This window comes from Nocardiopsis synnemataformans, from assembly GCF_965343085.1.
Lineage (GTDB): Bacteria > Actinomycetota > Actinomycetes > Streptosporangiales > Streptosporangiaceae > Nocardiopsis > Nocardiopsis alborubida.
Window position 1 is genome coordinate 1 of the sequence record NZ_CBDRFA010000028.1, and the last position, 84,330, is coordinate 84,330.

The following is an 84,330-nucleotide window of genomic DNA, read 5'->3' on the forward strand; positions in this document are numbered from 1 at the left end:
ACCCCCCCCCCCCCCCCCCCCCCCCCGCGGGGGTCAGCCGTCGCCGCGCCGCTGTACGTGCTGGAAGCCGAACCGGCCCTTGATGCACAGGTTCCCGTGGGTCACCGGGTTGTCGTGCGGCGAGGTGACCTTGACGATCTCGTTCTCCTGCACGTGCAGCGTAACGTTGCATCCCACCCCGCAGTAGGTGCAGATCGTGGTGGTCTCGGTCTGTGCCTCCTCGTCCCAGGTACCCGCCTCGCGCATGTCGAACTCGGTGCGGAAGGACAGGGCGCCGGTGGGGCACACCTCGATGCAGTTCCCGCAGTACACGCAGGCCGAGTCGGGCAGCGTGACGTCGTGCTCGGTGGAGATGCGGGCGTCGAAGCCGCGCCCGGCCACCCCGATGGCGAAGGTGTTCTGCCACTGGTCGCCGCAGGCGTCCACGCACTTGTAGCACATGATGCACTTGGAGTAGTCGCGCACGTACAGGTCGTTGTCCACCTTCGGGGGCTGCTCGACCGTCTCCGCGGCCGCGCCGTCGCCGGGCTCGTGGTCGCCCGCGTGGCGGGCGTCGCGCACGCCCAGCGCCGCGACCTCGGCGCGCGGGCCGAACCGCCCGGGTTCGGCCTCGTAGCGCTCCATCCACTCGGCCACCTTCGGGGTGGTGGACAGGTCGACGGAGGAGCCGAGCAGCTCCAGGACCATCTTGCGGCTGTGCCGCACCCGCTCGGAGTCCGTGGCCACGCTCATGCCGGGCTCCAGCCTGCGTGAGCAGGCGGGGGCGAGCGTGCGCGCGCCCTCCACCTCCACCACGCACACCCGGCAGGCGTTCCGGGGGGTGAGGGTGTCGCCGTAGCACAGGGTGGGGATCTCGGTGCCCTCCCCTGCGCAGGCCTCCAGGATGGTGGTGCCCTCCGGGACGCGCACGGTGCGCCCGTCGATGGTCGCGTCGATCAGCCGCTTGGGCGGGGCCAGGAGTACGGGGACGGTCATCGGGCCTCCTCGGTTGCCGCCCGGGTGTCCGGGCCGGTGCTCTGGTGGGTGTCGTCGGTCGCGTCGAACAGGCCGAGCCGGTCGATCGCCGACTCCACGGCGTTCCACGCGGTCTGTCCCAGGCCGCAGATCGAGGCGTCGCGCATCGCCAGGCCGACCTCGCGCAGCAGGGGGACCTCGGCGGCGGCGTCGCCTCCGGACCTGATCCGCAGCAGCGACTCCTCCTGGCGCACGGTGCCCACCCGGCAGGGCACGCACTGGCCGCAGGACTCGTCGCGGAAGAAGGCCGCCATCCGGACCAGCGTCGCGACCAGGTCGGCGGTGTCGTCCAGGACCAGCACCACCCCCGAACCCAGGGACGTGCCCGCGGCGCGGGCCCCCTCGAAGGTCAGCGGGATGTCCAGCTCGTCCCCGCGGACGAAGGTCCCGGCCGCGCCGCCGAGCAGGACCGCCTGGATGGTGCGCCCCTCGGGCATCCCCCCGGCCGCCTCGACGAGGTCGCGCAGGGTGGCGCCGAAGGGCAGCTCGTACAGCCCCGGACGGCGCACGCCGCCCGACAGGCAGAACAGCTTGGGTCCGGTGGACTGGCCGGTGCCCACGGCCGCGTAGGCCGGGCCGCCCATCAGCAGGACGGGCAGCACGTTGACCAGCGTCTCGACGTTGTTCACGGCGGTGGGCTTGCCGAACAGCCCCTTCTCCACGGGGAAGGGCGGCTTGCTGCGGGGCTCGCCCCGGTAGCCCTCGATGGAGCCGAAGATCGCGGTCTCCTCGCCGCAGATGTAGGCGCCCGCGCCGCGCCGGATCTCGATGTCGAAGGCGAACCCCGAGCCCAGGATGTCCGGGCCGAGCAGGCCCCGCCCGCGGGCCAGGGCGATGGCGTTCTCCAGGTGGCGCAGCGCCCGGGGGTACTCGCCCCGGATGTAGAGGTAGCCGGTCCGCGCGCCCACGGCGTACCCGGCGACGGTCATCGCCTCGACGACGGAGAACGGGTCGCCCTCCATCAGGACCCGGTCCTTGAAGGTGCCGGGCTCGCTCTCGTCGGCGTTGCACACCAGGTAGTGCGGGCCGTCCGGCTGCTGGGCGGTGGCCTGCCACTTGCGCCCGGTGGGGAAGGCGGCCCCGCCCCGGCCGACGAGGCCGGAGTCGGAGACCTCCCGGATGACACCGGCGGGGCCCAGCCGCAGCGCCTGGCGCAGCGCGGCGTACCCGCCCGCGGCGCGGTAGTCGTCCAGGCTGAGGGGGTCGACGGTGCCGATCCGGCGCAGCAGCACGTGGTCGGGCGAGCCCGCGTCGGGCACGGCCGCCGCGGGGTCGGGCTCGGGCGCGGTCCCGGGCAGGGGGTCCGCGCCGAAGGTGGTGGCGGGCCGGTGGCCGTTGGTCTCCGGCGCCCCGGTGTCGGGCAGGGCCTCCGCGGCCATCGCGTCCAGCGCCTCGGGTGTGGCGGGGGCGGCGACGGCGTACCGGGCCGGGGCGCCCGCCTCCACGGCCAGGGCGGCGGGCGCGCGCTCGCACATGCCCAGGCACGGGCTCTCGTGCCAGGCCGCCTCCCCGTCGTGGCCGCCGGGCGGGCCGAGGCGCTCGGCCAGCCGGGCGCGCATCCCGTCCGAGCCCACCGCCGCGCACGCGATGTCGGTGCACAGGTGCACGACCCGGCGGGGCCTGCGGTGCAGGGCGAACATCGCGTAGAAGGAGGCGACGGCGTAGGCCTCCGCCGGGGGGACGGTCAGCCTGCGGCAGATGTGGTCGAGCGCGGGGCGGCTGATCCAGCCCACGCGGTCGTTCACCGCGTGCAGGGCCGGGAGGAGCAGGTCGCGCCGGTCGCGTGCGGAGTGGCCGCCCCGCGCGTAGCGCAGGTCGGCGTCCTGGCGGGTGCCGCCGTCCCAGCCGGACTCGGGTGGCCCGAGCACGCTCTCGACGGCCTCGCGTTCGGCGGTGGTGGGCGTCTCGTCCAGGAATCGCAGGTCCACGCCGTGGTCACCTCATATCGAGTGTAATCCAGATCACAGGATTCTGTATACAGAGAACAGTATGATGGCAGTGTTCGGGTTGACAACCCCTGTAAGCGGTAAGATCGCGTAAGGATGCTCCCGAGCGTCCGATTCGCTCTTGCAGGGCGCTGACCTGGCACGATGGGCCGTGCCGCCGCCGCAGGGGGCTGGGGCGACGGCACGGCCCTCCCTCCTACCCTCAGCTCGCGGCGGCGGCCGGGCGCGCCGGCTGTTCCACCCGTTCGATCCGCACGGCGGCGGCCTTGTACTCCGCCGTCCCCGCGATGGGGTCCGTGGCGTCGATGGTCAGCAGCTGGGTGTCCACCTGCTCGGGGAAGTGGAAGGTCATGAACACCAGGCCCGGCCGCATGGCCTCGGTGACCGAGACCGGGACCAGGACCGAGCCCCGCCGGGAGGTCACCCGGACCGTCTCCCCGTCGCCGACACCGAGCTTGGCCGCGTCCTCGGGGGACAGGTCCAGCAGCTCGCCACGGCGCAGCGGCGAGGAGAACCCGCTGGTCTGGACTCCCGTGTTGTAGTCGTCCAGCCGTCGGCCGGTGGTCAGGCGGAAGGGGAAGTCCTCGTCCAGCAGGTCCACCGGCGGTGAGTGGCCCACGATCCCGAACGGCGCGGGTTCGCCGCGCTCGGCGGGGTCCTCCGACCACAGCCGCGCGTGCAGGTAGCTCGGCTCCACGGCGTCCTCGGAGTAGCAGGGCCACTGGATGCCGTGCAGCTCGGCCAGACGCGCGTAGCTCATGCCCCGGTGCATGGGGGAGAGCGCGCGGACCTCGTCCCAGATCTCCTCGGCGGAGGGCCGCGCCCAGTCGTGTCCCAGCCGGGTGGCCAGGTCGCACATGATCTCGATGTCGTCGCGGGCGCCCTCCGGCGGGTCCAGCGCCCTGCGCACCAGCTGCACGCGGCGCTCGCTGTTGGTGAAGGTGCCGTCGGACTCGCACCAGGAGGCGCTGGCCGGGAGCACCACGTCGGCCAGTTCGGCGGTGCGGGTCAGGAAGATGTCCTGCACGACCAGGTGGTCCAGGCCGCGCAGGCGGCGGGTGGTCTTGTGCGTCTCGGGCTCGGACTGGACGGGGTTCTCCCCGATCACGTAGAGCGTCTTGAGCTCGTGCTCGTCCATCGCCTCGAACATCTGGGTCAGGTTCAGGCCCTTGGCGGGCTGGATCTCCCGCCCCCAGGCGGCCTCGAAGGGCGCGCGCACCTGAGCGTCCAGGAGGTCCTGGAACCCGACCAGTCGGTCGGGGATGGCGCCCATGTCGCCGCCGCCCTGCACGTTGTTCTGGCCGCGCAGCGGGTTGAGCCCGGACCCGTACCGCCCCACGTGCCCGGTGAGCAGCGACAGGTTGATCAGCGAACGGACGTTGTCGGTGGCGTTGTGGTGCTCGGTGATGCCCAGCGTCCAGCACATCTGGGCGCGTTCGGCGCGGGCGTAGGCGTGCGCCAGCTCGCGGATGGCCTCGGCGGGCACGCCGGTCTCGGCCTCGGCGGCGGCCAGCGTCCACGGCTCCACCAGCGCACGGTACTCGTCCAGGCCGCTGGTGGCGCGCTGGACGAAGGTGTCGTTGGCCAGCCCCGCGTGCAGGATCTCGCGGCCGATGGCGTGCGCCAGCGGGATGTCGGTGCCCACGTTCAGGCCCAGCCAGCGGTCGGCCCACTCGGCGGTCGGGGTGCGCCGGGGGTCCACGACGAACAGGCGCGCCCCGCGCCGCACGGCCTTGAGCACGTGCTGGAAGAAGATCGGGTGGGCGAAGCGCGGGTTGCCGCCCCAGATCACGATGAGGTCGGTGTCCTCGATCTCGGTGTAGGAGGAGGTGCCCCCGCCCGAGCCGAAGGCCGCGGCCAGCCCGGCGACGCTGGGCGCGTGGCAGGTGCGGTTGCACGAGTCGACGTTGTTGGTGCCGACGACGACGCGGGTGAACTTCTGCGCCATGAAGTTCATCTCGTTGGTGGCCCGGGCGCAGGAGAGCATGCCGAAGGAGTCGGGGCCGTGCTCGGCGACCCCGCGCCGGAACCCGGCGGCCGCGCGGTCCAGGGCCTCCTCCCAGGAGGCCGGGCGCAGCTCGCCGCCGTCACGGACGAGGGGCTGGGTGAGTCGGTTGTGGGGTGCGGAGAAATCGTCGGATCGCATGTGGCCTCGCATGGTGTTCGTGGCCGGATTCGTCCGGGCCGCCGGGCGGCGACATTGTTCGGATACTGCATACAGTATTGAGATGGTGGAGACAAGGGTCAAGAGTGAGGGGTGCGGGGGTGTGGGCCAGTGGACTGGCCGGAAACGTTGCTGGTGTGTCACGCGGGCTCTGAACTGCGGTGATCGGGAACGGGTCCCGGTGAACCTCTGCGGTCGGTACGTCTAGGCCGCGACGGAGGGCGCCGCGGGCGTGGGGGCGGGGGCGTCCAGCATCCGGGCGTTGAGCAGTCCCGCGACGGCGTCGACCGCCCGGAGCGCGGGGGCGGGGGCGCCGGTCAGGTCGGCCAGCTCCACCACGGCGGACAGGATGACGTCCAGCTCCATGGGGCGTCCGCGCTCCAGGTCGTGCAGGGTCGAGGTGCGGTGGTCGCCGGTGCGCTCGGCCCCGGCCAGGCGCCGGTCGATGGAGACGGCGGGGCGCACGCCCAGCCGCGCGGCCACGTCCAGGGTCTCGGCCATCATGGTGCGGGCCAGCTCCCTGGTCGGGCGGTTGCGGCAGATCTGCACCATGGTGGAGCGGCTCAGTGCGCTCAGCGGGTTGAAGACGATATTGCCCATCAGCTTCACCCAGATGTCCTCGCGCAGGTCCTGCTCGATCGGACACTTGAGCCCGCCCGCCTCCATCGCGGCCTGGAGGTCGCGGCAGCGCCGGGAGGAGGAGCGGTCCGGCTCGCCGATGGAGAACCGGGTCCCCTCGATGTGCCGGATCACGCCGGGCCCGGCGATCTCGGTGGCCGCGTAGACCACGCAGCCCACGGCGCGCTCGACCGGGATCGTCCGGCTGACCGCGCCGCCGGGGTCCACGCTCTCGATCCGGTGCCCGGCCAGGGGCCCCTCGATCCCGTGGAAGTACCACCAGGGGATGCCGTTCTGGGCGGCGACGACCATGGTGGAGGGGCCCATCAGGGGGCGCAGCAGCGGGCCGCAGGCCGCGTAGTGCTGTGCCTTCAGGCCGAGGATGACGGCGTCCACGGGCCCGACCTCGGTGGGGTCGTCGGTGGCGTGGGGATGCGCGTCGAAGTCCCCGCGCGGGCTGAGGACCCGGACACCCCGCTCGCGCAGGGCCCGCAGGTGCTCGCCGCGCGCGATGAGGTGCACGTCGGCCCCGCCCCTGTACAGCGCGGCTCCCGCGTAGGCGCCGATCGCTCCGGCGCCGAGTACGGCGATTCGCATGAGGACTCCTTTCCATAAAATACTGTATACAGTATGCTTCAGGGCAGCGTTCTTCACCCGACGACAGGGAGAGAAGGAATGCCCGACCCGGTTGCCCCGGAAACTTCTCCGCTTCTTCACGGAAAAAGCCACCCGCGCGCACCGCTGCCCTGGACCAAGGCGCGGGAGCTGGCGTGGGTGACCGGCGCCGAGGGTGGACAGCCCATGGCCGAGGAGCCGCTCGACAGCGCCCTCGGTGCCACCCTCGGCGCCGACCTCGTCTCGGCGGTCGACGTCCCGGTGCTGGACAGCGCGGCCATGGACGGGTACGCGGTGGCCGGTGAGGGCCCCTGGGCCGTCCTCGGCCGCTCGCTCGCCGGGCGTCGGGGGGCCGTCGTCCGCCTGAACCCGGGGGAGGCGGTGGAGGTCGCCACGGGTGCCGTCGTGCCGGAGGGCACCACCGCCGTCCTCCCCTGGGAGCGGGCGACGGTGTCCTCCGGGCGCGTGCGCGGCGGGGCCGAGACCGGCAGGCACATCCGCCGCAAGGGCGAGACCACCCCCGCCGGGGCGCTGGCCGCGCGCCGCGGCAGCCCCGTCACCCCCGCCCTCCTGGGCCTGGCCGCGAGCCTGGGCCTGGACACGCTGCCCGTGGTCCGTCCCCCGGTGCGCGTCCTGGTCACCGGGGACGAGGTCGTGCGCGAGGGGACGCCGCGCCCGGGCACCGTGCGCGACGCGATCGGCCCGCTGCTCCCCGGACTGGTCGCCTGGGCCGGAGGGCGCTGCCTGCCCGCGCTGGCGGTCGCCGACCGCGGCCGGGACACGGCACGGGCCCTGGAGGCGTCCCCGCCCTCCGAGGTCGTCGCGGTCTGCGGGTCCTCCTCGGCCGGGCCCGCCGACCACCTGCGCCCGGTGCTCGCCGGACTCGGCGCGCGGATGGTCGTCGACGGCGTGGCCTGCCGCCCTGGGCACCCGCAGGTGCTGGCCGTGCTGCCCTCGGGGACGGTGGTCGTGGGCCTGCCGGGCAACCCCGGCGCCGCGCTGGCCGCCGCGCTCACGCTGCTCGTCCCGGTGCTCACCGGCCGCGCGGACCGGCGCGACCCCGCCCACCTCGGCCGCCGGGTCCGGCTCATCGGACCGACCCCGCCGCACCCGACGGACACCCGCCTGGTGCCGGTGCGCGTCAGCCGCGACCTGGCGGTGGAACTGCCCGGCACCGGCTCGGCCGACCTGCGCGCCGCCGCCGTCGCGGACGCCCTCGCGGTCGTGCCGCCCGGCCGCCGGACCGGTCGGGTCGAACTCGTGGAGCTGCCGTGACGGCACACGCGCCCGCCGCCTTTCGTACACTGTCTACAAAGTCCACGCATCCGGATGGAGCCGCCCTATGTCCCCACAGGGGTTGAACGCCGTCGCGGGACGGGTCCAGCGCCCCGTGCCGCTGCGTGAAGCCGTGTACGAGGCCATCCTCGACCTGATCACCAACCGGTCGCTCTCGCCCGGCCAGCACCTGGTCGAGACCGAACTGGCCCAGACCCTCGGCGTCTCGCGCCAGCCGGTCCGCGAGGCGATGCAGCGGCTCAGCAACGAGGGGTGGGTGGACCTGCGGCCCGGGTACGGCGCGTTCGTGCACACGCCCACCGAGAGCGAGGCCGACCAGCTCCTGGCCGTGCGCGCCCTGCTGGAGACGGAGTCGGCCCGCCTGGCCGCGCGGAACGCCTCGTCCGAGCAGATCGGGTTCCTGCGCGACCTCGTCGCCGCCGGGCGCGCGGCCACCGACCGCGCCGACACCGACGCGGTCGTCCAGGCCAACGCCGACTTCCACCGCACCGTCACCGAGGCCTCGGGCAACGGGGTGCTCGCCGAGCTGGCCGCGCAGGTCGACCGGCGGGTGCGCTGGTACTACGCCCCGGTCGCCCGCGTCCGCGGCGCCGCCTCCTGGGACGAGCACTCCGCCCTCGTCGACGTCATCGAGGACCGTGACGCGAACGCGGCGCTGAGACTGATGAGCGAGCACACCGAGCGCACCCGGCGCACCTACCACGAGCAGGTGGACGGCGTGGAGGCCTGAGCCGCCGCGCGCCCGTCTCCTCACCCGCGGCGGCTCAGGAGGCCGCGACCCGGTAGGCGCTGCCGTCGTCGTCGCGGGTCAGGTAGCCCTCGTCCACGAGGTGGCGGCGCATGGACGAGTGGTCGTCGCAGCAGGACCGCAGGGCGGCGTTCACCTGCTTTTCGGTGTACGTCACGCCGGGGGCGAAGAACCGTTCGGTGATCCGCGCGAACACCCGCACGCGCAGCTCGCGCTTGGCGGGCAGCGTGCTCAGCCACCCGTCGTGGAACAGCGCGTCCACCGGATCCCGGCGCGCGGGCCGGTGCTCCTCCAGGGCGGCGGAGAACACCTCCGGCACGCACACCACGCGGCCGTCGTCCTCGCGCACCAGTCCCGCGTCCGAGAGCCGGGTCAGGCTCCGGCGTCCCCGCCCGTCCGCGCGGACCTCCCCGGCGGGCAGCCCCCCGGCTCCCGCGCCGACCACGCGGGCGTAGAGCGCCAGGCGGTCGGGGTCGGCCAGGGACGAGACGATCTGGGTGGGGTGCGGCAACGGCGGGCCCTTCTCCGGGTACGTGTACGACCCACCGACCCTAGGAGCAGCGCCGAGGGCCGGTCCAGGTGTTTTTCAGCGTTCGGCCAGCAACCGCTCGACCACCCGGCCCACACCGTCCTCGTTGCTGGGCGGGGCCACCCGCAGTCCCAGCGCCGGGTCGAGCAGGTCGGGGTGTCCGCTGGCCATGACGTACCCCCCGCCCGCCCAGGACAGGGCGGCCAGGTCGTTGGGCATGTCGCCGAAAGCCACCACCTCCTCGGCGGGCACCCCCCACCGCTCGCAGACCATCGCGAGCGTGCTGCCCTTGTTCACGCCCGGCGCGCTCAGCTCCAGCAGGCTGTAGCTGCCCGAGTAGGTCACCTCCGCCAGCGCCCCGACCGCCGCCGCGGCCGTCTCGTGCAGCTCCTCCACCGGCATGTCGCGGGAGCGCACGAGCAGCTTGGTGATCGGGGTGGCCCGCTTCAGCAGGGTCTCGGTGTCCTCCAGCACCTCGCGCACCCACTCGCCGGACAGCCACGGCTCCAGGTGGTAGTCGGCGTCGTGGAAGAAGTCGGTGCCGGTCTCGATGCCGTAGCCGATCCCGGTCAGCTCCGCGTTGAGCTTCTCGACCACCGAGCGGGCGGTCTCCGGGGAGATGGCGCGCATCAGCGGTTCGTCGCCGGGCACGTGGGCCAGCGAGCCGTTGCCGCAGAGCACGGCGGCGCAGGGGAGCTGCTCGGCGATGTGCTGCGTGGTCCGGGGCGGACGCGCGGTGGAGACCACCACTTTGACGCCCGCCTCCGCGGCGGCGGCCAGCGCCCGCCGGTTGCGTTCGGAGACCAGGCCTCCCGCGTCCAGGAGTGTGCCGTCGAGGTCGGTCGCGATAACCCGGGGAAAGACCATGGTGGGCATTATGTCTGTTCCTGGTGACGTTGCGAAGCGGTTTTGACCCGTCTCACACGAGCGGGAGCGGGGAGCCGAAGGCCGCGGGAACCCGTTCCACCACCCCGCCCCGGAACACGTCGTACAGGTCCAAGGACTCCAGGTGGACGTAGCCGATGTGGCAGTCGCAGCTGGTCAGGGGGCACGCGCGGGGGCCGAGCCGGGCGGCGAACGAGCCGTCGTAGAGGTTGCCCATCGGGGTGTCCACGAAGTGGCACCGGCGCACGTCGCCGTCCCCGTCCACGGACAGCACAGTGTCACCGGTACGGCAGGGCAGACCCCGGCTGGGGTGAGGACTGCGGCTGTAGTGGAAGTGGGGGTCCAGGGCCTGCCACCGCGCGGCCTCCGTCTCGGTGTAGGTGCGCCCCTCGGCGGCGTTCACCCACAGGTACACCTGCTCGGGCAGGTCGGCGCGCATCCGCCGGGCCGCCGCGAGGTGTTCCGGTTCGCCGACCACGCCGACGCTGAACCGCACCCCCATCCCGACCAGCTCGCGCGCCTTGGCCAGGAAGCGCTCATGGGTCACCTGGCCGGGGTGGTAGGTGGTCCACAGCGCGGCGGTGCCGGGGTCGCAGTCGGCCAGCCAGCCCAGGCGGCCGCTCAGGTTGGTCTGGATGGCCACCCGTTCCACGTGCGGCAGGTGGCTGAGCCGGGCGATCGCGGCCCGGTACCAGGACCGCACCAGCCCCTCGCCCCACGGGGTGAACAGCACCGAGACCCGGGTGCCGGGGTGCTCCGCCTCCAGCGCGGCCACCCAGTCGGTGAAGCGCTCCAGCGCGGCGCGGTCGGCGCGCAGCGTCTCGGGGTTGTCGCGCCGCTTGGCGAAGGGGCAGTACGGGCAGTCGTAGTCGCAGCTGGCCAGCGGACCGCGGTAGAGCAGGGTCAGGTGCGGCGGGAGCGCGGGGACCGGTGCCGGGGTCTGGGTCGGGGAGGAGGGGGTCACCGCGCTCACCGGGCCTCGTAGTCGGCCATCAGCGCCGCCACCCCGGCGGAGAAGAACATCGGCCCCACCGCGTCGGAGTGCGCGAGCCCCTCCGGGGTCAGCCGCAGCAGGTCCGGCGCGCCGTCCCGCTCCAGCCAGCCGCGCCCGTCGAGCACCGCCAGGGTCGCGGCGAAGTTCTCCTCGGGGCGGGAGCCGAACCGGTCGGCGTAGGCGGCGGTGTCCATCCCCTCCGCGAGCAGCAGTGACTGGAGCAGGTGGCGGCGGCGCCGCTCGTCCCCGTCCATGTCGAACCCCACCTCGGCCCGGGCGAAGTCGGCCCGGTCGCGGCCCGTGTAGTCGGCGATGATCGATCGCACCTGCCCCACCCCCACGGCGTAGTCGAAGGAGTAGTGCGCGGCGGAGGTGTAGGAGCGGGCCCCGCAGCCCAGCCCCACCATGCCGTCGGTCTGGCAGGAGTGGTCCGGCCCCTGCGTCGCCGGGGCGTCCGCCCGCCGGAACATGCGCATGGACACCTGCTCGTAGCCGCGTTCGCGCAGGTGGTCGCGGCCCTGACGGTACAGGCCCAGCCGGTGGTCGTCCCACGCGCGTGCGCGGCGGCCCAGCCCGGTGAGCGGGCGCACGTACAGCGGGTACAGGTAGACCTCCTCCGGCTCCCACTCCAGCGCCGTGTCCAGGGAATAGGCCCAGGTGCGGGCGTCCTGGCGGTCGATGCCGTAGATGAGGTCCACGTTGAGGTCGGCCGAGGCGTGCTCGCGGATCGCGGCCAGCGCCCGGTCCACCTCGGCGCGCTTTTGCGGACGCCCGGCCGCGTGCGCCTCGGAGTCCAGGAAGCTCTGCACGCCCATGCTGATCCGGGTGGCGCCGCGCGCGTCGAGCACCGCCAGCCGGTCGGGCGTGGCCGTGGCCGGGGAGGTCTCCACCGACACCGGGACCGCCGACAGGTCCACCCCGAACGCGCGCTCGGTGAGGTCGTAGACCCGGGTGAGCTCCTCGGCGGTCAGGTAGGTGGGGGTGCCGCCGCCCAGGGCGGCCCGGGCGAAGGCGGCGCCCTCCGGCAGCGCCCCGGCCACCGCCTCCGCCTGCCGCTCCAGCGCGTCCAGGTAGGCGGTGACCTGCTCGGCCGGGGGGGTGGAGCGGGTGAACAGGTTGCAGAACCCGCAGCGCATCTCGCAGAACGGGATGTGCGCGTACAGCGACAGCGCGCCGACGTCCTCGCCGCGCCACAGGTCGGCGAGCGCGGGGCGCTCGGTGAAGGGCCGGTAGGCGCTCTTGTGCGGGTAGGCGTAGACGTAGGACTGGTAGGGGGAGTCGGCGCGCACCGGTTCGGGGCGCGGGGTCAGGGCGGTGGTCACGCGGTCGCCTCCTGGGCGTCGGCGGGAGCGGTGCGTCCCCGGGGCAGGAACGCGTGGGCGTAGGGGACCGTCCACACGGTCTCGTGGCCGATCCGGTGGCCGGTGTAGCCGTCCTCCCCGTAGGCGGTGCCGTGGTCGGAGCACACGATCGCGAAGCAGGGGCGGCGGGCCGACATCGCGGCCAGCAGCGGTGGCAGGTGCCGGTCCACGTACTCCAGGGCCGCGGCGTGGCTGCGCCTGGTGTCGCCGTCCTCCCGGACGGCCCCGGGCAGGTGGAACCAGTTGGGCTGGTGCAGCGCCGACACGTTGAGCAGCAGGAACAGCGGCTGGTCCGCGGGGCGCTCCCCGGCGATCCGGGCGGCGCACGCCACCTGGTGCTCGAAGGAGCGGGGGCCGGTCACGCCGAAGGACTCCTCCCAGTGGCTCTCGGCGAACATGTCCGGGATGACCGAGCCCACCGCCGACCGCCGGTTGAAGAAGCCCGTGCCCCCCACGCAGGCCGTGTGGTACCCGGCCCGGGCCAGCCCGGAGGCCAGGTCCGGGGCGTCGAAGGTCCAGGTGCCGGGCGCGGTGGACACGCTGCCGGGGAACGCGGCGGCGAACAGGCGCGGGTGCGGCCCCGGAGAGGCGGGGGTGGGCAGGAACCCGGCGAGCATCGCCAGGTGGGAGGCGTAGGTGAAGCTCGCGGGCGCGTGCCTGCGCTCCCACCGCCCGCCCGGCAGCAGGCGGGCCAGGTTCGGGGTGCGGCCCGCCTCGGCCAGTTCGGCGGCCACGTCGTGGCGGAGGGTGTCCAGGGTGAGCAGCAGGATGTCGTGCGTGCCCACCACGGCGTTCATGTCGGGTGCGGTGTTGTTCATGCTCTCTCGGGTTCGGGGACGGGGAAACGGCCGGTGGCCAGGGCGTGCAGTTGCTCGGCGTAGGTGTCGCGGCCCTCGTGCAGGACGCCGGGGAGCAGGTCGCCGAAGGCGTTGACCTCGCACACGGCGAACTCCCGCCACCCCGGGGAGGCCAGCAGGTCCACCCCGGCGTGCAGGGTGCCCGGGAAGCACGCGGCGGCGGCCTCGGCGGTGGCCATGGCCCGCGCCCAGGCGTGCGGGCCGACCGACTCCCGCAGGGCCGCCAGGTCGCCCCGGGCGTTGCCCAGGTGCAGGTTGGTCATGGGTGAGGACGAGGAGCGCACCACGACGTGGGCGGCCCGGCCCGCGACCACCACCACGCGCAGGTCCACGGCCCTGCCCGTGAACCCCGCCTTGGGCACCCACCGCTCCACGTGCAGGTGGTCGGGGGCCAGGGCGTCCACCACCGCCGCGACGTCCTCCTCGCTGGTGTAGGTGCGCAGCCGCAGGCTGTTGTACAGCTCCACGGACCCGTCGGCGCCCCGGACCAGGTCGGCCGAAGTGATCGCGCGGATCCGCCCGCCGGAGGCGGTGGCCAGCGCCATCACGCCGGAGGCCGAGGAGCCGTGCGCGGGCTTGACGAACACCCTCGGCCAGCGGTGGGCGTCCATCGCCGCGCGCAGCGACGCGTAGCCGGTGACCGGCCCGGGCAGGGCGGGCGGCACCGGCACTCCGGCCGCCGCCAGACGGGCGTGGCAGCGCCGCTTGTCGCACATGTCCACCAGGTCCGCGGGCTCCTGGAGCAGGGCCGCGCCCGGCGTGGCGCGCACCGCTTCCGCGAGCCGGTCCAGCGCGGCCCGGAACCCGGCGTGCTGGTCGCCGGTGCCCTCGGCCCGGTACAGGTCGGGGGTGTGCTCCCAGCCCCGCAGCAGGCGCTCGGTCTCCGCGTCGCCGCCCGGTGAGTCCACCCGGACCACGGCGTCCTCCGGCAGCTCCACCGGCCCGGAGGCCAGCGCGCGCCACGGTACGACCACCGGTCCGGGCAGACCGCGGGCCTCGGCCGCGGCGCCGAACAGCTCCAGGCGCCGGTGGCCGGGGACCCCCACCACGACCAGGGGGCGTTCGGGGGTCATTCGGAGACCGCCGTGTAGTAGTGGATCTCGGGTTCCTCGCCGTCCTCGTCGTCGTGGACCTCGGGTTCCTCGCGTCCGGACAGGTCGACCTCCACGCCGGGCAGGGCCTCGCGGATTCGTGCGCACACGTCCTCGGAGACGTAGTGGTGGTGCAGGTCGAGCCGCTTCAGGTGGGCGAAGGCGGGTGCGGCCTCGACCAGGGCCTGTCCCCCCTCGTCGGTGAGGTCGCCCAAAGACAGGTCCAGGACCTCCAGGGAGGAGAGGACGGGGGCCTCGGCCAGGACGGGGATCCAGGAGCCCAGGTTCCCGGTGTTGCGCAGTCCGAGCGAGCGCAGCCGGGGGAACGCCCTGCCCGACAGCACCGGCGCGAGGTCCTGCGCGGTGCTTCTGCCGCCGTACTCCTCCACGCCCAGCCACAGCTCCAGGTGTTCCAGGGCGGGCAGGCCGGAGGCGCACACGTCCCGGACCACGTCGGGGCGCAGCCCCCCGCTCTGGACGGTGAGCCCGCGCAGCGAGGGGTGCTCCGCCAGGCGCAGGTCCAGGGCGCCGCTGCCGCCGCGCACCACCAGTTCCTCCAGGTGCGGCAGCGCGGTCACCAGCGGAGCGAGGTCGCACAGCTGGATCCAGGAGATCTCGTTCTCCTCCTGGAGGATCTCACCGAAGAACAGCGCGCGCAGCCCGGTCAGCTTCGGGGCGAGCCCGAGCAGCGCTTCGACGACTTCGTCGGTCCGCATCTGGAAGTCCTGGTCGGGGACGTTGCCGACGACCAGGGCGCGGACCTGCTCCTGTCCCACCAGGACGGAGAACCTGTGCATGTACTCCTGGAGGCTCTCGCCGCTCCCGTGGGAGCTCGACAGCTCCGTGCGCAGCCGCCAGGCCACCGAGCCCGGGTCGGCGATGGCCTCGAGGAGCCGCCGGTACGACCGGGGGCGCTCCTCATGGAGCTCGCTCCGGTTGCGCGCCCAGTACATGGCGGTTTCGAGGTCGTCGCGGATGGTGTCCCACGAGTGGAACTCGACCACGGGCAGGCCCGCGAACTCGGTGACGTGGTGGCTGTTGGGCATCAGGGGGCTTTCCGGCTCAGGGTTTCGGGCAGGCGATGTCTGGCAGCCCGGAGTGACGCACTTGCGTGGGGTTACTCCGAGACCGCGGTGAAGTAGTACACCCTGTCCCCGTGGGTGTGCGGCTCCCGGTGCTCGGACAGGTCGACCTCCACGCCGGGCAGGGCCTCGCGGACGCGCGCCTGCGTCTCCTCGGACAGGTAGTGGTGGTGCAGGTCCAGGCGGCGCAGCCCCGCGAACGCGGACGCGGCCTCCACCAGGGCCTGTCCGCCCTTGTCGGTCAGGGCGCCCAGGGACAGGTCCAGGACCTCCAGGGAGGCCAGGGCGGGGGCCTGGGCCAGGACGGGGATCCAGTCGTCGACGTCCTCGGCGTTGCGCAGGCCCAGGTGGCGCAGCTCGGGGAAGGCCTCGCCGGAGAGCACCCGCGCCAGGTCGTCCGGGGCGGTGTCACCCCGGTAGTTCTCCACACCCAGCCACAGTTCGAGGTTCTCCAGCGCGGGCAGCGGCGAGGCGGCGACCTCGCGCGAGACCTGGCCGGGCAGGCCGCCGCTCTGGAGGACCAGGGTCCGCAGGCCGGTGTGCTCGGCCAGGGCCATCTCCAGCTTGCCGTCGCCCAGGTAGGGGTCGCCGGTGCCGCGCACGGTCAGTTCCTCCAACCGGGGGAACGCCGCCACCAGGGGCGCCAGGTCGGTCTGGTGGATCCAGGAGATCTCGTACTCCTCCTGGAGGATCTCGCCGAAGAACAGCGCCCGCAGCCGGGGGAACGCGTCGGCACCGCGGATGAGCGCGTCGCGCGGCACGGTCGAGGGCGGTTCCTCCTCGAAGTCGCCCCAGCCGCCGACGATCAGGGCCCGGACCTGACCGGTGTCCACGGCCGCGAGGAATCGGGCGAAGTAGTCCCCGAAGTCCTCGGCGGGGTAGACCGACGAGACGCGCAGCCGCCACGCCACCGAGCCGGGGTCGGCGACCGCCGCGGCCAGCTCCTCGGGGGACTGGGCGGGCTCCTCGGAGTAGGTGCCGACCTCCTCGGCCTCGATCGCGGGGAACTCGACCACGGGTAGGCCCGCGAACTCGGTGACGTGGTGGTTGTTCGGCATCGGGGGGCTCCTACCTCGGGGTTTCGGGCAGGAACATATCTAGCAGCCCGGAGTGACACGACGGACGGCGCGGGCCCTACTCGGTGACGGCCGTGTAGTAGCCGGCCGAGTCGTAGTCGAAGTTCTCGTCCTCCCAGTCGCTGTCGACCTCGCGGTCGGACAGGTCCACGTCCACACCGGTCCCGGCGAAGGCGGCCCGGACGTGCTCGCTCATCTCCTCGGACAGGTAGTGGCGGTGCAGGTCGAGCCGTTTCAGGTGCCCGAACGCGGGTGCGGCCTCGACCAGGGCCCGAGCGCCCTTGTCGGTGAGGGTGCCCAGGGACAGGTCCAGGGTGTGCAGGCGGGAGGTGACGGGGGCCTCGGCGAGGACCGGAACCCAGTCGTCGGTGTGCTCGGCGTTGCGCAGCCCCAGCGACCGCAGCCGGGGGAAGGCCTCGCCGGACAGCACCGGGGCGAGGTCCTCCGGGGTGGTGTCGCCCTCGTAGTTCTCCACGCCCAGCCACAGCTCCAGGTGCTCCAGGTCCGGGAACCCGGACGAGACGACCTCGCGGGTGAGCTTCGCGGGCAGTCCGCCGCCCTGGAGGGTGAGGCGGCGCAGCGAGTCGTGCCGGGGCACGTGCAGGCTCATGTCACCCGTGCCGCGCACCGCGAACTCGGTCAGTCGGGGGAGGGCGGCCAGGACCGGGGCCATGTCGCCCAGCTCGATCCACGAGACCTCGAGCTGCTCGTAGGTCACGTCGCAGTAGAAGAGGGAGCGCAGCCCGGTCAGGTCCGGCGCCACCTCCAGGAGGGCGCGCTTGACGGGGTCGGGACACTGCACGGAGAAGGTCTCCAGCATGTCCCCGAGCACGACGGCGGTGACCCGGTCCTGGTCCACCTGCGCGGTGAACCGCCGGTAGTGGTCCAGGGGCTCCTCGCCGGCGCTGAGGCGCCAGGCCACCGACCCGGGGTCGGCCAGGGCCGCGCCCAGTGCCGGGGGCGGGTACGGGCCGGGGCCGGTGAAGCTCCGGCCCAGCCACTCCGCCCTCTCGCGCTCCTCCTCCGCCTCCCGCGTCCACCCCTCGGGGGAGCGGTACTCCACGACGGGCAGTCCGGCGAACTCGGTCAGGTGGGTGTCGAAGGCCACGGGGTCTCCCAGGGGTGCGGCGGAGTGTGCGTCCATGCCTACCAGTGCGCCCCGACATCCCGGGTCACCCGCGTCCGAGCGGCCCGGAGGCTCCCCGGCGGTTCCCGGGACTACTCCGAGACGGCCGTGTAGTAGGTGGGCTCCCCGTCGTACGTGTCGAGGTTCGGCCCCTCGCGGTCGGATAGGTCCACCTCCACCCCGGCTCCGGTGAACGCCGCGCGCACCTCCTTCTCCGCCTCCTCGGACAGGTAGTGGTGGTGCAGGTCCAGCTTCCCGAGCCCGCGGAACACGGGCGACTCCAGCAGGACCGGGACGTCCTCGTCGCGCAGGGTGCCCAGGGACAGGTCCAGGGTGTGCAGGCGGGAGGTGACGGGGGCCTCGGCGAGGACCCGCACCCAGGCGCCGGTGTGCTCGGCGTTGCGCAGGCCCAGCGACCTCAGCCCGGGGAAGGCCTCGCCGGACAGCACCGGCGCGAGGTCCTGTGCCGTGGTGTCGCCGCCGTAGTCCTCCATCCCCAGCCACAGCTCCAGGTGCTCCAGGGCGGGGAGCCGCGCGGAGGCGACTTCGCGGGCAAGCCGTCCGGGTAGTCCCCCGCCCTGGAGAGTGAGGCGGTGAAGCCCGTCGTGCTCCAGCGCCTCCAGGCTCAGGCGGGTGGTGCCGCGCACCGCGAACCCGGTCAGCCCGGGGAAGGCGGTCACCAGCGGGGACAGGTCCCCGTGCCTGATCCACGACGCCTCGCACTCGTCGCAGATCAGGTCCGCGTAGAAGAGGGAGCGCAGGCCGGGCAGGCGCGGTGCCGCCTCCGCGAGGGCGTCGCGGACGGCGTCGGAGGACTCCACCTCGAAGCCGTCCACCAGGCCGCCGACCACGAGGGCGCGGACCGAGGCCGGGGCGCCGACGAACTCCAGGAAGCTCTCCAGGTGCTCCCGGGGAACCTCCGGGATGCCGTATTCGTCGAACAGCCAGGCCACCGAACCGGGGTCGGCCAGGCCGTCCCGTTCCGGGGAACGGACGCCGGGAGCGGTGGTCTCCCCGTGCTCTTCCAGGCGGCGGGCCTCCGGGTAGCTCGCGACGGGCAGTCCGGCGAACTCGGTCAGATGGTCGTGGAAGGTCAAGGGGATTCCTGGAATCTCGGAGGGTGTGCGCGGCCATGCATAGCAGCACACTCCGACACCACGGTCTCCTCCAGCGCCGCCCTCATGGTCGGGCACTCCAGGACGTCCGGCGCCTCGCAGGAGAGCGTGTGCGCCACCATGTCGCGGACCGCCCGCAGCCGGGCCATGCGCTCGTCCAGCCGCGCCAGGTGCTCGGCCAGGTGCCCGCGCCGCGCCGCCCCGTCCTCGGCGCCGAACAGTTCGCGGATCTGCTCCAGGCTGAACCCGGCCTCCTGGGCGCGCAGCACCAGCCCCACCCGCAGGCGCTGCTCCGGTGTGTACCGGCGCTGGCCCCCCGCGCGGCGGGACGGTTCCAGGACGCCGACCGACTCCCAGTGCCGCAGCACGTGGGTGGCCAGTCCGAAGGGTTCGGCCAGTTCGCCGATGGACAGCTCCGACTCGCTTGACTTCATGTGGACATTAACTTCCACACTGGGGCTCCGGTCAAGGAACCGAGCTGGGGGAGGACACCGTGGACGAGCGGACCGAGCGTGTGCGCGGCGAGTGGGATCGGATGTCGCGGGGCTACGACCGCGGTGCGGGGGTGCAGAGGGCCGTGCTCGGCCGCACCCGCGCCCGGCTGTGCGCCAGGGCGCGCGGCCGGGTCCTGGAGGTCGCCGTGGGCACCGGCCAGAACCTGCCGTACTACCGGGACGGGGTGGAGGTCACCGGGGTGGACCTGAGTCCCGGCATGCTGGCCAGGGCCCGGGAGCGGGCCGCCGGACTGGACGGACGCTTCACCCTGCGCGAGGGCGACGCGCAGGACCTGCCCTTCGGCGACGGGGAGTTCGACACCGTCCTGTGCGCGCTCGCCCTGTGCACCATCCCCGACCAGTACCGCGCCCTGTCCGAGATGCACCGCGTCCTGCGGCCGGGCGGGCTCCTGCTGCTGGTCGACCACGTCGAGTACACCCGCTGGCCCCTGCGCGCGCGGGAGGCCCGAAAGGACCGGCCCCGGCGGCTGCCCCGGCACGTGGCCGTCGACGCGGGGTTCGCGGTCGACCACCACGACCGGACCGCGCTGGGGTTCGTGGAGCGCGTGGCCGCCCACCGCGTCCCCTGAGCTGCGGACGGGCGGGGGGCGCGAGATCCGGCCCTTCGCTTTGAGGGCACCGGGATGTCCGAAAACCGGCCGCACGCGGCTCGCCGGAGCCGTTCCGGCGCTGCGGCGGGACTTCCCGCGGGCGCGGTGTGACAGTGGTCCCATGGCTACGCACAGCGAACTGCGAGACTTCTGGGAACGCCGCCTCGAAGGCGACTGGACCGAGAGCGGCGTCGGCTACCGGGCCCTGGGCCGCCCCTTCAACACGTGGATGTACAAGGTGCGCGAGGAGGTGTTCCTGCGCGAGGCCGCCCGGCTGACCCCCGGCCGATCCGGCGCCAGCGTCCTCGACGTGGGCAGCGGCACCGGCTTCTACGTGCGCCTGTGGGGGCGCATGGGCGTCGGTGACGTCACCGGGTGCGACATGACCGACGCGGCCGTCCAGCGCCTGCGCGGCAGGTTCCCCGACCACCGGTTCGTCCGCCAGGACGCCGCCGACCTCGACGCCTTCGACGACGACGCCTTCGACGCGCTGTCCTGCATGGACGTGCTCTTCCACATCACCGACGACGAGCGCTACACCCGGGCCGTCGGCGAGTTCGCCCGGGTGCTGCGCCCCGGCGGCCTCCTCGTGGTCTCCGAGAACTGCCTCCGCCGTCCCGAGCAGCGCGGCGAACACCAGGTCAACCGCACCCTGGAGTGGATCACGGACACCGCGGACCGGGCCGGGTTCGACCTGGTCCGCCGGGTGCCCATGCTCATGCTCATGAACGCCCAGGTGGACGCCCCCGCGCCCTGGCGCAAGGCGTGGGGCGGGGTCCTGCGCGCGGCCACCCTCACCGCGCCGACCGGGTGGCTCGCGGGCGCGGCGCTGTACCCGCTGGAGCGGCGCCTGGTCCGGGGCCGCAGTGAGAGCCCGACCACGGAACTGGTGGCGTTCCGCCGCCGGGAACGGGGGTAGGGGGAGAGTCCCGTGCCACGGGGGACACGGGGCGGACGCGCCGCCGTCCGCCGCTGCCCCGGGATACGGTTGACGTCCACTTTGTACCAGCGGCGTCCGCGGTCGGGCCCGGCACCGCGGAGGTCCCTGCCCGGGAGGCGACTGTGCGACGCTCCACCATCACCTCGGTGGCCAAGTGGGGGCTCGTCGGGCTGGTGACCACCCAGGTCGCCGTGGCCGCGACCCTCATGGGGGTCAACCACTGGCGCAGGAAGGTGCGGCCGCGCCGGGCCTTCTTCCCCCGCACGGCGCCCGCCGAGCTGCCGGTGGGCGACACCGGGACCACGGCCACCGTGTACACCTACGGCGAGGACCTGTTCGAGGACATGATCGCGGCGATCCGGGGGGCCCGGCACCGCGTCCTGTTCGAGTCCTACATCGTCAAGGACGACCGGGTGGGCCAGCGGTTCAAGCGCGAGCTCATCGAGGCGGCCGAACGGGGCGTCGAGGTGTACGTCATCTACGACGGCTTCGCGAACCTGGTGGTGCCCCGGTCCTTCTTCCGCTTCCCGCCCAACGTCCGCGTGCTGGAGTACCCGGTCTTCCGGCCCGGCGTGCTGCTGCTGAACATCCGCAAGTCCGGCCGCGACCACCGCAAGATCCTCACCGTCGACGGCGAGGTGGGCTTCGTCGGCGGGTACAACGTGGGCTCGCTCTACGCCACCGACTGGCGCGACACCCACCTGCGCGTGACCGGCCCGGCGGTGTGGGAGCTGGAGAACGCCTTCAGCGACTTCTGGAACATGAACCGCAGGCCCCTCCAGCCCGAGCTGGAGAACTTCGGCGAGCCCGACTGGGACGCGCACTTCCGCGTGCACCGCAACGTGCCCGAGATGCTCATCTATCCCATCCGGGCGATGTTCCTGGAGGCCATCGACCGGGCCAAGGAGCGGGTGCTGTTCACCCAGGCCTACTTCATGCCCGACCGGGAGTTCCAGAACGCCCTGGTCGAAGCGGTGGAGCGCGGCGTGGACGTCAACGTCCTCGTGCCGGAGGAGTCCAACCACGTCATCGCGGACTGGATCTCCCGCAGCCAGTACTCGGTGCTGCTGCGCGGCGGCGTGCGCCTGTGGCTGTACCGCAACGCCATGGTGCACGCCAAGACGGCGACGGTGGACGGACGCTGGTCCACGATCGGCACCGCCAACGTGGACCGGCTGAGCCTGACGGGCAACTACGAGATCAACGTGGAGATCTTCGACGAGGGCGTGGCCGGGCACCTGGAGGAGGTCTTCGCCAACGACCTCGCCAACGCCCGCGAGCTGTCCGAGTGCGAGTGGCGGGACCGCCCCTGGTACGCCAAGTTCGGCGAGGCCGTGCTGGCCCCCTGGCGGCCCTTCCTGTGAGGGGCGGGGGAGGGCGCCGCCTCCCCCGGGAGGCCCGCGCCGGACTGGTACGTTCGCCGGTGCACCCGTCCTCCAGCGCACCGGAGCGAGCATGGAACCCGACTTCGACGACCCGTCCCTGAAGGCCGCACTGGCCCTGCACGAGGGGCAGGAGCGGCAGGGGCCCGGGTCGCACGCCACCACCCGCCTCCTGCTCTCCCTGGCGTCCCCCCTGCCGCGGAGCCCGCGGGTACTGGACCTGGGCAGCGGCACCGGAGCGGCCTCGCTGGTCCTGGCGAGGGAGCTGGAGGGGGCGCGGATCACCGCGGTGGACCTGTACCCGCCGTTCCTGGCCGACCTGGCGGCCGCCGCCGAGGCCGCGGGCGCCGCGGACCGCGTCACCACGCGGACGGGCTCCATGGACGACCTGGACGACCTCGCCGACGGGTCCTTCGACCTGCTGTGGAGCGAGGGCGCCGCCTACAACGTCGGGTTCGCGCACGCGCTCGCCTCGTGGCGCCGTCTGCTCTCCCCCCAGGGAGCGCTGGTGGTCACCGAGTGCGGGTGGACCACGGACGAGCCGTCGGCCGGGGCCCGGGCCTACTGGGACGCCCTGTACCCGCTGAGCACCACGGCCGAGAACGTGGCGGCGGCGACGGCCGCCGGATACACCGTCACGGCCGCGTACCTGCTCCCGGCGAGCGACTGGGAGGCGTACTACGCCCCGCTGGAGGCGCGGGCCGCGCTGACCGACCCGGCCGACCCGCACGCCGCGGCGGCCGCCGCCGAACTGCGCCGTGAGGTCGCGGTGTACCGGGAGCACGGCCACGAGTACGGCTACGTCGGCTACGTGCTCCGACCGCGGCGCTAGCGGTGTTTCTTTGGACCTCCGCTTCGCTTCGTCCCACCCGTCGCCCGCCACCACCCTCAACGGACGCCTACGGCGCGGTCCTTCTTGTGTTCGGGCGCCCGGAGAACGAGAACCCTCGGCGTCTACGGTGAGACGGCTCGTTCCTCGCAGTCTCACCTTCGCCACCTCCAGAACCCCGTGGGCGCCCGAACCAACCCCCACAGACTGAGGCCGGTCCAAAGAACAGACCCCAGGCACCCCCACGGTCGACACCGCCGCCGGACGCCCGCTCAGGAGCGGCGGCGTGTGGGCGGCGGCCCCAGCCGGTTGGGGAAGAACGGGTCCGGGTCCGTCTTGCGGGGCCGGGGCCCGCCCCAGTGCTGGGGACCGGGGTGCGGGGTGCGGTGGAGCGCCCCGGCGATGGCGGCGGGCGAGCCGCCCCGCTGCCGGACGGGCGTTCTGTCCGGTTCCTCCGACCGCTCGTCCCGGAAGTGCTCCGTGCGCGCCATCCGTGTGACCTCCCCCGTCAGGTACCTGCTCCCGCTCCATGATCGGACGAGCCGCCCCCGGTGTCATGGCGACACGTGGGGGAACCGGCACCGTTGACCGGGGGAGACGCGGACACGCGGAGCCCGGTCACGGGCCGGTCGGCTCCGGAGCCGCGCCGAACAGCCGCTGGCGCGCCGTGTCGGCGTCCAGCCCGGCCTCCGCCAGGATCCGCGCGCCCGTGCTCCCGGGCACGCGGAGGATCCCGGTCAGGACGTGTGCGGCGGTGACCTCGCGCTGGGCCCGTGTGACGCGCTCCCGTTGGCTCAGCTCCATGGCGTGCCCGGCGTACGGGGTGAGGGGCAGCCCCCTGCCCTCCGCGGGCGCCTCCGCCCGCCCGCGGCCGACCAGCTCGTCGACGCGGCGCAGGACCAGGGGCAGGGTGACGCCGTGCTCGAGCAGGAGTCGGACGGCGTCGTCGCGGTCCTGCCCGGTGTGGAGGAGGCCGAGCAGGAGGTGTTCGGTGCCGATCTCGGCGTGCCGGTGCGCCACGGCCTCCGAGCGCGCCAGGCCGACGGCGGCGCGCACCGTGTCGCCGAGGTGGTCGAGCACGCCCTCGATGTTCCTGGAGGGGGTGTTCGTCTCCGACGCGTCGAGTGTGGTCCGGCGCAGCGCGTCGGGGTCGGCGCCCAGGGCGGCCAGGATCCGGACGGCGGTGCACTCGCGGTCGTGGATCAGCCCGAGCAGCAGGTGCTCGGTCCCGATGTAGTTGCGCTTCAGGGCGAGGGCCTCGCGCAGCGAGTTCTCCAGGGCCTTCTTCGCGCTGCCGGTGAAGGGGACGTGTCCCTCCGGCTCGACGGCGCCCGAGGGGCGCAGCGCCAGCGAGACGCGCTCCATCGCCTCGGCGTCGAGGCCGTGTCCGGCCAGGCAGCGGCCTCCGGTGCTCTGGACCTCCAACGCCAGGCCCATCAGGACGTGGTCGGTGTCGATGGTGTCGTGGCGCAGGCGTTTGGCCTGAGCCTGGGCCCGCACGACGATCCGGCGCGCGTTGGTGGTGAACCTCTCGAACACGGGTCCCTACTTCCGGAGGAGGGGGCTGAGGCGGTGCTGTCGGGGACGGGCCGCCGCGGAACGGACGGCGCCAGTCTTCCAGACACCGGGGACCGCGGCCCGCCGCCAGCCGTCCGCCGCGGCCTTCCGTCACCCGTCCGCCGCGGCGTGCTGCCTGCTGGCGCGCCGGATGCCGCGCTGGACGAGTCCGCGGACGCCCGGGAGCAGGACGGCCCGGAGCGCCAGGTCGTTCATCCACACGTGCGCGCGGCTGGAGGGGGCGTACTGACGCGTCCCCCGGCGGGCGAGCGCCTGTCGCTTGCGGGTCTCGGGGCGCAGCCCCGCCTCCCACCGGGCCAGGCCCTCGGTGACGTCGTCGCCGTGCCGCTCCAGGGCGTCGCCGAGCCGGTCCGCGCCGCTGAGCGCGAGGGCCGCGCCGTACCCGGCGAACAGGGAGGGGCACCAGGCCGCGTCGCCCAGCAGTACGACCCGGCCGCGGCTCCACCCGTGCATGGAGATCTGGCTGACGGAGTCGAAGTAGGCGCCGGGCGGGTCTGCGTGGAGCTGGCGGAGCACGTCGGGCACGCCCCCGCCGAGGTCGCCGAACGCCGCGGTGAGCGCCTGGGCGGGTCCCCGCGCCAGTTCGGCGTCCGGGTCCGCGCAGCGGTAGGTGAAGAAGGCCGAGGACCGGCCCGGCCCGAGGTTGACGACCGCCGCCGTACGCCCCGGCCCGATGAACGTGGTGCCGGTCCCCTCCGGCACGTCCGGAGGGAGCCGGTCGAGCGGGAGCGCGCCCACGACGTGGTCCAGGTCGACGCGGAAGTCCGCCTCGGGACCGAACACGGCCGCGCGGACACCCGAGTGCAGCCCGTCGGCGCCGACGAGCAGGTCGGCGCGCTCGGTGGTGCCGTCACTGAGCCCGACCCGGACGCCGCCGGAGTCCTGGGCCACGTTCAGGGCGGTGGTGCCGAAACGGAGAACCGCGGCCTCGCGCACGGCCTCGTACAGCGCCGACTCCAGGCTTCCCCGGAACACGGTGAGCGCCCGGTCGCCGAGGGCGGCCCTGGCGATCTCGGGAGGGACGGCGAACTTGTGCCGACCGTCGGCCCTCACCAGGACCGTGGAGAACAGGCCGAGGTCGCTGTCGGACAGCGCGGGGACGAGGCCGAGGCGCTCGGCGGCGTCGTAGCCCCACCCGACCAGGTTCACCATGTAGCCGCCGCTGCGGCGGGCCGGGGCGCGCTCGACCACGAGCGTCTCCCAACCGGCCCGGTGGAGCCGCAGCGCGGCGGCGAGACCGGCGATGCCCGCGCCGACGATCACCGCCCGCCTCGGCGGCGGGCCGCCGTCCCCGCCACCGACACGCTGGGAAGCGTCCTCGACGTTCGTCACCGCGACCTCCGGACCACGTTGGTATGAGCAAGCGTTCATACAAGTATGAGCACGTGCTCATATAGAATGCAAGCCGGTGGCCCGGTGTGCGGTGGACGACCGCGCCGGGGCCGGTCGAGGGCCTAGAATTCCTGGCATGCCACGTGGTGTCGCCATCCCCGAACTCAGGCAGCGGCTCTTCTCCGCGGTCGAGCGGGTGATCGTCCGGGAGGGGCCCGGCGGGCTCAGCGGTCGGGCCGTCACACGCGAGGCCGGTGTCGCCACCGGGCTGCTGTACGCCCACTTCGCGGACACCGACGACTTCCTGGCCGCCTACGCCGTCGACCGGGGCTTCCAGGTCTGCGCCAGGGCCGCGTCCCTGCCGGGGCGCGCCGGTACGGGCGCGGTCGCGGACAACCTGGCCGAGGCCGTGTTGGCGACTCCGCCGACGGTCCTCCTGGCGCTGGCCAGGCTCATGGTCTCCCGGCCGGAGCTGGCCGGACGCGTCCGCGCGGTCCTCGGCGACCGCACGGCCGGTCTGGAGGCGGTCGAGACCGCGGCCGCGGCCTACCTCGACGCGGAGCGGCGCCTGGGGCGCCTCCACGGGACCGCCGACCCCGAGGCCCTGGCGCTGGCGGTGGTCGGCGCGGTCCACCACCTCGTGCTCACCGGCGAGGAGGAGTCCGTGGTCCGCGACAGGATCCGGCGGACGGTGGCCGCGCTGGTCGCGGGTTCCACGGCGGAGGCCGACCGCCGGTAGCCGCCAGCGGGTGGGGCCGGACGGGTACGCGCCCCGAAAGGCCCACACGGGTGCGCGGGCCGCTGCGTGACGAAAGCCGTGTGACGAAAGCTGTGGAATGCGACCCCGAACGGGCCCGAAAAGCGTCTGGGGTTCCTCCCGAAGGAGGAACCCCAGTTCACGGACGCGGCCCCGGCAGGATTCGAACCTGCGGCACCCGCTTTAGGAGAGCGGACGGGGGACTCTACAGGACTCTACGCGGCTCTATGGCCTGCACGTATGACGACGTGTAGAGGCGTGTAGACCCCTGTAGCGGGGGGTCAACTGCAACCCAAACTGCAACCGCAACCCGGGCTCACCCGTCCCGGGCGGGTCGCTCCGGCAGGGCGTCCGTGCGGCCGGTGTACCACTCCCACAGTTGTCGGGTGACCGCCGACCGGTCCGTCCCCGCACGCCGGACGGCCGCGTCGAACTCCTCGGCCAGGTCGTCATCGATGCCGCGTAGGACGCGTTGCCGGTGTCGGTGCTGGTTCGCCATGACCCCATGATCACAGGTGGCTTGCCACCCGTCAATACATGTGCCACAGTAGGTGGCAAGCCACCCACGACAAGGAAAACCCCGGTCGGTGCTAGCACACCAGCCGGGGCCGCCCAACCACCTGATCCACCAGGAGTTGAACCAGTGCCTACCGTACCGCGCCCCGAGCGTGCCCCCCTTCCCCGCGACGTCGTGGACTTCATCGAGACTCTCCGCGTCGCCCTGGACGTCCCCGCCGACGCTCCCCCCTACGCGCTCCGCGACCGCGTCACCCGCATCGTGGGCGCCCTGGACGCCGCTGCTGACGGTGTCGGCCTGGACGGCGTGATGGAGTCGCTGGCCCTGGCGGTGGCGGAGGTGCCCAGTGAGTAGCACCCCCACCGCTGTGGACGGCGAGATCGCCGAGATCCGCCGACGCCTGGAGCGGCAGGAGGCGATGGCCACGGTCCGTTCCACCTACACCCGCCACCGCGCCGACCGCCGCGCCCGGGAGCGCCAGGCCGCGATCCGTCGCCGCGCCCTGCTCGCCGGGGAGGTGGCTGCCGCGCGCGCGGAGGTCTCCCAGAGCGGGGAGGCGCGTGCCGAGCAGGTGCGCACGACCCGCACGCTCGCGCTGTGCCTGCTGCTCCCCGTCATGATCGCGTTTGGCGGCTGGAGCACGGCCGGAGTCCAGGCCGGGATGGTGAACATGCTCGGCCTGGACCCGGCGAGCCCGGCCGCCGCGATGGCGTGGGCGGTGGAGCCCGCGCTCCTGGGCACCGTCGCCGGGATCATCGTCATCCGGGCCCGCCTCCAGTCCGCTGGCGGAGACCTGGACGAGAGGGCGAAGACGGTGGAGGTCGGCGCGCTCACCATCAGCATCGTGCTGAACATGGCCGGGCACTGGCCGGACGTGTGGTCCGGTTCGGCGGTCGCCGCGCTCGCCGGGCACGCCCTCGGACCGATCGGGGCAGCCGGGGCGGCGTACATGCTCGCGGTCGTGCAGGACGGTGTGGCCGCCGCGGACCCGTGGAAGCTCCCGGACGGCACCCACGCCCCGTCCATCCGGGATACCGCGCCCGCCGCTGAGGACCAGGAGCACGAGCGCCCCGTCCCGGCCGCGCGGTGGGAGCAGCTGGCCGACGGGCGGCGTGTGCGCGTCGGCGGCGAGCGCGTCACGGGGTGGGTGCCCGCCGAGGGCCGCCACCTGCACCCGGTGGAGTGCGCGGAGCGTGCCCGTGAGCGTGCCCGTGTGCTCGCCGAGGGGGCGCGCGCGGTCGCTGCCCTGAAGGACTGGCAGGGACGGGATCGGGCTGCGTCCAAGCATGCCCGGATGCGCTCGGAGGCGCTCGCCACCGCCGCCGGGGGGCGCACGCGAGCACTCCCCGCGCGCGAGCACACCGCGCCTGGCCTGGGAAATGCTCGCCGCGATCAGGTCACCGCGCGCGTGGACCCGGCACCGGCGAAGCGCGCGCTCCCGGCCGCTGAGGCGCGTAGGAAGCAGGGCGCGGGGACACGGGAGCGCGTCCGCGAGCACATCGCGGAGCACCCCGGACACACCGCCGAGCAGATCGCCGAGCGCATCGGGATGCACGTCACCACCGTGCGGCGGCACCTGCGGGCGATTCGCGGCGAATAGCTCGGGACGCCCCATAGTCGGCGGGTGCCGCTACAGTGGCATGCGGGAACAACGCACATGGGAATGTGCCTGAAGGGGCCTGGCTCTGCCGGGCCCCTTCCTCATGCCTGCTCGCCCACGGGGATCATGTACGCCAGCTCATATCTGTCCGGCGGCACCACGATGTCGGCCGTCTCCACCGGGCGTTCCTCGGTGTAGTACGTCCTCTGGATCACCAGCACGATGCTGCCCCGGGCGACGCCCAGTTGGTCGGACTCGGCCGGGTCGGCCGGGCGCGCGGTCACGATCTCTCCGGCCTGCACGATGTTCTGCCCGATGACCCGCATGCGTTCGACCACGCCCCGGCCCGCGTGGACGCCGTCCTCCGGCAGCACGACCTCGGTGCCGCGGGTGATCTCCAGGGGCTCCCACGACGTGGAGAGCATGACGGGCTCCCCGTCGCCGGTGAACGTGTACTTCGTGCGCATGACCGGGTCGCCGGGTTCGATGGCGAGCCGGTGCGCGACCGCGTCCGGGGCGATCGCCGATTCCGAGGACGACTCCCAGCCGCCGCGGACGGACTGGGCGGCCATGTCCGCACGGAACGGGCTGCCGCCGCGGGCCTCGCGGTACCAGGAACGGGTGAGCCGACGGACCGGTGGGCGTGGCCTCACGTAGCTGCCGGACCCGGATCGGGAGACGACGTACCCCTCAGCCACCAGCTGGCCCACCGCGTCGGCCGCAACGCGCATGCCGACATCGAACTCGGCGGCCAGCTCACCTCTGGACGGAAGGCGGTCGCCGGGTGCGTACTCGCCCGCGATGATGCGCTGCCGCAGCGTATCGGCGACGCGCTGGTAAGTCGGGCGGGCCACGGCGTGCTCCTCGGTCGAGAACGATCTGCACGAACAGCTTGACAAGGCTGCACGTACCAAAGCAAGCTGCACGTACAGCTTTTCAATCGGCACGTACAGCTTGGATGGCCATGGGCAGGCGACTCACTCTTCCGGCGAGCAGCGCAATGGTGCCGATCGCTCGACACGGAGTGTCCGCACTCCTACCCGGCGTCAGCCGCCTGGCCGATGTCGAACTGGTTCTCACCGAGCTGGTGACGTCCGCGATCCGAGCAAGCGACGCCGACATCACGATCACGGTGGACCTCAACGCCGAAGTGCGCATCGAGGTTCACGACCAGCGCGGCCAGCACCCCCGCGCCGACGAGATCCACATCGACCCGGAGACGCCCGACGGGATCGCCATCGTTTCGGCGGTGGCGGATCGGTTCGGGTCCCGGCGCCATCGGTCGGGCGACTGCACGACCTGGGCGGTGTTGTCTCCGTAGGCCCGTCCCGTTCCGTTGTTCCCACGCCGCCTATCCAGCGGCACCCATCAGGAGATGTGCGCTATGCGCTACCTGCACCCGGCCACGCTCGCCGTGGCCCGCCAGCTCGCCGAGGAACGTATGCCGTGGCGCCGTCCGCGCCGCGCTGCCCGTGTCCGCGGCTTCCTCGTCGGCCGCCACCGTCGCGGCCCCTCCCTCGACGTCCTGCACCGCGCGCTCGCCGGACTCCAGCGCCTGGAGGTGGCGGCGGCATGAGCCTGGTCTGTGACATCCGCGAGCTGGCCGACCTGCCCACCCTGTACACCTGGGCAGCTGCGCACGGCACCCGCGTGACCTACCTCGGACCGACCCTGGAGGGCGAACCGCTGTACGGAGCGACCCGGGGCCCGGTCACCCGCGTCGCTCGCGAGCACTGCCCCGACCCGCACCCCCACCCGCTCAGCTGGCACTCGCCGCTGGAGCCCGCGCGGTGACCGGCCTGCACGACGCCCTCACCGCGCTGCTGCGGGGCGAATGGATCCTCACCACCCGAACCACCGCCGACGGCGACCAGGTCCTCGTGGCCCACCGTCCGATCGGGTGGACCGGCCCCGGCGACCCCGGCGAAGAGCTGGTCGCCGACACGCACACCGAGATGCGGGCAAAGCTGGCCCGCCGATACCAGACCCAGGAGACGACGTGACCCCACCAGACGACAGCATGACGTCCGATGAGCGAGCGATCCTCGCCCTCATCTCCGCAGCCGAGGACGCAGGCCTGGACGCGAAAGCCGAGATCCCCGACCACACGCCACCGACCAGCGTGGACCTGCGCATCGTCCGTGAGGGCCGGGTGGCCGCTGCGGTCCGCGCCCGGATGGACGGCCCCGTCTGGAGGGTGGAGGTGCCCGCCCGTCCTGGCGGCATCCAGGAGCGGCGGGTGCTCACCCGCCATCTCGGGCCCATCGCCGGTCCCATCACGGCGGACATGGTCCGGGCGGTCTGCCTGCCGTGGCTGGCCGAAGTCCCCGCGACCGGCCTGGACCCGGTGCCGATTCCGCCGCGGGTCCGCGAGGACGTGCCGGAGTGGATGAGGGGCGGGGGCTGGCGCACGCGCCGCGCCGCGATGGGCGGTGTGCGATGAGCAGCTTCCGCGCCGCCACACGGCGGCTGGCCCGGGTCCGCGCTGTGGTGCGGTGGATCTGGAAGTGCGAGGTCTGCGGGTGGGTCCAGGATTGCAGGCACTTCCCGCCGCCGAATAGGTAAGCCCCCGCGCGGTCGGATGACGCCCCGTCCCGCCCGGCCGCGCGGGATTCAGCAGCCGCCTTCGACTCATGGGGGACGTCCAGGGCGGCTGACCGGCACCACGGTGTCGGGTGGTGGGGGTGTCGGGGTCGACAAGGGACCTCGACGCTTCCACCACGCAGACTGCCGCCCCTCCAAGGGGAAGGGGCGGTTGGCCCGGCTCAGGGGGACCGGGCTTCGGGGCCACCAGCAGGGGGCTGGTGGCCCCGCCTTTCGGACACAGTCCGACACGTAGAGATATCGTGGAACTACGGGGGGATACATGCAGGACAAGATGCCGGAGACCGAGGAGTTCCGCTTCTGGGTCAGGCTCCGCATGACGCCAGAGGAGCAGCAGGCCTACCGAGCAGAGCAGGCGGCGGGCCCGGGAGACAGCACGCGCCTCCTGCTCGCGGGCACTCTCCAGACCGAGGTCGACGGGACCGGACTTACCTCTGGCTGGTGGCACGACGTGCGGGTCAACTGACCGCGGACACGACGAACGCCCCCGCCCCTCCCGACGTGGGAGGAGCGGGGGCGTTCGCGTCTACCAGGGAATCCAGCCGTCGAAGTACCACCGAGTCGGGTCCTCGCCCGGCCGCGGCTCGTAGGCGGCTCGCAGCTCCACACCCTCCGGCGCGGGTGGGGTCACCACCTCCGGCACCATGTAGTAGCCGCCCCACTCGCTGGGGTCGGCGTCCAGGTCGCCGGGGTCGTAGACCATCTGCTGGCCGTCCATGGGCCCGCCGTACAGGGTGACCGTCTCACCGTGCGGCCACCGCTCCTCGTGCGTCATGGGGGCATGCTCCCACCCGGGGGGCCAGACCGTGGCCGGTGGCCGCATCCGGACACGCGAAAGGACGCCCCGCCCCTCCCGAAGGAGGAGCGGGGCGTTCCGCGTGTGTGGGGCCTACCGGCCGAGGCGGCGCTGTACCCAGGCCGCCACGGCGGTGAGCGCAGCGGTCCCGGCGGCCATCCCGTAGGCCGCCCACTCGATCGCCTCACCCGGGGTGACGACGTCGAGGGTGAGCGCGGCGACGGCCACGAGGACGGTGGACGCGAGGCCCTGGAACGCGGTGCGCCACCCGCGGGTCCGGGCGTCCTGGCGGGTCTCGGCGGGGCTGCCCGGGGAAGGAACTGGGGATGCGTGTGCCATGGTGATGTCTCCGTTCAGGTGATGGGGGCGGTCCACAGCACGGGCCACGTGGCCGCGCCGGTCAGGCCATCGGCGGCCAGGTTCTTCTCGGCCTGGAAGAGGCGGATCGTCTCGGCCGTGTTGGGCCCGTACCGGCCGTCCACGGTGATCGCCCATCCGCGGTCGGCCAGGCGCTGCTGGATCGTGCGGATGTGCGGCCGGTCGGACGCCCAGTGGTAGCCGGAGTGGTTGCGGGGGTCGCTGTGCGGCGGCCCGAACCAGTGCCCGGCCGGGAGCGGGAACGTGTAGGGCGGCGCCTCACCGGGACGCGCCGGGCGCGGTGCCGAGGAACCGCCGCCGGAAGAGTCTCCGGAGCCGCCTCCGCTGGCGCCCGGGGTGAGCTTGCCCGCGCGTAGCAGCCGGTACAGCGGCTCACCCGGGCACGATGTGGCGTACCCGTCGCGGTGGCCACGGATCTCGTTGCCGTGGCCGCGGTCCCGGACGTACTCGGCGGCCTCCCGGGCGGCGGCCACCTGGTCCTCGGTGGGCTGGGTGTGGCCGCTGCTGCCGACCAGGATCAGGATCGCCTGGTGGCCGCTGTTCAGACCGGGCCCGTTGGCGGCGGGGAGCTTGCCGATGCCCCGCCACTCGTGCAGCAGGTACCGGCCGCGGCTGTCCTTGTGGCCGCACACGCAGGCGTTGTAGCCGCCCCACGTCCAGCCCTGGGCGAGGTGTCCGGCCACGAAGCCGTTCATCCGGCGGATGCACTCGTCGTGGTCGGTGACGACCTTCGTGGACAAGGGGCCGCCGGTGTAGTGGAACTTCACCCCGCGGGTGCGGCCGACGGTGGCGAACGCGGAGTCTCGGATCTGTCGGTGTGCCCAGTTCTCGCGTCGGACGAGAGCGATGTTGGCCATGGGTGGATGCCTCCAGGCATGCGAAAGCCCCGGCATGAAACCGGGGCCTGGTGGTGGGGTTGGTCAGGGACCGAGGACAACCGCGATGATTGCGGCTACCCCTGCGGCCACGGCCGAGATGGACGTGATGGGGATGGCATACCGCCAGCGGTCGATGGCGTCCAGGCGGGCGCGGATGAGGGCCTGTTCAGCCTCCGTGGCCACGCGCTGCTTCTCCTGCTCGGCAGCCACCTCCGCCCGGTGCCGCTCCTGCTCACGCGCCAGCTCGGCCAGCTCACGGTCGTGGGCGTCGAGGCGGTCCAGTGCTCTCCTCACATCGGACTGAGTTTCCCTGGTGGCGTCGTAGACATCGCGGGCCGTGACGACGCTGGCGAATGGGTCGGGCGGGGGCGGTGTCGTGGTCATCCCTCACCCACCACCAGCGGGCCTGGGTCGGGCACCTCTACCCGGTTGCCCTCCGGCGGCACCCACCTCGGGTCAGAGGGATCGGCAACGGTCTCCTCGGACACGATCTCGACGTGCTCCACGTAGGCCTCCTATCCAGGCAGCAGCTCGGCTGCGGCCGGGTCCAGTGCGGGTTCGGTGGTCAGCCCGGCGTCCTCGGGTAGCGCAGGCCTGGACAGCGGGCGCACGTCCAGCGTCATCCGCACCGACGTGCCCGAGCCGCGGACGGAGTAGCCGAGCACCCGGTACAGGCCGTCGATGCGGGTGCCGGTGCGGTCCACGATCCGGATGACGTCGCCCAGCTGAATCCGCGGGTCGGGCAGGATCTCTACGGCGCCGGTGAGCGGCACGGGCCACGCTGTCCATGCCACCAGCGCCAGGCCGATCTGGTCGGCCCAGATGCTGTTCTGCACCCAGGGGCTGGCGCCGATTTCCAAGAGCTGGGTGCCGTACCGGGCGATGGACTCCAGGTTCTGGCGGCCGATCGGCTGGGCGCGCGGGGTGTCGATCTCCGCGTGCGCCAGGCGCAGGGACGGCGCCCCCAGGTCCGATCCGGACAGGGCGGCGTAGGCGGTGTTCGCGCCCCGATTGTGGTAGGTCAGCTCCGGATACCCCGACGTCCAGGTCAGCTCCACCTCTACCGGTGCGCGGGACCCGCTGGCGGTCACAAACTTGACCAGGCTCCCCGGGTGGCCGACGGGCTTCGTGCTGCCCGCGAAGGTCATCGGGCAGCGCAAGGACCAGGGGCGCCCCTGGAGGTCAAAGCGCAGCGGCGCGGTCACCACACCGGAGCCCACGACAGTGGCAGTGGTGAAGTCGTACAGCTGATCCTGGGCGCTGTTTCCTCGCTCGTGCGGCGAGTACCCGACCTCGATCCGGTTGCGGACCGAGTCGATCTCCTCCGTGACGGAGAGGTCGGCGATGTCCCGAGCGGCAGTCACCGTCAAGTCCGGGTCGGGAAGGAGCGCGCTGTCCGGCCTGAGGTAGTCGTAGCGGCGAAAGCGCAGAATCCCGTCCTCGGTGAACCACACGAACCCGGCCTGGTCGGTGGCGATCTGCTTGACCAAGTCCCACCAGGTGCCGCTGACGTCGGGCAGGGCGTCGAGCCGGTAGTGCATCGCGCCGGTTCCGCCGGGGCCGATGATGTCGATGACGGCACCGCGCCGCCAGGGCTGCACCACCTCGATGGTGCCGCTCACGGGGGCGACGCCCACGCACTCCATCGGGCCCGTTCCGGTGACGGTGACGGTGTCGAGCACGCCCCAGGTCGGCGACGATCCGGAGTAGATGGTGGGTGTGGAGTACAGCGCCCCGTTGGGCTGATACAGCCAGCCGCGCACCGTGACCGGGGAGGAAGTGGTCGTCAGCCCCACGAGGAAGCAGACTTTGAAGCGCCCGGCCTGGTCCGTGCTCGCGGGCGCGGTCCACGACAGAGATCCGTTGTCGACCTGGGCGCGCAGCTGCCGGGTGGAGGGATCGTAGGAGACGGTGACCGTGGTTTCCTGGCGCCCCGCCTCCTGGGTGGGTCGGTCGGCGAAGACCAGCCGCACCTGCGAAGTGGGGTTGTCGGTCAGGTCACGCCGGTAGACCCACCACTCCACCATCAGCTGATTGGCCTGGGAGAGCACCCGCTTCTGCGGGGCGTAGGTCGCGCTCCACGGCAGGTACGCGTTCGGGCCGTCCTCGTTGACCGCCGGACCCGCGGTCCACGGCGACCGGGCCGGGTAGTACCGGCCAAGCTGGGTGGTGGAGATGAGCATGCCCAGGGACGCCTGCCTGCCCCCGTTCAGGCTGGCGAAAAAGACGCTGCCCTCGCGGGCGGGTGGGCTGGCGTAGATCCCCGACATCCTCAGGGCGTGGTCCACGACCCACTGGGTGTACAGATACCCGCCGCCCCACTCCACCCCGGGCGGCAGCCAGGCCCGGCCGCGCATCAGCTCGGAGCCGTCCAGAGCGGTCACGTCAGCGGTGCCAGTGCGGGCGTTGGCGTTCACCCGGCGGATCCGCCCGCGCAGGGCCTGCATCCGCTCCTCAGCTAGGCCCCACTCCAGCACGCAGGATTGCCCAGGACGGGCGATGTCCGCAGTGGCACGGGGCGCCCACGGGCTGTACCGGGCGGCAGCGGTCTGTTCGCCCACCCCAGCCAGAGTGACCTGGGCTTCGGCCGCGGAGGACCCCGTGGGGGTGGCGACCTGGGTGGGCAGGCTCGTGTCGGAGCCGCGGTCCACGGACCAGCTGGTGACCTCCGGCGTGACGTCCTGGCCGCCGAGGCGCACCTGCACGTCGTAGGTACGCTGTCCAGCCTCAAGCGCGGCGACAAGTTCGGGACTACCGGATCGCAAGAGCCCTCACCTCCTGGAGCTGTAGGGACAGGGTGCGGTGCGGCAGGGCCGGGGTGTCGGCCAGGCCGATCGCGGCGTAGACCGGTGCCCCGTTGCCCAGGGGGCGGGCGCCTTCCTCGGGCGGGGCGTAGGACAGGGATGCCTCTCCGATCAGGTGCAGCCCGGACAGGGGCGAGGTGAACACCAGGTGCGGGGTGACGGTGACGGCTCCCGCCGGGGCGTCCGCCTCGCACATCCCGCTGCCAGGCAGCCCGGCCGCGCTGCTGATGACGGCACCGGTCCAGTCGCGGAAGGTCAACCAGAGCCGCCCGCCGGTGGTGTCGGCGCGCAGGTACACAGGCCAGCCCGGCATGATCGGCCAGCCGCGCGTGCCGTAGTAAGGGTGCAACCAGGTCAGGTCATCGCCCGCCTGGACGTCCTGGGTGCAGGCGTGGCGCACTCCGGCCACCAGGCCCACCACGATGGCCCCGGCTCCGTCGACGCGGTACAGGTCCTCGGTCGCGGCCGGGGCCGCCCCGGCGAGTGGACGGCCCCGGCTCTGTTCCGCCGTGAGCAGGTTCGTCGCATCGGGGTCGATGACCGCGATGGTGGAGTCGGCACGGGCGCCCACCAGCGCCAGCTCGGTCAGGGCGTCGGCGTCCGCTGGAGTGAGCCGGTCCCACGTCAGCGAGGTAGAGCGCGGTGCCCACCGAGGCCGTGAAGCGGTGACCTGCCCGTGCAGGGACACGTGAGTGGATACGCCCAGGGCGGGGATGCGCTCCCACGCGCCGCGCTCGTCCATGCGATGCAGCAGCCCGAGCGGCCCCAGCCACATGTCCTCCACTGGCGGGGCGGTGGCCACGGTGGGCCCCGCCATGCCGTCGGCGCTGCCCCGAATGGCCAGGCGGCCGTCACCAGGCCCCTGCTGGGCTGGCCACCCGTCGGCGCTGCCCCGAATGGCCAGGCGTCCAACGGCCGGGGCGTAGCCCGAAGCCCACCCGTCAGCGATGCCCCGGATGATCAGGCGGCCCTCGGCCGCACCAGTCGCGGACGGGGGCTGGGGAATGGGCCCGATCCACTCGCCCTCGGCGATGACTACCTCGTCCACGTAGGCGGGCGGGTACCCGAACCCCCCGGCCAGCAGATCCAGCGTGTCCAGGGGAACGGCGTCGGGGATCACCGCACTGGACCAGTCCGGCGCTCCCGTGCTGTGCGGGTCGGTCCACCAGACGCGCATGCTGAACGACGTTCCGTCGCTGGTGGCGGCGGCTTCGATCCGGATCGGGCGGTCCGACAGGTTCGCACTGTGCTCGGTGACGTCCTGGCCGCCGATCTCATAGATGGCGTACTCCGGGTCGAACTGCCACAGGTAGGTACCGCCCAGGTAGCCGTAGCAGTATCCGATGGTCTCCGTGGAGCGGTAGAGGTAGAGGCGCAGCGACCATGGGCTGGTGGGCGGCACGGTGATGGTCAGGCCGCCCTCGCCGTTGTCCGCCCCGGCGCCGTCGGCGGTTCCCAGCCGCGCGGAGGCGCGGCCGTGCGCAGTCCAGGTCAGGGAGTAGTCCACTGAGCCCGACACGGCCGAGATGGGGTCGCCGTAGCCGGACGAATTGCTGACGTTGATACCGATGCCAGGAAGGCCGTCGAAGGTGTTCTGCCAGATGATGGCCACGAAGCCGTCCCCTTCCTATGCGGCGACGAAGTTCTCCGCGTGCAGCCGCAACGGGCTGATCGTGTACGTGCCATCGGCGGGATATTCGACCTTCGTGTTCAGCTCGATGCCGCCCACCCACGCCCCGTTCACGTCCCACAGCCCGCACCAGCGGACCCAGTTCCCGCCGGGCACGTCGAATTCGGGCTCGGTGGTCGCGGTGACGATCCCGGACGCGGAAGCACCCCACGCCACCGGCCGACGGGCGTAGGCCCCACCAACCAACTCGTTGGAGCCGGTTCCGTCCGGTTCGGCGCTGTGCAGGCTCACCTCGACGGCGGCCGCGGCCGCGGCCTGCACGGCCGGGTCACGCGCCAGGACACTGAAACTCGACGCCATGTTGCTCCTTACCTCCGCGCCAGCTGGCGCTGTCCACGCTCGGACGCCCGAGCGATCTCCTGTGAATCGACCACCAGGACGAGGTCCTGGTCACGCAGCTCGCGGATCGCCTCCAGCAGCCGAGCCATCCGCGCCTCCTCGGCCTCCGACATCGCGCTCGCGCTGAAGTCGAAGTCGCCGTCGCGCAGGTTGGGGCCCAGGGCCGCGGCCCCGGCGACGCTGCTGCTGGCCTCCGCGACGATCCGGCGCCCACGCTCCAGGCCATCCGCGATCATCTGGGCGATGGTCTCGCCCGCCTGGTCCGGCGGATGCGTCCGGAGGGGCCCCACCTTGGCCGGGGAGAACGGCAGGTAGGCGCGGATCGTGGACGCCAGGCTCGACACCTGGGACCGCAGGGACGGCATGCGCGATGCAATGCCGTTCATCAGGCCCGTGACCACGTTGCGGCCTGCCTGGTAGAGCAGGTTGCCCAGTCCGCCGACCGCCACCTGGATCGCGTAGGGAATCCGGGAGGCGGCGGTCACCAGGTTCTGGAGACGGTCCCGGCCGCCGGACACCATCCGGGAGAACGCAGACAGGACCAGGGTGGCCGTGGCGTTCGCCGCCACCGACAGGTAGCGGCGGATGCCGTCCGCTCGCGTGAACGCTCCCCGGCTGAAGTCGCCGATCTCGCCGCCGATTTCACGCAAGGCGTCACGTGCCTTCTGGCTCATCTCCGCAGACCACGCCACGAACGTCGTCGCGAGCTCAATCCACCAGGCGGCGAGCCGGACAGCCCACTCGATCAGTAGACCGATGGCGCCGATGATCACGGTGATCTCGGGCTCCAGGTCCTTGAGTACGCCCGCCCAGGTCGTCATCTGCTCGGAGATGTTGACGATCATCGGAGGCAGCAGCTCCAGCACCGGAACCAGTGCTTCCACCAGAGGCGGGATCAACGGGGCGATGGCCTCCATTAGCTCCCCGAAGGACTCGGACAGCTGGGGAAGGACTGGCGCCAGGTTTTCGGCCAGCTCCCGGGCGATCGTTTCCAGACCCGGGGCGACGGCGATCAGTGCTTCGGCGAGCGCCCCGGCCAGGACCCCGGCGAGCTGGCCAAGGACCGGCAGCAGCGGCGACAGGGCGATGAGGATCGCGGACAGGGCCCCGCCCATTTCCTCTAGGGCGCCGGACTCCACCAGGGCGTCCACGGCCAGGCCCAGGCCCTGCATGATCGTCATCAGGCCGGGCTCCAGCTCGGCCAGAGCGGGCACCAGGCCGTCGATGGCGCGGGTCAGGATCGGACCGAAGGCGGTGGCGAGTCGCCCGACGGTGGGTGCCAGGGTGCCGATCCCGCTGGCCAGGGAGGTGAGCACGGGACCGAGGGCCTCGCCGACATCGGCCAGGCCCTCGAAGACGCCCTCCAAGGCGGCGCCACCCTCGGCCGTGTTGAAGAAGTCGTCCAGGGCGCCCGTCAGCCGCTCGATCGTGGTGAGCAGGCCGCCATCCCCGGCCGCACTGAAGACCGACCCGAGGATGCCGCCGACGTTCTCGGCGATGTCGCCCAGCTCGGAGAAGGTGTCGACCGCGTCCTCGATCCACTCCGCAGCCCGCCCGGACTCAGCGGCGGCCGCGGCCCAGCGTGCGAAGCCCTCGGCGGCATCGGAGGCGGCGGCCGCGGCCTGCTCGATGTAGGGCAGCCCGACCACGCCCAGGTCGCGCAGGCCCGAGAGCAGACCGGGCAGAACACCGGAGGCGTGCTGCACCGACCGTGCGGTGGAGGCGAACAACCTGTCTACGGCGGTCAGGGTGCGGGCCTGGCCGACGAACGCAGCCAGGTCGGCGGCGCCCTCGCCCAGGGCCATGGACACCCGGGTCATGCCGCGCCCGAGCACGGGCAGCAGCCGCTCACCGAGTTCGCGGGCGGGCTCCACCAGGGGCCGGAAGAACCCCTCCTGGACCTGGGAGCGCAGGCGGGCCAGGCCAGGCTGGAGATCAGCGACCGACTGCACAACCGCGCGGGCAGCCGGTGAAAGGCCCTCCATTGCCTCGGTGAGCGCCTCCGTGTCACCGGTGATCGCGGCACCGAGAGCCTCGCCGACCCCCGACAGCGCCACCGCGAGCGGACCCAGCGCGGCGGCCGCGGTCCCGGCGGCGGCGGGGAGGGCGGCCAGGATGCCCACTGCGGGGGCGAGCGCGGTACCGAGCTGGAGGACCGGCACCACCGCGGCGGCGGCACCGGCGGCCAGCGCGGAGATCCCTCCGGCGCCGGCGCCGATCCCGACCGCCCCGCCGACGACGCGGCTGGTGGAGCGGGCCAGCCCGTCCAGGATGCGGCGGGCGCGGGCGAGCGCGACCCCGTCCACCTCCGGCTCGACCTCGGCCTTGCGGGAGCGGGCGGCGGTGTCCAGCTGCTTCTCGACGCGGCCGGTGTCGACGTTCACGCCGACGCGGACCGAGCCGAGCTGGTTCTCCACATCGGCCTTGACCCGCGCGGCGTCCTGGGCGACGCGCTTGGTGTCGATCCGGGTCGGAATCGACAGGGTCAGCGACCGCTCCAGCTTCTCCAGGTCCTTGACCAGGTCGCCCCGGAACCGTCGAGTGTCGGGCATGACCCTGACGCTCACCCGGCCGACCATGCGTGTGGTGGCCACCGCGCCCCCTTCCGTTTCCGTGGTTGCGCGGCGGCCCGCCGCTGGCTACTTCTTCTTCGGTTGTGGCGGGGGGATGTGCGGCGGGAGTGCGGGGATGCCGAACGCCCGGCGCACGTCCGCGATGGACTGGCCACGCCGCGCCTTCTTCCCGGCCTTGCCCGCGGGCTTGGGTCGCGGGTACGGGGGGATCTTCGGCGGGTGGCGCTTCCATCGCCCGGCGGCGCGGGTGGTGCCGTTGACGGCGTCGAACACGTCAGCGGTCACTGCTACCTGCCGGGTCCATCCGCGCCACTGGCGGCCGCCCCTCATCGCGGCCACGGTGGCGGACTCGTCGGGCAGGCCCTCCACGAGATCGAGCACGAGCCCCGGGCGTATGCCGCGGCCGGACACCGTCTCTGCCAGGTCGTGCTGGTAGTAGCGGCGCAGGTCGGCGTACAGCTCTGCCCGGTACTTGCCGATCAGCTCGCGGAGGGCGAGGCTTCCCCCGCCTGCTCCTGGCCGATGTAGGCCACGACCAGGCCGATCTTGTCCATCAACGACCCGTTGACCAGCTTCAGCAGCTTGTTCGCCGCGGTCTTGGACGGGCACGCCGCACGCAGCAGCGCGTCCACGTCGGGCAGGGAGTCGGCGAGCGCCCGGGTCATGACGGCCAAGTCCATGCTGGCGACGCCGTCCTCGCCGACGTCATCACCGGCGACCTCGGCCAGGCGACCGGACAGGCGCAGCATCGCGGCCTGGCCGTCGGTGGGCAGGGCGACGACCGGACGCAGGGCCAGCTCGCCATCGGGCAGGGTCACGGTGAACGGGGCGGCGGAGCCAGGTTCCGTCAGGTGGGACAGGTCGTAGGACATGGCGGATCTCCTCACGGGGTGCGGATCACGGATATGGGCGGGTGGCGCACGGGATCCGCACCGTGCGCCACCCGGTCAGTGGGGCTCCCTCAGGAGCTGGTGGCGGGCTTGCTCTTGGGCTTGAGGCCGTACAGGCCCGTCTGGCCGGAGCGGCCCAGGATGGTCGCGCGCACCGGCAGGCCCATGAGGGCCTGGGGGTCGGCGGTGATGTCGTCGGCCCGGTAGATGGACACCCGCGGGAACCACAGCGGCAGCGTCTCGTCGCCGTCGCGGATGAGCGTCCACAGGGTGCCGGTGACGGGCACCGGGTTGTCGGGCACCATCACGTACCCGGTGACCGGGTCCAGCTCGGCGTTCGCGCCGTAGTAGAGCCGGTAATTTTCCTCGGTCCATTGCTGGAGCACGAACGCAACCCGGTCCACGCGCGGGGTGTAGACGGTGCGCTTGGCCCGGTTGCGCCAGGTGCCGAGTACGGTCTCCTCGCCGCCCTCGCCGTTGATCGCGAACGGGTCTTCCAGCGCGGTGTGACCGAGGTCGCCGTACCCTTCGACGGCCGGGTCGTTCTCGTCGGCGGGCGGCGGGGTGTTCTCGGCCGGGTGGAACCAGTACTCGCCTACGGCTGGGACGAGATCGGCGTCGTCATCGAGCGCCATGGCATGCCTCCTACGGGCAGACAGGTGTGACAGGAACGGGTGCGGATCTGCGCGCAGGGGCGCGGTCAGGCGGCCCGGTGCGGGCGCAGCCCGAGAACGTAGGTCGCCTGGTAGCGGTAGACGCCCTTCGGAGTGGTGGAGCCGCGGCCGGACACGGAGTCGGGCAGCAGCGCCGGAGCGGATCGCTCCTCGTAGTGGCCGATGTGGCCCATGCCGGGCACGACGTGCTGAGTGCGCCACGCGGTGAACAGCGCAGCCCGGCAGGCGTCGGCGAGGTCGTCGGCGGCCCGGTCGGTGGTGTGCCAGCACTGCACGTCGATGACGGCCTGGTCGTAGCCGCGCGGGTCGTAGGCGCCGCCGCCGGGCACGCGGCGGGCCATCACCACGGGCGGCGGGTTCAGGGTCAGGTCCGGCATCAGGCTGTACGCCTCGACCGGGGCCAGGGCGGGGCGCAGGATCTCCAGCACGAGCGAGGTCGCGGGGGCGAACCGGCGGGCCATCAGCCGCCTCCTGCCGTGTCGCCGAGGGCGGCACGCAGCTGAGCGATGATCTGGGCGGCCAACGACCTCGCGCGCGGATGCCAGTCCTCGCCCTTGACCTCCAGGTCCCGCTCGAACTCGGCCACCAAGGCGCGCACGCGGGTGAGCGCGGCCTGGTCGACGCCCGCGTCGCGGAGCGAGGCCAGGGCGTCGGCGGCGACCGCGCGGGCCTCGCCGAGCGCACCCTCGGCGCGACCGGCGCGGGCGACCGCGCACACGTGATGGGCGGCATCGAGGTAGCAGTCCTCGGCGTGCTCAGTCATCAGCGGGCCCCGATCGTGCGGTGGATGATGTACAGGCCCTCCTGAGCGGCATACGGACGACCGGCCGAGGACACCCCGGCCTCGCGCCCGTACTCGATCGCCGCGGCGTTCGGGTCCTCCATGGACACGAAGCTGTCGATCTTGCCCTTGGTGACGACGATCTGGGCCTGGCCGGTCTCCCGGTGGGCGGCGAGGAGACTGCGGGCCCGCTTCGCGAGGATCTCCGCGCGGTCGCGCACGGCGCCCTTGACGCCGGGCAGGCGGGCGACCTTGGCGTTGCAGTTCTTGTCCACGCGGGCCATCACGCTTCACCTGCCCCTCGCGCTTTGAGGATCGCCTGGACGTGCCGGGTGCGCTTCGACCCGTTCGACCGCAGCGGTTCGCCGTCGATGTCCCAGTCCCGGCCGTCCCAGCGCACCCGCGCCCACGGCCCCAGCGGAGCCTCCCGGGTGATGAGCCGGTACCGGGCGACGGTCTGTTGCCCGGCCGCGGCCACGTCGTCGGAGGAGACGGGCTGCACCCGGGCGCGGACCTGGACCGGGTCGGCGGCCGGGATACGGATGGGGTTGCCGTCGGGGTCGGTCGAGGTGGTCTCCGGCCAGACCTGGACCAGTTCGTTGCCGGTGTCGAGCAGCGACACGAGAGCCTCCCTCAGTCCAGGACGTGGTGGTAGCTGGACCGCCATGGGATTTCGCCGCGGGTGGTGGCCAGGGTCCACAGGCCCGAGCGGGGGCGCCGGAGGCGGGCGAGGATGTCCTTCTCGTCTTCGTTCAGGTACACGCTCGCGTTCTCGGCCTCCTGGCGGTACGTGTAGTCGCCGTCGGTCTCGGAGGTGTAGCCCTCCAGGTTGCGCCAGCGGCGGGCGGCGGCCTCGAACACGATCGTGCGGACGTTCTCCGGCACTTCGACCAGGGCGCCGTCCTCGTCCACCCATGTGCGGCGGGCCTCCCCGCGCACGAGCCCGGACACGGCGCGGACGACCATCTCCGCCTGGGTGTTGTCGGTCAGGTCGCCCTCGCCGACCCACTCGCCGAACTCCTTCAGCGTCACGAGCAGCGGCAGGGTGGCCATGGGTCAGCCTCCGATCTGCTGGAGTTGCGCCTTGGTCAGCGCCTCGGCGGCCTCGCGGTCGTGGCCCTGGTCGACGGCGTAGTCCACCCACGCCGCCCTGGACGCGCGGGCCATGGGCCGCCTGGAGGGGACTGCCTCCGGCGGCGGCTCGGTCGGGGGCGCGTCCGGCTCGGGCGTCTGCTCGGTCTCCTCCGGCGTGTCTTCGGGCCTGGGATCGGGGGGCGGCGTGTAGCCGTCCTCGTACCGGCACGGGGTGGGGAACGCCTCGCGGATGAGGCGGCCGACCGGCCCGTCGGTGAACGCGCCCGGGTTGGTGGAGATGAACAGCGGGTCGTCCGACGGTGCGGCCTGGGACGCGGAGTGCACCTTGACGTCGGCCGCCTGCTCACCGCCGACCTGGGCGAGGTTGCCGTACAGGGTGCGCTTGTGGACCACGGGGATCCCGCGCACCTGGGGTCGCGACAGCGCGTCGAGCATCCGGGCCTTGTCCACCACCATCGGCACGTGCAGCTCGTAGCTCAGCGGCTCGGCCACGCCCAGGGCGCGCAGGGCGCGGGCGGTCGCCAGCATCCCCTCCCGGTAGCGGCTGTGCGGGGTGCGGGCGGCCACGTCGGCGACCGGGCCCCGGTGCAGTACCGGGATCTCCTCCAGCGGGCGCATGGTGAAGAAGTCGTCGTTCATGTAGATGAACGAGTCGCTGACCTCAGGATGCGAACACGCGACCCTCATGTTCCCGGTGCTGTTCGCCCACTTCGTGGAGAACTGGGCGCGCGGAATGTGCCTCACGCCCTGCACCCACCGGGGCATGTGCCCCACGATCCACACACGGTCGTGGGGCACATGGGCGGCCAGCGCACGGAGCGAGTAGCGCAACTCGTCGCTGCGCTTCTGCGGACCCACCACGTACACGACGTCCATGGTCAGGACCCGAGTTCGATCTTGACCGCTCGCACCAGCAGCTCCTGGGCGCCGGACTCGGTGGGGTCCTCCGCCGGGGTGAACACGCCGGTGAGCGGGTCCAGGTGGCCGACGTCGGTGACGACCTCGGTGCCAGTCCAGGCGTCGAGGATGAAACGGTCCTCCACCTCGTCCGGGTCGAAAACGCGCACGGTGCGCACGGCGAAGCCGTTGAAGGTCTGCATCGCACCCCACGGGGCGCCGGTCGGGACGACGGGGGCGAGTGCGGCCTGGACGTAGGCGGTCTGATGGAACGCAAACGCCTCGTCGGGCGCGAGCGCGGGCACCGACACGACGTCGAACCCAGCGATGCGGCCGATGACGGCCTCGCGCAGAGCGCTGTCGGTGCCGGACTGGTCGAACCGGTTGAAGTGGTCCGACTTGAGGATCGCCGCCTCCACCGTGGATCCCACAGCCACGGACCGTCCCGAGAAGGGCACCCTCGCGTCGTTGAGGCGCTTGCGTGCGTCCACGAACGTGCCGTAGGGGTCGACCATGTCCAGGGTCAGGGTGTGGGCGTAGGTCGCGCCGGTGATGGTCGTGACCAGCTCGTCCTCCAGTCCGCGGCCGATTCCGGCCAGGGTCGGGTTGAGGACCTGGGTGCCGAAGTTTTCGATGTCCAGGGTCAGCTCTTCGTCGGTGATGGGGATGTCCCCGTACACGTCGGTGGTGAGCTTGACGTCCACGCTGGTCTCGTTCAGCTCGCTCTTGACCCGCGGGGTGCCCGAGCGCAGGGCCCGCTTCTGGGCGTTGAAGTAGGCGGGCAGGCGCACGGTGACGGTGTCGCCCTTGGCGCCCCGGAAGTCGTTGGTGTTGCCCCAGCGCCACACCAGGTTGGGGAGCACGACCTCGCGCTCCAGGAGTCCGAGCGCCGTCGAGACGACGCGCTCGGCCTTGATGAATTCGGACATGACGTCCCTCTCTGTGAGCCGCCCCGGTCGTCAAGGACGGGCGCGGGGGCGGTGGGTGATCAGCGCCGCGGGATCTTCGCGGCGAGCTTGCGCGGGTCAGTCTCCTCCGGCGGGGCGGGCGTGCCGCTGCCTCCGGGGCGCAGCCGCTCGTTGGGCCGCCGGGGGATAGAGTCCGCCGGGGTGGGCGCGGTGCCGAACGTCTCCAGGAGTTCGTCGGCGTCGGCCTCCAGTTCCTCCTGGGTGGAGCCGACCAGACGCTTGGCCTGGGCGGTGGTGAGGCCCTTGGCGGCGGCCACCTCCAGGCGCAGGGCGCGCTGCTCGGCGGCCGTGGCGCGCTTCTCCAGAGCGGCGGCGGCCTCCTGGGCCTTCTGCTGCTCGCTCTTGTTGGCGTTCTCCAGCTCGTCTAGCCGGGTGGCCTTGTCCTCCAGCTCCTTCATCCGGGAGCGCAGACCGGCGGCCTCCTGGTTGGCCTTGTGGATCTTGGCCTTGGCCCGCTCCAGGTCCAGCTCCTCGTCGTCGCCCTCCGGGGGCTCCGGGTTCGGGTTGTTGTTCGGGTCGGTGGGCTCGATCGGCTCGGGCATGGGTGACCTCCAGGGTCGGGATGGGGCGCCCTCCAGGGGCGCCGGGCATGCGAAAGCCCCGCACCATCAGGTACGGGGCTGGTCAGGGTGATGGGTTACCGGCGGCGCACGGGGCGCAGCACCATCTCGTCAGGGTCGGGGCCGTCCTCGTCATGCACGCACGAGTCGTGCTGCCCGGCCTCTGGGGCGGGCGGCAGCGGTGGCACCGGGGCCTCGGCCAGGCGGTCGCGCACGCGATCCAGCGCGGCCTGGGTGTCCGCGGCGTGCGGGGACTGGTGGAGGAACTCCTCGGGCGTCATCACGACCTCATTCCCAGGCGATGGAAGAGCCGGTCCAGCGCGGCCGCGATGGGCGCGAAGTCGTCCGGCTCCCACTGGTAAGGGTAGCGAGCGGTCGGACCTTCGAGCAGGCCGTCCCGGCTGTAGTCGAGCACGTTCTCCAGCTCGGCGAGCATGGCCGGGTTGCCTCCCTCCTGAGCGATCCACTGGGCGTAGGAGCGAGCGAACAACTCGCGGGGCCCGGCAAGGTAGCGCGCGTGCGCCTGGGCGTCGGCGTCCAAGACGAACGCGCGGGCCGTGCCATCCGGTTGCTGCACGAGTGACCACGTGGTGCCCTCGTCGGCCTGAACCATGGCGACCAGGTAGCCGAACGCCTTGGAGCCGAGGATCGCGTCGTACCAGTCCCCGAACAGTGCGCCCTCGTCCACGCTGGCGCGGTTGACCGCCATCTGCCCAGGATCGCCGATGCCCTGGTGATCCAGGAAGTGGCCGAGCTCGTGGGCGATGGTCATCCGCGGTCGAACCGCAGTGGACGAGATAGTCAACGACTCGTTGCCCGACTCCCGCCGGTATCGGCCCTGGGACGTCGGCCCCATGGCGGTGAACTGGAACGGGATCTGCGGCAGCTCCCGATCCGGCGGCGCTTGGTGCACGTTGGCGATCGCCTGCCTGGTCTCCTCCAGGTAGGCGGCCTCGGCGCTGCTGGCGTCCTCGTCGGCGATGATGAGGTTATCGCCCACCCGGGGCTCGCCCTCGTCATCGCCATCATCGGCGATGGGGTCAGTGGGCGGCGGGTCGGCGGGCGGTTCGCTGCCACCTCCGGCGGGACCGGGACTCTCGGTCTGCTCGTTGTCCTGGGAAGCGTTGACCTCGGCGACGTGCGCCTTCCAGGCGGCCATGGGGTCGTCGGTGTTGGCGGTCACCGTCTCCCAGGAATCCACCCACCGCGCAACCTCCGGCGGCAGCTCCTCGCCCCGGGAGAACACCGGCCACGGCTCACAAGCGCAGTGGTCGTGGTAGCTGTCGCCGTCGTCAGTGGTCGACGCGGACTCGCGGGAGCCGTACACGGCGCCGCGGCTGGCGAGCATCGCGCACCACCAGCACGGTGACGGCCCCGGCAGGCGGAACCACCCCAGCGCCTGGGAGTCAGAGCGGGCCGATTCCGTGATGGCCTTCCGGCCGCCTTCGGCCACCAGGCGCTCAGCGGATCCGGTGACGGTGACGATGGCAACGTCCAGGGCCTCGCCTGGGGATCGCCCGGCTCGGCGCCCTTTCTCGTAGGAGGTCAGGCCCGTCACGGCCAGCGAGGTCTCCAGCTGGGCGGCCGGGGCGCGGGGCACTTCCACCGTGGGCGGGCGGCCGGGCACTCCGGCCTCGGCGCGGGCCTGGGCGTAGAACTGGCGTCCGATCTCAGCGGACCGGGCCCGCTGGTCCTGGACCATGGCGGCCATCTGCGGGTACAGCACCGGCCACACCTCGCGCGGGCCCCGTTCGTCCACCAGGGATCGCCACAGGTCCGTCATGCCCAGAGTGAGCAGGGACGTCAGGGCGGTCTGGGTGGTGCGGTGTCGGCGGGCGAGCGCGGTGCTCACCCGGCACCGCCGAGGTCGGCCATCTGGGCGTCGATGCGCTCGGCGAGCTGGCGCATCGGGTCGCCCTGCTCAGCCAGGGTCTTCCACTCGGTGACGTCGTCCTGGGTGACGCCGGGGATGCGCCCCCACAGTGCCTGCGGCGGAATCTGAAGCATCGTCGCGGCCTTGCCCAAGGCGTCGACCGCCTGAGCCAGGGAGCGGGATCCCATGTCGGCCCAGGTGACATGCGCGCTGGAGTCTGCGGCTTCGGCGGTCAGGCCCTCGATGGCGGCGGCCAGCCGGAGCGACTGGTCGTGCGCCTGGCCCTCGGTCTTCTTGCGTTCCTCCACCTTGCGCTCCAGTCCGGCCTCTGCGGCGGCCAGGGCTTCGGCGGACAGGTTGACCATTTGGCCGGTGAGCTGGTGGCTGGGTGTCTGGGAGACCGCAGCGAGGGTCTCCACGTCGGCGCGTCCGGCGTTGACGAACCCGTCCATGGGAGTTTCGTCCAGGGTGCCGAACTTGGTGTCGGGGTCCTCGGCGATGAGCAGGTCGTCCTGGCGCAGCCGGAGCTTCGCAGCGCGGGCTTCCTCCTCGGTCTCCGGTTCGGCCATACCGGCGGCGGTGCGGATCTTCCAGCTGTTGAAGTGCTGGACCATGAGCCGGTCGAACGTGGTCTTGTTGATCCGCATCGCGGTGGTGATGAACGGCTCCACCTCACCGGGACTGTCGCCGTCGAGATCGAGCATCGGGGCGTGCCGCACGATGGGGCACACACCCACGTTGTGCTCGTCGAAGCTGATGTACTCGACCTTGTCGCCGTCGGCGTCTGCGGACAGGTACCAGATGCGCTCCTCGTCGTAGAGCCGCAGCGCCCAGTTCTTCCCCGACGCCTCGGCCCGCAGCGCGTACATCGGCCACTCGTCCTCGACGTCGTCGGCGTACCAGGCGAGCATCTTGCGAGGCGACACGCTGCGCATGACCGCGCCGGAGTCACCGGGCAGGACGGTCTCGTAGGCCTGCCCGTAGGCGAGCCCGGCGCGGCGCAGCGCGACCTGCCGGGCGTCCATGCCGTTGCGCTGCCAGATCGCCCACACCGGGTCGACGGTGCCCCCGGTGGGGGTGCGGTAGCCATCCACGTACATGGACTGGGACACGGCGCTGACGACCAAGCCCAGCCACGGCGTCTTGGCCAGTTCCACCAGGCGTTTGATCTCGTCCCCGGCGTTGCGGGGCAGGTCGTTGTCCTCGTGCCGCCACTTGTACCAGCGGTTGATCCGGTCCAGCCGTCGGCGCTCTTGTTGGAACTCGGGCAGCAGCTGGTCGTGGACGAGTTCGACCACGTCGGCCTGGCTCATCACCGTGTCATCACCAGACCTTTCCGGTACGTCGGCGCTTGCGCGCGGGGTTGTTCAGGACCAGGCGGCGCAGCATGCGGGCGCCGACCATGCACACGGCCAGGTCGACCTTGCGAGCGGACTCGCGGTGCCCCTTCCACAGCGACACCCCCCACCGCCACGGGTAACGACGGGCGTTGCGGGCGTGGATGATCAGCCGCTTGTCGCCGTCGTGGGTGAAGGACCGGTCTTCGATCTCCAGGGCGGTGCGCTCGGCCGCGGCCGTGAACTGGGCGGCGCGCTTGTGGCTGGTCATGTCCCACATGACCGAGTGGCCCTCGTAGCGGCCGGGGATGGCCCAGAGTTCGAGCTGGTGGCCGTAGCGGCGGTGCCAGTCATCGATGAGCGCGTCCCAGTAGCGTTCCTGGGTCTCGTCGTCGCGGGTGTGCGACGGGTCCGCCCAGAACGCGACCACGCGGTAGGTCTCGAAGACCTGGTCGACGCGGGAGTCGATCTCCCCGCGCGGGGCCAGCCACCCCTCACCGCGCGCGCCGGGCGGCTTCTGCCACATACCGAGCGTGATGATGTGGCCGTCCGAGATGCGGCAACCCACCAGACCGGTCGCGTCATCCGACTTGGAGCCGTCGAAGAACAGCGCGATCTCGTCCTTCGGCGCCGCCTTGATGTCGGGGTGGGACATCTCCTCGGACTCGAAGTCCTGCGGGACGATCCATGCGTCCTCGGCTGCGACGATCTGGTTGTACCAGAACCGCCTGGACCTGCTCGGCGGGTTGCGGGGGTCCAGGATCGCGGCGACGATTCGCTCCACGTTCAGCCAGGTGGCGTCCCCACGCACGGCCTCGATGACCGCACGCGCGAACTCCGGCGCCAGCAGCGCCTCGGGCGGGGCCTCCAGCGAGTCGTACATGATCCCCGACACCAGCGACGTCCCGGCCTGCCCGGCCTCCCATGCTTCCCGGGCCCGCTGGGCAACGGAGTCCTCCGAGGGCTCGTAGGCGTTGGTGATGGACAGGGCGCGGGCGGCGCCGTCCGCGGACTTGGTGGCGTTGCGGTCGATGACCGCGTCCATCTCGTGGCCCTCGTTGGAGGACAGCCAGTGGTGCGTCTCGTTGCGGACTACGAAGGTCGCTCGCGCACCCTCCAGCGCACGCGGCGAGGACGTGACGGCCTCGATTCGGCGAGCCCCCTGGTGGGCGTAGATGATCTCCTTGCCCAGGTCGATCCCGTACCGGGCGATGGCCGCCTTGGTGAACAGACCCGGAAACAGGGTCATGGTGTTGCGGGTCTGGTCCTTGGACACTGCGGCGATCTGCACCCACGCCTCGGGGTGCGCGATCCCGGCCGGGTGCTCGTTGCCCCAGGGGTCGGCGACCATGCGCCCAGACGGATCCGGTCGGCACGGGCCCACGAACTCGATCGCCGCCCAGGTGGCGGCCAACGGGTCTTTGCCCCAGCCCTTGAGCCGTTGGATGACGCCGTCGCGGTAGATGAACCGGTTGTGCTCGTCGACCGCGTACCACCACAGCGTCAGCCGGAGCTGCTCCGGCGTGTACCGCCACGGCAGCCCGGTCGCCTGCTGGAGGTTCTCTGCGGTCCAGGCCACGGCGTGCCACCCGAGCGTGCGCTCGGGCAGCAGCCACCGGCCGAACTCGTCGCGCTGCCAGCTGGGTCCGATGCGGACCGGTTCAACCCGCGGGGCGTCCTCAACCGCCGAGGGCGTCACGGTAATCGTTGAGTGCCGTCACGGCGGCCGACGGTCCCTCCTCTTCGGCGGCCTGGAGTTCCAGGCGCATCCGGCGCCGGTCCCCCTCGGTGACCAGCAGCACCGACATCGCCTTGAGGTAGGCCGCCAGCGAGGCCCCTTTGAGCGGGATCTCGTCCTTGACGACGTCTCCCTGCTCGGTGATGCCGACGACCTGGGGCTTGAGGTCGCGGCTGATCGACTCGGCGATGAGGTAGGCGGCGGCCCAGTCGGACGGTTCGTAGAATTCGGACTGGCCGGAGGTCTTGAGCGAGGTGTACCACCGCTTGGCGATGGGGTGCCAGTCCTTGTCCGCGGCCGGAACAGTGACCTTCCGCGAGCGGGGCACCTTCGCCACGGTGGTGGTCTCGCCGTCGGCGGGCTTGTTGCGGCGGCGCCGCTCGGAAGAGTGTTTGGGAACGGGGCCTCGGGTGCCCATGGTGGCGACCTCCAGGGTCGAAAGCGCCTCCAGGGCGCGGCCGGGCGGTGGCGAAAAGGCAGGGGCCTGAATGTTGAAACCCGTACAGGACCGGAGCTGCTATGACCCCCCGGGCTATCGGCGTTCCTTAGGGGGGCGCCCCCCACCACGTTTGCCCTGCTCAGAGGGTTGCGTGGCGCCGGGATGCTGTTCGGGCTTGCGGAGGCGACTCGGGCGCGGACGCCGGGCAGCGTTGCCCTCGGCGGACGACTTGCGCTTGTGGTGTCGCGGACACAGGAGCTGGAGGTTCTCGTCGCGGTGGTCCCCGGGATCCCCCCGGTGGTCGACGTCCGTCCCAGGCTCCCCGCAGATACCCCCGACGGCCATGCGCCACTGGCACTCGCCTCGGTCGCGGCGGATGATGCGTGGCCGGATGCGGGTGTACCAGTCGGGTGGGAGTTCCTCACGGCGGTTGGACCCCTGCCATCCCCCAGACATCCCCAGGTCACCTCCCCCACCTGACGCGGGTGTGCCCGCCGGGTTGTCGTGGTGGCCGCCTGTGGCCAGCCCAGGGTGCGCCGAGGGGGTGGGCGTTACTGTGGCGCCATCCCCGCGCGCCTCGGAGGCTCCCCGTGTCGTATCCCCCTGCCCCTGGTCCTCAAGGGCCGTATGGTCCTCGTCCTCCGCAGTGGCAGCAGCAGCCCCCGCCGCGGCAGTGGCAGCCGCCCGTGTCGCAACGGCCTCGCCTGCCGAACGGGCAGTTCGCTCCGCAGAGCTACTCACCGCCACCGCCGCCTCCGGCGATGCCCCGGTACTCCAAGAGCGTGGAGCGCAAGCACGGCCTGGGCGGCATGGCCAACAGCGTGCACCTGATCTTGACGCTGCTGACGTGCGGGCTTTGGTTGTTCGTGTGGGTCCCGTGGTGGATCGTGCGGATGGTCATCCCGCGGCGGCGGGTCACGAAGACGTACTACAGGTAGGGGCGACTATGTTGCAGTCGACGAAGGTGTTGATCCTGCTCGGGATCGCGCTGGCCGTGGCCGGAGTGATCGCTGGCGCCCTGCCGTTTGAGGCCGGGCTCGGAGCCAGTTGCGGGCCGGTGTTCTCGCCGGGGAACCCCTACATCGAACCGGCGGTGTGCGCGACGGAAAGGTCAACACGAGCCCTGTTCACGTGGGGGCCGATCGTGACCGGAGCAATCTTGGTGTTCGGTGCGGTGCTCATCGATCCGTCGTTCGGGCGAAAGAGCGAAGAGGCGAAGTAGGCCCCGCTCCGGCTCGCGCGCCTACCCCCCAGCGGAGCGGAGCCAGAGCGGGACGTGTGAGCGCCCCGGCCGACCGTCACTCTCATGTCGGTCGGCCGGGGCTGGCCCTGCCCTGTGTCGACGCGCGACCCCCCGGAAGCGCGGATCAGGGGCAGGGTGTGCCCGTGCGGGGCCAGGCGGCATAAGCGGGCTGGCGCGGCATCGGGCACGTGGAACGCCCGGCGGCTGAGCATGGGGCCGCCGAGCGAGTCTGTGGCAACCACCTGGTGCAGGTGCACGTCTTGAGGTGAACGAGGGCCACTCCCACCCTCGTGTTGACCGTGATTACGGAGGCGCACATGGTGAAGTTCAAGATCAACCACGGGCTCCAAGGCGTTCCCGAGGGAAACATCCGCGAAGTAGAAGCCGACTACTACGAGGAGAGCGGTGAATTCGTGAGGTTCATCAAGAGGCTGGACAATAGCGACCGAGTCCCGGTGCTCGCGCTGAAGGTGGGGATGGTTCACGCCATCGAGCGCGTCCAGGAGTAGCCCCCACGACGAAGGCCCCGACCGTCTCCCGGTCGGGGCCTTCTGGCGTCTTCAGGGTACGCCGAACGTCCTATCTCGGCGGTGCCTGTGGATAACTCTAGCCACGGCGGGCGGGTGCGGCAAACACCGGGGCGTCCAGCCGGGCTGCCAGCCACTCCCAATCGCGTTCCGGCCACGCCGGGCGGCCGCGCAACCAGGTGCGGCAGTCCTCGGCCGGGGGCTCGCACGTGTCGCTCACGCAGACGATCAGGGGCTCTCCGGCGACCACGCGGACGGTGAGGGTGTGCTGCCCTCCGGCGGGGTGGCGGGTGGTCGCGCCGTGGCACCAGGCGCACAGGGCGGACAGCACCTGGCCGTCCACGACCTGCTCCAGGGAGCGCTCCAGGACGCGGCGGGCCCAGGCGGCGAAAGCCTCGGCCGCCTTCAGGGCGTCGGGGTCGGTGGAGGCGGCGACGCCCAGGTGCTCGGCGACGTGGGCGACGTGGCGGTCAATCGCGGCGAAGTCGTAGGCGCTGCTCGGGACCTCGGGATCGGCCACGCCTGCATTCCAGCTGATGCGGTCGGACAGGGCGACGACGGCGGCGAGGATCTCGGCGAGGTCGTCCAGGATGGAGACGGTCACCGGGGCCGGGGACGCACCGAGGACTCGCTCACCGGGCTTCCTGTCGGCCTTCTCCGCGCGGGTGAGCCGGTCCAGGACGGCGCGGGCGGCCGGGGAGAGGGTGCGCCGGGCGGTGCGGCGGCGGGCACCGGGCAGTCGGAGCTGGTGCAGGTCCGGCCAGGAGGCGGCGACCTGGGCGAGGTCGGCGCGGACGGCGGCGAGGCGTGCGTCGCGGTCGGCGGTGACGGCGGCGTCGGTCAAGTGGTCCCCCGGGGTGGTGTTGGTGGTGCGTGCCCGAGGCTCGGATTCCATCCGGCTGGCGGACGGAACCCGGGCGGTGGGCGGGTCAGACGCGAGGCGGCTTCTGGTCGGCCTCGTGAGCGCTGGCGCGAGCCTGGGCCAGAAGGCGGAGCGCGGCGGAGCGCCGGTCGGGAGGCATGTTGCGCAGGATCTCGTTGCGGAGTTCCTTGGCTTCGGCCGCGCGCTCCCAGTTCGCCTCGGCCTCCTTCCAGCTGGCTTCTGCGCGCTTCCAGTTCGCGGCGGCCTTCCGGTTCCGCCGGATGGCGATCAGTCCGCAGATGATGACGCCGGTCAGGCAGATGATCGTGATGCTGTTGGCGATGAGCTGGATCATCAGTTCGTGGTCCTCTCGGTGGGGTGGGCGTCGTCTTCGAGGCGGCGGGCGGCACGGCGGGGCCACGTCGCGGCGGCCAGCTGCTCACGGGAACGCGGGTCGGCCGGGGCCGGGGCGGGGGCTCCCTCGGCGAGCTGGCGGGCGCGGATGAACGCCCTGTCCCGGTCGTGCAGCTCCTCCACCGGCGTGCCCGGCGTCCACCGGGGGGAGGTGTGCGAGATGCCGACTTCCCACCGGCCGCGCGCGCGGGAGACACGGACGTCGCCGACGCGGAACAGGATGGCCGTGTCGAGCTTCTCCTCGGCGCGGGCCAGCAGCTCCTTCCTGAGGTCCGCGAGGGCCTGGAGGCGGGTGTTCTCCTCGCGGGCGGCGGCCAGCTGCTCCTCCAGCTCGCGGATGCGGGCGTGGCGGCGGACCGCCTCGGCGTCGTCGGCTTCGTCGTGGCGGATGATCGTCTGGTGCAGCTCGGCGATGCGCCGATCCCGGGCGGCCAGCTCGGGGCCGACCACGGTCATCACGGCGTAGGCCCGGTGCGCGGCCTCCACCCGGCGCACGTGCTCCAGGGTGGGGCTGGGCATGTCCGGCTCGACGTACAGGGCCTCGGCGATCCGGGCGCGGATGGCGGCGTGGTCGGCGGGCGTCTCCACCTCTTCGCCGTCATCGGTGCCCAGGAGCGATCCGGCCAGCGCCTCGGCGTGCTCCTCGTCCAGCCGGAGCGCGACGGGCTGGCCGGGGTCCGTGGTGCACAGGACCCAGGTCACGCCGTTCTCGTCCCGGGTGGTGATCCGGTCCCAGCGGGCCGTCACGGGGTTCGCGTGCTGCTGGTAGGCGCGGACGGCCAGGGCGACCGCGCCGAGCAGCATCCCGATCTCCGTGCCGGTCAGCGGCTGCTGGCTGTGGTCTCGACGGCGGGCGTTGATGTAGTCCCCGGCGATGCACAGGGCGTCTTCGAACGCGTCGACGGCCAGGCCGTTCTGGGCTTCAGCGGCGGCGGCCGTGGTGAGGATCTGGTCAGGCATCGGCGCGGGCCTCCTCGGCGGAGATGTGCGGGGCGATCAGGAGAGCCATGTGGCGCAGGACGGTCCTGACGACCTCGCCCTGGGCGTCGTGGTCGATGGCGGACTGCCACAGGGCGATGCAGGTGTCGATGTGGTCGTTGAGGAGCGCGACGGCGAGCCGGGAGCCGATGAGGGCGCCGGTGGGCACCTTGCCGTCGGGGTTGACGTGGCGGCCAGTGCGGGAGGAGACGGAGCCGAGGGTGGCGGTCCTGCTCGTGAAGGCGGGCTCGACGTGGGCGACGGCGCCAGCCCATCCGGACATGTGGGCGAGGATGTTGGTGGTGCCGGACAGGCGCTCGAAGGCCTCTTCGACTTCGGCGACGGCGCCGGGGATGCCGTGTTCGTGGCGGACGGCGGCCTTGAGGACGTCGAAGGACGCTTGGATGTAGGGCTCTTCGTGGTCAGCGTTCATCGGTCTGGGTCTCCTGTCGGGTGAGGGCGGCGCGGGCTTCGGCTGCGTGGCGGTGGACGGCGTCCGGGTCGGCGCGCTGGCCGGGCGGGGTCGGCATCCACGGCGGGGCGGCCTGGACAACGGTGCGCCGCCAGCCGCGCGCCCAGAGGGCCTGAACAAGCTCGGCAGCGTCGACCTCGGGGTCGGGTCGGGCGCTCGCGGGGGTCTGGTCGCGGCGGGTCAGGTACCAGGTGGCGGCGCGGACGGCGTCGGCCCGGTCGGTGTCGGTCGTGGGGCTCACTGGGTGTCTCCAGAGGCTCGTTGGGCAGCGAGGGTGGCGCGGATGGCGGCGGCGTGGCTGCGGACCTGGTCGGCGGAGGGGCCGGTGGCGGGGGCGTCGTCCAGGTAGTCGGTGACGACGCTGGACAGCAGCGGGGGCTGGGAGGGGGCGTCAGCACGGCGGGGGCGGCGGCCGGTGCCGTTGTGGAGCGTGAGGGCGGGGCGCGCAGGCTCCGTCTCCTCCTGGGGCTCGGGGACGAACGCCTCGCTGGCGTTGCTGGCGGCGGTGGACGTCGGCAGGAACCGGGACGCGTCGATCTCGTTCCTGATGGCAGCGCGCACGTACCCGGCGGGGCGGTCCACGGGGCCACCGGCGGCGTCGAGGATGCCGAGGGCGACCTTGCGGGCCCACGTGGTGGTGATCTCCCGGCCGGTGGCGCGCTCCAGCTCCTGACGCGCCGCGTCAGCGGCGGCGTCGAGGGCGTCGGTGATGGAGGTGCTCGTCGTCCGTCCGTCGCGGCGGCCGGAAGCGGGGCCGGTGCGGTCCTCGCTGGCGCCCGCCCGGGGGGACTGATGGGTACTCCCGGAACTTCTGGAACTCTTGTGTCCCGCTCCGGGACGACCCTTGTCCCGCTCCGGGACAACCTCTTGTCCCGCTGTGGCACCACCCTTGTCCCGCTCCGGGACAACCTCTTCGGTCTCGTCCTCTCCCGTCCGGGCTTCGGCGGGAACGGTAAGGGTGGTGTGCGTGACCTCGTTGTGGGTCGGCGACTTGCCCTTGCGCTGGCGGCGGTGGATCCAGCCGTCCTCTTCGAGCACGGGCAGGTAGCGGGCGACGGTCGACTTCCCGAGGCCGGTGGTCTCGGCGAGCTTCGCGAGGCTCGGCATGAACCGTTCCGGGATGACGCACGTGTTGACGTCAGCCCAGGTGGCGAGGGTGAGGGCGATGTGCCGCGCGGGAGCGGGCAGGCCGGATTCCCGGATAGCGCGCTCGTAGGCGAACCTGGACACCGAACCCCCTTCATTCATCGTGTTGCATCATCATGTTTCAACATCAGGATATGGTGAAGGGTGGCGAGTTGCAACTTGATGTTGCATACTCATGTCCATGGCTTCCCTGACCCCAGACCAGACCGAGGCGCTCGCCGAACTCGACGCGGCCACCGAGCGATACCGCGCGGCTGAACGCGCCTACGTCGAAGCGCGCGAGCACGTCCACGGCAAGATCGTCCGCGCCCTCCAAGCGGGCATCGGCACCAGCGAGGTCGGCCGTCACGCCCCCTACGACCGGAACCACGTGAACCGCATTCGCAAGGACGCGGGGATCCCCTCGAAGCGCTGACGGCGTGGCGCCCGCCGCGGCCGGGGCGACCCCAGCAGCCGCGGCGGGACGTGAGCGACCCATCAGAACGGGGCCGGGGCCACGAGGTCAGCCCGGCACACGGCAGCGGCGAGCACATCGGCCAGGCCCTGGGCGTCGTCGCGCGTCAGCGCCAGCGACCCCAACGCGTCGAACGCGGCCTCGATAGAGCCGCCGGTCCGCACGGTGACCGTGCCTGCGGCCGTCCGCCAGCGGGGCTCGGGCCCGTCATCGGCCGGGGGCGGCAACAGCGGGGCCGGGGGCGCGGGGGTGGCGTGCCGCTGGTCGAACTGGGCAGCGATGGCGTCCGCGCGGTCCTGTCCGGCGGGCAGCTCCGGCGTCCACGGCGGCAGGTTGTCGTCCTCCTGGGCGTTGCGCTCGACGCGGGCGGGGCGCTCCCGACCGTCCAGGCCGCGCACGGTGCCCGGCTCGTCCAACTGTCCCGCCTGGGACAGTCGCTGGATGTCCCGGTCGACGGTGCTCTTCGACGCGCCAACGGCACCCGCGATGGCCCGTGTGCTGTGCCCCTTTTCGCGGAGGTCGCCCACGAGGGCGCGGCGCTGGGCGTCCGTCAACTGGCGCCGATCGGCGTTCAGCGTGCGCCGGAGGTCGGCAGCCTCGTCCGCGTCGGCGACGGTGACGTGCTGCTCGGGGTACGCCACGCCCAGCTCTTCGGCCAGGCGCACGCGGACGTGGCCGTCGATGACCGCGCCGTCCTGGTCGCGGACCACCGGCACGAGGACACCCCACCGGCCGATGCTGGCGCGCATCGCGTCCTCGATGGCGGCGTCGAGCGCGGGGAGGGTGAGCTGCTTCGGCATCAGGTGCCTCCGTTCTGGGTGCGGACGGCCAGGCCGGGGCGATAGGACACCCACACCTCGTGCTTGCCGTCCTTCGTCGTGATCGCCTCGGCGAGGAACCCGCCCCGGGCGAAGGACTTGAGGCGGCCGGACCGGATCCGGTGCGCGACGCTGTGCGCGGCGATCCGGCTCTTGGCAGTCCGGGCCTTCGCCCACTTCTCCGGATGGGCCTTGAGCGCCTGGGCGACCTCGGCGTAGGTCTGGCAGCGGTCGGCCCCGTAGTCCTTGGGGGGCGCGTCGAACAGCTCGATCATTCGGCCACCGCCAGCGGAGCGCCGAGACCGGCCGCGCGGAGCAGCACGACGGCCGTGGACAGGTGCATGCGAACCGGGGCGGCCTGGGCGACCTCGGGAACGTCCACCCCAGCCGACATGAGCCGAGCCAGCGCGGACACGTCCACGTGCGCCCACCAGGACGCCACCCGCGCAGCCCCGTAGTCCTCGCGCGGGGTGACCAACACGCCCAGGGCGGCCCCGGCGAGATCGGCGGCGTCCTGGACCTCGTCCAGCCAGTCACCCACCAGGCCGTCGCCGGAGTACTCGGCAGTGGCAGAACCGGGGCAGCGCCACAGGACGCGACCGGTGCCGCGGATGCCGACCATGGTGGCCTCGGCGTCCGGCCAGCCGTGGCCCTGGAGGTAGTCGGTGACGGCGTCTTCGGGGATCATCGGCGGCCCTTCCTCGTGATGTCGGCCAGCGCCTCGCGGGCGGCGGCCAGCTCCGCGAGAGCGGTGTCGATCTGCTGGAGTGCGGCCACCTCGCGGACGCGCGCCTCGGCGGTGGACTCGGTGCCGTGCCAGGCGTCCACGTCCCGAAGCGCACCGAGGCCGTGCCGGACGCCGGACCACGTGTGGCGGCGTGCCGTGGCCAGTCCGGGCGTGCGATAGGGCAGGAGCGCGGCGGGCACCTGGGCGACGATCTCCACGCGGGCCTCGCCGACCGGGGTGGCCCGGGACGGTGTCGGGGCCGGAGTGCGGCGCCAGAGCGCAGTGAGGGTGCGGAACACGTCAGGACTCCAGTCGTGCGAGAGCGGCGCGGAGCTTCGGGCCACGCAGGCCCTGGGCGCGGAGATGGGCGGTGGCGGCCTCGCGGCGGCGACGCTTCGCGGCCTCACGGGAACGGAGCACCTCCGGGGAGACGGGCGCGGTCGCGGCCGGGGCAGTGGGCTCGCGCCGAAGGGACAGGTCCGGACGCCACTCCAGGGCCGCGAGCCGGATGCGGGGGCCGCCGGTCGGAAGGTCCAGGCCGAGCGCGGCCAGCAGCTCCCGGCGGTCGTCCCGGTCATCCGGCGCGGCCAGGGCCACGGTGGCGCGGGCCAGCGCGGTCTCCCACGGCCGTGGGGGCAGGACCGGGGCGTAGGACAGGCCGGACGTCAGGCCGCCAGCGCCGCTCACTGGGCACCGTCCAGGGTGAGCTGAGCGGTCGCGGCCAGGACCTGACGGAGATCGGCCAGGCCGCGCGGGGTGATCCGCACCTGGGCGGACAGCACCGGCTCCAGGGTGTGCGGGTGGGTGTACGACGTGGTGCGGCGCACGAGACGGCCCATGCCGACGTGGTGCTGGTACGGCTGGCCGGACTTGTCGATCCACCCGAGGTCGCGGAGCTTCGCGAACAGGGTGTTCTGGCCGATGCGGATGCCGGGCACCCGGGAGAGGATCTGTGCAGCCTCACGCACCGCGTGGTCGCCCTTGGACGCGGCCAGGTCATCCCACGCCTCGGCGGCCGGGGTCAGCTCGGCGGCGCGACGCTCGGCGACTTCCCGGGCCTCGACGGCGTCGGCGGCCGCGCGGAGCGCCTGGGCGTAGGTCTGCGGAACCTGTGGGGCCACCTCGTACCGGCCGGTGCGCCGGAGCGTGGGCAGCACCTCGGCGGTCACCCACTCCTGGAAGCGGTCGGCCTCGGGGGTGTGGCTGCGCATGATCAGCCGGTAGAGGCCCGCTTCCGAGATCAGCACCGTCTGGGGGTGAAGTCCCAGGTCAGGCAAGGGGAACGATTCGTTACCCTTGCGGTGACCTGCGGGAACGTGGTCACCGAGGGCCTTGCGGGTGTTGGTGTAGCCGAGGACTAGCGCGGCGTCGCGTCCGACGAACCACGGGTCTCCGTCGAGTTCGACGGCGCGCACGGGCTGACCGGTGTCGGGGAAGGTGAAGGGCTGTAGAGACAGGGACATGGGATGGCTCCCTTCGGGTGGCCGCCCACGGCGGGGCGAGGGCGGCCCGGGTGGTGGATCAGGTGTCGGTGGCCTCGGTGAACCGGCCGCGCCGGGGGTGCTCACGGAGGGGCATCCGCAGGAGGTCCAGGGCAGTGAGAGGCTCGCGCTCCGGCCGGGCCTGCTCGCGGGCGGCGGGCTCCAGGTCCCGGGAGTGCTTCTCCAGGAGGTCGGCCTGTGACGCGGTCAGCGACTCCAGAGCGGCAATCCGGTCGAGTGCGGCGGCCAGCTGCCCAGCCAGAGAGTGCTCCCGGCACGGCTCGGACTCCACCGGCTCCCCGCACAGGCCGGTCGGGGCCGGGGCGGCACACACGTATCCGCCGGGGGCAGCAGCGTCGGACCACACGACGGGGCCCCACTCGGACTCGACCGAGCGCACCCGGTCGTCGAGGAGTGCGAGCCGAGAGGAGTCCTCGGCGCGGTCGTGCTCGACACGGCCCATGTCGCGCTCCAGCTGGGCGAGCCGGTCCAGCACCGGGGAATCGCCGCGCCGGTACCGGTCCAGGTCCGCGCGGAGCATCGACCAGGCGGCATAGGCGCGCTCCCAGGCGTCGGCCGGGTCATCGGAGATCAGGTCAGCGGCGTCCTGGGGGTTCGCGCCGAGGGCCTCGGCAACAAGGAGGGTCCGGTAGTTGGCCAGGCCAGGGGCGGCCTGGGCATCCGTCCACGTGCGGGTGCACCCGGCGACGTCGGCGCAGTGCAGCCCGCCGTGTCCGGCGCCGCTGGAGTGCTCGCAGTAGACGTCGATGCCCTCCATGACGGTGAAGGACCGGCACGGCTCGGCGTCGTCGCCCGGGGCTTCGGTCGGGGCCAGCTGTGCGAGGGTGCGCAGGCATTCCAGACAGGTCGCCTGGTCGATGCGGGCGTCGACCGTCACGTCATGGTGGCCTCCCCCGCACGGGGTGATGCCCTCAGGGGTGGCCACGTGGACCACGTCGGCGCTACGGCGGCCCGCCACGCCGTCGGCCAGCAGCGGCAGGGCGCCGATGGCTTCGGCCGGGGTGAGCGGAGTGCCGGGCGCGTCGCTGGCGGCCTGCTGTGCCCGCGTGCGCATGGACCGGGCGGCATCCTCGGCGATGCCGCGCAACGTCTCGTCAGTGAGGTGGCGGAACTCAGGCACGGGGGTCCTCCAGGGCGTACACGTCGGCGAGCAGGGCGGCAGTGGGGGCGGCGCCGACCCAGAGGCCGAGGCGGAGACCACCCCACGCGCCGACGGTGTCGAACACGTGGCGGATAGGAGACAGGGGTAGGGGCATGGATGCTCCCTGGAAATGAGGGGTGGGGGTCAGGCGACGTCGTCGGCGAGCCGGGCCTGGACGAACTCCTCCAGCGCGGTCGCGGGGACGCGGCGGGCGGCGCCGACCTTGAAGCTGCGCAGTTCGCCGGAGCGGACGAGCTTCCAGGTCGTGGCCTCGCAGAGTGCGAGGGATGCGGCAGCTTCAGGGACCGTGTACGCCACACGGGGAGCTGCGGTCGGCGCGCTCATGCGACACCCGCCAGGTCGGGGTAAGTGATTGCGACCAGGTCGACGCCGAGGTGGGCAGCGGCAGCGCGAGCGAGAGACATGGTGCCCGGCCGCCGACCCGCCTCGATGTTCGACAGGTAAGCGCCGCTGATGCCCAGGGCCGCCGCCATGTCGGCCTGCGTGATGCCGTAGGCGTCGCGGAGCGCCGCGAGGGCGGGTCCGTGGACGATGCGTCTGGTACTCATGTGCGCAACTCTAGGAAAGAGTAGGAAAGCACGCAAGTCTAGGAAAGGAATGTGCGAGCAATCAAGAGCAAGTAGGGTAGGAAACCCTTACTAGATGGGGTAGGTTCCGTGACTGTCTTGACGTAGAGCTTCCTAAACTTTCCTGACATGGTGGAGCGATGACCCTCGGAGACCGCATACGAACAGCACGCCAACGCGCACGCCTCACTCAAGAGCAGCTGGCCGCTCGTGTCGGTGTTGGCCGACGCACGATCGACAACTGGGAGAACGGACGGACGTCACCGAAGAACCTCGTGTCGCTGGAGGAAGCCTTGGGGTCGCTGGTCGAGGAGCACACCCGAGAATCGGCTCCACCTGAGACCCGCGTCCTCGACACCCCGTTCGGAGAGGTAATCGAGGAGATCATCGAGGACCTGGAAGCTGACACCGAAGACTGGACGGACGAGGAGCGCGACGATGCGGAGCGCCAGCTGGCGGACAGGTTCCGTCTTCAGTACGCCGAGTTCATCCGGCAGCAGGAGGCACTACGAGAGCAGCGCAGGCGCAAGCGCCGTCGGCGCAACGAGTGATTGGCCGCAACTGGCCGCCGGACCTGTAAACCAGTAGCCGGATTGTCCACCATGACAACACAGAGTGAAGTGGGCAGGTAAAAAAGGTGTTTTCGAACGTGCCTTCGGGAATACGATCAGCACTCCCACCAGCGGTCACATTCCCCAGAGGAGAGCAATGGTGCTCACGCGTACCACACCCCCGCGCCCCCGCCTCCACACGACCCCGCTGGCGCTGTCCATCACCGTGGATGATGCCCTTCCCCGGCGCCGCCCGATGCGCATCCGGCACCTGCCCGGCGGACACTGCCTGATCACCATCCGCACCGGCCTAGAGTGCGGACACGTCGCACGCCTCTACCAGTACAAGCTTCGCGGCCCCGCCAGGCGTCTGGTCTACCGCGCCTTCGAGGTCCCCGACCCCGACATCGACCTCGAAGGGTACGCCCGCCTCGTCTGGTGGGACCCCGACTGGGCCGCCGATGTGCCCCTCCTGGAGGCACTGGAGCAGCGCGGCCTCCTCACCCCGTGGCCGCACGGCGCGACTCTTCCCCCTGCCCGCTTCAGGGCATAGGCGGCACTGGCCGCCACACACGAAGGAGGGGGCGCCGCCATGCACCGGCGACGCCCCCTCATGATTCGCACACGAATCGGAGATCAGTATGCCCCCTACCCCCGACCGAGGGCGAGCCCCCAACGGCCGCTCCTCCATCTACTACAGCGAGTCAGACGGCCTCTGGCACGGCTGGGTCACCATGGGCGTGAAGGCCGACGGCCGCCCGGACCGGCGCCACCGGAAGGCGAAGACCGAAGCCGAGGTGACGGCGAAGGTCCAGGCGCTCGAAGCCGACCGGGACGCGGGCCGAGTCACGAAGGCCGGTCGCGCCCCCACCGTCGAGCAGTGGTTCGACCGGTGGCTGACGAAGGTGGCCGCCCGTGAGGTCGACGAGAACACCCTGACGACGTCCTACGAGCCGACGGTGCGCCGCCACATAATCCCAGCCCTGGGCCGCCACCGGATCGACGCGGTGAGGGCCGAGCACATTGAGGACTTCTACGAGCACCTGGCCGAGGAGAAAGGCCTCGCGCCCAGCACGGTCCTGAAGGTGCACTGGCGGCTCATGGCTGGGTTCCAGACGGCGACCGACCGGGACCTCATCAAGCGAAACCCCATGGCCTTGGTGAAGCCCCCGTCCGGCGAGGCGCTGACCGAAGGCATCCCGCTCGGGCGTGAGGAAGCACGCGCGCTTCTGAAGGCATGCCGCGGGCGCCGGGGCGGCATCCGCTGGTCGCTGGCGTTGACCCTGGGCATCCGCCAGTCCGAGGCGCTTGGGCTGCGCTGGCCGTACCTGAAGGCCGCCTGCGACCCGTGCCGGATCCTCTACGATGCCGCCGACCTGTTCGCCGCGAACGCGAAGACCTGCGGCCAGTGCGGCGGGCAGCTGCACTACGAGGCGCGGATCGAGTGGCAGCTGAAGCACAGGCCCTACCGGCACGGGTGTGACGACATCGCGGCGTGCTCGAAGGACCGGCACATCCCGGCGTGCCCGAAGGGATGCTCGGGGCACCACAAGCCGAAGTGCAAGCCTGGCTGCAAGGCGCGTGGCCACGAGTGCCCGAAGCGGCCGTGTCCGCCGAAGTGCGAGGGCCACGGGCGGGAGTGCCCGGCTCGGGTTGGCGGGGAGTACTACTTCGGCCGCCGGAAGTCCTCGGGCAAGGGGCGGGGGAAGGAGCGCTTGGTCCTCCCGATCCCGAAGCAGCTCGTGCCGGAGCTGCGCACCCACTGGCAGATGCAGCAGCACGAGCGCGACCTCGCGGGCGAGACTTGGGAGGGTGAGGAATGGAACGTGGTGTTCGCAACCGCGGTCGGGGCGCCGATCGCGAAGAACCCCGACTGGGCGGACTGGAAGCGGCTGCTCGCCGCGGCCGGCGTGCGTGACGTCCGAGTGCACGACGGCCGCCACACCGCGGCCACGATCCTCACCGAACTGGGCGCCGACGCGCGCACGGTCCAGGAGATCCTCGGTCACTCCCAGATCAGCCAGACCGAGCGGTACATCCACGCGTCCAGCGCGCTCGCCCGGGGCGCCATCGACCGGATGGGGACAGCTCTCCTAGATGACGTGTAGAGGCGAGTAGAGCCCCGTGGACTGCAACCGTAATTGCAACCCACGGGGCTTTGCCCTCGGTGATCCTGCGGTGTTATCGCAGGTCACCCCATGCGGCCCCGGCAGGATTCGAACCTGCGGCACCCGCTTTAGGAGAGCGGTGCTCTATCCCCTGAGCTACGGAGCCATGGGTCTGACGCAGGTATGTCCTACCCCGTCACCGGACCAAGCCTAACCCAGGATGGACGTGGATGGGGTGTCGGTCAGCCTCCGGCGGGGGCGGTTGGGGGACTCTGCGTGCATGGCGGAGTACGCTGACCTACGATTGGTTGTCCTGGTGCGGTGTGACGTTGTTCATGACGCATGTCGTGTTATGGCCGCGTATGTACCCTCGATAACGATGGGGAACCGGGCTCGGCGTCGACCGGCCCGGCGGTGACCAGGTGTTTCACCGAAGCCCGGAGCAGAGGGCGGCGGGGCGGGGAGGGGCCCGCCCGCGACCCGCTCCGCCCGGTGGACCGATCTCGCGTGGCCGCATGTGGACATGTAGTACGTTGCCTTGCGGCCACGGGTAGGTGTTCGAGGAAAAGCAGCCGGAGGATCATTCGTGCCGTTCACTTCTGATGCGGCGCGGCGCAGGTCCCGCGTACCGGGTGGCGGCGGGGCGCTCACCGCCTTCGCCCTGTCCTACCGGGTCCGCTTCGCACAGGCGCTGACGCTCACGCTCGTCACCGCGCTCCTCGTGGCGCCGGTGCACACCGGCGCGCTGGAACCCGCCGAGGCGAGCCTGGAGGAGTTCCGGGAGAGGGCCGAGACCGCCTCCCAGGAGCTGGAGGAGGCCAACCAGGACCTCGTCGACCGCCAGGAGGCGCTGGAGGACGCCCAGTCGGAGCTGGTCCAGACCATCTACGACCTCCAGCAGACCGAACTCGAACTCAACGAGATGCGCGAACCGCTGGCCCAGCTGGCCAGCACGCTGTACAAGCAGCCCGACGGCGGCATGCTCGCCGTCCTGGCGTCGGGATCCCTCAACGAGGACCTCCAGATCCAGTCCTACGCGGCGAAGATCTCCCAGGACAACCAGATGCTCATCCAGGACGCCACCGACCTGCGCGAGGAGCAGGTCGAGCTGGCGAGCCAGGCGCAGGAGCTGCAGACCACCACCCAGTTGGAACAGGTCGAACTGGCCGCGGACATCGAGGCCCTGCGCGAGCAGTCCGAGCAGACCACGAACGAGCTCGTCCAGGAGCTGGAGGACCGCGGCATCGACCCGGAGGCCTACATGGCCGCCGGGAACTGCGACCCGGACGCGGCCGTGAACGCCCAGGGGGCGGCCAACGGCCTGCTCCCGGCCAACTCCCTGTGCGACCTCTACGACGACAAGAGGCTGCGCGCCGACGCGGCCGTGGACTTCCTCCAGCTCAACGCCAGGTACGTGGACGAGTACGGCGAGAACATGTGCATCACCAGCGCCTACCGCGACCTGCCCAACCAGCACCGCGTCTACGGCCAGGTGGCGCCGGGCTTCGCGGCCGTCCCCGGCACGAGCAACCACGGCCTGGGACAGGCGATCGACCTCGGCTGCGGCATCCAGAACTACCGGTCCGACCGCTGGCTCTGGATGGAGGCCAACGGCGCCGACTTCGGCTGGCACCACCCGGCCTGGGCCAAGTCCAGTCCCTTCGAGCCCTGGCACTGGGAGTACACAGGCTGATCCTCGCCCGGCCCTTCCGGGGGCGGCCCCGCACGGGGCCGCCCCCGACGCGTTCGGCCGCCTCAGGCGGCGGTCTCGGGCACCACCTCGCTGGTGCAGTGGGCGCAGCGGGTCGCCTTCTTGCTGATCTCCGTGCAGCAGTGCGGGCACTCGCGCGTGGTGGCCTCCTCGGCCTTGACGAAGCGCTCCACCACCTTGGCGACGGGCAGTACCACGAAGAAGTACAGGATCGCCGCGGTGATCAGGAACGAGATCAGCGCGTCGACGAACGCCCCGTACAGGAACCGGCTCCCGTTGATCTCGAAGTAGAGGTCCCCGAAGGTGGGAACCCCGCCGAAGATGCCGATCAGCGGGGTGATGAACCCCTCGGTGAACGCGGTGATGAGGTTGGCGAAGACCGCGCCGATCACGACCGCGACCGCCAGCTGCACCAGGTTGCCCTGGAGCAGGAACTTCTTGAAGCCTTGCATGGATACAAGCCCTACATACTCGTGGTGTCCGTACGGGCGCCGCAGCGGGATTCCCCTGGTGGGAGCCCGCGGCGCCCGGCCAGCTTTGCCCACCGGAGGTCGCCGGTCAACCGCGGATGGTGATGGACAGCCGTGAGTCGGCCGCGTGGCCCGCCAGGCTCCTGGCCTCGACGGGTGTGGCCGCGATGACGATCAGCGCGCCGCCCTCCCCGCCGCCCGAGGAGTCCTCCTCCGGGAGGGCCAGGACGGGGCGGTCGCTGGCCACCTCCACGGCGGGGCCCGCGCGGGCGGGCGCGAGGTCGTCGCGCCCTCTGGCGGCGAGGACGTCCACCCGGCTGCCGGGGGAGAGCAGGCCCACCGCGCCGGGGTCGGCCACCCGCACCGGGACGGCGACCAGGCCGGGACCGTAGGGCCGCGCGGGAGGGTCGGCGAGCCGGGCGTCGGTGATCACCTCTCCCCGGCGCACCGGGGCGTTGAGGCGGAGCCCCGCGGTCGCGGTGTCGGCCGCGAGCGCGCCGCCAGGCACGGAGTCGGCGGGCAGGTCCCGGGCGGTGAGGTCGCCGTCGGTGAGGGGGTCCGTCGCACCGAGGTCGCGGGAGGCGACCAGGACACGGGAGGTGGGCACGGGAGGAGGGCGTACGGCCAGGACGGCGCTGAGGAGCGCGGCGGCGGCCAGGAGGGCGGCGACGACGCGCCGGTGCCGGTCCAGGAGCCGGGTGAGCGCGCGACGGTGCCGGTAGGGGAGGGGCGCGGCGTTGTTCATACCCTCAACGCTAGGTCGCGGAGGGGCCGTTCGGAGGTTGTCCACAGGCCCGATCACACGGGCCGCGCGCCGCCGAGGGATCGGCGGCGCGGTGGCGGTCAACGGTCCGGCGGATCAGCCCGTCGCGGCGGTGGCGCTGGTGCTGCTGGCCTTGCTCGTGGTGCTGTTGCCGCTGCTGGTGTCCGAGGAGGAGCTCTTGGCGTCCGAGGAGGTGGACGAGGCGGAGGAGGAGTCGGTGGAGCCCGAGTTCCCGCCGTCCTTGCCCTCACCGGAGCCCGAACCGGTCAGCACGGAGCTGTTGGAGGACTTGCCGCTGTCGGTGCGGTAGAAGCCGGAGCCCTTGAAGACGATGCCCACGGCGGAGTACACCTTGCGCAGGCGGCCCTCGCACTCGGGGCAGACGGTCAGCGCGTCGTCGCTGAAGCTCTGCACGACCTCCATCTGGGCGCCGCACTCGGTGCACGCGTACTGGTACGTAGGCACTGTTCGGGTCCTCCTTGCTGGCACTCTCGCCCGTTGACTGCTAAATAGTACGCGCTCGCCGACCGGAGCCGTGACAGGGCCTCTCCCACGGAGATCGGTGCGGGGGTGCACGCGGCCGGGCGCCGGGCGCCGCCGGAGCGCGACCGCCAGCGACAACGCCCCCGGCGTTCGGGTTAATCCCGCCTTGTGCGTCGTCCCGCCCCTCCCGCTCAGCTCCGCCCGCTCAGCCGGTCCCGTTCAGCCGGTCCGCCCGGCCACACCCCCGTGCCGAGGACCCGCACCCCGCCGGACGGGGTGACCACGGCGTCCACGGGCCGGTCGTGCGACTCGGCGGGCAGCGACTCCACGAACTCCTCGTCGTGGACCAGGGCTATCGCCGGCGTGTGCGGGCCCTTGCGGGCCAGCGCGCGGTCGTAGCACCCGGCGCCGCGCCCCAGGCGCGTCCCCCGCCGGTCCACGGCCAGGGCCGGGCAGACCACCGCGTCGGCCCGGGCCAGCGCGTCGGGCCCGTAGCGGTGGCCCACGGGTTCCAGCAGCCCGTGCCCGGCCGGGGCCAGGGAGTCCGGCCCGTCGAAGGCCGCCCAGTCCAGCTCGCCGCCGGGCGGGAACACGGGCAGCAGCACGTAGGCGCCGCGCTTCCACAGCGCCGCCACCAGCTTGCGGGTGTCGGGCTCGCCGCCCACGGAGTAGTAGCAGGCGACCGTTCCGCCCATGGCCAGCCACGGGACGTCCAGTAGCGCGTCGCGGACCGCCGACCCGGCCCGGGAGCGCTCCTCGGGGCTCCGGGCGCGCCGCCGCTCCAGGAAACCCCTCCGCAGCCCGGCCTTGGCCTCACGCAGCTCGCTCTCGCCCATGGCCCCAGTGTGGCACCGCCCGGCCCCGGCCGGATGCCCCGTGCGGTGAACACGCGGTGGCGGTCCGCCCTCCGCCGCCCGAAACCGTCGGGACTTCTTGGCGCCCTCCTGGGTGTGGAGACGCTGAGACGGCCGACCGCTGCCCTAAAGTGCCGACATGAACGACTCCACCGACCAGAAGCGACCCTCCGGTTCCGTGTCCGTCACGAAGGCGGTCGTACCCGCCGCGGGCCTGGGCACGCGTTTCCTGCCCGCGACCAAGGCCACGCCCAAGGAGATGCTGCCGATCGTGGACAAGCCCGCGATCCAGTACGTCGTGGAGGAGGCGGTGGCCGCCTCCCTCCAGGACGTCCTGATGATCACGGGTCGCAGCAAGCGCTCCATCGAGGACCACTTCGACCGGGCCTACGAGCTGGAGGAGGCGCTGGAGGCCAAGGGCGACGACGCGCGGCTGCGCTCGGTGCGCGAGTCCAGCGACCTCGCCCAGGTGCACTACGTCCGCCAGGGCGAGCCGCGCGGCCTGGGCCACGCGGTGCTGTGCGCGGAGGCGCACGTGGGCGACAACCCCTTCGCCGTCCTGCTGGGCGACGACCTCATCGAGTCCGCCGACCTGCTGTGCCGCATGATCGAGGTGCGCGAGCGTCACGGCGGCAGCGTCGTCGCCCTCATGGAGGTGGAGCCCGAGCAGGTGTCCCTGTACGGGTGCGCGGGCATCGAGCCCACCGACGAGGAGGACGTCGTCACCGTCACCGACCTGGTCGAGAAGCCCACCCCCGAGCAGGCGCCGAGCCGCTGGGCGATCATCGGCCGCTACGTCTGCGACCCGGCGGTCTTCCCCGTCCTGCACGAGACCCCGCCCGGCCGGGGCGGTGAGATCCAGCTGACCGACGCCCTGCGCGAGCTGGCCCGGCGCAAGCCCGAGGACGGCGGCACGGTGCACGGCGTCCTCTTCCGCGGCCGCCGCTACGACACCGGCAACAAGGCCGACTACATCCGCACGGTCGTGGACTTCGCCTGCCGCCGCCCCGACCTCGCCGACGAACTGCTGCCCTGGCTGCGCGACTTCGTCGACCGTGCGCAGGCCCAGCGCCCCTGACCGGGAACGCCCGAGCGCCCCGACCGGGGCCCGGCGCACCGCACGCGGGGCCGGACGCGGCGAGAATGGGGCGTGAGCCGTCTCCTGAGGGAGGGGAGGCGGGGCCACCAAAGGAACCGCGAACCGGGAGGAACCCCCGTGAAGAGCGTCGAACAGCACGTCGCCGATGTCCTGGCACTGATCCCCGATCCCGTGCCGACCGAGCTGGACCTGCTCCAGGCACACGGCGCCGTGCTGGCCGAGGCCGTCACCTCGCCCGTGTCGCTGCCGGGCTTCGACAACTCGTCCATGGACGGGTACGCGGTGCGCGCCGCGGACCTGGAGTCGGCCTCGCCGGACAACCCCGTGCGGCTGCCGGTCGTCGCCGACATCCCGGCGGGCGACCCCTCCCCGACCGCGGTCCTGCCGGGCAGGTCGGCCCGGATCATGACCGGCGCGCCCATGCCCTCGGGAGCCGACGCGGTGGTCCCGGTCGAGTGGACCGACGGCGGCACGGCCAGGGTGACCTTCGACCGGCCGGTGAAGGCGGGCAACGCCGTGCGCCGCGCGGGGGACGACGTCACCGCGGGCGCCACCGTGCTACGGCCCGGCGTGCGCGTCGGCCCGGGGGAGATGGGCGTCCTGGCGGCCGTCGGGCGCCGCTCGGTGCCCGTCTACGCCCGCCCCCGTGTGATGGTGCTCTCCACCGGCGAGGAGCTGGTCGAGCCCGGGCGCCCGCTCGGCCCCGGCCAGATCTGGGAGTCCAACAGCTTCATGATCGCCGCCGCCGCGCGCGACGCCGGGTGCGAGGTGCACCGCCACGGGTTCGTGGGCGACCACCCGCAGACGGTGCGCGACACGCTGGAGGACCTGCTGGTGCGCGCCGACATCGTGGTGACCACGGGCGGGGTGAGCATGGGCGCCCACGACGTGGTCAAGGAGGTGCTCACCCGTGAGGGCACCGTGGAGTTCACCCAGGTGGCGATGCAGCCGGGCAAGCCCCAGGGCTTCGGCGTGATCGGCCCGGACCGGACCCCCATCGTCACGCTGCCCGGCAACCCGGTGAGCGCCTTCGTGTCCTTCCAGGTCTTCGTCCGGCCCGCGCTGCGCCGTCTGCGCGGACTCGACCCCCGGCCGCTGCCGAGCATGCGCGCCCTGCTCACCTCGCCGGTCACCTCCCCGCCCGGGCGCCGCTCCTTCCTGCGGGCGGTGCTGGAGGAGTCCCCCTACGGACGCGACGCCGAGTCCACGGTGTCCCCGGCGCTGCACCAGGGCTCGCACCAGCTGTCCGCCCTGGCCGGGGCCAACGCGCTCGTGGTGGTGCCCGAGGAGGTGACCGAGCTGGCCGCGGGCAGCCGCGTCGAGGTGGTGCGCCTGCCCGAACCGGCCTGAGCCGCGCCCGCCCGAACCCGCGGACCTGTGGACGGGGAGCGTCCGAAAGTGCCGTACCGTCGTGGTGGCGCGCTCCGGCGCGCCCGGACGCGGCCGCCCGGCCGCGTCCCGCGTTCCGAGCGGAGGAGTTGGCGGACCCATGACCGACACCCCACGGCGTGAGGGGGCCGACCACCCCTCCGGGTTCACCCACCTGGACGGATCCGGCGCCGCGCGCATGGTCGACGTCTCGCAGAAGACGGTGAGCGCGCGCACCGCCACCGCGTCGGGCCGGGTGCTGCTCGGCTCCGAGGCCGTCGCCGCCCTGCGCGGGGGAGAGGTCCCCAAGGGCGACGCCCTGGCCGTCGCCCGGATCGCCGGGATCCAGGCGGCCAAGCGCACCCCCGACCTGGTGCCCCTGTGCCATCCCATCGCCGTGCACGGCGTGGACGTGGACCTCACCGTCGTGGACGAGGGCGTGGACATCCGCGCCACGGTCCGCACCGCCGACCGCACCGGCGTGGAGATGGAGGCGCTCACCTGCGTCATGGCCGCCGCCCTCGGGCTGGTGGACATGGTCAAGGCGATCGACCCCGGGGCCGAGGTCACCGGGGTGCGCGTCGAGGAGAAGACCGGCGGCAGGAAGGGCCACTGGAGGCGTGGTGACTGAGGCCGGCCCCCCCGTCCTCCGCGTCGCGGTCGTCACGGCGTCCAACCGGGCGGCGGCGGGCGTCTACCCGGACCGCTCCGGACCGGTCGTCGCCGAGGGACTGCGCGGAGTCGGCTGCGCGGTCGTGGGGCCGTGGGTGGTCCCCGACGGCGAACCGGTGGCACAGGCCATCGGCCGCGCCCTGGACGAGCGGCTCGACGCCGTCGTCACCACCGGGGGCACCGGGCTGACCCCGCACGACCACACGCCCGAGGTGACGCGCGCGCTGCTGTCCTACGAGATCCCCGGGATCGCCGAGGCGCTGCGTGCGGCGGGCCGGGACAAGGGCGTGCCCACGGCGATCCTGTCGCGCGGCCTGGCCGGGGTCGTCGAGCGCGCGGGGCACCGGATGCTCGTGGTCAACCTGCCCGGCTCCCGGGGCGGTGCCGCCGACGGGATGGAGGTGCTGGCGCCGGTGCTGAGGCACGCGGTGGACCAGCTGCGCGGAGGAGACCACGCCCGCTCTGAATGACACCGGAGAATGACCGGAATCACATCCCGGGCATTCCGACCGTTGAGAATTCCTTGGGGCAGGGCCGGTTTTCGGTACGGAAGTATTGGAGTTAGGAATCATCCGATTCTTGCCCGCTGGGGCGACGACAGCCATGCCGCGTCCCAGGGAGTGGAATACTGGAGCCCGTCACCGGCGACGGCAACCCGACGCCCCGGCGTCCGGTGTCGCACCGCTGGGCTACGGTGCCGAGGGCATCGAAGGGACGGTCGTGAATCGCAGACATGGGTGGCCCGTCACCCTTCAGGAGGGACCGGTCGTACTCCGGCCGCTGCGGCTCCGCGACGCCGCGGCGATCAGGGACACGCGTTCGCGCAACGAGGAGTGGCTGCGTCCCTGGGAGCCCACCTATCCGGAGATGCCACTGCGTACCACCGGGCTCACCCCCTACGTCTCGATGCTCCAGTCCATCCGCCACGAGGCCAGGCAGGGCCTGTCCATGCCCTGGGCGATCCTCTACGACGACAGGTTCGTCGGTCAGATCACGGTGGGGGCCATCGTGTGGGGTTCGGCCAGGTCGGCGCAGGTCGGGTACTGGATCGACAGCGCCCACGCCGGGCTCGGCATCACCCCGACCGCGGTCGCGCTGGCCGTGGACCACTCCTTCTTCCGCGTCGGGCTGCACCGGATCGAGGCCAACGTCCGGCCCGAGAACCGGGCGAGCAGACGCGTGGTCGCCAAGCTGGGCTTCCGCGACGAGGGCGTGCGCAGAAGACAGCTGCACATCGACGGGGCCTGGCGCGACCACATCTGCTACGCGATCACCGCGGAGGAGGTCCCCCGGGGGCTGTTGTACCGGTGGCGCCACGGAACGTCTTCCGGACCGCCCGAGGAGCCCGGTTCCGGCCCCGGTTCCGCTTTGGGGCCACAGGGCCCGAACGGCGGCCGGGATCCGCGCGATCCGGCGAGTCCACACCCGGGGTCGAACTGAACGTGCCAACATCACAGAAGCATCCGGAACTTAAACCTGACTTTAGTGACATTGATTCATTACTTTGCGTTGAATTGGGACTGCGCTCCGCAGTCGTTGGTTGACCTGCACTTTCACCCCCGGGGTCAGGGCGTCCGAAACTGAGAGTCCACAATCTTGCGACACTCCGGTCAGAATGTGGCGCATTTATGGACACGGGGTCGTACCGTGCGGAACATAGACGCATTGACGATGCGGGCAACGCGTGGATATGGCGCACCGGAAACTCCCCGGATCAGGGGAGGGGCGGGGGCGGCGTTCCCCGGCGGGACGTCTCCGTCCCCGGGGGCACCACGCGGCGCGGTGTCGACGAGGTGTCGATCAACGTCCAGTGGCCGTCATCGTGAGGAGGGGTGATGAGCAGCTCTCCTCTGTACCTGGCCATCGTGGTGGTGTGGCTCATAGTCCTGGTGCCGATGCTGCTGCGGAAGGACCCCGTGGGCACCTTCCACGAGGACCAGCGGGAGGACGGGGAACCCGCGGGGACCGAGGACGGGGAGGCCGGGGAGGACGCCGAGGGGCGTGCGGAGGACCCGGACGCCACCGAGACGCGGGTCCTGCGCCGCGACGACCACGTCACCGCCCCGGCGGACGCCCCCGGGTTCCGCGGGGACGCGCCGCGCCCGGGGCGGTACCGCGCCGGGTCCGGACCGCGCGCCCGCGTCATCGCCCGACGCCGCCGTCGCACCACGACGCTGATCCTGGTGAACGCCGCCACCCTCGTGGCCGTGGCCTTCGGGCTGGGGCCCTGGTGGGTGGTCGCCCCGCCGGTGCTGCTGTTCGCCGGACACCTGGTCCTGCTCCGGGAGGCCGCCAAGGCCGACGCCGAGCGCAGGGAAGCGGCCCTGCGGGCACGCCGCAGGGAGGTCCAGCGCGCCCGCCGGGACGAGGCCGAGCGACGGCGCGAGGCCGAGCGCGAGGCCGAGGTGATCGCCCTCAAGGAGCGGCGCAGCCAGGTGTACGACCAGTACGCGGACGCCCGGCTGCGTGCTGCCGGGGACTGACCCGGGTCCGGGCCGCGAGCGGGACGGGGGCGGTCCGAGGTTGGGTCCGGTCCGGGGCCGGACCGGGAAAACCCGGTTCGGACCACTCCGGGTTTCCTGCTAGTCTGGATCTCGTCTTCGGGGCTATGGCGCAGTCCGGTAGCGCACCTCGTTCGCATCGAGGGGGTCTGGGGTTCAAATCCCCATAGCTCCACCGCAGACAGCAAGGCCCCGTCCCACCCGTGGGACGGGGCCTTCGCCGTGTCTGCGGAGGACTTACGGGAGACCCGCGGGCTCCGGGCCGGAGGCGGTGCTGCTGTTCCCTGCGGCGGGCGGTCGTTTCCGGACCGGAGCCCCGAGTGTCACCGGCGAAGCGGCTATCCCCTGTGGCGGGGTGCCGGTACCCGTCCAGCGTACTCCGCGTCTTCGCCGCGGAGTCGGCCCGCAAAATCTTTACAGTGGAAACTTGTCGTCGTAGGGTGCGGGGTCATGGCAGACGGATACCACCACGGGAACCTCAGGGCCGCCGTCCTGGAGAAGGCGGCGGAGGTCATCGCCAGGGAGGGGCCCTACTCCTTCAGCCTGCGCTCGTTGGCGCTCGAACTCGGGGTGAGCCACACCGCCCCCCGGCACCACTTCGGCAGCCGTGAGGGCGTGCTCAACGCCCTGGCCACCGAGGGCTTCCACGAGCTGGCCGCACGGCTGCGGGCCAACCGCGAGTCCGGCGGGGGTTTCCTGGAGGCGGGTGTGGAGTACGTGCGCTTCGCGACCGGCCATCCGGCGCACTTCGACGTGATGTTCACTCCCAGCCTGCTGAGCGGGGACGACGTCGAGCTGAACGCCGCGCGCACGGCGGCCTTCGACGAGCTCCGCGCCGGTGTGGAGTCCCTGGCCGAGGAGGGCCGGGAGGTCGGGGACGCGGCAGCCGCCATGGTCGCGGGCTGGTCGGTCGTGCACGGCATCGCCACGCTCTCCCTCACCGGGAACCTCGAGGGTTCGGGGTTCGGGGACCTGTTCCGCGGCGCCGACCTGCTCACCGTCACCCGCCGCAGCGCCGGACTGCTCTTCGGCCCCTCCTCCGCCGCCCGGGGGCCCTCCGAGGAGGAGTAGGCCCGCCCCGGTCAGCTCCCGGCCGACCACGGGACGCGCGCCGGGCGGTGTCGCGCCTCCCCGGCGTCCGCGTGGGACCCTCCGCGCGCAGAACGCGCCCACGCGGACGCTCCTGGGACTCGTGGTGCTCCTGGGACTCCACGTGGTGCGCCTGGTGCCCAACGGGCTCCAGCGCCCGCCTGGCGGCCGCCCGGGGGCAGCCGCGGGCCGCTCCCGGCGCGACTCCGCCGGGATGCGGGCCTCAGCGCCCGGAGACGTACTCGGCCCGGACGGCGTAGATGGCGGCCTCGGTGCGCGAGTGCACCTGGAGCTTCTCCAGGATCTTGCGGACGTGGTTCTTGACGGTGTTCTCGGTGATGAACAGCCGCTCCCCGATCTCCCGGTTGTTCAGGGAGCGGGCCAGCAGCTTGAGCACCTCGGTCTCGCGCCGGGTCAGCTCGGGGATGGACGCGCGGCTGGGCGGGGCGCTCTCCTGCTTGGCCAGCTCGGCGAACTCCCCGATGAGCTTGGTCGCCATCGCCGGGTTGATGAACGAGTCGCCCTTGACGATGGCGCGCACCGCCTCCGCGAGTTCTGTCACCGAGATGGCCTTGAGCAGGTAACCCGTCGCCCCGGCCTTGAGCGCGTCGAAGAGGTCGCTCTCGTCGTCGCTCATGGTCAGCATGACGAACCTGGTGTGCGGTGCCGCCTCACGGATGCGCGAGCAGGCGTCGATGCCGCTGGTGTGCGGCATCATCACGTCCATGATGACGACGTCCGGACGCAGTTCGGCGGCCAGGCGGACGGCTTCCTCCCCGTCACGCGCCTCGCTGACCACGTCGATGTCGGGCTCCTCGTCCAGGACGGACACCAGACCCCGGCGGAACAGCGCGTGGTCGTCCACGACCATGGCGCGGATCGGGGCGGCCGGAGCGGCGGGCTCCCCGGGGTAGGGGGCCTGGGCGGGAAAGAGGGGGTGTGCGCTCATGGGTTCCCCACCCGTCCCGTCCCTCGCCGCGGAAGCGGGCTCTCGCGCACCGACACCTCGGGTCTGCCCAGGTGGTTGCGGTACGGGCATGTCCAACCGCTGGCCAGGAGGAGAAGGGCCGACCGGGGGAAAGAGATGCGCATGGAGACCTCCTGCTGGGGCTGCCCATTGTCTCATGTGCGCTCAGTGAGCGGGGTGGTAACGAAGGAACTCACCGCCCGCTACCCGGGGCACATCCGCGGGAAACGGTGCGAACGACACCGCGGGGAGGGCCGCGGAAGAGTGCCACCGGCGTGCGCGTCCGGGAAGAGGTAAGTGAGATATTCGGTTTTGTTCGTGACCGAAAAAGGTGCCCTGGGGGCTCCCTCCCCGGAGGCGCGTCCGGGGAGCCGGACCGAAGGCGCCCTGACGCAGAGCCAGCCATGACGCAGAGTCACGATCAGACAGAACGGGTGTCATGGTGCAAAGCTGGGCATAGCTCTGCTTTCCGGCATTCTGTTCGACGGGTTCTCCCTGGTAACGGCCCGTGTTGTTCCGTGGATGCGCTCCCAAGCTCACCGCCGGATATCCCGATTTCACGTTCCGCGGAAATGGGAACGCCGTCGCTCTCCGTTATATTCATGGTGTGGATTTGACCTGGTCGATGTCCTTTTTTGGCGGGCCGCCAAGCCGGGAGGTGTTCTGCCAACGGTAATGGGATCCCTTCTGAGCTGCGGAAACGGGTCAGGATTCGGTTATTTGGACGATGCCCCAGCGGGCTTTGGTGGTGCCCGTGCCATAAAATGATGAACGTTCGTCTACGGGTCTTGCGGACGGAGAGCGCTCTACGCCATTGTGGTTCTGGGATGGGCTGGAAGCCATACGAAAGGTAGATGCCATGACCACGCGCGTTACTACTGCCCGTGACAACGGGTGGGCCTGGCTGTAACCAGCCCGCCGAAAGGGTTCCGCCGAACCCCGGCACAGGGACCCGACCGGACCCCCGAGGACCGGTCGGGTCCTTTCTTCGTTCCCGGTGCCCCCGCCGGCCCGTAACGCCGTCGGAAGGCCCCCGGAACGGGGATTTGACCGGGTGCGGCACCGGGTAGGGATCCGGACACTGATCCCGGCCCCGGCAGGGGGCCACCGCGCGACCGTGAAGGGGCGGACCGTGTCCGACTCCCCGAAGTACCCCGGCGGATACCATCCCGAAGAGTTCCCGCCGCAGGACCCCCCGGCCCCGCCGCAGGACTCCGTGCCCCTGGCGGAGGGCCCCCAGCCCCCGCGGGGATCCGCACCCGTCGGGGGATACGAGCCCCCGCCCCCGGAGCCCCCGCCTCCCGGGCCGCGTGAGACCACGGTGGAACCGGTGGAGGAGGAGCCCGCGGTCGCGGCGGAGCGCTTCCGGCGCACCACTCCGGCACGGCGCAAGGTCATCCCCGCCCGCAGGGGCGGCGGGCACTGGCGGCTGCTCGCGGGAACGGCGACCTACGTGATGGTGGTCGGCGGGATGGCCGACTACGTCGATCCGCAGACCCGCGCGCTCGCCCACCTGGTGTTCTGGCTGCTCATCGGGGCCGCGTTCCTGATCACGCTCAACCGCGAGCGCCGTCACGGCTGGGAGCCGGGCGTGCGCTGGCCCTGGCTGGCCGGGGCCTTCGGCGGAGCGTTGGCGGTGGAGGTCCTGGTCCTGGCCTTCGGGTCCCCGGCGATCATCGTCGGCTCGGTGATCCTGCTGGGCCTGGCACTGTTCGTGCTCATGCTCGTGGGATGAGGCCGCGGGACCGGCGCCGGGGGCGGGGGAGGGGGAGGGGTGTGGCCGGGGTCGGCGTCAGGTGGCCTCGTCGTCGAAGGGAGGGCGCTTGCCGTTCAGCCGGGCCACGGGCTTGCTCTCCTGCTCCTCTTCCTCCCAGAAGTGCTTCTGCACGAAGCGCCGGGGGTTGAGGTCCTGCACGTCGAAATCCTTGAACTCCGGGCCGAGCCCCTCCCGGATGTCGTTGGAGGCGGAGTTGGCCATCGTCCGCAGCTGGCGCAGCACCCTGCCCACCTGCTGGGCCGCCTTGGGCAGCTGGTCCGGGCCGAAGATCAGCAGCGCGAGCAGGAGGAGGACGACGAACTCTCCTCCGCTGATGTTGAACATGCGCGACCTCAGTCCTTCGGTGTACCGACCGGCTTCAAGCAGGTTAACCGGTATCGGGGGGCTTGGGTAACCCTGCCCCGGCCGTCCGGAGGGGGTGGACGCGGACCAGCCCCCCGCTCGACGAGCGGAGGGCTGGGTACAGGCGCTCCCGGTGTCATCCGGGGTCGAATCCGGCTCCGGGGCCCGGTGCGGGGCCGTCGGGCGGAGCGCCCCGGTTCGGGGCCGGGAAGGTCGTTGGACGACACCCGGTCCCGGCTGCTCGGGTGTGCCGGTAAGTAAGGGAACGCGGACGCGGACGGTGCCGTCGGGCGACCGTGGATTCCGCCGACCGCGTGGAAAGGACGACTCTAGACCGCTCTGACGTCGGCGGCCTGCGGGCCCTTGGGGCCCTGGATGATGTCGAACGTGACCTTCTGGTCCTCTTCCAGGTTCCGGAAGCCGGTGCCCGTGATCGCCGAGTAGTGGACGAACACGTCGGGCTGGCCGCCCTCGACGGCGATGAACCCGAAACCCTTCTCAGAGTTGAACCACTTCACGGTGCCCTGAGCCATGTGCTCTCCCTTGGGGACTACTGCGGGGCCGCACCCTGCTGGCCCCGGGCCGCCGGGCGCCTGACCGACGGGTGAATCCCGCATCGACGAGCGCCCACGTGAAGTTCCGCGAGGCGCCCCGGGCATCCATGGAAACTACAACAGCAACCAGTCGCTGACATTACCAGGGAGGGTGCTGCCCTGCCGAGGCTTTCCACGCGGGAATCGCGCTCTTTCCCTGTCCTGTTTCGGCTACTCGTAACTGTTGATTTCCGTCCGCCGGACCACTAATGGAGCGCGGCCGAACACGGATACGTCGGGGCGCCGTTCGCTAACCGCCGTTGCCGTAGACCCACACGTCGAACCACAGGCGTTCGCGCCACATCCCCTCGTCGATCGGATACGCCGACAACACCGGGTAGAAGTAGGCGAAATTGGCCACGATCAACAGCAGGACCACGCCGTAGACGATGCCGCCCACCGCACGCGTGTAGGGGGCGAAGCGCGGACTGTCCTCCCCCGCCCCCATCGCCAGACCCAGCGCCAGCACGATCGCCAGGACCAGGAAGGGCAGCAGCGGAGCGGCGTAGAACAGGAACATGGGCCGGTCCGGGTAGGCGAACCACGGCAGCCACCCCGCGGCCACGGCCAGCAGCACCGCCCCGGCGCGCCAGTCGCGGAAGGTCACCCACCAGCCGAGCATCACCGTCAGCGCGAGCAGGCTGGACCACCAGATGACCGGCGTGCCGATGGAGACCACCGAGGTGACGCAGTCGCCCGTGTCGCACGAGGCGACCTCGCCGTTGTAGTGGAACATCACCGGGGTGCGCATGACCAGCCACTCCCACGGCGCGGAGATGTAGGCGTGGTCGCTGGTCAGGTCGGTGTGGAAGGTCATCATCCGCCGGTGGTAGTCCACCAGGCTCCACAGCGCCTCCACCGGTTCCCGCAGGAGACCGGGCACCCATTCGGGTATCAGACCGTCCGCGAAGTCGCGGTTGTAGCCGCCGCGGGTGAACAGCCACCCCGACCACGAGACCAGGTAGACGACCCCCGCGACCACCACGGTCTGCACGAACGCCGGGACGGCGTCGATGCCCAGCCACCGCCAGAAGAAGCGGCGCTGGCCGACGCTGCTGCGGGCCCCGTAGTCCCACGCCACCGTGAGCAGGCCGAACGCCGCGACGAAGAAGAGGGCCGACCACTTGGTGCCCACCGCCAGACCGAAGCACAGCCCGGCCGCCAGCCGCCACCAGCGCATTCCCAGCCAGCCCACCGCCGCCAGGTCCCCTCCCGCCTCCGCCAGGCGGGCCAGCCGCTCCCGGGTGCTGTCCCGGTCGATCACCAGGCACGCGAACCCGGCCAGGATCCACAGGGTGAGGAAGATGTCCACCATGGCGATGCGGCTCAGCGTGAAGTGCAGGCCGTCCAGCGCCATGATCAGCCCCGCCGTGCAGCCCAGCAGCACCGAGCGCGTCAGCCGGGTGGCCAGCCGCACCAGGATGAGGACCGAGAGCACCCCGGCCACGGCGGAGGCGAACCGCCAGGCCTCGGGGGTCATGGTCGTGCCGAACGGCAGGAGCGACCACAGCCAGTCGCCCAGGGCGATCATCCACTTGCCCACCGGCGGGTGCACGATGAAGTCGCCCGCGCCGGTGAAGATGTCCTGGTACCCCTGGGCGAGCAGGTCGTCGGCCTCGACGGGCTCCTCGACGGTCTCGTGCTCGTAGCCGAAGTTCCAGAGCCCGTAGGCGTCCTTGGCGTAGTAGGTCTCGTCGAAGTAGATCCGGTCGGGCTGACCGAGGTTGACGAACCTCAGCGCTCCGGCGAACAGCGCGACGGCGAAGGCGCCCAGCCAGCCCAGCCAGCGGGGCGCGGGGTTGGCGGGCAGGAAGCGGGCGCGGATCCGCGCCGACCGCGGCGGGGACGAGGGCTCTGCCCCGGAGAAAGGTGCGGTGGTGGTCATCGGGTGTACGGGGTGGATACTCCCGCCCTCAGGCGGTGGAGGGAGCCCCTGCCTCCTTCTGGGTGGTGTAGCCGTAACCGTCCGCCCGCTGGAGCAGACGCAGGTTCTTCCATGAGGTCTTGACCGGCCCGTGCGGGGTTTGCAGGGTGTGGCTCCCGCTCTCGGTGCCGATGCCACTGCTGTGCACCGCGACACGACCGGTGTGTGTCCCCGCCTGTCCGCCCGACGGCACGGTCGCTCGGGCCAGGTCCCCGGCCCTTACGGGAACGGGGACGACGTACCCGACGCCAGGTGGGACACCGGGCGTCTCCCCTCGCGCGTGTTCCACACCGGCTGCCACGAGAACGCGGCCTCCGTGCTCCGTTTCGTCCCTGTCCCCGGGGGTGACCACTGACCCGTGTTCCAGAGCAGGCCGCTGAGGAAGCACGGCCTGGTGGGTCTTCTCACCTGTGTGAAACGTAGCCAACGGGTCACCTCCCTGGTGTTGGCTGGTGCTGGTAACGGCAGGCCCCCGACCCGGGGGTCGAAAGCCCCGCCTTCAAGCGGGGAACCCGTTACCTCGGCTCGTAGGTTGGGGTCGGAGATGGTTGTCCTTTGCGGACGGACCACGAAACCAGGTTTCGGATGGCGTGATGAGCCAACCGTAGCGCGACAGGACGGGGATCACAGTGGTTGAGGGTGGAGCTGGGACGAGTGGGGGGACGGGGATCCTGACGCTCGCCGGTGTGCCCATCGGGAACGTGGAGGACGCGCCGCCCAGGCTGCTGCGCGCCCTGGAGGGCGCCCGCGTCATCGCGGCCGAGGACACCCGAAGGCTACGCCAGTTCGCCTCCCGTGCGGACGTGCGCCTGGGCGGGGACGCGGGTGCCCGCGTCGTGTCCTACTACGACGCCAACGAGAGCCGCCGTACCGACGAGCTGCTCGGCGACCTGCGCGCGGGGAGCGACGTCCTCGTCGTCACCGACGCCGGGATGCCGGGGGTGTCCGACCCCGGCTACCGGCTGGCCGCCGCCTGCGCCGGGGAGGGCATCCCGGTGACCGCCATCCCGGGGCCGTCCGCCGTCACCACGGCGCTCGTGGTCTCGGGCCTGCCCACCGACCGGTTCTGCTTCGAGGGCTTCCCGCCGCGCAAGGGCCTGTCGGGCTACCTGGCCGACCTGGCGGCCGAGCGCCGCACGATGGTGTTCTTCGAGAGCCCCCACCGCGTCGCCGCCACCTTGGAGGCGATGGCCGCGGCCTTCGGCGCCGACCGCCGCGCAGCCGTGTGCCGGGAGCTGACCAAGACCTACGAGGAGGTGCGCCGGGGCGGCCTCGGGGAGCTGGCGGCCTGGGCCGCCGAGGGCGTGCGGGGCGAGATCTCCCTCGTGGTGGAGGGCGCCCGCCGCGATCCCGGGAAGGTCGGGGACGCCGACCTGGTCGCCGCGGTCTCGGACCTGGAGGAGGAGGGCGTGCGCCGCAAGGAGGCGATCACCCGTGTGGCCAGGGAGTTCGGGGTCCCCAAGCGCAGGGTCTACGACCTGGTGCACGGGATCGTGTCCGCCGACTGACCGAAAACGGCGGGCCCGCTGCGGAACCTTTCCGGTTCTGGAGCGTCTGACCAGGTGAACCAGCCAGACCGTCGATGGGGAACCGTTCATGAGAAGCCACCTCTTCCAGCAGGCCCAGGAGACCAGCCAGCCGGGTATGCACCTCCAGAACCACAAGATGCTCCGGGTGGGCCTCAACGGTGAGTTCTTCGCCAGGCAGGGCGCCATGGTCGCCTACCAGGGCCAGGTCGACTTCTCCTACGAGGGGGCGGGCAGCGTCAGCAAGTTCTTCAAGAAGGCCTTCACCGGCGAGGGGCTGCCGCTGATGAAGGTGTCCGGGCGCGGTGACGTGTTCCTGGCCCGCGACGCCTGGGACGTGCACCTGGTGGACCTGGAGGACGACCACCTCACGGTCAACGGCGACAACGTGCTCGCCTTCGAGGCCGGGCTGAACTGGGACATCCGCCGGGTGGAGGGCGCTGGCATGGCCGCCGGCGGGCTCTTCAACACGGTCTTCAGCGGCCGCGGCAGGGTGGCCATCGCCTGCCACGGCGCCCCGGTGCTGATCAACGTCGACCAGCCGACCTTCGTGGACACCGACTCCGCGGTCGCCTGGTCCAGCTCGCTGAGCACGGGCGTGCGCCGCACGGTCAAGGCGGGCGCGCTCATCGGCCGGGGCAGCGGCGAGGCGCTCCAGCTCTCCTTCGAGGGCCAGGGGTTCGTCCTGGTGCAGGCCTCCGAGGGCGCGCCGGTCGCGGCCCAGACGGCCTGACCCGTCACAGGCGAAGGGCCCGGGGGGAAGCACGTCCCCCCCAGCCCTCCGCCATCC

Annotated in this window: 103 protein-coding genes and 2 tRNA genes; 34 read left to right on the plus strand and 71 right to left on the minus strand. The window is 72.2% G+C overall.

Translation table 11 applies throughout. From position 1 onward, the window contains the following. Positions 1 to 33: 33 nt before the first annotated feature. The 4 genes from ACSIH6_RS17345 to ACSIH6_RS17360 all read right to left on the minus strand — a co-directional run bounded on the left by ACSIH6_RS17345 (position 34) and on the right by ACSIH6_RS17360 (position 6,339). The gene (locus ACSIH6_RS17345; protein ID WP_435109346.1) at positions 34 to 975 is read right to left on the minus strand and encodes a 2Fe-2S iron-sulfur cluster-binding protein; all 942 of its coding nucleotides are present in this window, start codon (positions 973 to 975) and stop codon (positions 34 to 36) included. Then, positions 972 to 2,942 carry an NAD(P)H-dependent oxidoreductase subunit E gene (locus ACSIH6_RS17350; RefSeq protein ID WP_435109347.1) on the minus strand — a complete coding sequence of 657 codons (1,971 nt, stop codon included), beginning with the start codon at positions 2,940 to 2,942 and terminating at the stop codon, positions 972 to 974. Before ACSIH6_RS17350 ends, ACSIH6_RS17345 begins: the two co-directional genes overlap by 4 nt. A 220-nt stretch (positions 2,943 to 3,162) precedes the next feature. Then, positions 3,163 to 5,106: a molybdopterin oxidoreductase family protein gene (locus tag ACSIH6_RS17355; RefSeq protein WP_435109348.1), complete on the minus strand. Its 1,944-nt coding sequence runs from the start codon at positions 5,104 to 5,106 to the stop codon at positions 3,163 to 3,165. Between the two features lie 222 nt (positions 5,107 to 5,328). Then, positions 5,329 to 6,339 (minus strand): 2-dehydropantoate 2-reductase, encoded by a 1,011-nt coding sequence (locus ACSIH6_RS17360; protein WP_435109349.1) that lies wholly within the window; start codon positions 6,337 to 6,339, stop codon positions 5,329 to 5,331. A 204-nt stretch (positions 6,340 to 6,543) separates the two neighbouring features. Between ACSIH6_RS17360 and ACSIH6_RS17365 the strand changes: the two genes are divergently transcribed. Beyond that, the gene (locus tag ACSIH6_RS17365) at positions 6,544 to 7,632 is read left to right on the plus strand and encodes a molybdopterin-binding protein (RefSeq protein ID WP_435109445.1); all 1,089 of its coding nucleotides are present in this window, start codon (positions 6,544 to 6,546) and stop codon (positions 7,630 to 7,632) included. A 67-nt stretch (positions 7,633 to 7,699) separates the two neighbouring features. Next, positions 7,700 to 8,383 carry a GntR family transcriptional regulator gene (locus tag ACSIH6_RS17370; RefSeq protein ID WP_435109350.1) on the plus strand — a complete coding sequence of 228 codons (684 nt, stop codon included), beginning with the start codon at positions 7,700 to 7,702 and terminating at the stop codon, positions 8,381 to 8,383. Between the two features lie 34 nt (positions 8,384 to 8,417). Here ACSIH6_RS17370 and ACSIH6_RS17375 read toward each other — a convergent pair whose 3' ends face one another. The 11 genes from ACSIH6_RS17375 to ACSIH6_RS17425 form a co-directional block, all read right to left on the minus strand. Then, the gene (locus ACSIH6_RS17375; RefSeq protein WP_435109351.1) at positions 8,418 to 8,912 is read right to left on the minus strand and encodes a DUF2087 domain-containing protein; all 495 of its coding nucleotides are present in this window, start codon (positions 8,910 to 8,912) and stop codon (positions 8,418 to 8,420) included. A gap of 75 nt (positions 8,913 to 8,987) precedes the next feature. Continuing rightward, on the minus strand, positions 8,988 to 9,806 hold the full coding sequence (locus ACSIH6_RS17380) for an HAD family hydrolase (protein WP_435109352.1): 819 nt from the start codon (positions 9,804 to 9,806) through the stop codon (positions 8,988 to 8,990). Positions 9,807 to 9,849: 43 nt separating this feature from the next. Further along, positions 9,850 to 10,788: an STM4011 family radical SAM protein gene (locus ACSIH6_RS17385; RefSeq protein WP_435109353.1), complete on the minus strand. Its 939-nt coding sequence runs from the start codon at positions 10,786 to 10,788 to the stop codon at positions 9,850 to 9,852. Continuing rightward, positions 10,785 to 12,131 carry an STM4012 family radical SAM protein gene (locus tag ACSIH6_RS17390; RefSeq protein WP_435109354.1) on the minus strand — a complete coding sequence of 449 codons (1,347 nt, stop codon included), beginning with the start codon at positions 12,129 to 12,131 and terminating at the stop codon, positions 10,785 to 10,787. Before ACSIH6_RS17390 ends, ACSIH6_RS17385 begins: the two co-directional genes overlap by 4 nt. Continuing rightward, positions 12,128 to 12,988 carry an STM4013/SEN3800 family hydrolase gene (locus ACSIH6_RS17395; protein WP_435109355.1) on the minus strand — a complete coding sequence of 287 codons (861 nt, stop codon included), beginning with the start codon at positions 12,986 to 12,988 and terminating at the stop codon, positions 12,128 to 12,130. Before ACSIH6_RS17395 ends, ACSIH6_RS17390 begins: the two co-directional genes overlap by 4 nt. After that, positions 12,985 to 14,100, minus strand: coding sequence for an STM4014 family protein (locus ACSIH6_RS17400; RefSeq protein WP_435109356.1), 1,116 nt, complete (start codon positions 14,098 to 14,100; stop codon positions 12,985 to 12,987). Before ACSIH6_RS17400 ends, ACSIH6_RS17395 begins: the two co-directional genes overlap by 4 nt. Beyond that, on the minus strand, positions 14,097 to 15,164 hold the full coding sequence (locus ACSIH6_RS17405) for an STM4015 family protein (protein WP_435109357.1): 1,068 nt from the start codon (positions 15,162 to 15,164) through the stop codon (positions 14,097 to 14,099). The genes ACSIH6_RS17400 and ACSIH6_RS17405 overlap by 4 nt, the downstream gene beginning before the upstream one ends. Positions 15,165 to 15,235: 71 nt before the next feature. Next, positions 15,236 to 16,258, minus strand: a complete 1,023-nt coding sequence (locus tag ACSIH6_RS17410; protein WP_435109358.1) for an STM4015 family protein — start codon at positions 16,256 to 16,258, stop codon at positions 15,236 to 15,238. Positions 16,259 to 16,334: 76 nt separating this feature from the next. Continuing rightward, positions 16,335 to 17,384 (minus strand): STM4015 family protein, encoded by a 1,050-nt coding sequence (locus tag ACSIH6_RS17415; protein WP_435109446.1) that lies wholly within the window; start codon positions 17,382 to 17,384, stop codon positions 16,335 to 16,337. Between the two features lie 110 nt (positions 17,385 to 17,494). After that, the gene (locus tag ACSIH6_RS17420; protein ID WP_435109359.1) at positions 17,495 to 18,499 is read right to left on the minus strand and encodes an STM4015 family protein; all 1,005 of its coding nucleotides are present in this window, start codon (positions 18,497 to 18,499) and stop codon (positions 17,495 to 17,497) included. Beyond that, on the minus strand, positions 18,496 to 18,951 hold the full coding sequence (locus ACSIH6_RS17425; RefSeq protein WP_435109360.1) for a helix-turn-helix domain-containing protein: 456 nt from the start codon (positions 18,949 to 18,951) through the stop codon (positions 18,496 to 18,498). Before ACSIH6_RS17425 ends, ACSIH6_RS17420 begins: the two co-directional genes overlap by 4 nt. A 59-nt stretch (positions 18,952 to 19,010) precedes the next feature. Here ACSIH6_RS17425 and ACSIH6_RS17430 point away from each other — a divergent pair, with 59 nt between their 5' ends. The 4 genes from ACSIH6_RS17430 to ACSIH6_RS17445 all read left to right on the plus strand — a co-directional run bounded on the left by ACSIH6_RS17430 (position 19,011) and on the right by ACSIH6_RS17445 (position 22,776). Then, positions 19,011 to 19,601 carry a class I SAM-dependent methyltransferase gene (locus ACSIH6_RS17430; protein ID WP_435109361.1) on the plus strand — a complete coding sequence of 197 codons (591 nt, stop codon included), beginning with the start codon at positions 19,011 to 19,013 and terminating at the stop codon, positions 19,599 to 19,601. Between the two features lie 142 nt (positions 19,602 to 19,743). Beyond that, the gene (locus ACSIH6_RS17435) at positions 19,744 to 20,541 is read left to right on the plus strand and encodes a class I SAM-dependent methyltransferase (protein ID WP_435109362.1); all 798 of its coding nucleotides are present in this window, start codon (positions 19,744 to 19,746) and stop codon (positions 20,539 to 20,541) included. A gap of 143 nt (positions 20,542 to 20,684) precedes the next feature. Then, entirely contained in the window at positions 20,685 to 21,926 is a 1,242-nt protein-coding gene (locus ACSIH6_RS17440) for a phospholipase D-like domain-containing protein (RefSeq protein WP_435109363.1), read from the plus strand. Positions 21,927 to 22,017: 91 nt separating this feature from the next. Then, complete coding sequence (locus tag ACSIH6_RS17445) at positions 22,018 to 22,776, plus strand: class I SAM-dependent methyltransferase (protein ID WP_435109364.1); 759 nt, start codon at positions 22,018 to 22,020, stop codon at positions 22,774 to 22,776. Positions 22,777 to 23,045: 269 nt separating this feature from the next. On the opposite strand, the gene ACSIH6_RS17450 is transcribed toward ACSIH6_RS17445, so the two are convergent. From ACSIH6_RS17450 to ACSIH6_RS17460, 3 genes are all read right to left on the minus strand, one after another. Further along, a complete protein-coding gene (locus tag ACSIH6_RS17450; RefSeq protein ID WP_435109365.1) occupies positions 23,046 to 23,264 on the minus strand; it encodes a calcium-binding protein in 219 nt (72 codons plus the stop codon). 127 nt (positions 23,265 to 23,391) lie between these two features. Next, positions 23,392 to 24,312: a Clp protease N-terminal domain-containing protein gene (locus ACSIH6_RS17455; RefSeq protein WP_435109366.1), complete on the minus strand. Its 921-nt coding sequence runs from the start codon at positions 24,310 to 24,312 to the stop codon at positions 23,392 to 23,394. Between the two features lie 129 nt (positions 24,313 to 24,441). Next, positions 24,442 to 25,683 (minus strand): FAD-dependent monooxygenase, encoded by a 1,242-nt coding sequence (locus ACSIH6_RS17460; RefSeq protein WP_435109367.1) that lies wholly within the window; start codon positions 25,681 to 25,683, stop codon positions 24,442 to 24,444. Positions 25,684 to 25,819: 136 nt separating this feature from the next. Between ACSIH6_RS17460 and ACSIH6_RS17465 the strand changes: the two genes are divergently transcribed. Further along, on the plus strand, positions 25,820 to 26,422 hold the full coding sequence (locus ACSIH6_RS17465) for a TetR family transcriptional regulator (protein WP_435109368.1): 603 nt from the start codon (positions 25,820 to 25,822) through the stop codon (positions 26,420 to 26,422). A gap of 334 nt (positions 26,423 to 26,756) precedes the next feature. On the opposite strand, the gene ACSIH6_RS17470 is transcribed toward ACSIH6_RS17465, so the two are convergent. Beyond that, entirely contained in the window at positions 26,757 to 26,939 is a 183-nt protein-coding gene (locus ACSIH6_RS17470; protein WP_435109369.1) for a hypothetical protein, read from the minus strand. A gap of 144 nt (positions 26,940 to 27,083) precedes the next feature. On the opposite strand from ACSIH6_RS17470, the gene ACSIH6_RS17475 reads away from it, so the two are divergent. After that, positions 27,084 to 27,311 carry a hypothetical protein gene (locus ACSIH6_RS17475; protein ID WP_435109370.1) on the plus strand — a complete coding sequence of 76 codons (228 nt, stop codon included), beginning with the start codon at positions 27,084 to 27,086 and terminating at the stop codon, positions 27,309 to 27,311. Further along, positions 27,304 to 28,557, plus strand: coding sequence for a hypothetical protein (locus ACSIH6_RS17480; protein ID WP_435109371.1), 1,254 nt, complete (start codon positions 27,304 to 27,306; stop codon positions 28,555 to 28,557). The genes ACSIH6_RS17475 and ACSIH6_RS17480 overlap by 8 nt, the downstream gene beginning before the upstream one ends. A gap of 101 nt (positions 28,558 to 28,658) precedes the next feature. Here ACSIH6_RS17480 and ACSIH6_RS17485 read toward each other — a convergent pair whose 3' ends face one another. After that, a complete protein-coding gene (locus tag ACSIH6_RS17485) occupies positions 28,659 to 29,411 on the minus strand; it encodes a GntR family transcriptional regulator (protein WP_435109372.1) in 753 nt (250 codons plus the stop codon). Between the two features lie 170 nt (positions 29,412 to 29,581). Between ACSIH6_RS17485 and ACSIH6_RS17490 the strand changes: the two genes are divergently transcribed. From ACSIH6_RS17490 to ACSIH6_RS17515, 6 genes are all read left to right on the plus strand, one after another. After that, entirely contained in the window at positions 29,582 to 29,878 is a 297-nt protein-coding gene (locus tag ACSIH6_RS17490) for an ATP-binding protein (RefSeq protein ID WP_435109373.1), read from the plus strand. A gap of 63 nt (positions 29,879 to 29,941) precedes the next feature. Further along, positions 29,942 to 30,133 (plus strand): hypothetical protein, encoded by a 192-nt coding sequence (locus ACSIH6_RS17495; protein ID WP_435109374.1) that lies wholly within the window; start codon positions 29,942 to 29,944, stop codon positions 30,131 to 30,133. Beyond that, complete coding sequence (locus tag ACSIH6_RS17500; RefSeq protein ID WP_435109375.1) at positions 30,130 to 30,351, plus strand: hypothetical protein; 222 nt, start codon at positions 30,130 to 30,132, stop codon at positions 30,349 to 30,351. Before ACSIH6_RS17495 ends, ACSIH6_RS17500 begins: the two co-directional genes overlap by 4 nt. Continuing rightward, on the plus strand, positions 30,348 to 30,560 hold the full coding sequence (locus ACSIH6_RS17505; protein WP_435109376.1) for a hypothetical protein: 213 nt from the start codon (positions 30,348 to 30,350) through the stop codon (positions 30,558 to 30,560). Before ACSIH6_RS17500 ends, ACSIH6_RS17505 begins: the two co-directional genes overlap by 4 nt. Continuing rightward, the gene (locus tag ACSIH6_RS17510; RefSeq protein WP_435109377.1) at positions 30,557 to 31,000 is read left to right on the plus strand and encodes a hypothetical protein; all 444 of its coding nucleotides are present in this window, start codon (positions 30,557 to 30,559) and stop codon (positions 30,998 to 31,000) included. Before ACSIH6_RS17505 ends, ACSIH6_RS17510 begins: the two co-directional genes overlap by 4 nt. Positions 31,001 to 31,423: 423 nt before the next feature. Next, on the plus strand, positions 31,424 to 31,627 hold the full coding sequence (locus ACSIH6_RS17515; protein WP_435109378.1) for a hypothetical protein: 204 nt from the start codon (positions 31,424 to 31,426) through the stop codon (positions 31,625 to 31,627). Positions 31,628 to 31,687: 60 nt separating this feature from the next. Here ACSIH6_RS17515 and ACSIH6_RS17520 read toward each other — a convergent pair whose 3' ends face one another. The 25 genes from ACSIH6_RS17520 to ACSIH6_RS17640 form a co-directional block, all read right to left on the minus strand. Further along, on the minus strand, positions 31,688 to 31,936 hold the full coding sequence (locus tag ACSIH6_RS17520) for a hypothetical protein (RefSeq protein WP_435109379.1): 249 nt from the start codon (positions 31,934 to 31,936) through the stop codon (positions 31,688 to 31,690). Between the two features lie 114 nt (positions 31,937 to 32,050). Beyond that, positions 32,051 to 32,296 carry a hypothetical protein gene (locus tag ACSIH6_RS17525; protein WP_435109380.1) on the minus strand — a complete coding sequence of 82 codons (246 nt, stop codon included), beginning with the start codon at positions 32,294 to 32,296 and terminating at the stop codon, positions 32,051 to 32,053. 14 nt (positions 32,297 to 32,310) lie between these two features. Continuing rightward, complete coding sequence (locus ACSIH6_RS17530; protein WP_435109381.1) at positions 32,311 to 33,192, minus strand: peptidoglycan recognition protein family protein; 882 nt, start codon at positions 33,190 to 33,192, stop codon at positions 32,311 to 32,313. 63 nt (positions 33,193 to 33,255) lie between these two features. After that, positions 33,256 to 33,597 (minus strand): hypothetical protein, encoded by a 342-nt coding sequence (locus ACSIH6_RS17535; RefSeq protein ID WP_435109382.1) that lies wholly within the window; start codon positions 33,595 to 33,597, stop codon positions 33,256 to 33,258. After that, positions 33,594 to 33,719 (minus strand): hypothetical protein, encoded by a 126-nt coding sequence (locus ACSIH6_RS17540; protein ID WP_435109383.1) that lies wholly within the window; start codon positions 33,717 to 33,719, stop codon positions 33,594 to 33,596. Before ACSIH6_RS17540 ends, ACSIH6_RS17535 begins: the two co-directional genes overlap by 4 nt. 9 nt (positions 33,720 to 33,728) lie before the next feature. Next, positions 33,729 to 35,978: a hypothetical protein gene (locus ACSIH6_RS17545; protein WP_435109384.1), complete on the minus strand. Its 2,250-nt coding sequence runs from the start codon at positions 35,976 to 35,978 to the stop codon at positions 33,729 to 33,731. Beyond that, positions 35,965 to 37,629, minus strand: a complete 1,665-nt coding sequence (locus tag ACSIH6_RS17550; protein ID WP_435109385.1) for a hypothetical protein — start codon at positions 37,627 to 37,629, stop codon at positions 35,965 to 35,967. Before ACSIH6_RS17550 ends, ACSIH6_RS17545 begins: the two co-directional genes overlap by 14 nt. A gap of 15 nt (positions 37,630 to 37,644) precedes the next feature. Continuing rightward, a complete protein-coding gene (locus tag ACSIH6_RS17555) occupies positions 37,645 to 38,007 on the minus strand; it encodes a phage tail fiber protein (RefSeq protein WP_435109386.1) in 363 nt (120 codons plus the stop codon). An 8-nt stretch (positions 38,008 to 38,015) separates the two neighbouring features. After that, entirely contained in the window at positions 38,016 to 40,640 is a 2,625-nt protein-coding gene (locus ACSIH6_RS17560) for a hypothetical protein (RefSeq protein WP_435109387.1), read from the minus strand. 45 nt (positions 40,641 to 40,685) lie between these two features. After that, positions 40,686 to 41,000: a hypothetical protein gene (locus tag ACSIH6_RS17565; protein ID WP_435109388.1), complete on the minus strand. Its 315-nt coding sequence runs from the start codon at positions 40,998 to 41,000 to the stop codon at positions 40,686 to 40,688. A 98-nt stretch (positions 41,001 to 41,098) separates the two neighbouring features. Then, positions 41,099 to 41,491 (minus strand): hypothetical protein, encoded by a 393-nt coding sequence (locus ACSIH6_RS17570; protein ID WP_435109389.1) that lies wholly within the window; start codon positions 41,489 to 41,491, stop codon positions 41,099 to 41,101. An 89-nt stretch (positions 41,492 to 41,580) separates the two neighbouring features. After that, positions 41,581 to 42,144: a phage tail tube protein gene (locus ACSIH6_RS17575; protein WP_435109390.1), complete on the minus strand. Its 564-nt coding sequence runs from the start codon at positions 42,142 to 42,144 to the stop codon at positions 41,581 to 41,583. A 65-nt stretch (positions 42,145 to 42,209) separates the two neighbouring features. Next, positions 42,210 to 42,644, minus strand: coding sequence for a phage tail termination protein (locus ACSIH6_RS17580; RefSeq protein ID WP_435109391.1), 435 nt, complete (start codon positions 42,642 to 42,644; stop codon positions 42,210 to 42,212). Next, positions 42,644 to 42,946, minus strand: coding sequence for a hypothetical protein (locus ACSIH6_RS17585; protein ID WP_435109392.1), 303 nt, complete (start codon positions 42,944 to 42,946; stop codon positions 42,644 to 42,646). Before ACSIH6_RS17585 ends, ACSIH6_RS17580 begins: the two co-directional genes overlap by 1 nt. Further along, positions 42,946 to 43,248: a DUF5403 family protein gene (locus tag ACSIH6_RS17590; RefSeq protein ID WP_435109393.1), complete on the minus strand. Its 303-nt coding sequence runs from the start codon at positions 43,246 to 43,248 to the stop codon at positions 42,946 to 42,948. Before ACSIH6_RS17590 ends, ACSIH6_RS17585 begins: the two co-directional genes overlap by 1 nt. Continuing rightward, complete coding sequence (locus ACSIH6_RS17595) at positions 43,248 to 43,586, minus strand: phage head completion protein (RefSeq protein ID WP_435109394.1); 339 nt, start codon at positions 43,584 to 43,586, stop codon at positions 43,248 to 43,250. Before ACSIH6_RS17595 ends, ACSIH6_RS17590 begins: the two co-directional genes overlap by 1 nt. Before the next feature lie 11 nt (positions 43,587 to 43,597). After that, a complete protein-coding gene (locus ACSIH6_RS17600; RefSeq protein WP_435109395.1) occupies positions 43,598 to 44,017 on the minus strand; it encodes a hypothetical protein in 420 nt (139 codons plus the stop codon). 3 nt (positions 44,018 to 44,020) lie between these two features. Next, the gene (locus ACSIH6_RS17605) at positions 44,021 to 44,935 is read right to left on the minus strand and encodes a hypothetical protein (RefSeq protein WP_435109396.1); all 915 of its coding nucleotides are present in this window, start codon (positions 44,933 to 44,935) and stop codon (positions 44,021 to 44,023) included. 2 nt (positions 44,936 to 44,937) lie between these two features. Beyond that, positions 44,938 to 45,885: a major capsid protein gene (locus ACSIH6_RS17610; protein ID WP_435109398.1), complete on the minus strand. Its 948-nt coding sequence runs from the start codon at positions 45,883 to 45,885 to the stop codon at positions 44,938 to 44,940. A gap of 59 nt (positions 45,886 to 45,944) precedes the next feature. Further along, complete coding sequence (locus ACSIH6_RS17615; protein ID WP_435109399.1) at positions 45,945 to 46,466, minus strand: hypothetical protein; 522 nt, start codon at positions 46,464 to 46,466, stop codon at positions 45,945 to 45,947. Between the two features lie 95 nt (positions 46,467 to 46,561). Beyond that, positions 46,562 to 46,765, minus strand: a complete 204-nt coding sequence (locus tag ACSIH6_RS17620; protein ID WP_435109400.1) for a hypothetical protein — start codon at positions 46,763 to 46,765, stop codon at positions 46,562 to 46,564. After that, positions 46,765 to 48,336, minus strand: coding sequence for a VG15 protein (locus ACSIH6_RS17625; RefSeq protein WP_435109401.1), 1,572 nt, complete (start codon positions 48,334 to 48,336; stop codon positions 46,765 to 46,767). Before ACSIH6_RS17625 ends, ACSIH6_RS17620 begins: the two co-directional genes overlap by 1 nt. Then, a complete protein-coding gene (locus ACSIH6_RS17630) occupies positions 48,333 to 49,670 on the minus strand; it encodes a phage portal protein (RefSeq protein WP_435109402.1) in 1,338 nt (445 codons plus the stop codon). The genes ACSIH6_RS17625 and ACSIH6_RS17630 overlap by 4 nt, the downstream gene beginning before the upstream one ends. 10 nt (positions 49,671 to 49,680) lie before the next feature. Continuing rightward, positions 49,681 to 51,393: a hypothetical protein gene (locus tag ACSIH6_RS17635; protein ID WP_435109403.1), complete on the minus strand. Its 1,713-nt coding sequence runs from the start codon at positions 51,391 to 51,393 to the stop codon at positions 49,681 to 49,683. After that, positions 51,374 to 51,850, minus strand: coding sequence for a phage terminase small subunit (locus ACSIH6_RS17640; RefSeq protein WP_435109404.1), 477 nt, complete (start codon positions 51,848 to 51,850; stop codon positions 51,374 to 51,376). The genes ACSIH6_RS17635 and ACSIH6_RS17640 overlap by 20 nt, the downstream gene beginning before the upstream one ends. A gap of 782 nt (positions 51,851 to 52,632) precedes the next feature. On the opposite strand from ACSIH6_RS17640, the gene ACSIH6_RS17645 reads away from it, so the two are divergent. The 3 genes from ACSIH6_RS17645 to ACSIH6_RS17655 all read left to right on the plus strand — a co-directional run bounded on the left by ACSIH6_RS17645 (position 52,633) and on the right by ACSIH6_RS17655 (position 53,623). Then, positions 52,633 to 52,809 carry a hypothetical protein gene (locus ACSIH6_RS17645; RefSeq protein ID WP_435109405.1) on the plus strand — a complete coding sequence of 59 codons (177 nt, stop codon included), beginning with the start codon at positions 52,633 to 52,635 and terminating at the stop codon, positions 52,807 to 52,809. An 8-nt stretch (positions 52,810 to 52,817) separates the two neighbouring features. Further along, entirely contained in the window at positions 52,818 to 53,093 is a 276-nt protein-coding gene (locus ACSIH6_RS17650; protein ID WP_435109406.1) for a hypothetical protein, read from the plus strand. Positions 53,094 to 53,431: 338 nt separating this feature from the next. Next, complete coding sequence (locus ACSIH6_RS17655; protein WP_435109407.1) at positions 53,432 to 53,623, plus strand: hypothetical protein; 192 nt, start codon at positions 53,432 to 53,434, stop codon at positions 53,621 to 53,623. 97 nt (positions 53,624 to 53,720) lie between these two features. On the opposite strand, the gene ACSIH6_RS17660 is transcribed toward ACSIH6_RS17655, so the two are convergent. The 6 genes from ACSIH6_RS17660 to ACSIH6_RS17685 are packed head-to-tail and all read right to left on the minus strand — an operon-like array spanning position 53,721 to position 57,597. Further along, complete coding sequence (locus tag ACSIH6_RS17660) at positions 53,721 to 54,536, minus strand: hypothetical protein (RefSeq protein WP_435109408.1); 816 nt, start codon at positions 54,534 to 54,536, stop codon at positions 53,721 to 53,723. 34 nt (positions 54,537 to 54,570) lie between these two features. After that, on the minus strand, positions 54,571 to 54,858 hold the full coding sequence (locus tag ACSIH6_RS17665; protein ID WP_435109409.1) for a hypothetical protein: 288 nt from the start codon (positions 54,856 to 54,858) through the stop codon (positions 54,571 to 54,573). Continuing rightward, on the minus strand, positions 54,858 to 55,877 hold the full coding sequence (locus ACSIH6_RS17670) for a hypothetical protein (RefSeq protein WP_435109410.1): 1,020 nt from the start codon (positions 55,875 to 55,877) through the stop codon (positions 54,858 to 54,860). Before ACSIH6_RS17670 ends, ACSIH6_RS17665 begins: the two co-directional genes overlap by 1 nt. Further along, positions 55,870 to 56,328, minus strand: a complete 459-nt coding sequence (locus ACSIH6_RS17675; protein WP_435109411.1) for a hypothetical protein — start codon at positions 56,326 to 56,328, stop codon at positions 55,870 to 55,872. The genes ACSIH6_RS17670 and ACSIH6_RS17675 overlap by 8 nt, the downstream gene beginning before the upstream one ends. Next, the gene (locus tag ACSIH6_RS17680) at positions 56,318 to 56,608 is read right to left on the minus strand and encodes a hypothetical protein (protein WP_435109412.1); all 291 of its coding nucleotides are present in this window, start codon (positions 56,606 to 56,608) and stop codon (positions 56,318 to 56,320) included. The genes ACSIH6_RS17675 and ACSIH6_RS17680 overlap by 11 nt, the downstream gene beginning before the upstream one ends. Further along, positions 56,605 to 57,597: a helix-turn-helix domain-containing protein gene (locus tag ACSIH6_RS17685; RefSeq protein ID WP_435109413.1), complete on the minus strand. Its 993-nt coding sequence runs from the start codon at positions 57,595 to 57,597 to the stop codon at positions 56,605 to 56,607. The genes ACSIH6_RS17680 and ACSIH6_RS17685 overlap by 4 nt, the downstream gene beginning before the upstream one ends. Positions 57,598 to 57,694: 97 nt before the next feature. On the opposite strand from ACSIH6_RS17685, the gene ACSIH6_RS17690 reads away from it, so the two are divergent. Further along, positions 57,695 to 57,928 (plus strand): hypothetical protein, encoded by a 234-nt coding sequence (locus ACSIH6_RS17690; protein ID WP_435109414.1) that lies wholly within the window; start codon positions 57,695 to 57,697, stop codon positions 57,926 to 57,928. A gap of 62 nt (positions 57,929 to 57,990) precedes the next feature. Here the strand turns inward: ACSIH6_RS17690 and ACSIH6_RS17695 are convergent, their stop codons facing one another. From ACSIH6_RS17695 to ACSIH6_RS17740, 10 genes are read right to left on the minus strand one after another with little or no spacing between them, the layout of a single operon-like run. Continuing rightward, positions 57,991 to 58,767, minus strand: coding sequence for a hypothetical protein (locus ACSIH6_RS17695; protein ID WP_435109415.1), 777 nt, complete (start codon positions 58,765 to 58,767; stop codon positions 57,991 to 57,993). Then, a complete protein-coding gene (locus ACSIH6_RS17700; protein WP_435109416.1) occupies positions 58,767 to 59,060 on the minus strand; it encodes a hypothetical protein in 294 nt (97 codons plus the stop codon). The genes ACSIH6_RS17695 and ACSIH6_RS17700 overlap by 1 nt, the downstream gene beginning before the upstream one ends. Beyond that, positions 59,057 to 59,473, minus strand: a complete 417-nt coding sequence (locus ACSIH6_RS17705) for a hypothetical protein (protein ID WP_435109417.1) — start codon at positions 59,471 to 59,473, stop codon at positions 59,057 to 59,059. The genes ACSIH6_RS17700 and ACSIH6_RS17705 overlap by 4 nt, the downstream gene beginning before the upstream one ends. Beyond that, on the minus strand, positions 59,470 to 59,811 hold the full coding sequence (locus ACSIH6_RS17710; protein WP_435109418.1) for a hypothetical protein: 342 nt from the start codon (positions 59,809 to 59,811) through the stop codon (positions 59,470 to 59,472). Before ACSIH6_RS17710 ends, ACSIH6_RS17705 begins: the two co-directional genes overlap by 4 nt. A gap of 1 nt (position 59,812) precedes the next feature. Continuing rightward, entirely contained in the window at positions 59,813 to 60,199 is a 387-nt protein-coding gene (locus ACSIH6_RS17715) for a hypothetical protein (protein ID WP_435109419.1), read from the minus strand. After that, the gene (locus tag ACSIH6_RS17720; protein ID WP_435109420.1) at positions 60,196 to 60,975 is read right to left on the minus strand and encodes a phage antirepressor; all 780 of its coding nucleotides are present in this window, start codon (positions 60,973 to 60,975) and stop codon (positions 60,196 to 60,198) included. Before ACSIH6_RS17720 ends, ACSIH6_RS17715 begins: the two co-directional genes overlap by 4 nt. Positions 60,976 to 61,033: 58 nt before the next feature. Continuing rightward, positions 61,034 to 62,134: a hypothetical protein gene (locus ACSIH6_RS17725; RefSeq protein WP_435109421.1), complete on the minus strand. Its 1,101-nt coding sequence runs from the start codon at positions 62,132 to 62,134 to the stop codon at positions 61,034 to 61,036. Beyond that, positions 62,127 to 62,270: a hypothetical protein gene (locus ACSIH6_RS17730; RefSeq protein WP_435109422.1), complete on the minus strand. Its 144-nt coding sequence runs from the start codon at positions 62,268 to 62,270 to the stop codon at positions 62,127 to 62,129. The genes ACSIH6_RS17725 and ACSIH6_RS17730 overlap by 8 nt, the downstream gene beginning before the upstream one ends. 29 nt (positions 62,271 to 62,299) lie before the next feature. Further along, positions 62,300 to 62,500, minus strand: coding sequence for a helix-turn-helix domain-containing protein (locus ACSIH6_RS17735; protein ID WP_435109423.1), 201 nt, complete (start codon positions 62,498 to 62,500; stop codon positions 62,300 to 62,302). After that, on the minus strand, positions 62,497 to 62,724 hold the full coding sequence (locus ACSIH6_RS17740; protein WP_435109424.1) for a helix-turn-helix domain-containing protein: 228 nt from the start codon (positions 62,722 to 62,724) through the stop codon (positions 62,497 to 62,499). The genes ACSIH6_RS17735 and ACSIH6_RS17740 overlap by 4 nt, the downstream gene beginning before the upstream one ends. A gap of 158 nt (positions 62,725 to 62,882) precedes the next feature. Between ACSIH6_RS17740 and ACSIH6_RS17745 the strand changes: the two genes are divergently transcribed. From ACSIH6_RS17745 to ACSIH6_RS17755, 3 genes are all read left to right on the plus strand, one after another. Further along, on the plus strand, positions 62,883 to 63,293 hold the full coding sequence (locus tag ACSIH6_RS17745; protein ID WP_435109425.1) for a helix-turn-helix transcriptional regulator: 411 nt from the start codon (positions 62,883 to 62,885) through the stop codon (positions 63,291 to 63,293). A 157-nt stretch (positions 63,294 to 63,450) separates the two neighbouring features. Then, positions 63,451 to 63,846: a hypothetical protein gene (locus tag ACSIH6_RS17750; RefSeq protein WP_435109426.1), complete on the plus strand. Its 396-nt coding sequence runs from the start codon at positions 63,451 to 63,453 to the stop codon at positions 63,844 to 63,846. 88 nt (positions 63,847 to 63,934) lie between these two features. Then, positions 63,935 to 65,401 carry a tyrosine-type recombinase/integrase gene (locus ACSIH6_RS17755; RefSeq protein ID WP_435109427.1) on the plus strand — a complete coding sequence of 489 codons (1,467 nt, stop codon included), beginning with the start codon at positions 63,935 to 63,937 and terminating at the stop codon, positions 65,399 to 65,401. Between the two features lie 93 nt (positions 65,402 to 65,494). On the opposite strand, the gene ACSIH6_RS17760 is transcribed toward ACSIH6_RS17755, so the two are convergent. Continuing rightward, a tRNA-Arg gene (locus ACSIH6_RS17760) sits at positions 65,495 to 65,567 on the minus strand. 420 nt (positions 65,568 to 65,987) lie between these two features. On the opposite strand from ACSIH6_RS17760, the gene ACSIH6_RS17765 reads away from it, so the two are divergent. Then, entirely contained in the window at positions 65,988 to 67,094 is a 1,107-nt protein-coding gene (locus ACSIH6_RS17765; protein ID WP_435109428.1) for a D-alanyl-D-alanine carboxypeptidase family protein, read from the plus strand. A 62-nt stretch (positions 67,095 to 67,156) separates the two neighbouring features. Here the strand turns inward: ACSIH6_RS17765 and mscL are convergent, their stop codons facing one another. From mscL to ACSIH6_RS17785, 4 genes are all read right to left on the minus strand, one after another. Then, the gene (mscL, locus tag ACSIH6_RS17770; RefSeq protein WP_435109429.1) at positions 67,157 to 67,564 is read right to left on the minus strand and encodes a large conductance mechanosensitive channel protein MscL; all 408 of its coding nucleotides are present in this window, start codon (positions 67,562 to 67,564) and stop codon (positions 67,157 to 67,159) included. A gap of 106 nt (positions 67,565 to 67,670) precedes the next feature. After that, positions 67,671 to 68,327 (minus strand): SAF domain-containing protein, encoded by a 657-nt coding sequence (locus ACSIH6_RS17775; RefSeq protein WP_435109430.1) that lies wholly within the window; start codon positions 68,325 to 68,327, stop codon positions 67,671 to 67,673. Positions 68,328 to 68,441: 114 nt separating this feature from the next. Further along, the gene (locus ACSIH6_RS17780) at positions 68,442 to 68,810 is read right to left on the minus strand and encodes an FmdB family zinc ribbon protein (RefSeq protein WP_435109431.1); all 369 of its coding nucleotides are present in this window, start codon (positions 68,808 to 68,810) and stop codon (positions 68,442 to 68,444) included. Between the two features lie 209 nt (positions 68,811 to 69,019). Beyond that, complete coding sequence (locus ACSIH6_RS17785) at positions 69,020 to 69,664, minus strand: 5-formyltetrahydrofolate cyclo-ligase (protein WP_435109432.1); 645 nt, start codon at positions 69,662 to 69,664, stop codon at positions 69,020 to 69,022. Positions 69,665 to 69,821: 157 nt separating this feature from the next. Between ACSIH6_RS17785 and galU the strand changes: the two genes are divergently transcribed. The 8 genes from galU to ACSIH6_RS17825 all read left to right on the plus strand — a co-directional run bounded on the left by galU (position 69,822) and on the right by ACSIH6_RS17825 (position 76,393). Continuing rightward, the gene (gene galU, locus ACSIH6_RS17790) at positions 69,822 to 70,760 is read left to right on the plus strand and encodes a UTP--glucose-1-phosphate uridylyltransferase GalU (protein ID WP_435109433.1); all 939 of its coding nucleotides are present in this window, start codon (positions 69,822 to 69,824) and stop codon (positions 70,758 to 70,760) included. 138 nt (positions 70,761 to 70,898) lie between these two features. Then, positions 70,899 to 72,131 carry a molybdotransferase-like divisome protein Glp gene (glp, locus tag ACSIH6_RS17795; protein ID WP_435109434.1) on the plus strand — a complete coding sequence of 411 codons (1,233 nt, stop codon included), beginning with the start codon at positions 70,899 to 70,901 and terminating at the stop codon, positions 72,129 to 72,131. Between the two features lie 139 nt (positions 72,132 to 72,270). Then, positions 72,271 to 72,780, plus strand: coding sequence for a cyclic pyranopterin monophosphate synthase MoaC (moaC, locus tag ACSIH6_RS17800; RefSeq protein ID WP_150251742.1), 510 nt, complete (start codon positions 72,271 to 72,273; stop codon positions 72,778 to 72,780). Next, the gene (locus ACSIH6_RS17805; protein ID WP_435109435.1) at positions 72,773 to 73,291 is read left to right on the plus strand and encodes a MogA/MoaB family molybdenum cofactor biosynthesis protein; all 519 of its coding nucleotides are present in this window, start codon (positions 72,773 to 72,775) and stop codon (positions 73,289 to 73,291) included. The genes moaC and ACSIH6_RS17805 overlap by 8 nt, the downstream gene beginning before the upstream one ends. A gap of 250 nt (positions 73,292 to 73,541) precedes the next feature. Next, a complete protein-coding gene (locus ACSIH6_RS17810) occupies positions 73,542 to 74,261 on the plus strand; it encodes a GNAT family N-acetyltransferase (RefSeq protein ID WP_435109436.1) in 720 nt (239 codons plus the stop codon). A gap of 395 nt (positions 74,262 to 74,656) precedes the next feature. Next, entirely contained in the window at positions 74,657 to 75,304 is a 648-nt protein-coding gene (sepX, locus tag ACSIH6_RS17815) for a divisome protein SepX/GlpR (protein WP_435109437.1), read from the plus strand. Between the two features lie 119 nt (positions 75,305 to 75,423). Continuing rightward, positions 75,424 to 75,497 (plus strand) — tRNA-Ala (locus tag ACSIH6_RS17820). A 275-nt stretch (positions 75,498 to 75,772) separates the two neighbouring features. Continuing rightward, the gene (locus ACSIH6_RS17825) at positions 75,773 to 76,393 is read left to right on the plus strand and encodes a TetR/AcrR family transcriptional regulator (RefSeq protein WP_435109438.1); all 621 of its coding nucleotides are present in this window, start codon (positions 75,773 to 75,775) and stop codon (positions 76,391 to 76,393) included. Positions 76,394 to 76,634: 241 nt separating this feature from the next. Here the strand turns inward: ACSIH6_RS17825 and ACSIH6_RS17830 are convergent, their stop codons facing one another. Further along, positions 76,635 to 77,360 (minus strand): response regulator, encoded by a 726-nt coding sequence (locus ACSIH6_RS17830; protein ID WP_435109439.1) that lies wholly within the window; start codon positions 77,358 to 77,360, stop codon positions 76,635 to 76,637. Between the two features lie 1,150 nt (positions 77,361 to 78,510). Between ACSIH6_RS17830 and ACSIH6_RS17835 the strand changes: the two genes are divergently transcribed. Further along, entirely contained in the window at positions 78,511 to 79,113 is a 603-nt protein-coding gene (locus ACSIH6_RS17835; protein WP_435109440.1) for a hypothetical protein, read from the plus strand. A 57-nt stretch (positions 79,114 to 79,170) separates the two neighbouring features. Here ACSIH6_RS17835 and ACSIH6_RS17840 read toward each other — a convergent pair whose 3' ends face one another. The 4 genes from ACSIH6_RS17840 to ACSIH6_RS17855 all read right to left on the minus strand — a co-directional run bounded on the left by ACSIH6_RS17840 (position 79,171) and on the right by ACSIH6_RS17855 (position 82,162). Continuing rightward, positions 79,171 to 79,479, minus strand: a complete 309-nt coding sequence (locus ACSIH6_RS17840; protein ID WP_013155081.1) for a sec-independent translocase — start codon at positions 79,477 to 79,479, stop codon at positions 79,171 to 79,173. A 347-nt stretch (positions 79,480 to 79,826) separates the two neighbouring features. Continuing rightward, complete coding sequence (locus ACSIH6_RS17845; protein WP_061079964.1) at positions 79,827 to 80,030, minus strand: cold-shock protein; 204 nt, start codon at positions 80,028 to 80,030, stop codon at positions 79,827 to 79,829. A 310-nt stretch (positions 80,031 to 80,340) separates the two neighbouring features. Next, on the minus strand, positions 80,341 to 81,975 hold the full coding sequence (locus ACSIH6_RS17850) for a dolichyl-phosphate-mannose--protein mannosyltransferase (RefSeq protein WP_435109441.1): 1,635 nt from the start codon (positions 81,973 to 81,975) through the stop codon (positions 80,341 to 80,343). A gap of 28 nt (positions 81,976 to 82,003) precedes the next feature. Beyond that, positions 82,004 to 82,162, minus strand: coding sequence for a hypothetical protein (locus ACSIH6_RS17855; protein ID WP_435109442.1), 159 nt, complete (start codon positions 82,160 to 82,162; stop codon positions 82,004 to 82,006). Between the two features lie 481 nt (positions 82,163 to 82,643). Here ACSIH6_RS17855 and rsmI point away from each other — a divergent pair, with 481 nt between their 5' ends. Both rsmI and ACSIH6_RS17865 read left to right on the plus strand, forming a co-directional pair. Then, on the plus strand, positions 82,644 to 83,522 hold the full coding sequence (gene rsmI / locus ACSIH6_RS17860) for a 16S rRNA (cytidine(1402)-2'-O)-methyltransferase (RefSeq protein WP_435109443.1): 879 nt from the start codon (positions 82,644 to 82,646) through the stop codon (positions 83,520 to 83,522). A gap of 88 nt (positions 83,523 to 83,610) precedes the next feature. Next, on the plus strand, positions 83,611 to 84,273 hold the full coding sequence (locus ACSIH6_RS17865) for an AIM24 family protein (RefSeq protein ID WP_435109444.1): 663 nt from the start codon (positions 83,611 to 83,613) through the stop codon (positions 84,271 to 84,273). Positions 84,274 to 84,330: the final 57 nt, after the last annotated feature.

Coding starts and splice junctions, on each gene's coding strand:
- ACSIH6_RS17345 (WP_435109346.1), bottom strand. CDS start 975: ATGACCGTCCCCGTACTCCTGGCCCCGCCCAAGCGGCTGATCGACGCG.
- ACSIH6_RS17355 (WP_435109348.1), bottom strand. CDS start 5,106: ATGCGATCCGACGATTTCTCCGCACCCCACAACCGACTCACCCAGCCC.
- ACSIH6_RS17360 (WP_435109349.1), bottom strand. CDS start 6,339: ATGCGAATCGCCGTACTCGGCGCCGGAGCGATCGGCGCCTACGCGGGA.
- ACSIH6_RS17365 (WP_435109445.1), top strand. CDS start 6,544: ATGGCCGAGGAGCCGCTCGACAGCGCCCTCGGTGCCACCCTCGGCGCC.
- ACSIH6_RS17370 (WP_435109350.1), top strand. CDS start 7,700: ATGTCCCCACAGGGGTTGAACGCCGTCGCGGGACGGGTCCAGCGCCCC.
- ACSIH6_RS17380 (WP_435109352.1), bottom strand. CDS start 9,806: ATGCCCACCATGGTCTTTCCCCGGGTTATCGCGACCGACCTCGACGGC.
- ACSIH6_RS17395 (WP_435109355.1), bottom strand. CDS start 12,988: ATGAACAACACCGCACCCGACATGAACGCCGTGGTGGGCACGCACGAC.
- ACSIH6_RS17400 (WP_435109356.1), bottom strand. CDS start 14,100: ATGACCCCCGAACGCCCCCTGGTCGTGGTGGGGGTCCCCGGCCACCGG.
- ACSIH6_RS17405 (WP_435109357.1), bottom strand. CDS start 15,164: ATGCCCAACAGCCACCACGTCACCGAGTTCGCGGGCCTGCCCGTGGTC.
- ACSIH6_RS17410 (WP_435109358.1), bottom strand. CDS start 16,258: ATGCCGAACAACCACCACGTCACCGAGTTCGCGGGCCTACCCGTGGTC.
- ACSIH6_RS17425 (WP_435109360.1), bottom strand. CDS start 18,951: ATGAAGTCAAGCGAGTCGGAGCTGTCCATCGGCGAACTGGCCGAACCC.
- ACSIH6_RS17435 (WP_435109362.1), top strand. CDS start 19,744: ATGGCTACGCACAGCGAACTGCGAGACTTCTGGGAACGCCGCCTCGAA.
- ACSIH6_RS17445 (WP_435109364.1), top strand. CDS start 22,018: ATGGAACCCGACTTCGACGACCCGTCCCTGAAGGCCGCACTGGCCCTG.
- ACSIH6_RS17450 (WP_435109365.1), bottom strand. CDS start 23,264: ATGGCGCGCACGGAGCACTTCCGGGACGAGCGGTCGGAGGAACCGGAC.
- ACSIH6_RS17465 (WP_435109368.1), top strand. CDS start 25,820: ATGCCACGTGGTGTCGCCATCCCCGAACTCAGGCAGCGGCTCTTCTCC.
- ACSIH6_RS17470 (WP_435109369.1), bottom strand. CDS start 26,939: ATGGCGAACCAGCACCGACACCGGCAACGCGTCCTACGCGGCATCGAT.
- ACSIH6_RS17495 (WP_435109374.1), top strand. CDS start 29,942: ATGCGCTACCTGCACCCGGCCACGCTCGCCGTGGCCCGCCAGCTCGCC.
- ACSIH6_RS17500 (WP_435109375.1), top strand. CDS start 30,130: ATGAGCCTGGTCTGTGACATCCGCGAGCTGGCCGACCTGCCCACCCTG.
- ACSIH6_RS17515 (WP_435109378.1), top strand. CDS start 31,424: ATGCAGGACAAGATGCCGGAGACCGAGGAGTTCCGCTTCTGGGTCAGG.
- ACSIH6_RS17520 (WP_435109379.1), bottom strand. CDS start 31,936: ATGACGCACGAGGAGCGGTGGCCGCACGGTGAGACGGTCACCCTGTAC.
- ACSIH6_RS17525 (WP_435109380.1), bottom strand. CDS start 32,296: ATGGCACACGCATCCCCAGTTCCTTCCCCGGGCAGCCCCGCCGAGACC.
- ACSIH6_RS17530 (WP_435109381.1), bottom strand. CDS start 33,192: ATGGCCAACATCGCTCTCGTCCGACGCGAGAACTGGGCACACCGACAG.
- ACSIH6_RS17535 (WP_435109382.1), bottom strand. CDS start 33,597: ATGACCACGACACCGCCCCCGCCCGACCCATTCGCCAGCGTCGTCACG.
- ACSIH6_RS17555 (WP_435109386.1), bottom strand. CDS start 38,007: ATGGCGTCGAGTTTCAGTGTCCTGGCGCGTGACCCGGCCGTGCAGGCC.
- ACSIH6_RS17570 (WP_435109389.1), bottom strand. CDS start 41,491: ATGTCCTACGACCTGTCCCACCTGACGGAACCTGGCTCCGCCGCCCCG.
- ACSIH6_RS17575 (WP_435109390.1), bottom strand. CDS start 42,144: ATGGCGCTCGATGACGACGCCGATCTCGTCCCAGCCGTAGGCGAGTAC.
- ACSIH6_RS17580 (WP_435109391.1), bottom strand. CDS start 42,644: ATGGCCCGCCGGTTCGCCCCCGCGACCTCGCTCGTGCTGGAGATCCTG.
- ACSIH6_RS17585 (WP_435109392.1), bottom strand. CDS start 42,946: ATGACTGAGCACGCCGAGGACTGCTACCTCGATGCCGCCCATCACGTG.
- ACSIH6_RS17590 (WP_435109393.1), bottom strand. CDS start 43,248: ATGGCCCGCGTGGACAAGAACTGCAACGCCAAGGTCGCCCGCCTGCCC.
- ACSIH6_RS17600 (WP_435109395.1), bottom strand. CDS start 44,017: ATGGCCACCCTGCCGCTGCTCGTGACGCTGAAGGAGTTCGGCGAGTGG.
- ACSIH6_RS17605 (WP_435109396.1), bottom strand. CDS start 44,935: ATGGACGTCGTGTACGTGGTGGGTCCGCAGAAGCGCAGCGACGAGTTG.
- ACSIH6_RS17610 (WP_435109398.1), bottom strand. CDS start 45,885: ATGTCCGAATTCATCAAGGCCGAGCGCGTCGTCTCGACGGCGCTCGGA.
- ACSIH6_RS17615 (WP_435109399.1), bottom strand. CDS start 46,466: ATGCCCGAGCCGATCGAGCCCACCGACCCGAACAACAACCCGAACCCG.
- ACSIH6_RS17620 (WP_435109400.1), bottom strand. CDS start 46,765: ATGACGCCCGAGGAGTTCCTCCACCAGTCCCCGCACGCCGCGGACACC.
- ACSIH6_RS17630 (WP_435109402.1), bottom strand. CDS start 49,670: ATGAGCCAGGCCGACGTGGTCGAACTCGTCCACGACCAGCTGCTGCCC.
- ACSIH6_RS17640 (WP_435109404.1), bottom strand. CDS start 51,850: ATGGGCACCCGAGGCCCCGTTCCCAAACACTCTTCCGAGCGGCGCCGC.
- ACSIH6_RS17645 (WP_435109405.1), top strand. CDS start 52,633: ATGCCCCGGTACTCCAAGAGCGTGGAGCGCAAGCACGGCCTGGGCGGC.
- ACSIH6_RS17650 (WP_435109406.1), top strand. CDS start 52,818: ATGTTGCAGTCGACGAAGGTGTTGATCCTGCTCGGGATCGCGCTGGCC.
- ACSIH6_RS17655 (WP_435109407.1), top strand. CDS start 53,432: ATGGTGAAGTTCAAGATCAACCACGGGCTCCAAGGCGTTCCCGAGGGA.
- ACSIH6_RS17660 (WP_435109408.1), bottom strand. CDS start 54,536: ATGGAATCCGAGCCTCGGGCACGCACCACCAACACCACCCCGGGGGAC.
- ACSIH6_RS17665 (WP_435109409.1), bottom strand. CDS start 54,858: ATGATCCAGCTCATCGCCAACAGCATCACGATCATCTGCCTGACCGGC.
- ACSIH6_RS17670 (WP_435109410.1), bottom strand. CDS start 55,877: ATGCCTGACCAGATCCTCACCACGGCCGCCGCCGCTGAAGCCCAGAAC.
- ACSIH6_RS17675 (WP_435109411.1), bottom strand. CDS start 56,328: ATGAACGCTGACCACGAAGAGCCCTACATCCAAGCGTCCTTCGACGTC.
- ACSIH6_RS17690 (WP_435109414.1), top strand. CDS start 57,695: ATGGCTTCCCTGACCCCAGACCAGACCGAGGCGCTCGCCGAACTCGAC.
- ACSIH6_RS17695 (WP_435109415.1), bottom strand. CDS start 58,767: ATGCCGAAGCAGCTCACCCTCCCCGCGCTCGACGCCGCCATCGAGGAC.
- ACSIH6_RS17700 (WP_435109416.1), bottom strand. CDS start 59,060: ATGATCGAGCTGTTCGACGCGCCCCCCAAGGACTACGGGGCCGACCGC.
- ACSIH6_RS17705 (WP_435109417.1), bottom strand. CDS start 59,473: ATGATCCCCGAAGACGCCGTCACCGACTACCTCCAGGGCCACGGCTGG.
- ACSIH6_RS17720 (WP_435109420.1), bottom strand. CDS start 60,975: ATGTCCCTGTCTCTACAGCCCTTCACCTTCCCCGACACCGGTCAGCCC.
- ACSIH6_RS17730 (WP_435109422.1), bottom strand. CDS start 62,270: ATGCCCCTACCCCTGTCTCCTATCCGCCACGTGTTCGACACCGTCGGC.
- ACSIH6_RS17735 (WP_435109423.1), bottom strand. CDS start 62,500: ATGAGCGCGCCGACCGCAGCTCCCCGTGTGGCGTACACGGTCCCTGAA.
- ACSIH6_RS17740 (WP_435109424.1), bottom strand. CDS start 62,724: ATGAGTACCAGACGCATCGTCCACGGACCCGCCCTCGCGGCGCTCCGC.
- ACSIH6_RS17745 (WP_435109425.1), top strand. CDS start 62,883: ATGACCCTCGGAGACCGCATACGAACAGCACGCCAACGCGCACGCCTC.
- ACSIH6_RS17750 (WP_435109426.1), top strand. CDS start 63,451: ATGGTGCTCACGCGTACCACACCCCCGCGCCCCCGCCTCCACACGACC.
- ACSIH6_RS17755 (WP_435109427.1), top strand. CDS start 63,935: ATGCCCCCTACCCCCGACCGAGGGCGAGCCCCCAACGGCCGCTCCTCC.
- mscL (WP_435109429.1), bottom strand. CDS start 67,564: ATGCAAGGCTTCAAGAAGTTCCTGCTCCAGGGCAACCTGGTGCAGCTG.
- ACSIH6_RS17775 (WP_435109430.1), bottom strand. CDS start 68,327: ATGAACAACGCCGCGCCCCTCCCCTACCGGCACCGTCGCGCGCTCACC.
- ACSIH6_RS17785 (WP_435109432.1), bottom strand. CDS start 69,664: ATGGGCGAGAGCGAGCTGCGTGAGGCCAAGGCCGGGCTGCGGAGGGGT.
- galU (WP_435109433.1), top strand. CDS start 69,822: ATGAACGACTCCACCGACCAGAAGCGACCCTCCGGTTCCGTGTCCGTC.
- moaC (WP_150251742.1), top strand. CDS start 72,271: ATGACCGACACCCCACGGCGTGAGGGGGCCGACCACCCCTCCGGGTTC.
- sepX (WP_435109437.1), top strand. CDS start 74,657: ATGAGCAGCTCTCCTCTGTACCTGGCCATCGTGGTGGTGTGGCTCATA.
- ACSIH6_RS17825 (WP_435109438.1), top strand. CDS start 75,773: ATGGCAGACGGATACCACCACGGGAACCTCAGGGCCGCCGTCCTGGAG.
- ACSIH6_RS17830 (WP_435109439.1), bottom strand. CDS start 77,360: ATGAGCGCACACCCCCTCTTTCCCGCCCAGGCCCCCTACCCCGGGGAG.
- ACSIH6_RS17840 (WP_013155081.1), bottom strand. CDS start 79,479: ATGTTCAACATCAGCGGAGGAGAGTTCGTCGTCCTCCTCCTGCTCGCG.
- ACSIH6_RS17845 (WP_061079964.1), bottom strand. CDS start 80,030: ATGGCTCAGGGCACCGTGAAGTGGTTCAACTCTGAGAAGGGTTTCGGG.
- ACSIH6_RS17850 (WP_435109441.1), bottom strand. CDS start 81,975: ATGACCACCACCGCACCTTTCTCCGGGGCAGAGCCCTCGTCCCCGCCG.
- ACSIH6_RS17865 (WP_435109444.1), top strand. CDS start 83,611: ATGAGAAGCCACCTCTTCCAGCAGGCCCAGGAGACCAGCCAGCCGGGT.